The sequence below is a fragment of the Mesorhizobium sp. WSM4809 genome, assembly GCF_055811655.1.
In genome coordinates, this window is sequence record NZ_JBVVQW010000001.1 from 801,246 (window position 1) to 910,939 (window position 109,694).

The window sequence follows — 109,694 nt, forward strand, 5'->3', positions numbered from 1 at the left end:
ACGGTCTGTCGATCACCCACGTCAATCCGGTGGTGACGCCTTCGCCACCCCAGATTGTGCCCCGGTCAGTGCTTCGGGCCGAAGCCGGGGTAGGGCTTGAGGGGCACGATTGCGGCAATGTCCATCATGCCGGCCTTGACCAGCGGCAAGGTGGCGAGATGGCCGCGAACCTCTGCATCATCGGCGGCTTCGAGCATCATGCCGCTGCCCGGGATGTCGCCTCGGTTCCACACCTGGCGTACCGCGCCTTCGGCATAGAGCGTGCGCCGCTGTTCGGCTTCGCCGGGCAGAAGCGGAGCGAAATCGGCATCGGCAAATTTTTCGGTGTTGCGGGTGAGAAGGGCAAAGAACTGCATGGCGGTCTCCTGTGGTTGGATGGCCGAACTATCGCTCCCGCTGGTCGGACTGTCCAAGACTGGTTAGGCTAAAGTTGAGACCTGAGGGGACTGGAGCATGAAGAAAAATGTTCGATCTGCGTCAGCTCCGCTATTTCGTCACCGTCGCCGAAACCGGCAATGTCGGGCGCGCCGCCGAAATGCTGCATATTTCTCAGTCGCCACTCAGCCGGCAGATCATGCAGCTCGAGGAGCAGCTCGGCGTCGCTCTGTTCGAACGGGCAAAACAGCGGGTCCATCTCAACGCCGAGGGCCGGGCCTTCCTTACCGAGGCCCGCGCGCTGCTGTCCAATGCGCGCCGACTGGAAGAGTTCGGCCGCAACCTGGCCAGCGGCGCCGTCGGCCGGCTCGCCATCGGCTATGTCGAAGGGGCCGTTCATGCCGGACTTGTCGCCGGGATGCTGCGCCAGTTCCGTCGCGACCGGCCGGATTTCCACCTGCAGCTGAGAAGCCTGCGTTCTGCGGCGCAGTTGGAAGGGCTACGGCAGCGGTCGCTGGATCTGGGCTTTGTCTACTCGCCGCCAGCCGATGATGACCCAGATGTCGCCGCCATGGCGCTGCGGCATGAGCCGCTGGTGCTGGCGATCCCCGAAGATGATCCGCTTGTTCAAGTGCCAGAGGTTGGGCCGCATCACCTTGACGGTCGCACCTGGATCACCGTCGTGCGCCAGCCGGACGACACCAATCGCGGCCAGTTCCTTGCCGCCTGCGCCAAAGCCGGCTTTCTGCCCGACATCGCCTATGAAACGGCGGATCCGCTGACCTCGCTCGGCCTTGTCAGCGCCGGTCTTGGCCTGGCGACGGTGCAAGCCAGCCTGCGTGCCGCCGCGCCGCCGCGGATCGTGTTTCGCGACCTGCCGTGGTTCGACCGCACGGTTTCCATCCATCTCGCCTGGCGGCGTCATGACCGCCGCGCGGTGATTGCCGATTTGCGGCAGGCTGCGGAGGAAGAGGGCAGTAGGGCAGTAGGGCAGTAGGGCAGTAGGGCAGTAGGGCAGTAGGGCAGGACACTCCAGGCAATTCACATACTGCCTTACTGCCCTATTTCCTTACTCCCCTACATTTTGTCGATCACCGACTGCACGCCCTCGGTCGGAGCATCGACGGACGACCCTGCCACCATGATGGCGGCGACGATCGCTTCGGGGTCGTCGACGACCAGCGGCTTGACCCGCTGTGCGGTGTGGATGAAGCCTTCGGCGGCCATGTGATCGAGCAGCGCCAGCATCGGATCCCAAAATCCTTTGACATTGCCGAAGACGATCGGCTTGCGATGATGGCCAAGCTGTCCCCAGGTCATGATCTCGACGATCTCCTCGACCGTGCCGATCCCGCCCGGCAGTGCCACAAAGGCGTCGGATTTCTCGAACATCCTGTGCTTGCGCTCGTGCATGTTGTCGGTGATCAAGAGTTCATCGAGCCGGTCAAGCGCGGTTTCGCTCGCTTCCTTGTTGATCAAGAAGCGCGGAATGATGCCCGTTACCTTGCCGCCGGCCTTGAGCGCGCCTTCGGCGACAGCACCCATAATGCCCTTGGTGCCGCCGCCATAGACCAGCCGCAGTCCCGCTTTGGCAATCGAGCGTCCGAGCAGGTGTCCGGCCTTTATATAGGTTTCATCGCGGCCCGGAGACGAGCCGCAATAGACGCAGACGGATCGAATCGTGTTCATGCCGATGATTGGTGATTGGGTCTGAAAGCCGGGTCAAGCCCCAAGAGTTAACAAGTCCGGGCTTTTTCTTGTCGGTATTGGTAAAACAGGCTAGACCGGCGTTAGGTGGCTAAGGGGTAGGGAAGTATGGCGATTAATCCACTGAAGGCGTTCCTGTTCGCGGCGGGTGGGACCGTTGCGGCCGCGGGAACCGCCTATGTATCGGGCGCACTCGACCCGTATCTCAATCCCATGCCGCCGGCGCGAGTGGCGGCGCAGACGCCGCCCGCAGCGCCAAAATCGGCCGATCCCGGCACCGAAGCGCGGCTGCCCGCCGCGGAAGCCCCTGCGGCTCCCGCCGCGGTGCCCCAGGCAACGGCACCGGCCGCACCGGCCGCGGACGCGGCGGCGCCGGCTGCGGCCGGTCCGGTCGCACCGTCCTTCGATGTCGTGCGCGTCGAAAGCAATGGCTCGATTGTCGTCGCCGGCAATGCGGCGCCCAACGCCAAGGTCGAGATCCTCAACGGCTCGACGGTGCTTGGCTCGACGGTCGCTGGTCCCGATGGCGCCTTCGTTATCATTCTCGACGATCCGCTGAAGCCCGGTGATTATACGATCGCGCTGCGCGCGACCACGGGCGATGTCGTAACGCCCTCGGTGCAGACCGCCGTGGTTTCGGTTCCCAAGGATGCGGCCGGCCAGGTGCTGGCCATGGTCGAGGAGCCGGGCAAGCCGGCCGAATTGCTGACCGTTCCCGCGCCCGCGGCAAAGCCGGCTGCTCAGGCCACCGCGCCGGCTGCTCCCGCAGCCGAAGCGCCCGCAACTGCTCCGGCACCAGCCGCCCCAGCACCTGCCGTGGTGGAAGCAGCACCGGCTCCTGCGCCGGCGACGCCGCCCGTTGCAGGCGTGACCGAGCCCAAGATCGTCGTCGAGGCGGTCGAGATCGACGGCAGCAAGATCTTTGTCGCCGGTCTCGCCGATGCCGGCCGCAAGGTGCGCGCCTATGCCAACGACATCCTGCTCGGTGATGCGCAAACGTCGACGGATGGTCATTTCCTGGTCGAGGCGACGCGCGACATTCCGGTCGGCAGCTACACAATACGTGTCGACGGCCTCGATACCGACGGTGTGACAGTTGTGGCCCGCGCAGCCGTGCCGTTCGAGCGCGAGCCGGGCGAAGCGGTCGCCGCCGTGGCACCCTCGGCGCCGAAGCCCGTTCAGCCCAAGCCGGCCGCACCTGCCGCCGCCGAGGCGCCGGCCGCGGCCGAAACGGCCCCGGCCACGACGCCTGCTCCCGCCGCCGAGGCTCCGGCCGTTGTAGCGGAGGCGACGCCGCCGAGCGATGTGCCCGAGACCGTGGCGCCCAAGCTTGAACATGCCGACGGCGCCGTCATCATCCGCCGCAACGACACGCTGTGGCGGATCTCGCGGCGCGTCTATGGCCACGGCGTACGATTCTCGACCATATACCTCGCCAACCAGGACCAGATCAGCGATCCCGACCGCATCTGGCCGGGGCAGGTGTTCAAGGTCCCGGAAAAGTCGAAGGAAGGCGAAGCCGCCGACCTCAAGGCGATGGGCGAGCAGGCAACGACAGCGCCGGCCAAGACCAACTAGTCCAGGCCATCCAAAGGCCGACGTCAGCTAGTTCGTTGAGCCGCTCAGGTGCAGTTTGAATCCGATCATGTTCGGATCGCCCAGGTCGGGGCGTAGGTTCATGCTTGGAATCAAGTAGTCGCCGCCATTCTGCCGGCGATAGGGGATGGGTTGCGTGGTCGCGAGCGTCCTCATCCTCTCGCGCAGGCGCTCGGCTGTGGGTTCGAAGTCGGCTTCACCGAAGCGGTCGACGCTGTAGGCGACGAATGGCGGAAGGACGTCGTAGCCCGGGTAGTAGAGGATCCCGTGGTTGATCGGGAACAGCAGATCATCAATTGGTCCGTTGACGCCACGAGGGGCATAGTGCTCCTCCCAGCCGCCGGCGGTCACGACCAGCATTGCGCGCTTGCCTATCAAGGTTCCTTCGCCGTAGCGGTCGCCCCATCGTTTGTCGCTATGCTCACCCACACCGTAAGCGAAGCCGTAGGCGAAGACCCTGTCGACCCAGCCTTTGAGGATCGCCGGCATGGCAAACCACCAGAGCGGAAACTGGAGAATCAGGGTATCCGCCCATAGCAGCTTTGCGATCTCGGCCTTGACGTCCTCTGTCAGCGCCTCGGCCTCGAAAGACTTCTTTGATGCTGCGGCAGGCATCAGCCGCGCGTCCGGCGCCAAAACCGGAAAGTCGGCCCGATCAACCGCTGATTTCCAACCCTGGGCGTACAGGTCCGTCACCCGCACTTCGTGGCCTTGTGCCTCGAGTTCTCTGATGGCGACGTCGCGGAGCGCGCCGTTGAGCGAGCGCGATTCGGGATGTGCGAAGACAAGTAGGATTTTCATGCGGGGACTCCGAGGATTGAAAAACTGATCCCTTAGCTAGGCAATATCGGCGTAATCCGCTACGCGTTCATAATGCATAAGATTGTGCCGGATAATGGATAAATCGGATATCACCCTCGAACGTATGCGCACCTTCGTTCGCGTCGCGGAACGGGGCAATCTGTCGTTGGTTGCCGGTGAACTGGGTACCGGACAATCGACGGTCACGCGGCATCTGCAGGAACTCGAAGAGGCAGTCGGTGCGCCTTTGCTCAGCAGGACCACCCGGCGGGTCACGCTGACAGACGAGGGCAGCCGGTACTATGCCAACAGCGTCCAGATCCTGCGCCTTGTCGAGCAGGCCGGTGACGAAGCGCGGGGCGCACGTGGCGCGCCGGCCGGCACCGTTCGGATATCCTGTACTGCCGCTTTCGGGGTCTTGCACACCAGTCGGCTCATCTTCGATTTTCAGGACCGATATCCCGACATCGGCGTGGACCTCAGCCTCACCGATGAGCGTGTCGATCTCGTCAGGGAAGGTGTCGACATCGCGCTTCGGTTGGGGCCGCTCACCGACAGCTCATTGAGGTTGCGGGCCCTCGGCCTATCGCGGCGCCTGCTCGTGGCATCGCCGGATTATCTGGCGATGCGAGGGAGACCGGCTGTCCCGTCGGACCTATCTGGACATGAGGGCATCCGGATGTCGAACGTGGTGGGCAGTGAAACGCTTGCTTTGCAGAGCGCCGGAGGCGAGCGCCAAATGGTGCCTTTCGCGGGGCGACTGCGTGTCGACCATGGGCTTGCTGCGCGCGAGGCCTTGGTCGCGGGTCGAGGGATCGCACCGGCTCACCGATGGCTTGTCGACGATCTTTTGGCGGCGGGCCTGCTCGAGACGATACTGGATGATTATTCGCTGCCATCCGCCCCTTTGAACATGCTGATTGTGCCGGAGCGCGCGGGCGTTGCAAGGGTTCGCCTGTTGATCGACTTCCTGGCCGAACGGATAGCCGATATCCCGGGGGTCGAGAAGTCCAGTTCACAGCGTTAGCCGCTATCTGCTCTGCCCAGAAGAGTAGCTTGCGGCAGCGGCGACCATCGTTTATCGCCGATGGACGATGAGTGACAGCTCCTACGAAACCGATAGACTCCGCCCCACGTCGGAGGCCCCCGACAGTCGCACCGTAGCCGCTCGGCTGGCAGCGCTCTCGCACCCGGCGCGGATCGAAATCCTGAAGCACCTGTCGACCAGCAACTTCTGCTGCTGCCGCGAAGTCGTCGATCGTTTCGATCTGGCGCAATCCACCGTGTCACAACATTTGAAGATACTGGTCGATGCCGGGCTGGTCCGGTTCGAGCCTGATCGCCAGCGCTCGCGCTATGCGGTCGACCACGTCGCGCTCACCGAAATCTCGGCGTCGCTGGCCGCGCTCGTCAATTCCTGCTGCTCCGGCCGCTAGTCAAAAAGACATAAGAAGGCGCCAAAAATGGCCGAAAAAACCGTCTCCGACTCCTCGACCTTCAAGACGCTGCTCAATCTGTGGCCCTATATGTGGCCGGCGGACCGCGCCGATCTGAGAGCCCGGGTCACCTGGGCGACGCTGTTGCTCGTCGTCGCCAAGCTGACGCTGGTCGCCGGTCCTTATTTCTTCAAATGGGCAACGGACGCGCTGGCCGGCGACTCCAAATCGGTACCACCGCTGCCGACATTTCTGCTGGCGCCGGTCATGCTGGTCGTCGCCTACAATGTCGTGCGCCTGGTGCAGCTTGGCTTCAATCAATTGCGCGACGCGCTGTTTGCACGCGTCGGTCAATACGCGGTGCGCCAGCTCGCCTTCCGCACCTTCGTTCACATGCACCAATTATCGCTGCGCTTCCACTTGGAGCGTCGCACCGGCGGCCTGTCGCGCATCATCGAGCGCGGCACCAAGGGCATCGAGACGATCGTGCGCTTCATCATGCTCAACACGGCGCCGACCATCCTCGAATTCGCGCTGACCACGGGCATCTTCGCCTACACCTATGGCTGGAAATATGTGGTCGTCGTCGCGGTCACCGTCTGGGTCTATGTCTGGTTCACTGTGCGCGCCAGCGACTGGCGCATCTCGATCCGCCGCGACATGAACGACAGCGACACCGACGCCAACACCAAGGCGATCGACTCGCTGCTCAATTACGAGACGGTCAAATATTTCAACAACGAAGGCATGGAGGCCGAGCGCTTCGACCGCTCCATGGCACGTTATGAGGTCGCCGCGACGCGCATCTGGACCTCGCTCGGCTGGCTGAATTTCGGCCAGGGCATCATCTTCGGCCTCGGCACCGTCATCGTCATGTGTATGTCGGCGCTGGAAGTACAGGCCGGTACGCAAACGGTCGGTGACTTCGTCTTCATCAACGCCATGCTGATGCAGCTGTCGGTGCCGCTCAATTTCATCGGCTTCATCTACCGCGAAATCCGCCAGGGGCTGACCGACATCGAGCAGATGTTCGACCTTCTGGATGTGCCGCAGGAGATCGTCGACAAGCCGGATGCCAGGCCGCTCGCCGTGAGCGTCGGCAAGGTCGAGTTCCGCGACGTGCATTTTTCCTATGACCCGAACCGCAAGATCCTGAAGGGCATCAGCTTCGAGGTGCCGGCCGGCAAGACCGTCGCCATTGTCGGGCCTTCGGGTGCCGGCAAATCGACCATCTCGCGGCTTCTGTTCCGCTTTTACGACGTTCAGTCGGGCCAGGTGCTGATCGACGGCCAGGATATCAGGGACGTGACGCAGGAGAGCCTGCGTGGCGCGATCGGCATGGTGCCGCAGGACACCGTGCTGTTCAACGACACCATCGCCTACAACATCCGCTACGGCCGCATCGGAGCCAGCGAGGAGGATATGCAGAAAGCCGCTGAACTAGCCCAGATCGGTCCGTTCATCGAGCGATTGCCTGACGGCTACAAGTCGATGGTCGGCGAACGCGGGCTGAAGCTTTCGGGCGGCGAAAAGCAGCGCGTGGCGATCGCCCGCACCATCCTGAAGGCGCCGCCGATCCTGATGCTCGACGAAGCGACCTCGGCGCTCGACAGTCACACCGAGCAGGAGATCCAGACCGCGCTCGATCTGGTCAGCCGTGGCCGCACCACCATCGTCATCGCCCACCGCCTGTCGACGGTCATCACGGCCGATGAGATCATCGTGCTGCAGGACGGCCAGATCGCCGAGCGCGGCACCCATGCCGAGCTGATGCGCAAGCATGGCCTCTATGCCTCGATGTGGGACCGCCAGCGCGAGGCGACCGAGGCCGAGGAGCGCCTACGCATCGCCCGCGAGGGCGACGAGCTTGGCGTTGTCGTTCGCCGGCGCACGTCGGAGGTGAATTGAAGGTTCGGCGTGTGAGTTGATTTTTGCGCTTGACCTCAACTTAAGTTGAGATTGTAGGCCGTTCCTGGGGCCCAAAACACCAGGATCCAGGAACGGAGCAATCGAAATGAGCAAGACAAATCAGGACGTTGACGGCGGCAGCGTGTTCAGGGTGGACAAGTTCGTCGTGCCGGCCGCCGCCCGCGAGGAGATACTCGCCAAGGTCAGGACAACGCATGAATTGCTGCGCCTGCAACAGGGCTTCGTGCAGGATTTCCTGCTCGAGCAATTCTCGGGGCCGGGCGAATTCAACCTCGTCACCATCGTCGAATGGGAAAGCCAGGCGGCCGTCGACAATGTCGTGCCGATCGTCAAGGCAGCGCACGAGCGCATCGCTTTCAACCCGCAGGAGACGATCGCTCGGCTTGGGGTGCGGGCCGACATTGCCAACTATCAGCGGATTCCGGGGCTGTAGAAAAGCCGTTACGGCCAACCGATGCCAGGTGCCGGCGCTTCGATTTTGAGCACCTGGCCGGTACGGGCTTCAGAACGTCTTGGGATTTGGGATCATGGACGGGCAACCTTTTCCCGCGCCTTGAACCGTCGGTGTCCCGAATTCTGCCGACAACGACACTGACCGGGCAAGCGGATCGCGACCCCTGCCGGCGCACCCAATACGGCCTTCCCTATTGTTGCGTTGCGGCGAAGGGGGCTTTCGGCTATTGAGGCCGGACTTGGAACGGAGCCTGTTTTTAGCAGATGAGCCTTGTCGATACGGTCAAGAACGCATTCGTACCGATCCATCGCGAAGGCTATCCCTTCATCGCGGCCTTTGGCGCGGCGACGCTTTTCCTCGGCTATTTCTCCTCGATCCTGTTCTGGATCGGTCTGATCCTGACGGCCTGGTGCGTTTATTTCTTCCGCGATCCCGAGCGCGTCACGCCGGTCGATGACCGCCTGGTGGTCAGCCCCGCTGACGGCATCATCTCGGCGGTAGGACCCGCCGTGCCGCCGCGCGAACTCGGCCTCGGCAATGCAGAGATGACCCGGATCTCCGTGTTCATGAACGTCTTCTCCTGCCACGTGAACCGCGCCCCGGTGCGCGGCCGTATTGCGAAAATCGAGCACCGGCCGGGCAAATTCCTCAATGCCGAACTCGACAAGGCCAGCACCGAGAACGAGCGCAACGGCCTGGTCATCGAGAGCCCCAACGGCACGGTCGCGGCCGTCCAGATCGCCGGCCTGGTGGCGCGCCGCATCGTCTGCTGGGCCGAGGCCGGCGGCTCAATCGGCACTGGCGAGCGTTTTGGCCTGATCCGCTTCGGCTCGCGTGTCGATGTGTTCCTGCCCCTGACCGCCACGCCGCGCGTTGCCGTCGGCCAGACGGCGGTTGGCGGCGAAACCGTGCTGGCTGAATTCGGCGGTGTTGCCGGCACGCCTCTTGTTCGGGTTTCCTGACCGGTGGGCACGCAATACAAAAAGTTCGAGGCCCATGCCAGCGGCGGTCCGCGCATCCGCGAAATCCCGATGCGAATGGTGCTGCCCAATCTGGTCACCGTGCTCGCCATCTGCGCCGGCCTGTCCGGCATCCGCTTCGGCTTCGAAGGCCGCTTCGAGCCGGCGGTGGTGATGGTGCTGCTTGCCGCCTTCCTCGACGGCATCGACGGCCGCCTGGCGCGGATGTTGAAGGCGACCTCCAAATTCGGCGCTCAGATGGATTCGCTGGCCGACATCGTTAATTTCGGCGTTGCCCCGGCTCTGGTGCTCTATGCCTTCCTGCTCGACCGCGCCGGCTCGCCGGGCTGGATCGCGGCACTGCTGTTCGCCATCGCCTGCGGGTTGCGCCTCGCCCGTTTCAACGTGCTCGACGACGAGAAGGGCGATCGCCCCATATGGCAGTCCGAATATTTCGTCGGCGTGCCGGCGCCGGCGGGCGCCGTGCTGGTGATGCTGCCGCTCTATCTCTATTTCCTGCGCACAGGGCTGGAGCCCAGTCGCCCCGCCGCCTTCGTCGCCACCGGCTTCACCATCCTGGTCGCCTTCCTGCTGGTCAGCCGGCTGCCGGTCTATTCCGGCAAAAGCCTAAGGATCCCGGGCGACAGGGTGTTGCCGATCATCCTCGGTGTCGTACTCTACGTGCTCCTGCTGATGACCTATCCTTGGTACACGCTGACCGCCTCGGTCGCCGGCTACCTGATCTTCCTGCCATTCAGCGTGCGCGCCTATTCGAAGCGCGCCAAGCGCGAGGGCGAGAAAGTGCCGCCCTCCGATATAGGTTAGAAAATTCGCAGAAGTGCATGATCTGACTCAGGCCGCGACGCCGAGCCCCAGCCTGTCGATCGCCAATTTCCTCGTCGACACATAGTCGGTCTTGCCGGAACCCAGCACCGGGATTTCCTCCACCTTGACGATGTCGTTCGGCACCATCAGTTCGGCTGCGCCCGCCTGTTTGCCGAATTTGCGCAGCTCGTCGGGATTGGCATCGTCGGCGGTAGTGACCAGCACGATGCGCTCGCCGCGTCTCTTGTCCGGCACCGCCACAGCCGCGTGGCGCTCCTCCGGCCACAGCGACTGCACCAGCATCTCGACCGCCCCCAGCGACACCATCTCGCCGGCGATCTTGGCGAAGCGCTTGGCGCGGCCGCGAATGGTGATGAAGCCCTCGCGGTCGACGGCGACGATGTCGCCGGTATCGTGCCAGCCGGTCAGCGGCTGCAACTCACCTGGGCGGTCCGACGTCATGTAGCCCATCATCAGGTTCGGTCCGTCGAGCCACAATTGGCCGGCGTCGGAGATGCCCTCGACCGGCTCCAGCTTCATGCGCATGGCCGGCAGCAGCCGCCCGACCGTGCCGTCGCGGCCATGGATTGCCGTGTTGACGGCAACCACCGGTGCCGCCTCTGTCAGTCCGAACCCTTCGATGATCTCGGCCTGGAAGCGTTCGCGATAGACGCGGTGGGTTTCCGGCTTCACCGCCTCGGCGCCGGCGACGACGAAGCGAAGGCTGGAAAAATCGCCGTCCTTGGCGGTGCGCGCGTAGTTGGCGAGGAACGTGTCGGTGCCGAACATGATGGTCGGTTTCACCTTGCGCGCAACCTCGGGGATGATCTTGTAGTGCAGCGGCGAGGGGTAGAGGAACAGCTTTACCCCGGTGACCAGCGGCAGGATGGTGCCGCCCGTCAGGCCGAAGGAGTGGAACACCGGCAGCACGTTGAGCAGGATGTCGGCCGGCGAGATGGTGATCCGCGCCTCGGCCTGCATGGCGTTAGCGTACAGGTTCTTGTGCGACAGCACGACCGCCTTCGGCGTGCCTTCCGAGCCCGAGGTAAACAGAATCACGGCCGGCTTCGCCGCATCCTGCCGCTGCAGCGGCCAGCGCCACAGCAGAGCGGCGGCAAGCTTGTCCAGCGCGGTAACGCTCTCCCGCACATCCTCCAGCCACAGCAGCTTGGCGCCGCCTTTTTCGACCGCCGCGACGATATCGGCCAGATCGGCCTTCTCGACGAAGGCGCGGGAGGAAATCACGGTCCTTATCACCGCCGTGCGCACGGCCGCGGTGACGCTCGCCGGTCCGGCCGTATAGTTGATCATCGCCGCCACCCGGCCGGCCGACAGAAGGCCGGTGAGCGACAGCACGACGCCGTTGGCATTGGGCAGCATCACGCCGACCGCCTCGCCCGGAGCCGTCACCGCCTCAAAGCGCCTGCCCAGGACGCGGGCGCCGATGAACAGCTTGCGGTAGCTCAGCGCCCCGGAGATCACGTCGTCGATGATGGTATGCGAAGCGCCGACGCGGTCGGCGGCATCGCGCATGGCCAGGAACAGGCCACGATCGAGGTTGGTGCCGAAGAGCCGCGCCTCGGCGACACGGTCGAACAGCGCGTTGGTGTTCGAGGCGTGATCGGGGTTCCGCGCCACCAGTTCGGCGATGGTCATCGGCTCCAGCACGCTGATCGACAGCTGCGGAAACCAGTGTCGTGGCGCCTTGTCCGCGGGTGTCAGCGACACCGGCAGGCCGCGCGCGCCGCCGACGAAGATCGGCACGATCTTGGCATCGGCCTGCATGGCGATGCGGGTGACGGCACGAAACAACCGAAACGTCTTGACGTCAGGCTCGACCGCATCCGGCAGATAGACGGCGAGCCGGCCCTTGCCCCTCAGCACCCGCACCAGCCGGCGGCTGACGAAGAGATGTTCGGCGTTGAAAGCGATGGTACGGCCAAGCTCGCGCCAAGGTTCAAGCCACGGCGAGCGCGCCGAGGCCTCGTCGAGTATGTGCAGTGTGTCTTCCGGCAGCAGCGACAGCATCAGCGCCGGTTCGAAGCGCGATTGATGCGAGATGACGTAGATGACTGGAGTCTGCGCCTTGCGGGCGATCCTGATACGGCTGTCGGCGATCCGGTAGGCGAGCTTGAACGGCACATAGAGCAGCGCCTGGGTAAAGCGCAGGCCGAGGCGGAATTTTTCCACCACGCCGATCAGCAGCCAGGCCAGAACAAGACCCGCAAGCAGCGCCAGTGTCAGGACCATGCCGCGTCTCTCCCAACATTCTTAGCATCTCGGCTCTTTTGCGGCCGCTTCGGCCAGAACCTAGACGATGTGGGAGCAAGGTCAATGCGGAGCTTTTGCTTCCCTTGGTGCGGGAAGCTGCTTGTCATGCCGCCTGCAGCCGTCCACTGATGAAACGAAATTCCTGCGTCTTGCCGCCATAGCCGTAAGCGGCTGCCGGCACTTCATGTACGAAGGCGTAGCTCTCCTCGTGCACGCCGCCCAGCAGACGGCCGAAGGCCGCGAAGATCGCCTTCAGATAGGCCTCCAGCTCAAGCTTGGTGTTGGTGCCGTCGACCACCTTGATATCAAGCCAGAACGTGCTGGTGCCGTGCTCGGCCAGCGACTTGCCGCCGGCGAACCAGTGCTGCGGATCGACATAGGACACGGCAACTGCCGTGATCGTCGGGTCCTTGCGCAGCTGCGTCGCGGTGATTTCGGTGGCCTCCTTTGCGATGCTGGCTGAAAGAGCCGCGTCGGGCTTGCCGGTGACGCTGATGTTGATGATGGGCATTTTTCTTCTCCTTGGCTTGAGCGGCGTCCGATTGCCGTTGAAACAGCCATGCCACCAACTTTAGATCAAAAAAATCGAATTGTTTTTAATTGAAGATTCGATAACATAGAAGTATGGAAACGCTCGATCCCGATCTCCTCCGAACCTTCCTCGCTTTCGTCGACAGCGGCTCACTGGCCCAGGCGGCTGCAAGCATCGGCCGTTCGCCCTCGGCGGTGACCACCCAGATGCAGCGGCTGGAGGAAATCCTCGGCGAGCCGCTGCTGGCGCCGCAAGGGCGAGGGCGCGGCTTGACCCCTGCAGGCGAAGACCTCGTCGGCCATGCCAGGCGAATCCTTGCCACCCATCGCGAGGCCTGGCTGGCGCTCAAGGGGGCGCGCGCTGCCGGACGCGTCGCCATCGGCACGACACAGGATTTCGCCGACAGCGGCCTGCCGGACCTGCTGCGTGCCTTCGCCGGCAGCCATCCACGCGTCAGGATCGAATTGCGGGTCGGCCGCTCCGCCGAACTGGCGCAGGCGCTGCAGTCTGGCGGCCTCGATCTGGCGATCGTTATGCGCCAGGCAGCGGCGTTGGACGAGGTCGGCGTGCTGCGCGAGCCGATGATATGGCTGTGTTCGCAAAAAGGGCTGGCTTCGCGGCAGGAGGAATTGCCGCTGGCGCTGCTCGATCCGTATTGCGGTTTTCGCGAGGCAGCACTTGCCGCACTCGATGCTGCCGGCCGCCGCTACCGCATCGCTGCCGGCAGCGCCAGTCTGGCCGGCCTGCGCACGGCGGTGAACGCCGGTGTCGCGCTGACGCTGCGAACGGCTCGCTTTGCCCATTCCGGCATTGTCGAGGCGCCGCGCGAGCTTGGCCTGCCGCAGGTTCCAATGGCTGAGTTCGCCATCCGGTTGCGCGCTGGCTCCGATGGTCCGGCGGGCGATCTGGCGGCTCTGCTCGGCGGCAACCTTGCCTTGTCGGGCTGAATGCCCAAAGAAAAAGCCGACCTTACGGTCGGCTTGGAGTAGGACGGGCCGAGGGGTTTGGGGGGACTTGGGGATGGCCCGTCGCACCCATAATGCCTGACCCGGATGATGGTTCCGTGACTGTGTCACTTTTTTAAGAAATATTTGACGCCACGCGTTGCGGGCCGGCCATGCGTTGCGAGCGGGCCCTCAGCCAATCCCGCCCCGCATGGGCGAACACCGCGCACAACACGATGATGCCGCCGATCATGCTGGCGGCTGGTGCAATCTCGCCCAGGAACAGGAAGGCAAACAGGATCGCGAACGGCACTTCGGCCGAGCCGAGCAGCCCGGATTCGGCCGGCGGGATGAGCCGCGCGCCCTCCGTCCACAGGATCGAGGATAACGCAAAGGACGCGCCGAACGTGGCGAGCAGAACGGCATCCCTTGGCGAAACCGCCAGCGGATCGGTGACGAACCAGCCGAGCAGGAACAGCAGGAACGCCGAAACCGCGCCGGCCCACACCACCGGCGTGTCGCGGAACGCGCGCACCATGATCATGTAGAGGCCGCTGCCGATAGTCATCAGCAGTGCCAGTCCGTCGCCGAACAGATTGCCACTGCCGAAGCCGGACCAGACCATGATCGCCACGCCGCACAGCGACACGGCGGCGGCGACCATCGTCTGCAACCGGAAGGGTTCGCGCGTCAGAACCCAAGCCAGCAGCGCGGTGACGAAAGGTGCTGTGGCATAGATGACCGCGACATTGGCGACGAAGGTGAACTTGAACGCCGAGATGAAGGCGATGCTGGCCAGAGCTCCCTCTACCGCCAGCAGCCAGCCGCGCCAGCCAAGCCGCAGCGTTTCGCGGTTACCGGAACGGTGACGCCGCCACAGCACATAGAAGCTGATCAGGATGGCGCCGACAAAGCCGCGCCAGCAGATGATGGTCAACGGGTCGGCATGGATCGACTTTGTCAGAACACCGGTCAGGCCGAAAACGGCAGCTGAGGACGACACCAGGATGATGCCGAGTGTGCGCTCTGCGGCGGTGTCGGTGGCGGCTGCAATGTCAGTCATGCAACCAGCCTACGCCGCTTGGTCCTGACATCGTAGTGTCAGCAATGATGGTGATCCACATCATAGGCGTTTGCGAAAATGCTCGGTGCCGACGATCAACAGGCCGGCGGCGACGATCAGCGCAGCGCCCAGGAACACCTCGCGGCGCGGCACGTCGCCCCAGATCGCAAAGCCGAGTGCGAATGCCCACAACAGCGAGGTGTATTCCAGCGGCGCGATGACCGAAGCCGGTGTGCGCTTCATGCCTTCGAACAGAAGATATTGTGCCAGGCCGCCGAGTGCGCCGACGCTGGCAAGCAGCAGCAACTGGGTCCAATCGGGTGTCTGCCACCAGAGCAATGCCGGCACCGCCGAAAACAGCAGGAAATAGAAATTGTTGAGCAGGAGCTGGATCATCGAGCGCTCGGCAAGGGCGGTCTTGCGCAAGAGCACGATGGCGATGCCCCACAAGAAGGCCGCCGCCAGCACCAGCAGCACCGGCACGGACAGGCCCAGATGGGTCGGATCGCAAGCGACGAACACGCCGGCAAAGCCGATCAGCACCGCCAGCCAGCGCAGCATCGGCACCTTTTCGCCGAGCAGGAACACTGAAAGCACTGTGACGATGATCGGGGCCGCATAATAGACGGTGGTCAGCTCGGCGAGCTGCAGGCTGCGCGCGGCGTTGTAGTAACACAGCCACGCAGCAAGCGTGAAGGCACTGCGCACCAGCATCGGCCGCACGATCGGCGAGCGCATCGTGTCGGCAAACAACTGTCGTCCGCCGATCGCCGCGCACGCGCCCAGAATGGCAATGCTGCGGAAGAACATGATCTGCCAGACGCTCATGCCGACGACCAACAGCTTGATCGAGGCATCCTGTGTCGAAAACAGCAAATAGGCCGCACCGGTCAGCAGGATGCCTGCAAGCACCCGCTCGCGTGTTTCGAGAATGGCGATATCGGCCATAAGGCGCGTGGGACCAAATTTCCGGAGCGGCAGAATGCTGTGAGGAGCGACACGAGGAGCTGTGAATTCAGTTCCCTCGGCACCAAGCTATAAGGGCGAAAATCGCTGCGGCGCTACGCCAGCCCGGTGGTTATGTTGGGGCAGGGGGCCATGCCGAGCTGCACTGTCGCCAAGCCTACTGCGTCGCCTGGTAAAGCTCCGAAGCGGCTTCTTTCAGCGCGCGTCGGCCGTCGGGCCTGAAATACATCATGTGCCCGCCCTCGACGACATCGAGACGGATAGGCTTGGCATCGGCGAGCGATGGGATCTGGTTCACCAGGTAGCGCGAGGCGAGGTAAGGCGTGACCAGGTCGGTGTAGCCGTTGACGAGCACGACACCAAGCGAAGGGTTCAGTGAGCGTGCGCGCTGCAGATCGTCCATCACTCCGGCATAGCCTTGCCGCGAGGCGCTGGTCCCGTAATCCCATTTGTGGCTGATTTCGCCATTGAGCAGCCGATAGCTGACATCGGTGCGGAAATTCAATTCGTCACGGATGTAGCCGACGAAAGCCGACGTCAGCGCCGGCACGCTGCGGTCGAGCACCGGATCCGGGCCGGCGATGCGGGCGCTCTCAGGCGCGATATCGGCTGTGCCGATCGTGGCGTCATAGGGGCTGAGCACCTTGCCGCTGGCACGGGTGAACTCCCTTGCGAACAGGCCGGTGGGGATGCGAGCGGAGTTCCGTTGCACCAAATCGAGTGGCAGGCCGGTGATCTCAGCGACGCGCTGGCTCGCCAGCCGCCTGCCTTGCTCCAGTCCGCTGGTGATTGCCGTGAGGTAATCGCCCATCGCATAGTGTTCGACTTCGGCCAACTTCTCCCGCAATGCATCGCCGCTGACGCCTTCGGTGCGTAGCCGCACCGCCGCCAGGGAAGGCAGTTCGAGCGCCCAATGCAGCGGCTCGAATTCGTCGGGCTGCACCAGCGTGAACTCCAGCGCCGGCGAGATCAGCACGATGCCGCTCGGACTGATGCCGATATCTTCCTGCAATGTCCTGGCGAGCAGCGCCGCGCGGAACCCGCCATAGCTTTCGCCGGCGAGGAACAGCGGCGACCCGGTGCGGCCGTTCTGCGCGAGATAGAGCCGGATGAAGGCGCCAATCGAGCTGGCATCCTGGTTGACGCCCCAGAAATCGCGCGTGTCCTGCCCCGGTGCCTCGCGGCTGTAGCCGGTCCCCACCGGATCGACGAAGACGAGATCCGTCATGTCGAGCCAGCTGTCCGGATTGTCGATCAGTCTTTGCGGTGAGGGCAGGAGTTCGCCATCGGCTCCCGTCGCGATTATCCGTGGACCGAGTGCGCCGATATGCAGATAGGCGGACGCTGCTCCAGGGCCGCCATTGAACACGAAAGTGATCGGCCGCTGCGGGTCTTTGGCCACGCTCGCCGGCGGCTCCAGCGTGTAGGCGACATAGAAGATCTCCGCCGTGACGTCGCCGATGCCCGACAGCAGCGACAGGGTCGCTGCCTTTGCCTGGTAATCCAGCTTGCGCCCGGCCAGTGTGATCGAATGGTTGGTGGTCTGCGGCGGCGGCAGCAGGGACAGCACACCGCCCGCAGGTGCCGGCCGCTCCGCCGTTTCAGCCAGGACGGGCTGCGCCAGGACGGCGAGCATCGGCAGGATAAGACAGATCAGTTTCAGCTTGACCGGCATGATGGCTCCGCGACAACGACTCCCGCATAGGTATGGCCGAGAGGATCGAAGTCAAAGGAAATGGCTGTCTTGAACCTGCAACGGCTTGCGCTAATGTGAGCCGGAATGCAGTCGAACATCTCTCTCGATCGGTTTGGACACTGGAGCGGTGGTGTCGCCGCCGCGGCCATGGCTGCAACGCCCGAAGAATTGTCCGCTCGCTTCACAGCGGCGGCGAGCGGACTGCTTGGCTCCGACCGCGCCTATGTCGGCTTTTACCGTCGCGACATCACATCCCTGACCATCGACGATGCCGGCCCCGATCGCTGGAACCGCGACTACGATGCACGACTGTATCGCCAGGATCCCTTCTTCCAGAGGTTCGCCAGCACAAGACAGGATTTCCTGTTGCCGCTGTCGGCACTCCGCAATGGCGACTTCCAGCGTACCCCCTACTATCGCGAATTCTTCGGCCCTTCCGACAGTTTCGACGAGATCACCGGCGTGTTCAATCTCGACGGGCTGACCGCTGGCTATGTCACCTTCCTGCGGCGAAACGGGGCACCAGCCTTTGGCGATCAGGATCTGGAGATGGCTTGCGCGGCAAGCAGCGCGACAAGGCTCATTCTGCAAAGATTGCTTCATCTGTGCCGCTCCCGGGACAAGGGCGCCGCAATCGGTGACGGACGCTCGCGGCTGAGCAGGCGCGAGGCCGAGGTTGCGCGGCATCTGGTCGAGGGTGGCAACGCCAAGACGATTTCGCGAAGCCTCGCCGTCTCGCCCGGCACCGTCCGCAACCACATCAAGCAGATCTACCGCAAGCTCGGCGTGCACTCCCAGGTCGAGCTGCTGGCGGCCTTCCGCGAAGTCGCTTGAGCCTGACGGCTTCCGCCAGCTCTATTGCCCCGTCACGATGCGCGTCCACATGCGGTTTTGTGATCGCAGCAGCTTTGGGTCGTTGTTGTCGACCACGAACAGCTTGGCCTTCACGGCATCAGGCGGAAAGACGCCGGGATCGCTGGCTATCGCCTTGTCCATCAGCGGCAGGGATTCCGGTATCGCATTGGCATAGGAGACATAGCTGGAATTGGCCGCGGCGATATCGGGCCGCAGATTGAAGTTGATCCAGGCCTGGGCGTTGTCGGGATGCGGCGCATCTTTCGGCACCACCATCGTATCGAAGTTGATGAGCGTGCCTTCTCTGGGGATGGAATAGGCGATCTTCAGCTTCTTCACGGATTCCGCCGCACGGGTTCTTGCCTGAAGTATGTCGCCCGACCAGCCCAACACCACGCAGATGTCGCCGTTGGCGAGGTCGTTGATGTATTTCGACGAATGGAAATAGCGGATGTAGGGCCGCACCTTGCCCATCAGGTCCTCGACCTTGGCGAGGTCGTCGGGACTGGTCGATTTGGGGTCGATGTGAAGATAGTTCATCGCCATCGGGATGACTTCAGCCGGCGCATCGATCATGGCCACGCCGCAATCGGAGAGCTTCTTGACCACGTCCACGTCGAAGACCATGGCGAAGGAATCCGTCGGCGCGTCCGGCAGCCTCTGCTTCACCGCGGCGACGTTGTAGCCAATGCCGTCGGTGACAGCCATATAGGGCACGGCATGAAGGTTCTGCGGGTCGGCGCCTGCGATCAGCGCCAGGGCCTGCGGATCGATCTTCGAATGGTTGGCAAGCTTCGATTTGTCGAGTTCCAGGAACGCCCCCGCCTTCACCTGGTTCTTCAGGAACGGATAGGCTGAGGGGTAGACCACGTCATATCCCGAGCCGCCGGTGAGCAGCTTGGTTTCAAGTACTTCGTTGCCGTCATAGACATCGTAGCGAACCTTGATGCCCGTTTCCTTCTCGAATTTCTCGGCGGTGTCCGGCGCGATGTAGTCGGACCAGTTGTAGACGTTGACGATCTTTTCCTCGTCAGCCGAAGCCGCATTTGCGCAGACGCCGCAGGCAAGCAGGGTTGAGAAGATCAGAGCGCGCATAAATGTCCTCCGTTTTCGCTATCTGTTTTCGGCATGCGTCGTCCCTCAGCGTCGCTGCGGGGCATAGACCGGCAAGGTGATGCAGGCGACATTGCCGCCACCCAGCAGGATCTCGCGTGAGTTTTCGATGCCGACTATCTTGTGGTCGGGAAACAGCTCGGCCAGCGTCTGCTTGGCCTTCACATCGAGATCGCAGCCGAACTGCGGTACCACCACGACGCTGTTGCCCGGATAGTAGTTGATGTAGCTCGCCGCGATCCGGTTTCCGGCCGGTCGCGCCCAGGTCGAATCCAGCCGGTCCACGCTCTCGCTTTCTTCCGGCGTCATCTCGATCGGCAGGGGATGCGGCAGCCGGTGGATCTCCAGTGCGCGGCCACGCGCATCACGGGCCGAACGCAGCACCTCTTCGGCTTCTCGCACAATCTCGTATTGCGGGTCCTCCCGATTGTCGGTCCAGCTCAGCACGACCACGCCGGGACGCACGAAGCAGCAGATGTCATCGACATGGCCGTCGGTTTCGTCGAAGGCAAGGCCACGCGGCAGCCAGATGACGGTGTCGACGCCGAGATAGTCACCAAGCTGGCGTTCCACCTCGGCCTTGCCGAGATGAGCGTTGCGATTTCGGTTGAGCAGGCATTGCTCCGTCGTGATGAGGGTGCCCTGGCCGTCGCATTGCAACCCGCCGCCCTCGGCGATCAGCGGTGCGCGGTAGCGATCCATGTTCTCGATTTCGAGCACTTTTTGCGCTGCCAGATCATCGAGGTCCCATGGCGCGTAGAGGCCGCCGTCAAAACCGCCATAGGCGTTGAAGATCCAATCGACGCCACGCACGCCGCCTTGATCGTTGACGACGAAATTGGGACCGCTGTCGCGCAGCCAAGAATCGTTGGTGGACATCTCCACGACACGCACATGGCCGGGCAATCGCGCTCGGGCATTCTGCCACTGGCGAGCGGAGGCCGCCACCGTCACTGGCTCGCTTTGCGCGATCGCCGCGGCGACATCCACGAACAGCTTTTGCGCGGGCTTGGCGCCGAGGCGCCAGGTGTCCGGCCGCTCCGGCCAGATCAGCCAGCAGCCTGACTTTGGTTCGAATTCGCCGGGCGCGCGAAACCCATCCTGTTTCGGCCTTGTCGAGAGGGTACGGGGCATCTTGGGACCGCCGGGAAATGGAGTGATGACTTGCCCGGATCAGACGTTTTTGGGACCTTGTCCGTCAATGTCCCATTTGGGATATCGGTGTTGACCGCTGTCTCCTGTTGCGGAACGGCATTGCCTTGCCACGGTGATCGGCGCAAATCTCGACCGGACGGCGTATGCCGGTGACGCAAGCAGTCGACGAAAGGGGAAAAGCGGATGGATGCGACCGAACTGAAGGCCATGCAGGCGCCGCTGAAGCAGGCCTACCGTGACGATGCTTCGCAGGCTCTGATCACGCTTCGCGCCAAGGGCTCGATCGATGACCAGTCGGTTGCCTGCAAGGTGGAGACGGGCAGGGCGCTCGCCATCGCCGGCTTGCATCCGGCAACAGGCGGCTCAGGGCTTGAACTCTGCTCGGGCGACATGCTGCTGGAGGCGTTGGTCGCCTGCGCCGGGGTGACGCTCAAGGCGGTGGCGACGGCGCTCGAGTTCAAGCTCGGCGCCGCCACGGTGGAGGCCGAAGGCGATCTCGATTTTCGCGGCACGCTCGGTGTCGCCAAGGATGCACCGGTCGGCTTTCGCGCCATCCGGCTCAATTTCAACCTCGACACCGCTGAGCCGCAGGAGCGGGTAGACTCGCTGCTGAAGCTGACCGAGCGTTATTGCGTGGTGTTCCAGACCATCAGCCAGAAGCCGGAGCTGACGGTGAGCGCACGCCGCTGATGCTTACTGCGCCGACGGTTCTTCGGCGTCGCCCTCGTCAGTGAAGGGCGAGGCGCTCGGCACGCATTGCACCGACCAGCCGGCCGGTGTCGGCTGCTTCTGATATTCGGTGATGGCGGCGGTGCACTGTTCGCGTTTGTCGAAGGTGCTGGGCAGCACGACCATGCCGCCTTGCGGGCCGGCGATTACCAGATACCAGACCAACGCTGCTGCGGTCGTAGCCATGGGGATTTCCTTGTTCTGCCAGTTGGGCGCTGTTGTGGGAGTCGCTGTGACCCTACCAACTCCATGGAAATGACGAAAGCCTGACCGCCGCACAGCTTCCCGCCGTCACATCACAGCCGCGTGATGTGACGGGGGTTTCCAGCCCGATTTCGAAGCGCAATCGGCTCAGTTGGTGGCAAAACAATAGAACAAGCCATCGCCCCCGGTGCCCTTGAGCGCCTCCTGGCTGCAGCCGCCGCGCGAGGCGTGCGAGGAATTCCAGGATTTGGCCGCTGCCGAATCGTCGAGACCGGCGCGGTCATGATGGCCCATCATCGCGGCGCCTTCCGCCCCGCTCATCGTCCAGTTGCCGCAGGTCTGGTCGGCGATCTTGGTGCCGTCGGGCTTGGAGCCGGTCAGCACGTCGTGGCGGTTGGGCGTGTCGCCGCGGCCGTTGACCGCTTCGCCTTTCTCGTTGAGCGCTGTCTGTTTGGTGATGCCGTTGGCATCGCTGTGCAACGAGGCGACATCGTCGGCGATCTTGACGCCCTTGGCGTTCACCCACGGCCCCTTGCCGATGCGGTCACGGGCGTCGGTGTCGCTGGTCGACAGATAGGCGGCCCAACTTTTGCCGGTGACGCCGGCGGCTTCCGCCAACGACGCGCAATGCGCGTCGGCGCCCTTGAGGCCGCCGAGGTCGGCACCCTTGCCGGAACCGACACTGGTGACGAAGAAGCTCATCTTGGCATCTTGCGAGTAAGCGGCGCCCGCGGCTGCGATCAGGGTGGCGGCGGTGGCGAGAAGCAGTTTACGCATGTCGGTCCTCCGGTTGGTCTTCGACGGGTTACATCAGAAGAAACGTTGCCGGAGGCCTGTTTAATCCCTACGCATGTCGCCTAAAAGTATGCAGCGGTTCTTGGGAAACCGACATGCGGCAAAAAGGCTCTAGTTTTATTCCGGCTGGCGATAGGCGACGAACCGATTGTGCTTGGCTTGGAAGATCAATCCGGTCTCTTTCAGGTCCGGGCTGGCCAGCGGCACGATGCGTTTGGCGATCTCGGAGGGATGCGGCAACGTCTCGGGATCTTCGCCCGGCACTGCCTGGGCACGCATGGCGGTGCGGGTGGCGCCAGGGTCGGCGGCATTGACCCGGAGCGGCAGGCTCTGCGTCTCATGCGCCCAGGAGCGCATCATCGTCTCCACCGCGGCCTTGGAAGCCGCGTAGGGTGCCCAGAAGGCGCGCGCCGAGTGCGCTGCGTTGGAGGACAGGATGATCGCTCGTCCAGCATCGGAGAGCCGCAGCAGGGGGTCGACGGAGCGGATCAGCCGCCAGGTCGAGGTGACGTTGATGGTCATCACCTTCTCGAAGGTTTTTGCTTCGACATGACCGATCGGCGAGATGACGCCGAGCACGCCGGCATTGGCGACGAGAATGTCGAGCTTGCCCCAGCGTTCGTGGATGGCGCCGCCCAGGCGGTCGATACCGGCCATGTCGGCGAGGTCGAGCGGCACCAGTGTCGCCTGGCCGCCGGCCGCCTTGATCTGGTCGTCGAGCTCTTCCAGTCCTCCGACAGTGCGCGCCACCGCAATGACATGCGCGCCGGCGGCAGCCAATTCCTTGGCAATGAAATAGCCGATACCGCGCGAGGCGCCGGTGACGACCGCAACGCGGTCGGAAAGGTCGAGGGTCATGCGATGGATTCCGGGAATTTGACTAACGCTGATGGCGGTCCGGCCTACGTCCCGCTCGTCGCCAGCAGCGACAGCGTGCGCACATTGTCGTGGCCTTCGAAGTCGAGCAGGCGGGTTGGATACTGGCCGGTGAAGCAGGCATCGCAGAATTGCGGCTGGTCGTTATCGCGGCTGGCCTCGCCGACCGCGCGGTAGAGCCCGTCAATGGTGAGGAAGCCGAGCGAATCGACGCGAATGAACTCGGCCATCTCCTCGATCGACATGCGCGATGCCAGGAGCTTCGATTTCTCCGGCGTGTCGACACCGTAGAAACAGGAGGCGCGTGTCGGCGGTGAGGCGATGCGCATATGCACCTCCTTGGCGCCGGCGTCGCGCACCATCTGCACGATCTTCTGGCTGGTGGTGCCGCGCACGATGCTGTCGTCGACCAGCACCACGCGCTTGCCCTCGATCATGCGGCGGTTGGCATTGTGCTTCAGTTTGACGCCCATGTGGCGGATCGAATCGCCCGGCTGAATGAAGGTGCGGCCGACATAATGATTGCGGATGATGCCGAGTTCGAAGGGAATGCCTGCAGCCTGGCTGAAGCCGATCGCCGCCGGCGTGCCCGAATCCGGCACCGGCACGACGATGTCCGCCTCGACCGGGCTTTCAACCGCCAGCTCGGCGCCGATGCGCTTGCGCACCTCATAGACGTTACGGCCTTCCACCGAGGAATCCGGCCGCGCGAAATAGACATATTCGAAGATGCAGAAGCGGGTCTTCTGCGGCTCGAAGGGGAACAGGCTCTCGATGCCCTTGGAGGTGACGACGACCATCTCGCCGGGCTTCAGGTCGCGAACGAAACGCGCGCCGATGATGTCGAGCGCGCAGGTTTCGGAGGCCAGGATCCAGGCGCCGTCGAGATCGCCGAGCACCAGCGGCCGGATGCCGAGCGGATCGCGGCAACCGATCATCTTCTTGGCCGTCATCGCCACCAGCGAGAAAGCGCCCTCGACCTGCCGCACCGCATCGATGAAACGCGAGTTGAGGTCGCGCTCCTTGCTGGTGGCGACGAGGTGCAAAAGCGTCTCGGTATCGGAGGTGGAGGAGAAGATCGCGCCTTGCTTCTGCAGCGCGCGCTGCACGGTCATGGCGTTGGTCAGATTGCCGTTGTGGGCGACGGCGAAGCCGCCATCGGCCAATTCGGCGAAAAAGGGCTGGATGTTGCGCATGCCGGCGCCGCCAGTCGTGGCGTAGCGGGTATGGCCGATGGCGCGGTTGCCTTGCAGGCTGTCGATGACGCGCTGCTTGGTGAAGGTGTCGCCGATCAGGCCGACATGGCGTTCGACATGGAACTGGCTGCCGTCGTAAGAAACGATGCCTGCCGCTTCCTGGCCACGATGCTGCAGCGCATGCAGGCCCAGTGTGACGATGGCTGCCGCGTCCTGCCGGCCGAAAATGCCGAACACACCGCATTCGTCGTGGAAATGGTCGTCGGCCTCGGCGGAAAGCACGTCGTCTGCGTCTGCCATCTTAAGCTCCGCTAAAATCGCCATATAATGCGGGTTCGCGCCGAAAGCAACGCGGGCCGTGCGGTCGTTCACACCATCGTCAGATCCTGACGTCGTTTTCGGCGTCAGTTTGCCGGTGCCGCCGGTGCCGGAGCGTTGTTGGCCGGTGGTGTTGCGTCATTGTCGTCAGGCGCCGGCGTGTTGGCATCGTCGCCGCCTGCCGGAGCATCCGCCGCCGGTGCGTCCGGAGCAGCTGGTGTCTCGGCGGCCGGTTGATTCGGATTGAGTTTCTTGAGAATGGCGTTTTCCGGATCCTCGGGCAGCAGGCTTTCGAGCTTGGCGCCGATCTGCTCGAGCAGCGGTCGCGACTTGGCCTCCGTGACCCAGGTCGGTGCCTTGGCGCCAGCCAGCCAGTTGAAGAACAGCAGGGCGACGGCGACGACCAGGATGCCGCGCGCGGCGCCGTAGAGGAAACCCAGCGTACGGTCGAGCGCGCCGATCCGCGAATCGATGATCCAGTCGGCCAGCTTCATGGTGATGACCGAGACGACGATCAGCGCGATGATGAAGACGACGCCGGCGGCGGCGGCCATGGCGATCTTTTCATTCTCGATGTAGGGCGCGAGGTAAGGCACAACCGGCTTGTAGAAGAAGAACGCCGCCGCTGCCGCCGCTGCCCAGGAGACGACGGACAGGACTTCACGCGAAAAGCCGCGAACCATGGCGAGCATCGCCGAGACCAGAGTGAAGCCGACGAGAATTCCGTCAAGCAGCGTAATCGGCATGTCTTTCGCCCCACTCCATGAGCCGCATTATAGCGCGGAACATCGGGCTCTGGGTCCGATGCTCTAATCTTCTTCGTCCACGCGGCTTCGGCGTGAGCCGGCTATGCGTGCCACGAGGTCGGCAAGCTCGGTCGGCTGGAAAGAACCGGCCCCGATCCCCCCGGCCAGTTCCCCGCTGCCCGAGGGCAGAACCGCGCTTCCAAAACCCAGCTTTTCGGCTTCCTTGAGGCGCTGTTGCGCATGCGCAACCGGCCTCACGGCGCCCGAAAGGCTGATTTCGCCGAAATAGACGCAATCGGCGGGAAGGGCAAGACCGGTGAGCGAGGAAACCAGGGCGGCCGCCACTGCCAGATCGGCCGCGGGCTCCGAAATCCGGTAGCCTCCGGCGACATTGAGATAGACATCGTGGCTGCCGAATCGCACGCCGCAATGGGCTTCGAGAACCGCCAGGATCATCGACAGCCGGGCGCCGTCCCAGCCGACGACGGCGCGGCGCGGCGTGCCGAGCGAGGAGGGTGCGACCAGTGCCTGGATCTCGACCAGCACCGGCCTTGTCCCCTCCATGCCGGCGAAAACCGCGGCCCCGGGCGATTTTGCATGGCGCTCGCCAAGGAAAAGCTCGGACGGATTGGCAACCTCGCGCAGGCCCTTGTCCGACATTTCGAAGACGCCGATCTCGTCGGTCGGGCCAAAACGGTTCTTCACCGTGCGCAGGATGCGGTAATGGTGGCCGCCTTCGCCTTCGAAGTAGAGCACGGCGTCGACCATATGCTCGACGACACGCGGCCCGGCGATCTGGCCTTCCTTGGTGACATGGCCGACCAGCACGATCGCAGCACCCGTGGATTTCGCATAACGGATCATCGCCTGGGCGGCGGCGCGCACCTGTGTGACGGTGCCCGGTGCCGAATCGGCAAGGTCGGTCCACAGCGTCTGGATAGAATCCAGGATGACGAGATCAGGCCGCTTGCCGTCGGCGATCGTCGCCAGGATGTCCTCGACATTGGTCTCGGCGGCAAGTTCCACCGGAGAAGAGGCGACGCCAAGCCGCTGCGCCCGCAGCCTGATCTGCGCGACCGCCTCTTCGCCCGAGACATAGACGATGCGGTGGCCTTTTGATGCTAGCGCCGCGGCCGCCTGGGTGAGCAGCGTCGACTTGCCGATACCAGGATCGCCGCCGACCAGCAGCGCCGAGCCGCGCACGAAACCACCGCCGGTGGCGCGATCGAGTTCGCCGATGCCCGAAATGATGCGCGGCGCGTCCTCGATATCGCCGGACAGCGTGGTCAGCACCACCGCGCGGCCCTTGCGGGCATTGCGCGTGTTGGCTGGTCCTGAGCCGATGCCGCCGGACGTGCCTTCCTCGACCAGCGTGTTCCACTCGCCGCAGGCATCGCATTTGCCGGCCCAGCGCTGATGCACCGATCCGCAGCTCTGGCAGATGAATTGGACGCGCGACTTTGCCATCAGCGGGATGCTGCTTGAAAATGGTCTGGGCGAGGTTGGCTGGGGTAGGTCAAAAAGCTACTCGAACCTTTCCGGCAGATGATGCTCCTCGGCGAGGTCGGAGAAGCGGGTGAACTCGCCCTGGAAGGCAAGGCTGACGGTGCCGGTCGGTCCGTGGCGCTGCTTGGCGATGATCACTTCGGCCTTGCCCTGGACTTCGATCATCTTCGCCTCCCAGGCGAGATGCTCGGGCGTGCCTTTCTCCGGCTCCTTGTTCTTGATGTAGTATTCCTCGCGATACACGAACAGCACCACGTCGGCGTCCTGCTCGATCGAACCCGATTCGCGCAGATCGGACAGCTGGGGATGTTTGTCGTCGCGGCTTTCGACTTGGCGCGAGAGCTGCGAGAGGGCGATGATCGGCACGCCCAACTCCTTGCCGAGTGCCTTCAATCCGGTGGTGATCTCGGTGATTTCCTGGACGCGGTTCTGCGACGCCTTGGCGGACGAGCCCTGCATCAGCTGGATATAGTCTATGACCATCAGGTCAAGCCCGCGCTGACGCTTGAGGCGGCGGGCGCGCGCCGCAAGCTGGGCGATCGAGATACCGCCCGTCTGGTCGATATAGAGCGGCCGCTTGTGGTTCTCCTGCGTGTAGGCAACGAGCTTGCCGAAATCGGCCTCCGTCAGATCGCCGCGCCGGATTTTCGACGATGGGATCTCGGTCTGCTCGGAGATGATGCGGGTGGCCAGCTGCTCCGACGACATTTCGAGCGAGAAGAAACCGACGACGCCGCCATTGGCCGCTTTGACGGAGCCGTCGGCCTGCTGGGCAGGCTCATAGGCGGCGGCGATGTTGTAGGCGATGTTGGTGGCCAGCGACGTCTTGCCCATGCCTGGGCGGCCGGCGATGATGATCAAATCCGAAGGCTGCAGGCCACCCATGCGATGGTCGAGATCGCGCAGGCCGGTGGCAATGCCGGACAGGTGGCCATCGCGCATATAGGCCGCACTGGCCATGTCGACGGCGTTCTTCAACGCATCGGAAAAACTCTCGAAACCGCCATCATAGCGGCCGTTTTCGGCCAGCTCGAACAGCCGCCGCTCGGCATCCTCGATCTGTTCGCCGGGCGCCATATCGACCGGCGCGTCATAGGCGATGTTGACCATGTCCTCGCCGACGGTGATCAGAGCGCGGCGCGTCGCAAGGTCATAGATGGCGCGGCCATAATCGGTGGCGTTGACGACGGTCACGGCCTCCACCGCCAGCCGCACGACATATTGCGCCATCGTCATGTCGCCGACCTTCTCGTCGGCGGGCAGGAAGGTTTTCAGCGTGATCGGCGTCGCCACCTTGCCCATACGAATGAACTCGGACGCCACCTCGAAGATCTTGCGGTGCAGCGGCTCGTAGAAATGGCTGGCCTTGAGGAAGTCCGAGACGCGATAGAAGGCGTCGTTGTTGACGAGGATGGCGCCGAGCAGCGCTTGCTCGGCCTCGATGTTGTTGGGCGCTTCACGATAAAGCGGTGTTTCCGCCACGCCGAATTTTCGCGCTGCTTCTGCCATGATATCCCCGATTTCGATCCCGGCCTTTCGATATCAGAACGTGACAAGTCCATGCTGACTTATCTGCACCAGTGCCTGTCCAATCAGCTTTGATACCCGCGATTCACAGCCGAGTTTTTTCGGTGGAAAGAATCACAATTGACTCGAATCGAAAGAACGATTGTAGCGCATCTATAGGGAGAACAAAACGAGAAAACAAGCGCTGGGTTCCTGTGCCGCCACTCCGTTCAAAGCTGATCGAGTCGCCCCTCGATGAACCGGCGTTCCGCCGGTTGCCGGGTTAGTTCCAGCGCCCGCTGGTAGGAGGCCTTTGCCGCTTCGGTCAAGCCAAGCCTGCGCTGCATGTCTGCTCGCGCCGCGTGCGCCAGATGGTAGCCGTCCAGCCCGCCTTGTGCCATGACCGCCTCGATTGCCGCCAGTCCGGCCTGCGGGCCGTCGCGCATGCCTATGGCCGCGGCGCGGTTGAGTGTCACGACCGGTGAGGGGTCGACGCGGCCGAGCACATCGTAAAGCGCGACGATCTGTACCCAGTCGGTCTCCGCCGTGCCTGCCGCCTCGGCGTGGACGGAAGCAATGGCCGCCTGCAGGATATACGGTCCGATGCGGCGCGAGGCGATCGCCCGACCGATCAGGCCGTCGGCCTCGGCGATCAGCGAACGGTCCCACAGCGTGCGGTCCTGATCCTCCAGCAGGACAAGGTCGCCGCTGGCATTGACCCGCGTCGCGCGCCGCGCCTCGTGCAGCAGCATCAGGGCAAGCAGCCCTTGCGCCTCCGGCTGGTCGAGCAGTTCGACCATCAGCCGGCCGAGCCGGATCGCCTCGGCGCACAGATCGGCCCGCGTCAGGTTCGGCCCCTCGGTTGCCGCGTAACCCTCGTTGAAGATCAGGTAGATCACCTGCAGCGCACTCTCGAGACGCGCCGGCAGGTCGTCGCGGTCGGGCACCTCGTAAGGGATCGCCTCGTCCCGGATCTTCGCCTTGGCCCGCACGATGCGTTGCGCAATGGTCGGTGCAGGCGTCAGATAGGCGCGGGCGATCTCTTCTGTGGTCAAACCACCCACTTCGCGCAGGGTCAGGGCGATGCGTGCATCCGGCGCCAGCGCCGGATGGCAGCAGACGAAGATGAGCCGCAATTCATCGTCCTGGATGTCTTCCGGCATGGCCGGCTCCCGTGTCGGCTCGGCCAGCGCCGTGAGTTCGGGCAGAGCCCCGGCCAGCCGTGCTTCCCGGCGCCAGCGGTCGATGGTCCTGAAGCGGCCGGCCGAGACCAGCCAGGAATAGGGGTTGGCCGGCACACCCTGGCGCGGCCATTGCTCGGCGGCAGCAGTGAAGGCCTCATGCAAGGCCTCCTCCGCCGCGTCGAAACCGCCGAGCAGGCGGATCAAGGTCGCCAGCACGCGCCGCGCCTCGGTGCGGTAGGCCGCCTCCAGGGCATCGCGGGGGCTGGTGGTGCTCACAGGACCGGCGGCGGCTGGCTGAAGTCGACGACCGGGCGAACTTCGACAAAGCCGATCGTTGCCAGTGGATGGCCGCTCGCCACTCGCACCGCCTCGTTGAGATCGCGGGCCTCGATGACGATGATGCCGCCCAGGATCTCCTTGGTCTCCATGAACGGGCCGTCGACGGTCGACATCTTGCCGTCGCGGACCTGCACGGTCATTGCCTCCTCGGGCAGCACCAGGGCCTCGGCGGTTACGAAGTGGCCGCTGGCTTTGAGCACCTCGTCATATCCGGAGCACTCGGCCAGCACGGCATTGGCCTCCGGGCTGCCGCCAAACAATGTTTTGGGGTGGTAATAGATGAGACAGGCGTAACGCATGGTGGGTTTCCTTTTCCAGGATTGTCGAAAACTAGGGTTCTTGGGATCAGGCGTCGAGGATCGGCGCAAAGCCACCATGGACCCGCCGCTGGTTGTCGTAGGGCATGGTGTCGGCATACATGCGCGGATCGGCAATCACCTTTTTCCAGGCGCCGTCGCGCACCTGCTTCGACGGCCATTCGACCCAGGCATAGACGACGACCTCGTCGCCCGTCGCTTTCACGGCGCCACGGTAGTCGGTGACCTCGCCGTCGGGAACATCGTCGCCCCACGCTTCGACAACGCGGGTTGCGCCGTGTTCCTTGATCACCGCGGCCTGCTTCGTCGCTACGGCAAGGTAGGCCTGCTTGTTGGCGGCCGGCACCGGCACCAGCGAGCCATCGATATAGCCCGTCTTGCCGGTCGTGTTCAGGTCGATGAAGGGCGTGAAGCCACCGATGATCATGCGCTTGCCGTCAAAGGGCATGGAAGCGCCGATCTCCGCCATGCGCGGGTCGCTCATCATCGTCTGATAGGCCGCGTCCGCCGCCGCCTTGTCCGCGTATTCGTGCCATGAAAAGGTGATGACTTCATCCGGCTTTGCCTTCACGGCTCCCTTGAAGTCGGTGATCTTGCCGCCGGGCACGTCGTCGCCCCATCCTTCGACCATGCGGGTGGTGCCGAACTCCTTCAGCACCGATGCCACCTCGGCGACATGCCTGCGGTAAGCTTCCTTGTTGGCGGCGGGCACCGCGGCGACAAATCCTGCGATATAGCTCATTGCGTTTCTCCTATTGGCTGATGCCGTTTGACACTCTTGGCGTCTCGAAAGGTCCGAGAACGCCAATGGTCGAACGGCACGGCCTGGATTCGACATCGCTTCGAAATTTTTCTTCGAGGCGGTCGCAAACGCTGCTGCTGTCTATTCGGAAGCCAGCCTGTCGCCCCAGTCCAGCCGCCGGGCCAGCTTGAAGTCGGCGCCGTCGCGCTTGGTGAACAAGCGCTCGGCGGCGGTGCCGTCGTCCCGGCAAAGTTTGAGCAGAACCTTGCCGGAACCGGATTTCGGCGGCGCAACAACCCGCGCCTGGTGTGATGTGAGTCCGTCGCGAGAAGCCGCGACATAGATGAATTTCTCATCTTCCCACGGCACGTCGGCGTCCTTGGCCAGCCGGTGCAGGCGCGAGCGGGCGACGCGCCGGGAAAAGTGGCACCAATCGGGCGGGGCGAGCGGGCAGGGCGCCTGATGCGGGCAAGGCGCGAGCACATGCGCGCCCGCCTCGATCAACTGCCGGCGCACGGCAAGGATGCGCTGCCAGCCGGCGGGGGTGCCCGGCTCGACCACAAGCAGCGTGTCGGCGGTGAGTTGCCAGAGGCGGTCGATGAGCTTCGGCAGTGATGCGGGAGCGATTTCATCGAGCACATAGGCGCACGTGACCAGATCGGCCGGCTCGATGTCGGCAAGGTCGATGGTGGCATCACCGGCCAGCCATCTGGTCTGGGCGACAATTGTGTCGCCGGCAAGCGTCTCGCCGACTTTGCGCACTGCCGCACTGGCTTCGAACAACACTGCCTGTTCGAGATCGGGCCACAGGTCGGTCGTGGCCCAAAGCACCGTGCCAGGGCCGGCGCCGACATCGAGCAGGCTCCTGGGTTGAAAGCCGGGCTTTGCGTCGCTCAGCGCGTCGAGGCTGGCGCGGATCGCGGCATAGGTCGCCGGCAGCCGCGTCGCCAAATAGGCTTTCACGGCCAGATCCTCGGCCATGTGCAAACGGCCGTCGCGCAACTCGGCACGGTAACGGTCGGACAGCGTTTTTGCCGCTTGCTTGATTACCGCCAGCGGAACGTTTTCGAGCAGGCGCTCGACACCTTGGCGAAGGGAGGCCGGCAACTCCATCTCACGCGCCCCGCGGAACGAGAAGGATCACCGAAGCGCCGGCAATGCAGAGCGCGGCACCGGCAAGATCCCAGCGGTCGGGGCGAACGCCCTCCACCAGCCACAGCCAGCCAAGCGACGCCGCGATGTAGATGCCGCCATAGGCGGCGTAGGCGCGGCCGGCGGCTGACATGTCCACCAGCGCCAGCAGGAAGCCGAACAGGGCAAGCGAGGCGAGGCCGGGAAGAAGCCAAAGCGGCGACTTTTCGAGCCGCCACCAGGCCCAGAATGAAAAGCAGCCGGCGATCTCGGCCAGAGCGGCGGCGGCATAGAGGACGTAGGTCATGAAAAAGGTCCCGCGACGGTCACGGGACCTTTTTCAGTGCAGGCGCCGGCAATGGCAAGCGGCAATGCTATTCCTGGTCGGCAACCTTGCGGCGGCGAGCCGGCTTGGCGGCCGGGCTCTTTTTGACGGGAGCCGTTTCACGATGCCCCATGTCGCGCATCTCAAGCGCTTTTTCGCATTTGGCCATGTAGTCGCGTGTCATCGGCAGCGTGTCGTTCTTCTTGGCGATCTGGATCTGGAAGATCACCAGATCCTGCCAGCGGAAGGCAGCTTCCGAGGCCGCCAGGTAGAATTCCCACATGCGGCAGAAACGCTCGTCATAGATCGCCTTGGCCTTGTCGCGATTGGCTGCGAAGCGCTCGCCCCAGTGCTTCAGCGTATCGGCATAGTGGAGCCGCAGGATCTCGACGTCGGTGACGACCAGGCCCGACTTCTCGATCGCCGGCATGACTTCCGAGAGCGACGGGATGTAGCCGCCCGGGAAGATGTATTTGCGGATGAAGGCGCTGGTCGCCCACGGTACGCCGGAACGGCCGATCGTGTGCAACAGCATCACGCCATCGGGCTTGAGCAGCGTCGCGCTCTTGTCGAAGAACGTACGGTAGTGGTTGACGCCGACATGCTCGAACATACCGACCGAGACGATGCGGTCGAAACGCTCGTTGAGTTCGCGGTAGTCCTTCAGCTCGAAATGCACGCGGCTTTCCAGCCCTTGCGCGTGCGCCCGGTCGGTGGCTACGCCATGCTGCTCGGTCGACAGAGTCACGCCCTGCACGTCGACGTCGAACGCCTTGGCGAGGTAGAGGCCAAGCCCGCCCCAGCCGGAGCCGATGTCGAGCACCGTCTGGCCGGCCTTCAGCCGGAGCTTGGCGGCGATGTGGCGTTTCTTGGCGGCCTGCGCTTCGTCGAGCGTCATGTCCGGCTGCTCGAAATAGGCGCAGGAATATTGCATGTCCTCGTCGAGGAAGAGCCGGTAGAGGTCGCCCGACAAATCGTAGTGTCGCTGCACGTTGCGCCGCGAGCGCGAGGCGGTGTTGATCTGCTGCAGCCGGCGGAAGGCGTGGCGCAAGCCTTCGATTGCCTTCGACCAGGTGGCGTCGATGCCGCCGCTGCCCATGTTCTGGAAGGCGATGCGCATCACGCCCAGCACGCCGCCTTCGAGAATGTCGAGTTCGCCGTCCATGTAGGCTTCAGGCACCGCCAACATCGGATCGAAGGTGATGGCGCGCTCGGCATGCGCGGTCTTGATGTGCATGTGCACCGGTTCGCCGCTGCCGTCGCCGAAAACCACAGCCGAGCCCTTGGGACCGGTCACCTTGAGATTGCCGGTACGCACCAGGCGGTCGAGAACGCGCTTCAACATGATATTCATGACCAAATGTCCCCTCTCGGCCAGACAGGCTGCCTTGGCGCGTGACCGCGAAAATCAGTGTCGATTTCCCCGAAGATCTTGCGCCGAACCAAAGTTGCACAGCGTGCTTTGCGCGGCCAAAGGACGCGCGACGCCATAGTCTGCAACAATATATAGGGGTTCGAAAAGTTCCATTTGGCACAAAAATGCCCGGGCGAGAGGCCCGGGCATTGGTCCAGCATGGCTGAATGACGGCAAAGTGATCGAAGCACGCTTCAATCGAGATCGGAGCGCAGCTTCAACCTCTTTGCGATGTGTGATCAGGCGTTGTCTTCGTCGCCCTCGAACTCGGTGTTCGGATCGAAGAAGTTCTCCGGCCGGGCATTGTCGTTGATGTCGTCGCCATAGATGGCTTCGGCGGTGGTCAGTGTCTCGCCCTTGGCCTGGCGCTCGGCTTCGTCGGCCGTGCGGGCGATGTTGAGCGTGACGGTGACCTCGACTTCCGGATGCAGCGCGATCGCCACATTGGTGACACCGATGGTCTTGATCGGCTGGTTGAGCAGGATCTGGTTACGATTGATCGAGAAACCTTCCGCCGTCAGCAGATCGGCGATGTCGCGGGTCGAAACGGAACCGTAAAGCTGTCCGGTTTCGCCGGCGGAGCGAACGGCGATGAAGCTCTTGCCGTCGAGCTTTTCGGCGACCTGGGCCGCTTCCGATTTGCGCTCGAGGTTGCGGGCTTCGAGCTGGGCGCGCTGGCCTTCGAACTTCTTCTTGTTGGCTTCGTTGGCGCGCAGCGCCTTACCCTGCGGCAGCAGGAAGTTACGGGCGAAGCCGTCCTTGACCTTGACGGTATCGCCCATCTGGCCGAGGCGGGAAACGCGTTCGAGAAGAATGACGTCCATGGTTTTGTTCCTTCGGTTGGGCGCCAATCGATCGATGAGATCGACGCCGAATGTCTTGGGAACAGGTCAGGAAGCTTGAGCGCCTTTGGCGCTGGTGTCGCTGTCCTGCCTGTTGCGGCAGTTAGAGGTTTTGACCTCAACCCGGGATTTGATGTTCGGCCCTGCGGCGCCCGTCGCCGTGGGAGAAGAGCGGGCGGCGAACCGCCCGCATTTGAGATATTAGCGAACCACGTAGGGCAGCAGGCCGAGGAAGCGGGCGCGCTTGATCGCCTTGGCGAGTTCGCGCTGCTTCTTCTGGCTGACGGCGGTGATGCGCGACGGCACGATCTTGCCGCGCTCAGAAATGTAGCGCTGCAGCAGACGCACGTCCTTGTAGTCGATCTTGGGCGCGTTGGCGCCGGAGAACGGGCAGGTCTTGCGGCGGCGATGGAACGGGCGCCGGGTCGGGATCTGATTGATGTCGACCATTATTCTGCACCCCCTTCAAAGCCTTCGCGCGGACGGCGCGGACCACGATCGGCACCGGCGTCGCCGAACGAGCGCGGCGGACGATCGCCACGGTCGCCGCGATCACGATCGCCGAACGAACGCGGACCACGATCGCCACGGTCACGGTCGCCGAAGCCGCCGCGTTCCGAGCGCTCTTCGCGCTTCTGCATCATGGCCGACGGGCCTTCCTCATGCGCCTCGACCTTGATGGTCAGGAAACGCAGCACGTCCTCGGACAGGCCCATCTGGCGCTCCATCTCGTTGAGCGCGGCCGCCGGGCAATTCAGGTCCATCAGCGTGTAGTAAGCCTTCCGGTTCTTGTTGACCCGGTAGGTGAGGGACTTCAGTCCCCAGTTCTCGACCCGGCCGACGGACCCGCCATTAGCGGAGATGACACCCTTGTACTGTTCGACAAGCGCATCGACCTGCTGCTGCGAGAGGTCCTGCCGGGCAAGAAACACATGTTCGTAAAGAGCCATTATGTCCTATGCCTTTCTTCGTTTCTCTCCCGGTTCCCGGCGGCAAAAGCCTCTGCAACTTCTCTGACCCGCAAACCCTCGAAGGGGCAGGGGGAAGAAAGGAGCATGACGAGACGGTCGAGAGCGGAGACACGGGAGGCGGAAGCACTTCCGGCTTCACACGAAGGTTCTGAAAAACCTCCGGCCCTCCGTTCAGCCCCCAGCAAGGACCGGCAGATTGCGGGCGTCTATACAGCAATCCGGCCGCAAAGCAAGCGCAAGCGGCATTCCCGTGTGTCTTAGCCGATGATCGGGGAGCAGCAACGGTCGGAGTTGTGGTTTCCGGCAACCACGTCTTAACCACACCAGCAGGTTGTGTGGAGTTGAAGCCTGGCCATCAACGGTCGATTCATCATCGCCGTGGAAGACGCCCGGCATCAGCAAGATCGTGCTGTTGCTCACCGACGGCGAGAACGTCGTCTATGGCGCCAGCCAACAGCCGACGAAATCTGACTACACATCATATGGTTATCTGGCCGGCGGCCGTTTCGGATCGGATAACCAGACGACGGCGGCACGCAATGTCGACGGCTGGACCAAAAACGTCTGCACGCAATTGAAGAACGAGGGCGTGCAAATCTACACCATGGTGCTGCAATCCGACACCGCAGCCAACCGCGCGCTTTACAGCGCCTGCGCTTCTGATCCGAGCGGCTATTATGCAGTCAACGATCCGACCAAATTGCCGGACGTTTTCCAGCAGATCGCCAACAAGTTCTCGAAGCTGCAATTGACGAACTGAACGCGCGATCCGGGACGGACTGGCCGGCTCCTGAGGGATCGTTGGGCTCAACTCGTATGGGCGACAACCTTGTCCTTGTCGACCGTTTCGGGGAAGAAGTCGGGCGCCGCGTGGCGTTTGCCGAACATCATATCATACTGAAGCAGGCGGAAATCGCGGATCGCCGGATCGATCTCCTTCTGCCGCGCCCAATCGGGCGTGGCTTCGCCAGCCGGCGTCAGCAGAAGATTGCGGTCGACGACACGGTAGCGTTCGCTCATCTCGCCCAGGAAGCCGGTGTAGTATGGATGGCTGATCCCGGCCGTTTTCAGGATATGATAGGGCAGGAAGGCTGGGCTGACGGCACCCATCTGCTCAGCCGGCCCGGTGCGGTTCGACCAGATGACCAGCGGCGTCTCGTGATGCTCGAGAGCAGCCTCGGGCGACGCTTCCTTGCGCGGCGCGACATTGTCCTTGAGGAAGCCGGTTTCGACATAGACCGGCCCCAGCGGCGGCAGATGGTCGCCGAAGAAGGCGATTACGGTGGGGCGGGAGCGTTTCTTGGCCCATTCGACGAGGCGTTCGAGGCCGCGATCGGCATCGGCTGAGCCCTCGGCGTAGCTGAGTAGCGATTCGCGCGCCCACTGGCTGATCGGCGCCTGCACCCTATGCGTGGGATTGTAATAGCGGTTCGGCTCGTAGGGACCGTGGTTTTGCAGGCTGACCGCAAAGAAGAACACCGGCTCGTCGCTGGCGTCGGCCTCGCTGATGATCTCGTCGGTCATCGCCGCATCCGATGCCAGTGGCCCGCGCTTTTGCATTGGCGGCAGCGTCTCTTCCGACTTGAAATCGTTGAAGCCGAAATCGGCATAGACCGCGCCACGGTTCCAGAACCAGTTGGTGCCGGGATGGATGGCGCGCGCCCGGTAACCCTGGCTCTTCAGGAAGGTCGCGAGCGAAGGCGTCGGCGTGCGCACATATTGCTGATAGGGGATGCTGCCTGCCGGCAGGAACGCGTTGGAGAAGCCGGTCAGCGCCTCGAACTCGATATTGGCGGTCATGCCGCCGAACTCCGGCGAGAACATCGAGCCCGAGCGCAGCGCCCGCACATTGGGGATTGGATCTGGCGTGATGGTGACGCCAGGCAACTTGGTCGGATCCCAGAAGGATTCGCTCATGACGATGATGATGTCCGGCTTCTCGGCCGGCACCGAGGCGGTCACATCAGGCCTAGCTATCGCTGCGATCGCCTTGTCGGAATAGCCCGGCGGCGCCGAGACATGCGCCATCGGCACGTTGAGGGCAAAGGCCAGCGCAAAGCCGTTGGAGGCATAGTTTTCCTTCTGGTCCCACATGATCGGGATGATCTGCAGCCGATCCCTGGTCCAGGAGAAGGTAGCGTAGTCCATGATCGAAACGAAGAAGGCGAGTAGCGGCACTGCCAGCGTCAGCCGCGCAAGGCGCCCCTTGCGGCTGAGTGCGGGAACCTTGCGGCGCCATAGCCGCCAGCCGTAGACGAGCAGCGACAGGCCGGCGACGATGCCGACGACCATGGCAAGCGCGGTCATCGGCCGTTCGCGTACCAAAAGCGGCAGCAGCGCGAAGATCTGGCGGGCATAGAGGAAATCGGTCGGATAGAGCGGATCGCCGAGATAGTGCGACTTCTGGTGACCGACGAAAGCAAGCGACAAGGTCAGCGGCGCGACGATCATCAGGCTCTGGTGGCTGCGGCCGAGCACCGCATCGAAGCCGATCAGGAGCAGCGCAAACACGACGATGGTGGTCCAGCCCGGCTTGAACGGCTGCAGGAAGAAGGAGATGGTTCCGGCAAAGTCGCCGCGCACGATCAGTTCGATGGCAAACACCAGGATAGCGGCGATCGCCAGGCTGATCAGCCCATAGCGCACGACCGGCCATCTCCTGCCCGGCAGATAGCCGGTGGAGGGGTCGTCTTCCAGGAACTGTGGCGCGGCCTTGCCGGTGCGTTTGTAACTCTTTGCCACTTTAACTTCCCCACCCAGCGACAAGCACGTCACTCGATTGTCATGGAATTGTCACGCAAAGCTAGCGCCTGTAACGGAAATAAGAAGAGCCAGCAAACGAATCGTGAGCGGTTTTCATCAGGAGTGATCGCCAAAAACCCTTTCGCAACAGGCACTCGGCGGACGAGGCTGCCCTCGGGCAGGGTCGAACCGGGCTTGACTTGGCGCCCCGCCATGCGTCACAGGCAAGAAAAACCCGTCTTCAGGCAAGCAAAACCAGCCCTTGGGAGCCCTCGCATGGCCGTTGCATTCACCTTTCCCGGACAAGGCAGCCAGGCGGTCGGCATGGGCAAGGATCTCGCCGACGCCTTCCCCGAAGCGCGCAGGGTCTTCCAGGAAGTCGACGATGCGCTCGGCGAAAACCTGTCGAAGCTGATCTGGGAAGGGCCGGAAGAGACGTTGACGCTGACCGCCAACGCGCAGCCGGCGCTGATGGCGGTGTCGCTGGCCGCGATCCGGGCGCTGGAATCGCGCGGCTTCTCGCTGAAAGGCAAGATCGCCTATGTCGCCGGTCATTCGCTGGGCGAATATTCGGCGTTGGCCGCTGCCGGCTTCGTTTCGGTTGCCGATGCCGCCCGGTTGCTGCGCATACGCGGCAATGCCATGCAGGCGGCGGTGCCGGCCGGCGAGGGCGCCATGGCGGCGATCATCGGATTGGAACAGGTCGATGTCGAAGCCGCTTGCGCGGAAGCCGCCAAAGGCTCTGTCTGCCAGATCGCCAACGACAATGGCGGTGGCCAACTGGTCATCTCCGGCGCCAAGGCCGCGGTCGAACTGGCCGCGAAACTGTGCACCGAGAAAGGCGCCAAACGCGCGCTGATGCTGCAGGTGTCCGCGCCCTTCCATTCCGCGCTGATGGCGCCGGCCGCGAACGTCATGCGCGAAGCCCTGGCCGGCGTGGCAAAGAACGCGCCGGTGGTTCCCGTCCTCTCCAATGTCACGGTCAGCCCGACCAGCGATCCGGACGAGATCGCCCGCCGCCTGGTCGAACAGATAACCGGCCGCGTGCGTTGGCGCGAGACGGTGGAATGGTTCGGCGCAAACGGCGTCACCACACTTTACGAGATCGGCGCCGGCAAGGTGCTTTCAGGATTGGCGCGGCGCATCAACCGCGATGTCGCCACCGCGTCGGTCGGCACCTCGGCTGACGTCGAGGCGGCCATGGCGGCGCTTGCATAAAGCGTCATTTGATCCCATCCCTGTAAAGGGTGTTCTCTTCTCAATCAGGAGACAAAAATGTTCGAATTGACTGGCCGCAAGGCGCTCGTCACCGGCGCATCCGGGGGCATCGGCGAGGCTATCGCCAGGATGCTGCATGCGCAGGGCGCGATCGTCGGCCTGCATGGCACCCGCGTCGAGAAACTGGAAGCGCTGGCTAGCGAGCTTGGCGACCGGGTCAAGCTGTTCCCGGCCAATTTGTCCAACCGTGAGGAGGTCAAGGCGCTCGGCCAGAAAGCCGAAGCCGATCTCGAAGGCGTCGACATCCTGGTCAACAACGCCGGCATCACCAAGGACGGCCTGTTCGTGCGCATGTCGGATGCCGACTGGGACAGCGTGCTCGAGGTCAACCTGACCGCCGTGTTCAGGCTGACCCGCGAACTCACCCACCCGATGATGCGCCGCCGCCATGGCCGCATCATCAACATCACCTCGGTGGTCGGCGTCACCGGCAATCCCGGCCAGACCAATTACTGCGCCTCAAAGGCCGGCATGATCGGCTTTTCCAAATCGCTGGCACAGGAGATCGCCACCCGCAACATCACCGTCAACTGCGTCGCCCCGGGCTTCATCGAATCGGCGATGACCGACAAGCTCAACGACAAGCAGAAAGAGGCGATCATGGCGGCGATCCCGACGCGGCGCATGGGCACCAGCGTTGAAGTCGCGTCCGCCGTCGCTTATCTCGCCTCCAACGAAGCCGCCTACGTCACTGGCCAGACCATCCACGTAAATGGCGGCATGGCTATGATTTGACGAGGTTCGGCAGCAACGCCGGCGGGTTGTGAAAAGAGACCATTTCGGCTTGGACCTCAGCTATTTTTCGTGTAATGCGGCCCGCAACCCGGCGGTTCGGGCAAAAACCGGTCCGTAGTCGTTGCGTTTCCGGCAGGACCATCTTTCAGCTTGATTAGCGGCATTCTGCCCGCTAACGAAGACAGACAAACAAAAGACGAGGATGCCCAAATGAGTGACACCGCAGAGCGCGTCAAGAAGATCGTCATCGAGCACCTTGGCGTCGATGCCGACAAAGTGACGGAGCAGGCGAGCTTCATCGATGATCTGGGCGCCGACAGCCTCGACACGGTCGAACTCGTCATGGCGTTCGAAGAAGAATTCGGCGTCGAGATTCCCGACGATGCGGCTGAGACCATCCTGACCGTTGGCGATGCCGTGAAGTACATCGACAAGGCTTCGGCCTGACGCTTTCCGCAGTCATCACCGGGGAGGACCTGCGATGAGGCGTGTCGTCGTCACGGGCCTTGGGTTGCTGTCGCCGTTCGGCATGGGCTTCGAGCACAGCTGGAAGGAACTTCTGACCGGCCGCAGCGCTGCCAAGCGCATCACTGAGTTCGAGGTGGAGGATCTTGCCTGCAAGATCGCCCACGTCATTCCGCGTGGTGACGGCAGCAATGCCACCTTCAATCCCGAGGCCGTGCTCGAGCCCAAGGAACTGCGCAAGATCGGCGACTTCATCCTTTACGGGATTGCCGCCGCCGACGAGGCGCTGAAGGATTCCGGCTGGGAACCCAAGACGCATGAAGAGCGGTGTGCCACCGGCGTCCTGATCGGCTCCGGCATCGGCGGCATCGAGGGCATCGCCGAGAACGCGATGATCCTCAAGGAGCGCGGCCCGCGCCGCATCAGCCCTTTCTTCATCCCGGGCCAGATCATCAATCTCGTCTCCGGGCAGGTTTCGATCCGGCACGGACTGAAAGGCCCGAACCATGCCGTCGTCACGGCCTGTTCGACCGGCGCGCACGCCATTGGCGATGCTGCCCGGTTGATCATGTGGGGCGATGCCGACGTGATGGTCGCCGGTGGCGCCGAAGCGCCGGTGACGCGGCTGTCGATCGCCGGCTTTGCCGCATGCCGGGCACTGTCGACGGAACGCAATGATTCGCCGCAAACGGCGTCGCGACCCTATGATCGCGACCGCGACGGCTTCGTTATGGGCGAGGGCGCCGGCGTTGTCGTGCTCGAGGAGCTCGAACATGCCAGGGCGCGCGGCGCCAAGATCTATGCCGAGGTGACGGGTTACGGTCTCACCGGCGACGCGCATCACATCACCGCGCCCGCCGAGGATGGCGATGGCGCCTTCCGTTGCATGACGGCGGCACTGAACCGGGCCAAGTTGACGCCGGCCGATGTCGACTACATCAACGCGCACGGCACCTCGACCATGGCCGACACGATCGAGCTCGGCGCGGTCGAGCGGCTTGTCGGCAATGCCGCATCGAAGATTTCGATGTCGTCGACCAAGTCGTCGATCGGCCATCTGCTTGGGGCGGCGGGTGCCGCCGAAGCGATCTTCTCGATCCTTGCCATCAGGGACAATGTCGCGCCGCCGACCATCAACCTCGACAACCCGGAACGCGAAACCGCGATCGACCTGGTGCCGAACAAGCCGCGTGCCCGCCAGATCGACGTTGCGCTGTCCAATTCCTTCGGCTTTGGCGGGACCAACGCGTCGCTGGTCTTCCAGCGCTACAATGGCTGATCGTCCGGCTGCCGGGCGGCGCTTCGGCGTGCCGTCAATTTTGCCATATTCGCCCCTACTCTGCCGCTGGGGATTCGTTGGGCGATCAAACGGTAGGGCGAAATGAACACAAATCCGGCAGGCAACGGAGAATTCGGGCAACGGCCGCCGACATCCGGCCCGATCGTGCCGAAAACGGCCAGCGAAGCGTTGCGGCCGGAGGCTGGCACGCCGCCGCCGAAGCGCTCGCGGGCGTCACGCAGCCAGGTCGTCGTGTTCATGAACTTCGTCATCTCCTCGGTGATGCTGGTGGTTCTGGCGGCCGGCGTCGCGGTCTATTTCGGCAAGCAGGAATTCACCGAACCCGGACCTTCGGCCAATGGCGACACCTTCCTGGTCAAGCCGAGCACCGGCGTCCAGGATATCGCCGACCAGCTCGAACGCCGCGGGTTGATCAGCGACGCCCGGGTATTCCGCCTTGGCGTGCGGGCCTTCGGCAATGATTCCGCGCTGAAAGCCGGCGAGTACGAGATCAAGCCCAGGGCATCCATGCGCGATATCATGGAGCTTCTGAAGAGCGGCAAGTCGGTGATGTATTCGCTGACCATTCCTGAAGGACTGACGGTCGACCAGGCATTGCAGCGCATCGCCGAGGAGAATGCCTTGAGCGGCGACATGCCGGCAACCACGCCGCCGGAGGGCAGCCTCGCCACCGACACGCTGCGCTTCACGCGCGGAGCGACACGCCAGCAGATGGTCGACAAGCTGCTGGCGGATCAGAAGAAGCTGGTCGACGATGTCTGGCAGCGGCGCGCGCCTGACCTGCCGCTGGCCAACGTCGAGGAGTTCGTCACGCTGGCCTCGATCGTCGAGAAGGAGACGGGCAAGGGTGACGAGCGTTCGCGAGTTGCCGCCGTCTTCCTGAACCGGCTTGCCAAGGGCATGCGCCTGCAATCCGATCCGACCATCATCTACGGGCTGTTCGGCGGCAAGGGAAAGCCGGCGGATCGGCCGATCTACCAGTCGGACATCCAGAAACAGACGCCCTACAACACCTATGTGATCAATGGCTTGCCGCCGACGCCGATCGCCAATCCGGGTCGTGCAGCGCTGGAGGCGGTGGCCAATCCGTCGAAGACCGCCGACCTCTATTTCGTTGCCGACGGCACCGGCGGGCACGTCTTTGCCGCGACGCTGGACGAGCACAACGAGAACGTCGCCCGCTATCGCGCGTTGCTGAAGAAGCAGGCCGATGATGCCGCCAAAGCCGCCAAGACGACTGGCACCGGCGACAGCAATGCCGTCGAACCCGCTGGCAGTGGGCCGGCTGACGGTGCCGACGACAGCGGCGGTGACGCGGGCGCTGCCCAGTAAATGAAGAAAGGCGTTGCCCGGCAGGCAACGCCCTGACATTTGGAAGAGCGCCGCGCGTCCGGTTTCGACGCGCCTGCGGCGCAGTCTTTTTCAAGCCGCACTCGCTCTGTCCGGAAAGCCGGTTCAGGGCGATGTGCAAGGGACGTGTGGGCGATATGAATTTGCAGAGCATGACCGGTTTTGCACGTGCCGTCGCCGAGCACGAAGGCACCTCGATCGCCTGGGAGGTCAAGTCCGTAAACGGCAAGAGCGTCGAGGTACGGCTGCGGCTGCCGCAAGGCTTCGAGCGGTTGGAACCTGCTGTCCGGCAAATACTTCAGAAACGTTTTGCACGCGGCAATTTCCAGGCGACGCTGACCATCGGCCGTGCCGTTGGCGCGCAGGCGCAGCCGGTCGTCAACGAAGCCTTCCTGAAGGACCTTGCTGGGCTCGCCAAACGGCTGCAGGAGCAATTCGGCGTTGCTGCGGCGACGTCGGATGGATTGCTTTCGCTGCGCGGCGTGCTCGACATTCCTGAAACCGTCGAAACCGAGGAGGCGAGGGCCGCGCTCGATGCCGCGATCATGGCCGCGCTCGAAGTGGCCTTGAACGGGCTCGAACAGGCACGGCAGGGCGAAGGAGCCGCGCTGGCTTTGCTGTTGTCGGGTCATATCGACACGATCGAGGCGCTGACGCTGCGGGCAGAAGTGGATCCATCCCGCGAGACCGCGGTGATCCGCGAACGCATCGCCGAGCAGGTCAGGCTGCTGATGGACGCTTCCGCCAATCTGGATGCCACCCGACTGCATATGGAGGCGGCGTTCCTGGCCACCAAGGCCGATATTCGCGAAGAGATCGACCGGCTGAAAACGCATGTCGCATCCGGCCGGGCACTGCTGGTGGGCGGCGGCGCGGTCGGTCGCAAGCTCGATTTTCTGGCACAGGAATTTAACCGCGAATCGAATACGCTGTGTTCCAAATCGAATGCCGCAGCCATCACCGCGATCGGCCTGGACCTGAAGGCGGTGGTCGACCAGTTTCGTGAACAGATCCAGAATCTGGAGTAGCCGATGGTTGCCAAGGATTTGGGGTCCCGCATACGCCGCCGGGGCCTGATGCTCGTCCTGTCGTCGCCGTCCGGCGCCGGCAAGTCGACGATCGCGCGCAATCTTCTGGAAAGCGATTCCAGCCTCGAACTGTCGGTCTCGGTCACCACCAGGCCGCGCCGTGGAAGCGAGATCGAAGGCGTCCACTATCATTTTCGGACGATGCGCGAATTCGAGCGGCTTCGTGATTCCGACGCGCTGCTGGAGTGGGCCGAGGTGCATGGCAATTGCTATGCGACGCCGCGCGAACCGGCCGAACTGGCGCTGTCCGAGGGGCGCGACATGCTGTTCGACATCGACTGGCAAGGCGCCCAGCAGCTCAAGGAGAAGATGCGCGCCGACATTGTCTCGATCTTCATCCTGCCGCCATCGATGAAGGAGTTGAAGGCGCGGCTGAAACGTCGCGCTGAAGACCAGGAGGCGGTGATCGAGACGCGGCTGAAAAACGCCCGCAACGAGATCGAGCACTGGAAGGAATATGATTTCGTCATCGTCAATGATGACCTTGACCGCGCCTTCGCCGAAGTGCGCGGCATCGTCGTCGCCGAGCGGCTAAGACGCGACCGCCGGCCAGGCCTGTTCGATTTCGTCTCTGGACTGTTGGACGAGAAGACGGGCTGAGACCTCTTCCTTCGCCCCGTTCACGGGGAGAAGGTGGCCCGAAGGGCCGGATGAGGGGCGGTGCTGGCATTTCAAGGTTCGTGCTGCCCCCTCATCTGCCTGCCGGCATCTTCTCCCCGTAAACGGGGAGAAGAGAGCTACACGGCATTGGTCAGCCGCACGAATTCCTCGACGCTGAGCGTCTCGGCGCGGCGTGTAGGATCGATGCCGGCGCGTTCGAGCAGGGCCTCGCCGCCGAGGCTTTTCACGCTCTGCCGCAGCATCTTGCGACGTTGGCCGAAAGCGGCTTCTGTGACGCGGCCGAGTTTCTTCACCTCGGCGGGCAGGGGCGTCGGGCGCGGCACCAGATGCACCACCGAGGAGGTGACCTTTGGCGGCGGCGTGAATGCCTGTGGCGGTACGTCGAAGGCGATCCTCGCCTCCGTCCGCCAGCCGGCAAGAACCCCCAGCCGGCCATAGCTGTCGCTGCCGGCAGGCGCGACGATGCGCTCGGCCACCTCGCGCTGGAACATCAAAGTCATCGAGGTGTAGAAAGGCGGCCAGTCGCTGACCGCCAACCAGCGCACCAGCAGCTCCGTGCCGATATTGTAGGGCAGGTTGGCCACGATCTTGACCGGGCCGCCATTGCCGGCCGCTCGACTGGCAAGGCCTGTGAAATCCGTCTTCAGCGCATCGCCGGAAACAACCTCCAGCCGGCCGGGATAGTGGTCGGACACTTCGGCAAGAGCAGCCAGGCAACGTTCGTCACGCTCGATGGCGATGACGTGACGCGCGCCGTTGGAAAGCAGGGCGCGGGTCAGCCCGCCGGGACCGGGACCGACCTCGATCACGGTTGCATCGGACAAGTCGCCGGCGGTGCGCGCGATCTTGCCGGTGAGATTGAGGTCGAGCAGGAAATTCTGGCCGAGCGCCTTCTTTGCCTGCAGCCCATGACGCTCGATCACCTCGCGCAGCGGCGGCAGCCCGTCGATGCTCATGCCCGAGATCTCATACCGCAACCGCCTTCGTGTTCGTGTCGGCCAGCCGCCGGGCAAGCTTCAGCGCCGCTATCAGGCTGTCGGGCCGCGCCACACCCTTGCCGGCGATGTCGAAGGCCGTGCCGTGGTCGGGCGAGGTGCGGATGAAGGGCAGGCCGAGCGTGACATTGACCGCCTCGTCGAAAGCCAGCGCCTTGGCCGGGATCAGCGCCTGGTCGTGATACATGCAAAGGGCCGCGTCGTAGCCCGCCCGCGCCCGGACATGGAACAACGTGTCGGCCGGCAAAGGGCCGAAAGCGTCGATGCCATCGGCACGCAGGATGTCGACCGCCGGGCGCACGATCCGCTCGTCCTCGAGGCCCATGGCGCCGCCTTCGCCGGCATGCGGGTTGAGCCCGGCAATCGCCAGCCGTGGCTTGGCGATGCCGAAGCGGCCGGTAAGGTCGGCGGCGGTGATGAGCGCGGTGGCGACGATCAGCTCGGTGGTCAGTGCCTTCGGCACCTCGGCCAGCGCGATGTGGATGGTGACGGGAACGGTGCGCAGGTCGGGTCCTGCCAGCATCATTACCGGCATCGCCTCGACGCCGCTGTGCCGGGCCGCCAGATGCGCCAGATACTCGGTGTGGCCGGGGAAGCGAAAGCCGGCGTCGTAGAGCGGCTTCTTGGCGATGGGGCAGGTGACCACGGCCGAGGCTTCGCCGGCAAGGCAATCGGCGACGGCGCGGTCGATGGCCTCGATGGTGGCAGCCGCATTGGCCGGATCCGGCCGGCCGGGGCTGTCGATGCAGCGGGCAGTCAGTGGAACGATCGGCAAGGCGCGGGCAAAGACCTGCGCCGCTTGCGCTGATGTCGTTTCGACGACCGGCAGCGAAATGCCGAGCAGGCGCGCCCGGGAGGCGATCAGCGCCGGATCGGCGAGCAGGTAGAAGGGGGGCAGGGCGGCAGCTTCGCGCGCCATAAAGGCGGCGATGGCGATCTCCGGCCCAATGCCGGACGGATCGCCGGCGCTCAACGCGAGCGCAGTCACTGCGTTGCTCACGTCAGCGCTTGACGATGCGGGCTTTTGCCTTCAGCTCGTCGACATATTTCTTGCTGAGCGCGTCGGCATCCTTGTCGCCGCCGGAGCCTTCGGCCTGAAACGCCATCTGGGCGACCTTGTCGTCGGACACTTCGCGCGACGAGCAGATGCCGATGAATTCGACGCCGCGTTCGGTTTCGCGCGTGGCGGTGGCACCGCCGACTTTGGTCGCCTTGATCTGCTCGGCCCAGTCCGGCGGCAGCTGCGGCGCCAGCACCCGGCCCAGATCCCGAACGGTGACGTCGATCAGGCCCTTGGCGAATTCGCGCGTCGTGTTGCAGCCGTTGAAGCGGGTGCGCATGGCGTCGGCCTCGCGCTTGCGTTTGCCCAGCGTGGCGCTGCGTTCAGCCGCCGGAACCACGAAGATGACCTGCTGCAGCATGTATTCGGTGGCGCTCGGTTTGGCGCCGCCTTTTTCGAGCATCTTTCTCACGAGATCCTGCTCGCTGACGGCACCGGTGCCGTCGCCAGAACGGTAGCGCGCGCTCAAAGCCTGGTTCCAGGCCATCTGGGCGCGGATGAATTCCTTGAAGTGGCTCTTGGTGACGCCTGACTTCTCCATGACGCCGTCAAGCTGGCTGAGCTGCATCTTGTTGCTCGAGGCAAAGCGCTGATACGCCGCCTCGACTTGTGCGTCGCTGATGCGGATGCCAAGCCGCTTGGCCTCGGCCATACGCAGCGTCTGGTCGATCATTTCCTGGCCGGCATCGCCCTTCTTGCGCTGCAGCTTCAGGAAGGCGGCGCGATGGGCTATGTCGCCGGTGGTGACCGGAATGTTGTTGACGACGTATTTGATCTCGCTGGCGAAAGCCGGCGGCGTCATTGCAGTGATCGACACGGACGTCGCCGCCACGAGCAACGCGAAACCTGCTGAAAAGAGGTATTTCCTCATCGTTGGTATCCCAATTCTATCCCGGTCCCGCCCAATTTCATCTTTCCAGGTGCGCGAAATCCGTGCCAGCCCTATGCGGCGAAACGATGTCGCCGATTGTTACTGGATCGTGTCGATGGCACTGGTCGACGAGCCGAATTCGCCGAGGGTGCGGAACGACAGATTGAAGCCGATGGTCTGCGACACCTCCCTGGTGTTCAGATCGCGCGACTGCGAGTAGGTCATCAGATAAGTGAAGCAGGAATCGTTGTAGGCGAAGCCGACACCGTCCTTGACCAGCAGGCTTTGCTGCAGGTCGTAGGTTCCTGTGCCGAAAACGCGCCAGTTTTCGGCCAGATGCGTGGATGCACCAAGTGTGACTTCGTGGCGGTCGGTGGTGAAGCCGTACAGTGGCTGGGCCTGGATGAAGGCGTATTTGGCGCTCAGCGACACAGGCAGGCCGGAATAGGCGGCCTTCACCTCGGCGCGGCGAACCTCGAAGCTCTGTTCGTCGAAACGGCCGCTGACCGAGGCCGCGAAGCCGTTGGGGCTGTTGATGCCGAACAGGCCGACATAATCGGATTTGGCCGTGTCGAGGCCGGAGTTGGCGCCGACATTGACCAGATCCGGCGCGGCGAACGAGTTCTCGCCGCCGATCTGATAGGATTGGCCGAAAATGGCATTGGTGCCCCAGCCATTGTTGTACGAGCCGGAATAGCGGAAGCCGACATTGGCGCGCGAACCGCCTTCTACGCGGTCGTAACCGGAGAACTTGTCGCGTTCGAACAAGGTGGTCGCGTCGAAGACCATGCTTTGGGCGTCTTCATTGGGTACTGCGAGACCGCCGACATATTGCTCGTTCGGGCGCATGAAGACCTGCGCCATTGGCTCGATAACGTGGCTGGACCCGCTGGCCATGGAAAACAGCACCGGCCAACGCATCTCGAGGCCTGCGGTTGCCATGTAACGAGCAAATGACGAGCGCATATCGGCCTGCTCGCTCAAATTTGCTGCCATCTGGTTGACGGCGTTTAGCGAAGCCGACGACGCGTTGAGATAATCAACGTCGCCCTGCAGCGCGAGCAATGGTGTCAGCACCAGCCCGCCATCGGTGACGAAGCTCCGCTTCCACTCGGCCTCGGCGGTGAGACGGCCGGATTCGCCTTCGATACCAGGGACACGCTGTATGGGGGTGGAGAAAGTATCATCGAGCTCGTCGCGGCGGATGACACGCGCGTTGACATTGAGCGACAACTGGCCGCCGGCCACCGAGGCATCAGGAATATAGGCATAGTCGAGCGACGGAAGCACCCAAGGCTGTTGACCGCTTCGCGCAGAGGCGTTGTCGTCAGGCGTATCTTCCTGCACATCGAAATGCATGGCGCGCACGTCGAAATAGTTGCGGCCGTTGAGACCCGTCAAGTAGACCGACGACTGGTGGACGCTGCTATTGTACTTGTCGATGCCGTAGGTGTTCGAGAAGTTCTTGTCGGTCTGCAGCAGCACGTCCCAGCCGAAGTTCCAGCGTGAGTTGATGGCGAACTGCCCCTGGGTACCCATCATGCCGCGGAATTTGTTGGGATCGCCGGCGCTGCCCGAATTGACGTTGTGGCCAGAGCTGGATGGGAAGGCAGTGGTGTCGAGGAAGGCGTCGGGATTCTGCTGGTGTATCCCGGCGATCTTCAAGCTGTACTCGCCATTGTCGAAGCGCTGACGCCACTCGGCCTCACCGAGGAAGCCCTGCTTGGTATAGCCGGTACCGGTGACGGTCAGGTCGTAGGTCGGCGCCAATGCGAGATAATAGGGGACTTTCACGCCGACGCCGAGATCGCTCTTGTAGATGATGCTCGGGATCAGGAAGCCGCTCTTGCGCTTCACCGTCGGGTCGGCAATTTCGAATGCAGGCAGATAGGCAAGCGGAAAACCGAAGAACTCGAAATTCGCATTCTCGAAGCGAACCGTCTTCTTCTCGCCGTTCCAGATGATCTTCTTGGCCTTGACGCGCCAGGTCGGCGCTTTATCCGGCTTATCCTCGCACGGCTCGCAGGCGGTGTAGACGCCATTGTGGAAGGTGGTCAGCACGCCGCCCATGCGTTCTGCGCTTTCGGCGGCGAAATAGGCCTTGTCGATGGTTTCGACCCGCAACGCATTGACGAAGCCGTCGGCGAAGTCATCGGTGATGTCGATATGTTGCGAATTGATCTTGGTGCCGTCGCTGTTGATAACTTCGACGTTGCCGCTCGCGACCATCCGCTTGGTGTTGCGGTTGTATTCGACGCGCTGGGCGACAAGGCGATTGCCACCATAGTCGATCTGCACACCGCCGACGGCGGTCACGGTCTGGTTGTCGTTGTTGTAGACCAGCGTATCGGCCGCCAGCAGCATTTGCGAGCCGGCCGGAACCGATGTCGCCATGTCGCCGACGTCCTGCGCAAGCGCCGGTGCCGGAATGGCGTAGGCAAGCACGCACGCCAAGGCGGTCGCCGCATAGAGGCGCGCCAAACCGGCCTGCCTGTTGCTGGGCAAAAACGCCTCCCTCACTAGCCGTCTTCCTTGTATAGCAGGAAAGTCACCCCGAAGAACATAGCCACCATGACCGGTACCCAGGCGGCTACGACAGTCGGCACGAATCCCGCCACGCCGAATGCCTTCACCAGCACCGAAACGACATAAAGCAGAAAGCCAGCGATGATGCCACCCAGAATCATCGTCGCCGACTGTCCCATCCTAGCAAATCGCATTGAAACCGTTGCCGCGATCAGTGTCATGGCGACGAGAAGGAACGGCAACGCCACGAGCGAATCAAACTGCATGGCAAAAGCATTTGCCTTGAGGCCGAAAGAGCGGGCAACCTCGACCTTTCCGGGCAGGTCATAGAAGGGGATGGTTTCGGGGCGCGCCAGCCGCTCTTGCACGAATTCGGGCTTTAGATTGGTTGGTACGCGATCGGTTGCCGATGCCTGGATCGTGCCGTTCTGGAATGTCTTGACGTCCTGCAATTCCCAATAGCCGTCGCGCAGGAAGGCACGGGCGGCGTCCTTGCGCTCGACGATGTTGCCTTGCGGGTCGAGAATGAAAAATACGACATCGGCCATTTCCAGGCCCTGGTTCAGGATGGCCCGCGCACCGATGATGGTGTCGCCCGAACTGGTTTTCTGCCGGATCCAGGGCGCGGCATCGGCCGAGACCGTATTCGATTTGCCGGAACGCAGCTGGGTTTCGATCTGCTCGGACCAGGAGAATGCGTGCGCGGCGAGTGGATTGATGACGCCAACCGACAGGACGCCGAACAGCAAGGCTCCCATACAGCAGGGCAAGAGGAACTGCCAGGCGGAAACACCGGCGGAACGGGCGATGACCAGCTCGTAGCGCCGGTTCAGCGACACCAGCGTCGCCATCGCCGAGAAGAGACCGACGAACGGCACCGTCTGCAGCATGATCATCGGCATACGGAGGCCTGAAATGGCTACCGCCGTGCCGTAGGTGAAGCCGGGCAGGCCGGTGGTGCGGCCGGACAGCTCGGTGAAGTCGATCAGGAACACCAATGCCAGGAGGCCGATGAAGAACCAGATGGTGATCGTCACATAGCGGAAGAAGAAGTAGCGGCCCAGTGTCCAGCCCATCAGCCGACCCCTTGCCCTGATGCGCCGCGCCTGGACAAACGCAATTTGAAAGCATTCCAGCTGTCAGCGATGCGCGTGGCGAAGTTTGTCATCCAGTCCGCCCAGGTCACCGGCAGTTCCAGTGTTCGGTTGGAGACGATGAACCAGATCGCCACCGCGGAAGCCACGATCGGCACGCCATAGACCATATACGCATATTGCGGGATCTCATCCGCCTTGCTGGCGGCAAAAAAGCCCAGCCAACGCACGAACAGCGATATCGTGATCGCCGTGATCAGCGGATTGACGCGCGCCTCGCGGTGCGAGCGCGCATCCCCGGCGACCGCAAGCGCGATCAGCGCGAAAACCATGGAATAGGTCCATTCCGAGAACCGTTGGTTGACCTCGGCCCGGTATTCGTAGGGGTTCTGCTGATAGTACTTGTCGTTGGCGCCCGGGTTGAGCAGGTACTGCGTCGTCTGGTCCTTGGGCAGGAGCGTCACCGCCGAAGCCGCCGCCATGAAGGCCGACATGTCGAAGGCATAGGAGGTAAAGCGGATGACGGAGAGATCGCCGGTCAGCGTTTTGCGATGGATGACGCCGTCATTCATCATCAGCACCTTTTCACCGCCGCGTTCGACGATGCTGCCGGTCTTGGCGTAGTAGACGAGGTTGACGCCTTCTTCGCGCGAATCGGCGACGAAAATGCCACCCAGCCGGTTGTCGGGAAGGCGCTCACCGATCTGCAGGAACAGCCCGTCGTCAATCTTGCGGAAGGTGCCTTCCTGGATGATCAGCGACAACAGATCCGCGCGCGACGAGGCCACCAGTGCCCGGTTCTTCTGCCGTGCGTAAGGGTCGATGCCGTTGTCGACGGCAAAGGAAAAAACGGCGGCGGCGAGCGCCAGCAACATGATCGGCCGTACGATCGTCCAGCGCGAGGCCCCCGCGGCGTTGACGACGGCGAGTTCGGAATCCGAATTCATCACACTGAGTGTCTGTGCGACTGCCACCACCAGCGCAAAAGGCACCACGATCGGGATGATGGACGGAAGGATGAGGGCGGCGACTTCGAAGAAGGTCAACGCCGACTGGCCGCTGTCTGTCACCAGATCGATCTTTGCCAGCACCTGTGTCGTCCACACGATCGCCAGCGTCCACACAAGAGCGGCCATGAAGACCACGAAAGCGCGGCGCATGATGTAGCGTTCAACGACCTTCATGAAGGCTTTTCTCGATTTTTTCGAACGGCATCATGCCACCGAACAAGGTAGCTGTCCGGCAGCGCCTGCACAACTGGCTCCATCAGATGGTCGATCCGGGTTCTGTCCCACATTACGCCCCCCCGGCTGGGCGGAGTGTCGGCGGGAATGGATAAGAAAGGGCGAACATCGATGGTTAACAACAGGTTGCGGCAAAAAGCGGGGCCGTGCCGCGACGAATCGTCATCGATTCCATAGGTCATATGGGATGCCAATTCGGCAAAGTCTTGCCAAATGCCGGAAAACGACCAAATGTCGCGCATCGTTTCGAACCGCTTCCCCAAAAGTCGCGCATTCCCTGAAAGCAGGACATGATGAATCAAAGACCGTCGATCGCCTTCGCCAAATTTTCCGGGTCCCAGAGCGCGGTAAACAAGAAGGGCACTGTCTTCGTGTTCGCGGCGGATGAGGGCGGCCTGAGCGACGTCGCCAAGGCCGGCGATCCCGGCAAGACATTGGAGCGCGCCTTTCCCGTGGCTGAGTTCATGGGCAAGTTCGCCAGCACGGTGGAAGTTCTGGCGCCGCAGGGAGCGTCGCTCGACAGACTCGTGGCGATAGGCACCGGCAAGGTGTCGGGACTGGACGAATATGCGTGGCTGAAGCTTGGCGGCACCGTTGCCGCGTCGCTGCGCAAGGCGACCGAAGTGGCGGTGGTCCTCGATGTGGCCGGCGCCTCGCCGAGTGCGAAGGATGCGGCAAACCTTGCCGCGGGCATTCTCCTGCGCAGCTATTCCTTCGATAAGTACAAGACCAGGAAGGACAAGGACGACAGCAAGGCAGAGCCGAAGAAGCCGGTCAAGGTGACCATCCACACCGCCGATCCGGCCGCTGCGAAGAAGGCCTTCGCCGATGCCGAGGCGGTGATAGACGGCGTCCTGCTGGCGCGCGACCTCGTCAACGAACCGGCAAACGTGCTTGGGCCGGTCGAGTTCGCTGCCCGCGCCAAGGAACTCGAGGCGCTAGGCGTCAAGGTCGAGATATTGGCTGAGAAGGAAATGAAGAAGCTCGGCATGGGTTCGCTGCTCGGTGTCGCGCAAGGCTCGCCGCGCGGCGCCCGCATGGCGATCATGCAGTGGAACGGCGGCAAGCCGAAGGACAGCCCGATCGCCTTCGTCGGCAAGGGCGTCACTTTCGACACCGGCGGCAATTCCATAAAGCCGGCCTCGGGCATGGAGGATATGAAGGGCGACATGGGCGGTGCCGCCGCCGTCACCGGCCTGATGCATGCGCTGGCGGCCCGCAAGGCGAAAGCCAATGTCGTCGGTATCATCGGACTGGTCGAAAATGCCGTCGACGGTCATGCCCAGCGTCCCGGTGATATCGTCACTTCGATGTCGGGCCAGACCATCGAGGTGCTCAATACCGATGCCGAGGGCCGCCTCGTGCTGGCCGATGCGTTGTGGTACTGCAACGACCGCTTCCAGCCGAAATTCATGGTCAATCTGGCGACGCTGACCGGCGCCATCATGGTGGCGCTCGGCCAACATTATGCCGGCCTGTTTTCCAACAATGACGAGCTGGCCGAAAAGTTGTCGGCGGCGGGGCAGGCGACGCAGGAACGGCTGTGGCGCATGCCGCTCGGTGCCGAATACGACAAGCTCATCGATTCCAAGAACGCCGACATGAAGAACATCGGCGGCCGTTTTGGCGGCGCCACCATTGCGGCGCAGTTTCTGCAGCGCTTCGTCAAGGATACGCCATGGGCTCATCTCGACATTGCCGGCACGGCGATGGGGGCGCCGTCGAACGAGATCAACCAGTCCTGGGGTTCCGGTTTCGGCGTCAGGCTGCTCGACCGGCTGGTGCGCGATAATTATGAGCAGTGAACGGGTTCAATCACTATAGGCTGAAGCGATGGCCGACGTCCTGTTCTACCACCTGACCGAATCGACGCTGGAGGATGCGCTGCCAGGCCTCCTGGAGCGCAGCGTCGACCGTGGCTGGCGCGCCGTGGTGCAGACAGGCACCGAGGAACGCCGCGATGCGCTCGACCAGCATCTGTGGACCTTCCGCGACGATTCGTTCCTGGCGCACGCAACCGATCGTGAGGCTCATCCCGGTGAACAGCCGATTCTGTTGACCACCGGCGACGGCAATCCCAACGACGCCAAGATTAGGTTCCTGGTCGACGGTGCGGTGCCGCCTGACCTTGGTGGCTACGAGCGCGCGGTGTTCCTGTTCGATGGCCACGATGCCGCCCAGCTCGAGGCGGCGCGAGGGCACTGGAAGGTGATGAAGAGCGCTGGCCACGCCGTCACCTACTGGCAACAGACGCCAGATCGCCGCTGGGAGCGCAAGGCTTAAGGCAGGTCGCCTGAACGTTCAGGCGACATGCTTGACCAGTGGCGTGTCACGACAATATCTACTGCTTTGCCTCGATCCGGTTATCTACTGCTTTGCCTTGATCCGGTTCATTTTCGTTGTGACGTAGTCGCCGTATTTCAATTTCATTGACTCGTCCGACCGGTTTCGATGCGGGCTCTTGAAAACGTACCATTCGCCATCAGGCGATTTACGCTTGTAGATAACCTTGCCCACTTGGCGATGCTCGAAGCAGGTCATCGAGCCCTTCACACCCCAGGAGCCATGCCATTGCGCGCGGTAGCAGAGCTTGCCGCCGCCGGGAATGAACCACATGCCGTCGCCATAGCCCGACTTGCCCTTGTCGTGAGTCCAGGCATCGAACTGCCTCTGCTTGACGGCAAAGAACCCGGCGCCCTTCTTGCCCCACAGCCACGAATGGTTCTGATAAATCTGGTAGACGCCTTCGTCAGGAACGACCGTGGCTTTTTGCGCCTGCTCGGCGATCCTTGTCGCCGTCTTGGCCGTCGCAGGAACCTGAAAGGCAAGAACAAGAACGGAGCAGGCGAATGCCGCTCCGAGATAATTTCCCACTACCCGTTTCACGAAACTTCTCCACAGATTGATTTACGCCACGCCTCAACCCTCATCCCGAACCGCTGGTTCGAGATGGATCATCATCAAACAAGGAGATTGGAAATCGATCCCGATCGCGTCGGGATCGATCAGCACGATGCGTCTACGGCAGGACGTGCTGGGTCACCCTCCAGTCGGGCAGACCATAGCCACCCAGCCACGGCCACACTTCCTTCTGGTTGAAGTAGACGACCGAAGTCAGCGCCGGGAACTCCGCGTAGGATTTGCGGGAATCTTCCTGCCATTTCGAGACATAGTCCTGCTGTCCGACATAGCCGAGTTCCGCAACGACGATCGGCTTGTTGAACACTGCAACGCGGTCATAGCCGGGCTTCAGCAGCTCAGCGAAGGTACGGTCATGACCGGCCTCGTCATTGTCCTTTTTCTGCAGACCGAACACCGACAGGCCGATGACGTCGACATAGTCGTCGCCGGGGTAGTATTTTTCCAGACCCTCTTCGCCCTTGGGCGACCACATATACTTGGCGGCGGGGGCAGCCTTGCGGCAGATATCGACCTCGCGCTTGTAAGCGGAGATCCAGTCCTTGGGAGCCCAGTTGGCCCAGGTGAAGCGGCCGTTCTTGTCTTCCATTTCCTGAGCCCAGCGAATGGTCACCGGGCTCTTCATCTGTCCCACCAGGCCGCAGATTGCCTGCATGTTGGCGTCATATTTGCCGCTCAAAATGCCGTCGCGCAATTCGGGCGGGGTGATGCGCCAGTCCTTCGACCAGGTCCACGGCTCAACCGTAATCAGCAGCGAACGTCCGCGTTGCAGCGCATAGGCGTCGGCAAGCGGCAGCGTCGACAGGTCGACGTCTTCCCAAGGCAGGAACAGCTCTTCGATGCTGGCACTCTTGTCGGCGCTGAAGTCGCCGTAGGGATCATAGGATCCGAACGCCGAGGCGGCGCTGCTCGTTTGGACGGGGTCCGTCGCGGCTACCGAGCCAGCGCCTCCTGCCGTGGGGAACGCGGCGCTTCCGCCCAATGCCAGCGCGATTGCGAGTGCTTTTACTGTGGAGTGTTTCATGTCGATCTCCCATGGCCCCAACCTCTTTCGGAAGTTAAGGCTTGCCCGTGCGCATCGATGCCTGATCGACACGACTACCCAAAAACCGATCGGCTCTATTTGGCAGAATCTGCGGGATTTCGGAGCGACCCCATTGGCGGATGTGCGAACCTGGCACAGAGCCACCCAAAATTACCTCTCAAGCCCCTATACAGGGGGCGTTCGAGAGAAAGTTCGCCGCGATACTCACAAATTCGCGTCAAAATCCCGATATATCATCCCTGGCTAATTTAAGAGCCGGTCAGGGCCAAGAGTCAAGCACAATTAACGGTTGCTTAACCTTGACGACGGCAACATGGTTAACGGCTTTGGCCGGATCCCCTCCGACTGCCTCGACCCGTCGGTGAATTTCCAGCACCGAAGAGTTTACCGGCTCGCCGCCAGACTGACTGCTCGGTAGCGGCTATTCCTCCCCCGATACGCGTTAGGTTAACCAAATCTCAATAATCATGTTCAACAAACAATTAATTTAGTTGACGCTAAGAAAGCATTAGCTAATTCTAATCCTGGGATTTTGGGAGCTTCCAGCCACCTTGTCGGCGGAAGCCCAAAGTGGCGGGCGAGTAAGTGTATGAGTGCTTCCGTGCATGATGGCGTCGTCGGCCATAAGAGCAGACGGGCGCATCGATCTGAGGCGGCTCTGGCAGTCACTGCGCAGAAGGGACCCTTTCTGGTGCCCGTGCTGTCGGCCATTCAGCAATGGATCCTGAGACTGGCGCTGGCTTTCTGGTTCTGCACACTCGGGTTTTTCTGGATCTGGTGGCTGAAGCCGGAGCATGTCGAACATCTCGGGCCATACACGTTCGCAACACTCATCCTGGTATGGCTCACGCTCATGCCGTTGTACTTTCTCTTGAACGTGCATGCGTCGAAAAAACCGTCCAAGCTTCACACGATCCCGAAGCGTTCGCGGGTCGCGATGGTGGTCACCAAGGCCCCCTCCGAACCGTTTGCCGTCGTTGCGCGCACGCTCGAAGCGATGCTGGCACAGGATTACCCGCACGATACCTGGCTGGCCGACGAGGATCCCTCCGAAGAGACAGTTCGCTGGTGCGACGCTCACGGCGTGATGATTTCGACGCGGCGCGGCAGGCAAGACTATCACCGCACGACATGGCCACGCCGGACGCGCTGCAAGGAAGGCAATTTGGCGTTCTTCTACGACCACTATGGCTACGAGCGTTACGATTTCGTCGCCCAGATGGATGCGGACCATGTACCGACGCCAACCTATCTGAGGGAGATCCTGTTTCCCTTCGCCGATCCCTCGGTTGGCTATGTCTCGGCGCCGAGCATCTGCGACAACAACGCCGCCGAGAGTTGGGCGGCGCGCGGCAGGCTGTTTCCGGAAGGGATGTTTCACGGACCGCTGCAGTCCGGCCATACGGGCGGTGGAGCTCCGCTCTGCATCGGCTCGCATTATGCCGTGCGGACCAAGGCGCTGAAGCAGGCGGGCGGTCTCGGTCCTGAACTGGCGGAAGATCACTCCACCTCCATGTTGATCAACGCGGCCGGATGGCACGGCGTGCATGCGCTCGACGCCATCGCCCATGGCGATGGCCCGCAGACCTTCGCCGACCTCATCACCCAGGAATTCCAGTGGTCGCGCAGTCTGATGACGATCCTGCTCGAATATTCGCCGAGCTATCTCCCAAAGCTGTCGCCGCGGCTGAGATTCCAATTCCTCTTTTGCCAGCTCTGGTATCCGCTGTTCGCCGTCTTTGCGTTGCTGATGTACGTCATGCCGGTCTATGCGCTGTCTACCGGGCGCAACTTCGCCAATGTCATGTATCTCGACTTTTTGTTCTACTATCTGCCGAACGCGGTCGCGCTGGTTGGCCTGGTGATGCTGCTGAAGGCGTTCGGCCTCTCGCGCCCGATGACGGCCAAGACGATCAGCTGGGAAGGCACGCTGTTCCTCTTCTTCGCGCGTTGGCCTTGGGTGCTGGCCGGCACGCTGTCGTCGATCCGCGACTATCTGACCAAATCATTCGTCGATTTCCGCGTCACGCCCAAGGGCAGCGGCCCCAAGCACCTTCTGCCGGCTCGCGCCCTCACTCCCTATGTGGCGCTGGCCATCGGCGCGGCACTGCCTGTCCTGCTCGTTGAGCACCCCTTCGATGCCACCGGCTTCTACTGGTTCGCCGCCTTCAACGCCTTCCTCTACGGGCTGCTGGTTGTTGTGATTGTCGTAAGGCACGTCATCGAAAACAGGATTCCGTTGCGCGCCAATGCGGCGAAAGTCGCCTTTCAGGGGTCGCTTGCCGTGCTGGCGCTGATCGTGCCCGCCGCGGGCTTCTACGATCGCGGCATGGAAGGCGTCTACGGACTGCAGCAGGGCGCCGGTGGCCTGCGCATCGTGCGCATCGCCTATGTGGTTTCCGGCGCCGGCCAGGGCAACATCGGTGGCCGCAATTTCTACTTCGATCCAGGTTGGGAAACGCGGCGCTGAATGCTGGAGGCGTCCGCGTAGCGGGCCGGCACTCTGGACGGCTGCAGGCGCGAGCCCAAAAGATCAAACTTTAATTATATCCGATCGATTGCCGAAAGGCCGCGTTCATCGTGTCGTTTGCATGATCTTTAATAAGTTTCCCCTAATATACAATCCATGATGTGAGTGGCGATAGGCTGCTCGCGTGGCGCGGAAGCCAATAAAGCAAATAGATCTCCGCGCTGCAACGAATTATATTCGTGGTAGGGGACAATGATGAACAAAGTTAGGGAAAGAAGGGCAAGGATCGGCGCGAAATATGCTTGTGCATTTGCCGCCGTTGCATTGATCTCGATACTCTCAGGTTGCCAGAGCAAGGACGCGACCAAGACCAGCTCGATCGGCACAAAGTCCGTGGTGCATACGCTCGGCAAGAAGGTGCACGACGTCAAGAAGAAGCGGCTGCATCTGTTCAACCGCAAGCCGCTCACACAGACGACCATGGTGACGCGTACGAGGGAGGAGGCCTACGCGGCCTTCGTGCGGCCGCAGCGTGTCGGCAGGCCGGCGCCGGTGAAGGTCTCCTATCGTCTGGGCAATGGCGGCCCGTTCCTGGGCCGTTCGCCTTGGATTTGTGGCCCGAGCGGTTTCGGCCAGCGCGCCAGCTGCCGTTCGCGCTACTAGACCATCAGACCTAAAAGTGGCGGCGCGATTTGAATGAAGGATCCGCCGCTCTTGTCTTCGCCAGGGGGCGCGAGTCGAGGGCGAGAGGTTGGCGCAGACGTTGCGCCTTGCCTCTTGCCCTCAGGCCGCCATTCCTGGGATCAATGAACCCTGCCAGTCCGCCGTCGGCCTGAAACCAAAATCCCTCCCAGCAAGCTATCGATGAAGCCACTGCCCCGGTCAACGCTGGGGACGGAGAGCCTCGATGGCGTCCCGATCATGATGGCCGGCTCGGGCGGAGCCAGCCGTCATTGTCACTGGGCGCCGGCTGCGGCCGCGCGACATAGGCCGATGCTCCATTCGCTTCGTGATAGACCCGTGCCAGCATTTCAGCCAGCACGCCCGACGTCACCATCTGCACCCCGGCGATGAGCAGGAAGAAGCCGGTGAACAGCATCGGTCGCGTTCCAATGTCTTCGGCAAAAAGCAGCTTCAGGCAAAGCAGGTAGGCAAGGATCAGCGAACCCAGCGCGCCAAGCACGATGCCGATGCCGCCGAAGAAGTGCCCAGGCCGTGTGCGATAGCGCATGAAGAAGTACATGAACACCAGATCGAGCACGACCCTGAAGGTGCGCGAAATGCCATACTTGGATTGGCCATGGATGCGGGCGTGATGCGTCACCACTTCCTGCGCGATGCGTCTGGGGGTCGTCACCGTGGCCAGCCATGCAGGGATGAAGCGGTGCATCTCGCCATAGAGCTTGACGCTGCGGATGACGTTGCCGCGATAGACCTTGAGGCTGCAGCCATAGTCCTTAAGGCGCACCCCGGTGACGCGCGCGATCAGGGCGTTGGCGATGCGCGAGGGCAGCCTGCGCATGAAAAACCCTTCCTGGCGATCCTTGCGCCAGCCCACCACCAGGTCGAGATCCTCGCTCAACAGGCGGTAGACCATACGCGGAATGTCGTAGGGATCATTTTGCAGGTCGCCGTCGATCGTGGCGATGACGTCGCCGCGCGCTGCGTCGATACCGGCCTGCATCGCGGCGGTTTGCTTGTAGTTGCGCACCAGCTCGACCGCATGCACATGCGGGCCGTAATGCGCCGCCAGGCGCCTGATCTCGCTCACCGTCGCGTCGGTGCTGCCGTCATCGACCAGCACGACCTCCCACGGCTGGCCGTAGCGTTCCATCGCCTGGTGAATCCGCACCAGGAGCGGTTCGACGTTTTCGGCCTCGTTGTACATGGGCACGACGATGGACAGTGTATGGTCCGGCATCACCGCGCCGTCAGGCAGTCCCGAAGCAGGGATGGGCAATACGCTCATAGGGATGGCTTCCTTGCAGGGCCGACGGCCGGGTTCCCCGGCAGCGTCGATTTCGAGGGAAACAGCCAGGCGATCGCACCCGTGGCGATTGCCGAGCAGAAGATGAACAGATGCAATGCCAGCGCTGCCTGAAGGCCGCTCTTCATGGCAATGCCGGAGGTGAGCAGCGCCGCCGCTGCACCCGCTTCGTAGGTGCCGAAGCCGGCGACGCCTTGCACCGGTAGTATGGCGGCGCCTTCCGCCCCGACGACGCCTGGAAAGGCGGTCGAAAAGGATGTCCCGAGTAGCATTGCCAGCAACCATCCCTGTACGGTGAGCTTCAGCGACCAATTGGCGATCGTCCACCACCAGCCATAGCGCGATCGGCCGGTCGCCTCGGTGAAGACATCGCGCAGCCTGCCGAGTTTCGCCACGATCTTGCCGCGGCCTGCCCAGTCATGCGGCGCACGCGCCCAGCGCGGCAGACACCAGGCGGCAGCGATTACCGCGGCCACGCCCGCGATTCTTATCGCCGGATGCAGGCCCGGCCACACAGCCAGGGCCAGCACGCCGACGACGAAGGCGTCCTGCAGCCTGAACCACAGCAGCGAGGCGCTGGCACGCATGATCGGTATGCCGAAGACCTGGCGCAGGAGCAGGGGAAATGCCGTCTCGCCGCCGCGGAAGGGCACGACGTTGATCATCGCATTGTGGATCAGAATGACGCGCAGGCAGGCGCCGAAACGGCCATGCACCTCCTCGCGGAACTCGTCGCAGACGCGCAGCGCGCGCAGCACGTAGGTGACGAACAGCGCAAGCGCCACGGCCGCGAAAGCGCCGGGCGTGATGCTCGCGAAAGCATCGCCCACCATCTTCCAGCGCGAGTCGCTGGCGACCCACGCTAGTAGGGCCAGGGTCACGATTATTGAGATTGCTCTTTTCAACCAATTCTCCGCCGGTTTCCACCGCCGAGTTCAAATGGCAGCACCGCGTGGCGCCCGAGTATCCCTACCGCCATCCGGGATCGGTTCGCCTGGCCCACCGGCTTGCCGAGTTTCGGCAGGAGAACGCGGCCGCCGAACCGTCGGGACAATATCCTGTCCAAGGCCCACAGCCCCAGACTGTCGCGGTTCTATGGACGGCTGATCCTATAGACCAGCAAATCGTCCGAATCCACAAGCTTGGTTGCGGTCTTGTCGAGATAGTCGATGACCCCGTCATGATGCTCGAGGAACAGCCGGTCCTGCTTGTCGGCGGCGTTCTTGGCCGTGCCGAACAGGTCCGCGCCTTGCGCGCGCAATTCCTCGAGCTGCGCGATCGCGGTGGCATCGTCCGCTACGAATTTCGACCATTCGACATCGCCGCCGCCAGGCGGGAACACCCAGCCACGCGCTCTGCTGTAGTAGACGGCGACGGGATCGCCGACCTCGGGCGCAATGGCGACGACGAGGTCGCCCGGCTGCGCTAACCGCGCCAGTTCGTCGCCAAGCAGCTTGCCATTCATGGCGATCGGCGTCTTCATTGTCCTGACAAGGGGAAAAGTCGACCAGACCAGCGTGACGGCCGCGATGCAGATCGCGCGCAGCACGACCGCCGGGGACAGAACGGGTCCCGATGCAAGCGTTGCCAGGAGAAACGCGCCGCGGCCGCAGAACATCGCGAATGGCACATGGAAGATGTGGTAGTTCCAGGGATTGCTGGTGATCTCGCGCGCTGCCGCCAGATAGACGACCATGGCCGCAGCCAGCCAAACATAAGGGATGGCCGAAAGAGTGGGTTGCTTGGGGTCTTCGACGGGTCTGGGCGGCAGCCAGAAACCGATCGCGATCAGCACCATGAACGGATAGCCATAGAACCACCAGACCGAGGTGTTCCATACGGATTTGAAGTAGAAGCTGTTCCTGAAGAATGTCCAGAAACCGGAATCCCAGATATAGCCGCTGCCCGCGACATGAAACGGCGGATAGCTGCGGCCGAGATAAATGGCCCAGCTGAAATAGGCGCCGATGATGGCCAAGCTCAAAAGCCCCAACAGGAAGACCTTGGCCGCCTGCTTTCGCTTCTTCTCAAGAACCCAGGAAACCATGAGGTAGAAGATGACGGCGCCGGCGGCGAGGCCCGGCGGCTTTGCCAGCACGCCGAGCGAGAAGCTCGCCGTGGCAAGCGGCAGGAGCCAGCCGCTGCCTCCGGCCCAGTATTTCGCGAACAGCCAGACGCCGAGCGTCACCAGGGCCAGCATCGCGGGATCGGGAAGAAACGAGCTGTCGATCATGATCGCCGCCGGCATCAGCGCGTAGGCAAGTGCCGCGGCGTGAGCGTGGGTCTCGTCCCAGCATATGGCCGTTAGCCTGTGCAGCGAAAACACCGTCACAAGACCGAAGAAGGCCGCTACCATGCGGCCGAACCAGTCGTGCCAGCCGAAGAGTTGATAGAGCAGGGCGGTCAGATAGCTGACGATCTGGAACTCGCGGCCCTGATAACTTGGCCCGGGCCCGGTCCAGCTGACCTCCGGAAAGAAGATGTTCCAGCTGCGCTGCTGGAAATTGTCGGCCATCATTGCCGTGCTTACCTCGCGCCAGCTGAAGGCATCGACGAGTGGCAAGGTGATGTTGTGGAACCTGAACACGACCGCAATGAACAGGATGCCCAGCAATATCGCCATGTTGGGGCTCAGGGTGCTGCGAGCAGCCATCTCCCGGTCGCTTGACTGCAGGTATTGCTGACCTTCGGCCTGATTCAACTCCGGGTCGTCCGTCATTTGAAACCGCGTCCTCCCTGACGTCTACGGATGTTGCTTTTGAGCGCGATTGTCGGAGGTAGAGGAATATACGACGCAATTCTTAATTTTGACGATTGCGGCTGCGTGTGTCTCGAATAGTTGTTGTTAATCCGCTTGGCGAAGGTTGACATCACCGTTCTCGCGACTGTTAACTAGTTTCCTAGGCTGTCAGAGCGCTGATAGTGCTACCTTGGGCCAAACAGGCATGCGCACGCCAATTGTACCGACAGCTCTGACCAGATTGCCGCCGCTTTGCGTCGACCGTCGGCAACACAGACCCCGTCGGTTCGCAAGTTGCACGCAGCTTATGTTTCTCCTGGCCCTCTGCGGCCAGACGGCGCTTTCGGGAACAGCGCATGCGGCTGCCGCCAAAGACAGCGGACCTGCGCAAGCGGTTGTCGCCACCGTTCCGACTGCCTACGAGATGTCGCTTCTTTACGCCGATCGCACATGGGTGTGGAAAGACGGAGCAGCCTATTTCGCACAGGGCAATCGACGCCTTGAGGCCTGGACGTCCGGGCCGGACACGGCATCTTTTGCGGCGGGCAGATGGCTGGTCACCAGCAACGGTAAGATGTGCATGGAACTCGCCTGGCGGTCGAAGGGCTACACCGGCAAGCAAAAACGCACCTGCTACAGCCACCGGATTCAGGGCGGGAACATCGAGAAACGCGAGGATCCGGATGGGGAATGGTACAGTTTCAAGCGATCTCCCGAGGATACTTCCGACGAATACCGGAAATTCGAAGTGGGCAACCCGAAGGGCGCGCAGTTCGAAGAGACCCGCAAGCTGGTCGATTCCAAAAATTAGGTACGCAGCCGACCCATCCTGACGAGTTGAACAAAATCATTCAATCCCGCTTTCGAGAGCGGACTGCAATTGCAAGGCACCTGTCAGGGATCTGGCGAATCGCTTATGGTAGGACATCAAGCAGTTCGGCTGGCCCCGTCGGCGCGCCGGTCGCTGGTTGATGGCATCCAACTTTATCTGACAGAACGACGAGACGATGGGCCCTACCATACGGTTTTGATGAAATTTAATAATTAGTGATGTCTAATATTGACGTGTGATGTGCGAGTGGTCACTCATGCGGCGTGAGAGCGGCGAAGCATAGTATGTCGCGATGCGCCCTTGGCTTATACTTGATAGCAAGGGACACATGATGAAAAAATCAGCGATGGGTGCAGTCAACCCAAGCAAAAATATCGTATCTATTAGAAATATCGTGGCTATCGTTGCGGCCGCGGCGGTGATCTCTGTGGTTGCAGGCTGTCAGAGTATGGATGCGAACGAAACCAATTCGGTCCTCGTCAAGCCTGTGGTCCACGCCATCCGCAGCCAGCCCGCGGTCCAGCCCGTGCAGGCCGGATTTCTCGTGCGCTCGCTCCGGGCCGACCTTCCGATCCAGATGACAAGCACAACAGGAACTGAAAGTGGCTACGCCTTTGCACCACCGCAACGGATCAGAGCCAGCACGCCGGCGCCGGTGAAAATCTCGTTCAATCCTGGCGATGGCGGCACGTTCTCCGGCGGCTCGCCTTATATCTGCAGCCCTAGCGGGTTTGGCCAGCGCGCGAGCTGTCGCCCCCGCTATCTCTGACCCGTCGAGCGGCGACCGACGTTGCCGCCCTGGCTGGCGGCAGTTTCATTGGCCTGGTCTTCAGTCCGAAAAAAGGAGCGGCTGTCCTGACAATCGTATCGACGTCTGAAAGTTCCGGCACAAAGCCAAGCTGTTCGCGTGCGGCTCCCGGATCGGCGTAGAGCTCCGCCGGATCTCCGGGGCGCCGGCTTCTGAACACTGCCGGGACCGGTCTTGACGTCATTCGGCCGACCGCCTTGACGATTTCCTTGATGGAGACGCCCCGCCCCGTGCCGAGATTGACCGCCAGGCTTTGCCCGCCACCCTCGAGATGCATGAGCGCTTTCAGGTGGGCGCGGGCCAGATCGGTGACGTGGATATAATCCCTTACACAAGTGCCGTCCGATGTGTCGTAGTCGGTGCCGAAAACCTCGATCGCGTCGATGATGCCCGATGCGGCCATGAGCACTCTGGGAACCAGGTGGGTTTCCGGCGAATGCCACTCACCAAGCTCGCCGTCGGGATCGGCGCCACAAGCGTTGAAGTAGCGCAGGATAGCAAATTTCATTCCATACGCGGATGCATAGTCGCCGATGATCTGTTCGCCCATCAGCTTGGAGCGCCCGTAAGGGCTGATCGGATTTTGCGAGGAGGTCTCGCGAACGGGTAACGCTTCCGGCACGCCGTACGTCGCACAGCTGCTGGAGAAGATGATGTTTTCGACCGAACAAGCGCGTGCGGCATCGAGCACCGCGATGGTGCCTGTCACATTGGTTGAATAATATTCGGCCGGCTCGCGAACGGACTCTCCGACATAGGCCAGCGCCGCAAAATGGATCACAGCCGTCGGCCGGTGCGTTTCCATCGCCCGCTTCAATGCATCCCGATCCCGGATATCGCCGACGACGAGCGGACCCCAGCCGACGGACCTCTCGTTGCCGCGGCTCAGATTGTCGAAAACCACCGGCATGTAGCCGGCGGAGGCCAACTGCTTGCAGGTGTGGCTGCCGATGAAGCCGGCTCCACCCGTCACCAGGACTGCCGGCCGGCTCATGAGGCGGCAGCTCCTCTGGCAATGCGGTTTCCGTAGAGCAGGGTGTCAAAATACTCGACGGTGCGCGCGAGCCCCTGGCTCAAGCTGATTTTCGGCTCCCAGCCGAGATTGGCCTTGGCAAAAGAGATGTCCGGCTTGCGCTGCCTGGGATCGTCGACCGGCAACGGCCGATGCACGATCTTCGATCGGGCGTTGGTGTAATCGACGACCAGCGTTGCCAGTTCCATGATGGTGAATTCAGCAGGGTTGCCGAGATTGACCGGGTGGGCGGGCGCGCTCGGCGCGTTCATCAGCCGGACAAACCCCTCGATCAGGTCGTCGGCATAGCAGAAGGAGCGCGTCTGCTGGCCGCTGCCATAGACGGTCAGGTCCTCGCCGCGCAGCGCCTGGACGATGAAGTTCGAAACCACGCGCCCATCGTCGGGCTGCATGCGGCGCCCGTAGGTGTTGAAAATGCGGGCGACACGGATATCGAGGCCATAGGTTCTCGAATAATCGAAGAACAGGGTTTCGGCCGAGCGCTTGCCTTCATCGTAGCAGGAACGCGGTCCGTGCGTGTTGACGTTGCCGAAGTAGCTCTCGGGCTGTGGATGCACGAAGGGATCGCCATAGACTTCGGACGTAGAGGCCTGGAATATCTTGGCCTTGTTCTGTCGCGCGAGTTCCAGAAGGTTCAGCGATCCAAGCACGCTTGTCTTGAAGGTGTGGATCGGGTCTGCCTGGTAGTGCGGCGGAGAGGCGGGGCAGGCGAGATTGTAGATCTCGTCGCACTGAAGATCCGAAGGCAGTGCATCGACGATGTCATGCTCGATGCAGGTGAAGCTCGGATTACGCAGAAGGGTATTGAGATTGTATCTTTTGCCGGTGTGGAAATTGTCCAGCGCGACAACGTCGTATCCGTCCCGCAAAAGACGTTCGCACAGATGCGATCCTAAAAAACCCGCTCCTCCGGCGACAAGGGCGCGTCGTCGGCTTTGGTTGGCGCCCCTTTGGCTGCCGGATTCCAGTTTCAGAACCTTGACAAGCTTACCCATGCTTTCCTCGCACGCACCGCACACGCTACCGCCGGGGCCGGGACAAAGCATCGCCCGGCCACGTTCCTTCAGAACGTGGCAAACCTCCGCGTCTGCGGAATCGCCATCACTGATGTGCGTTAATTGTTCTTTGGCTTTCGCGAAGCTGGTACGACTACACGACCTCCGTGCTGCCGCTCAGCATTCTCTGCGCCCCGAAAACGCGGTCACCCGCTCGGTGTCACCATCGCCGATTGCTCGCCCAAATTGCACATCCCAACATATCGAAAATATACCTGTGGAAATTATAGTCAACTAAATTAGTGATTTCTTAACCAAGTGCGCTCGCGAATGGTTAACGTGAGGGGGCGAGCGTCTCTCGGGCTGAAACACGGCGCATGCGGAAAATCCTCTTTACTAATCAGCATATTGGCTCGATCGACGACAATGTATGACCGGACGCGGAAGCTGTCCCTTGAGGTAGAATCGAAACTTGACAGCAAGGACGACCGAGAATGAGCCGACAGCGATGTCAGCGCAGCGCGCGAAATACTCGGCTTAATTTTTGAGCGCATAGGTAGAACCTTGAATTGTTGCGCGGCCAGGCCGCCAATCTGGTTGCGCTCGCGCCCGCACGGCCCACCTCCAGGTGGCTGCCCGCAACTGGCCATCGCCTTTTGGCCGTCGGGGCGCTATTGGCAAGGTCACGATACGCCATGGTGATCTGAATGCGCTTTCTGTTTGTCCTGATCCTGCTCGTCGGCGCCGGCATCGGTGTCGTCTATCCCTGGGCGATGAGCAACTTCTCCGGCCATGAGATCGGCACCTGGCGGGTCTATGAGCAGGGCCGCTTCAAGCCGCTGACGGTGCCGCTCTCCGGCCGCGACGCGCCGGTGCGGGTGCTGGTCGACCTGACCGCAAGAGCAGAGCGCATCGTTTCGCAGCAGCGCACCGTCCTGACGCTGACCGCTGCAAGCAATGGCCGCACGGTGCTCGCCTCGACGCTGCAGTTCAACCATTCCGACAATCCTCGCCAGGCTAGCCCGCAACTGACCGACAAGATCTTTCGCGACGAGGCCGGCGTGATCGCGACCGTCAGCCCTGGCCCTTATATCTTCACCGTTGGACCGGGTGATGCCGACGACATACCAATGCGGGCGGTCGATCTCATCCTGCGCTCCGGCGCCGGCGAGATCGACAGCCGTGCACGGCCGGTCGGCTTCGCGCTGATGGCGATCGGCCTGATCGGATTCTTGCTGACTTTGCGCACTCGTGGCGGCCGGCCGGAAAATCCGAACTCGCAGCCGCCACCGCCGCGTTGGGGCAGGGGCTGATGCATGTCGCCCAAAAGTGTGCAGCGGTTTTGGGACAACGACATGCATAACGGCACAAAACCATGAACTACCGCCACGCCTATCATGCCGGGAATTTCGCTGACGTCGTCAAGCATGTCGTGCTGACGCGCTTGCTCGAGTATCTGAAGCAGAAGGATAAGGCGTTTCGGGTCGTCGACACCCATGCCGGCATCGGCCGCTACGACCTGTCGTCCGCCGAGGCGCAGAAGACGGGTGAGTGGCAAGGCGGCATCGGCAGGCTGATCGATGCCCCGTTCGCCGCTCCGGTGGCGGCGCTGCTCGCGCCTTATCTGGAGACTATACGGTCGCTCAACCCCGAGGGTGGCATCCAGAAGTACCCGGGCTCGCCGTTGATTGCGCGCCATCTCATGCGCAAGCAGGACAGGCTGACGGCGATCGAGCTGCACCCCAAGGATGCCGCGAGGCTGAGGACGTTCTTTGCCGGCGATTTCCAGGCCCGGATCATCGAGCTCGATGGCTGGCTGGCGCTCGGCGCGCATCTGCCGCCGAAGGAAAAGCGCGGCCTTGTCCTCATCGATCCGCCATTCGAGGAAGCGGGTGAGTTCGAACGCCTCGTCGACGGGCTGATAAGGGCGCACAAGCGGTGGCCCGGCGGCATCTACGCGCTCTGGTATCCGATCAAGGACCGCAAGGCGATCATCGCCTTCCGCAAGGCGCTGAAGCAATCCGGCATTCCGAAGCTGCTCGATATCGAGTTCGAGATCAGGCCGGCCTCTTCGGAACCCAGCCTCGACGGCAGCGGTCTGCTGGTGGTCAACCCGCCGTTCACGCTGGAGGGCGAGCTGCGGACGCTGCTGCCGGCCCTGCACAGGCTGCTTGCGGTGGGGCGGCCGGCGCACTGGTCGCTGGAATGGCTGGCCGGCGAGCAGGCTTGAGGCGGGCTCATCGACGACCCAGTGACCGTACTCCTTAGGGTCTGGATATGAACGTGCCAGAGCCATTCCGGTGCGTGCAAATTCGGCTTTGGTCAAAAAGCGGTTTCAAACTGGGAAACCATTGTCAACGCAACCGCTTGACCGCCGCCAAGCGAATCCGCACAGTGCGCGCAATCGACCTTGAGAGGCTGCCATGACTCGCTTCGCCAAATCCGCCCTTGCCGCCCTGATTTCGCTCTGCACCCCGCTTGCCGCGCCTCTCGGTATCACCCAGACCGTGCAGGCCGCCGATCTTACGGTCTATTCCGATGAAGACAGCGGGGTCTGCGGTCAGCCCTGGGTACTGAACAAGATCACCAGCCGCTTTTCCTATCAGGTGCATCACGTGCCGCATCTGCCTGACGTGCAGATCACCGATTTCCGGCGCATCCACCAGCATCGCTATCTGGCGGCCAACGATACCTGGCCGATCGGTCGCCGTTATTGCGGCGCCACCGTCAGCCTGTCCGACGGCCGCGATCGCACCATCTGGTACCTGATCGAGGAAGGCCAGGGCTTTGCCTCGATCGGCGACAATGTCGAATTCTGCGTCTCGGGCTTCGACCGCTGGATGGTCTACAACGGCCGCTGCCGCATTCTGCGCTAGACCCCGTTTCCCCTTCCAATCTCTTTCGCGCCTGTGGCCTGATCGGCCGCAGGCGTTTTTTCGTGCCGTTGACAGCAGGTTCGATCCGTCGCATACAGGCGAGACAGACCTGTCTCACTACTAGGTAATCTCCATGACGCCATCGTCCGCTTCCGGCAAGCGCCAACACGTCGTTGACACGGCCTACGTGCTGTTCAAGCGCGCCGGCTTCCATGCCACCGGTATCGACCGGATCATCGCCGAAGCCGATGTGGCCAAGATGACGATGTATCGCCACTTTCCCAGCAAGGACGAACTGATCGTCGAGGTGCTCGACTATCGCGCTATGCGTTTCGACCGCCAACTCGACCGGCTCGCCCAGGGGGACGTTCCGCCGGAGCAGAAAATCGGAAAAATCTTCGACTGGCATGCACGCTGGTTCCGCAGCCCGGATTTCCATGGCTGTCTGTTCGCACATGCGCTGGCCGAGTTCGGCGATCCCGGGCACCCGATTTTCGAGGCCGTTGTCAGGCAGAAGAACGGCCTCAAGCGGCGCATGCAGTCTATCCTCGAAGAGATGATGCCGCACGGCCGCGCCGAGAGCGTGGCGGCGACGCTGCTTATGCTGATCGAAGGTGCGACCTTGCTGGCGCAGATGGGGCAGGCAGAAGCCGCCATTCGCGACTCCCGCAAGGCGGCCATGGGCATCGTCGCCGCCTCGCGCCGGCCGCAATGAGCCCGCTGGTCATCGGGCTCGCATTGTTTGCGGCGATCCTGCACGCAAGCTGGAACGCGTTCCTGCGCACGGGGGCCGACAGGTTGTGGACCGTCACCGTCATGAGCTTTTCAAGCACGGCGCTCGCCATCCCCTTCGCCTTCTTCCACGACCTTCCGGCCGCGCCGGCCTGGTCCTATATCGTGCTCTCGGCCTGCCTGCAGGTTGGCTACACCTTGTTTCTCGTGGCCGCCTACAGATATGGCGAACTGGGGCGGGTCTATCCGATCGTTCGCGGCAGCGTGCCGCTGCTTGTCACGCTCGGCGGGTTCTTCCTGGCCAACCAGCAGCTCACTCTGCCGCAGACCGTCGGCGTCGCGCTGGTCGCTGGCGGCATCATGGGCCTTTCACTCGGACGGGGCAGGGCCGCCACGACATCGATATTCTATGCATTGGCAACGGGAGCGATCATCGCCGCCTATGCGACGGTCGATGCGCTCGGCGTTCGCGCGGCGGGAAATGCCGGCGCTTACACCGCATGGGTCCTGCTGATCTACGGCGCGTTGCTGCCGGCGGCCTTCGTCGCCTGCCGTGGCCGGCTCATTGTCGACCTGCGCGCGCCTGAAACCTGGAAGGCGCTGGGCGGAGGCCTGTTTGCACTTCTGGCCTACGGTGTCGTGGTCGCGGCCTTCGCGCTCGGACCAGCAGGTCCGATCACCGCGATCCGCGAAACCAGCGTCGTCTTCGCGGCCTTCATCGGACGCCTGTTCCTCGGCGAGATGCTGACGCCACGGCGGGTCGGCGCCTGCGCTATCGTCGCGCTCGGCGCCATCTGCCTCGGCTATCAGCCGTGACGGAAATGCGGATCGCGAAGATTCTGGACGGCAGCCCGTCTCAGGACGGCGAGGGCTGCTGACGATTTTTGCCACCGGCATCGCGCTCAATCTTGGCAATCCGAAAATGCCGTTGTTCTACGTCGCGCTGTTGCCTGGCGGCGTCGGCGCATCGCTCAATGCTGCTTATCTTGGTGTGCTGATGATGGTGATCCTGGCCGTTGAAGCGGTGGTGATCGGCGTTCATGTCATCCTCGCCGGCCGCGCCCGCAACCTGTTGCGCACGCCAGGGATCGTACGCCGGGTGACCGCGCGGCGGGCGGTGTGATGATCGGCGCCGGCGTTGCCGTTGTTGCCGCGCGCTGAGCTGATTGCCCAGTCGCCACGCTATTTCCTGCGCGGCATCGCCTGATCGATGATCTTGCGCAGGAATGCGGCGTGGCCGCGGAACGCGCGCCGTCCACTCGTGGTCGCCTTGACGCGCGTCTGCGGCCGGCGGCCGACGAACAGCTTTTCGATGTCGACATAACCGGCCCTGGCCAGCGTATCGAGATGCGCGCCGAGATTGCCGTCGGTGACGTCCACGATGGCCTTCAGCCCGGTGAAGTCCAGCGTTTGGCGCCTTTCCAGCATGTTCAGCGCGGCCATGATCCTGAGCCGAGTGCTCTGGTGGATGATTTCGTCGGCACTCATCGATTGGCTCCGGTGCAGCCAAGCCGGAGGCCACCGACAACCATGCCGCCGCCGTGGCGGACCGTCTTGGCAATCTCGAACGGCGACAGCGCCATTTGCCCCTGTGCGATGGACATCGAAGTACTCCGGCATGCCGTGCAGAATACTCTGGCATATAGAGTAGTCTGTCAATTCACGAGCAATCGGGTCTGCGATCGCGCTTGACAAGGTGGTGCATTGGCCGGCTGCCGCATTGCAGTATAGATCGTCCGCCTGCATGAGATGATCGCACCGCTGAGGCTGTGGTCATGATATTGGCGAACGAAGATCGACACGCAAAGCTGTTCGCTGATCTTCGGAGCTTCACGAGAAGAGCGCTCCCGCGGAGTGTGGAGAATGTCGGCGACACATTCTAGCCGATGGTCGAAGATCAGCAGTGAATTTCTGCGACGATCAGCACGATCATGTGCCGATCGTAACCGAAAGTTAAGTTGCGAAAATCAGTCTATTGCTTCGCTGGCTAGCAAGCCGCGAGTCAGATATGCATGAGCGCGCCGGGTCATTACGGCCGTCGGCACAACGGAAGGGGCATCGCATGGCTAAGCAGTCATCCAAAGCGCCGGCGTCGAAGGCACCGGCAAAGAAAGCACCCGCAAAAGCAGCGACGGCGAAGGTCGCAGCTGCAGTGAAGAAAGCAGCACCCGCTGCCAAGCCGAAGGCCGCGGCGGCCAAGGCAAAAGCAGCACCGGCCAAGAAGCCGGCAGCGAAAGCTGCTGCGAAACCGGCAGTGAAGAAAGCAGCACCCGCCAAGGCCGCGGCAAAGCCGGCGGCGAAGGCGGCACCAGCCAAGAAGCCTGCAGCGAAGGCTGCGGCGAAACCCGCAGCGAAGAAGGCAGCACCTGCAAAAAAACCGGCTGCCAAGGCTGCACCTGCCAAGGCTGCACCGGCCAAGAAGCCGGCTGCGAAGGCTGCTCCGGCAAAGAAGGCTGCGGCAGCGAAATCTTCAGCGCCGGTGAAGAAAGCGGCACCTGCGGCCAAGCCGAAGGCAGCACCCGCCAAGGCCGGCAAGAAGTAGTCGCGTCTTCCCTCGCCGGGGGCGGTGCCGAAACAGTCAAGGGCGGGTGCCTGACAGGCGCCCCGTTCGTTGTTTGGCAGTCGGAAGGCGAGAACAGAGGCGGACGGAGGATATCTTTTCGCAGCTCCCAGGACTTCGCCATAGGGCGGAGTCCGGTGGGGCTTTTTGTGCCATTCATTCGCTTGATGAAATATCGGCGCGAGGCCCTTCGGTCTTGGCTGTCGGCTGAGTGATCCCTGCGATTCTGGCAACTCGGCGACTATGTGATCAAGCACCGTCTTCATGGAGCGCTCGCCAAACGGCCCCGGCCGATGAGTCCGCTCGCTGGCGGCCGGGTTTTCCGCTTCTGGCCATTGCTCGATCGCGCTTGATCGGTCAACACTGCCGGCCTGCAAAACAGGAAACCGATCATGCCCAGACTGCTCTATGCGTCCTCCTCTCCCTACAGTTCCAAAGTGCGCATGGCAGCCGCCTATGCCGGCATCGACATCGAAACGGTGGCGGTCAAAACCGACGACAAACCGGCCGAACTGATCGGCGCCAACCCGCTCGGCAAGATCCCGGTTCTGGTGCTCGACGACGGCCGCTCCATCCACGACAGTCGCGCCATCACCCAGCATCTCAACCGTTTGTCGAAGAGCGCGCTTTTTCCACGCAATCCCGACAAGCGGCTCGAGGCTGAAGTGCTGGAGGCGTTGGCCGACGGCATTTGCGACTGCGCGCTGTCGATGGTCTATGAACGGCGCACGCGGCCCGAGGAGATGGTCTATCAGCCTTGGCTCGATCGCCAGTGGGCGAAGATCACGGCGGCACTCGACCTGCTGAATGCCAACCCGCCGAAGCTGCCGAAGAAGATCACCGCCGGCCAGATGGCGCTGCGCGCCTGCCTTGGCTATCTCTCGCTGCGTTTTGCCGGAAAATGGGAGAAGGGTCGCGCCCGGCTGACGCGATGGGCGGCACGCTTCGACGAGAAGTTTCCAGAACTGAAGCCGTGCATTCCTGGTTGATAGCCGATTGCCCGGAATTGATTTCCCGGGTTATCGATTCGATCACCGGGAAAATTACCCAGACACAAAAAAAGCCGGGCGCGAGGCCCGGCTTTTTCGTGTCGTGGCTTGAACGACTTAGAACTTCATACCGACGCCGAAGGTGACGCGGTTGTCGGTGGCCTTGACCTTGCCGATGCCGTCGAAGCTCTTGCTGCCGAAGTCGGTGTAACGATACTCGACGCGGCCGAAGACATTGTCGGTCAGCTTGATGTCGGTGCCAACACCGGCGGTCCAGCCGAGCATCGTTGCGCGATCGCTGGCCCCAAGGACGGTGTCTTCCACCTTCAGGCTTCTGCCGGCGAGACCGCCGGTGCCATAGAGCAGGATTTCTGGGCTGACCGCGTAGCCGAGACGGGCACGCAGCGAACCTTCAAAGCCGGCCTTGGAGTCGATGCCGTTGTCGTCGCCCTTGACGCCGTTGTAGCCGAGTTCGGCTTCAGCGCCGTAGACGAAGTTCTCCTGCTGCCACTGGTAGCCGCCGAAGACACTGCCGACGAAACCCTTGGTATCGGTTTCAACGTCGAAATCCTTTTCTTTGGTCCGGCCGCTGAAGCCATAGCCGACGTTGAGACCGGCGTAGGGGCCGGCCCAGGAAGCGACCGGAAGTTCAGCGATCGGCGCAGGTGCCGGCGGCTCTTCCGAAACCACGTCAGCAGCATAGGCAGTTCCGCTGAGGGCGAAGAGCCCAAGCGCAACGGCCAGCGGCCGTGCGAATTTGAGATTGGCTTGCATTGTTCTTTACTCCTTAAGCCACAGGACACAGGCTTTTTTCTCACGATCGCCATCTACCCGTCCGGGGGGTGAAACGGATCTGGCGTTCGTCGGTTCCAAATGTCGTGTCAAAATGCGGCTGAAGCGAACCTGAACTTGGGTCATTCCCCGGCACGAATGAGGCAGAACCTTGACGTTGCATCTTCGCAACAGCGAAATGGCAGGAACCATCCCATGCTGCGCTGCACACCGCTTGGTGCAAGGACTCCAGCACCCTATATTGCGGTCGTGCGCGCCCGAGTCCAGGGTGGGCCGGGATGTCCAAACGGCCGTTTCGCCACAATGCTGCCCAAGGTGCGAACACCATTTAACGCATGCCGGGCCATATTTCGCCGGCACCGCTTTTTCGGGCCGAAATTGAGGATTGACACCATATGAGCAAAGCCACTGTCACGGCGCTGGTGACGGGCGGGGCCAGGCGGATCGGCAGGGCGATCGTCGAGGATCTCGCCGCGCACGGTTTTGCCGTCGCCATCCATTGCAACCGCTCGCGCATCGAGGCCGATGCGTTGGCTGCCAAAATCATCGCCGGAGGTGGCCGCGCCGCCGTGGTCGCCGCCGACCTGACCGATATGGACGCCGTCGACGATCTCGTCGGCCAGGCGCAAGCAGCGCTCGGACCGATCCCGCTGCTGGTCAACAATGCGTCGCTGTTCGAGGACGATTCGGTTCGGGATTTCGACTGGCGGGCCTGGGACCGGCACTTTGCCGTCCATGTGAAAGCGCCCGCGCTGCTGGCGCAGAATTTCGCCCGGGCGTTGCCGGCAGGGCAGGAGGGCCTGATCGTCAACATGATCGACCAGCGCGTCTGGCGTCCGACGCCGCGCTACTTCTCCTATGCGCTGTCCAAGTCGACGCTGTGGACGGCCACCCAGATGATGGCGCAAGCGCTCGGCCCCAGCATCCGCGTCAATGCCATCGGCCCGGGGCCGACACTGAAGAACGCGCGTCAGGACGACAGCGATTTTGCCGCACAGGTGGATGGCTTGGTCCTCAAGCGCGGCCCGGAATTGCCGGAATTCGGCGCCACAATCCGCTATCTCTGGGAAGCGCGCTCGGTCACCGGCCAGATGATCGCGCTTGATGGCGGCCAGCATCTTGCATGGCAGACGCCCGATGTGACAGGCATGACGGAATGAGTCCTGTAGACCACAAAAGCACGCCGCGCGGCGGCGCCGACGATCTGCCCCCCGATATCGACCTCGAGGACGAGGCGGTCGAGAAGATCGTTGAAACCGTCGGTCCCGATGTCGCCTTCACCGCCATCGACTGGACACCGCATGCCGGCGACGCGGAAGGCATGATCGGCGCCGAGGTGATCCAGACGCTGGTCAAGCGGCTTCCCAACGCGCCCGGCGTCTACCGCATGATGAACGCTGCCGGCGATGTGCTCTATGTCGGCAAGGCGCGCAGCCTGAAGAAGCGCGTCACCAACTACGCGCAAGGCCGTTTCCACACCACCCGCATCGGCCGCATGGTGCGCGAAACGTCGACGATGGAGTTCGTCGTCACCCGCACCGAGATCGAAGCGCTGCTGCTCGAAGCCAACCTTATCAAGCGCTTGCGGCCGCGATTCAACGTCCTGATGCGCGACGACAAGTCGTTTCCCTACATTCTCTTGACCGGCGACCATGTCTCGCCGGGCATCTACAAGCATCGCGGCGCGCGGTCGCGCAAAGGCGATTATTTCGGCCCGTTTGCCTCGGCCGGTGCCGTTGGCCGTACCATCAACTCCCTGCAGCGCGCCTTCCTGCTCAGGAGTTGCACCAACTCGTTCTACGAGAACCGCACGCGGCCATGCCTGCTTTATCAGATCAAGCGCTGCGCTGGTCCCTGCACCGGCGAGGTCTCGCATCAGGACTATGCCGAACTGGTCGGCGAGGCGAAGGACTTCTTGTCCGGCCGCAGCCAGAAGGTGAAGACGGAAATCTCGGCCGCCATGCAGCAGGCGTCGGAAGCTCTCGATTTCGAGCGCGCCGCGATCTATCGCGACCGGTTGGCGGCCCTGTCGCATGTGCAGAGCCATCAGGGCATCAATCCGGCGACCGTCGACGAAGCCGATGTCTTCGCCATCCATCAGGAAGGCGGCCAGGTCTGCATCCAGGTGTTCTTCTTCCGCACCGGCCAGAACTGGGGCAACCGCGCCTATTTCCCCAAGGCCGATCCGGCGTTGGAAGCAGCCGAGGTGTTGGGTTCGTTCCTGGCGCAGTTCTATGACGACAAGCCGACGCCGCGGAACATTCTTCTGTCGCATGGCGTCGAGGATCAGGAACTGCTGGCCGAGGCGCTCTCCACCCGAGCTGGCCGCAAGGTCGCGATCTCCGTGCCGCAGCGCGGCGAGAAGAAGGACCTGACCGACAACGCTTTGCAGAATGCCCGCGAAGCGCTCGGACGCCGGCTGGCTGAAACCTCCACCCAGGGACGCCTGCTTGCGGGTTTCGCCGAGACATTCGGCCTGGCCAAGCCGCCGGTGCGCATCGAGGTTTACGACAACTCACACATCATGGGCACCAACGCGGTCGGCGCCATGGTCGTCGCCGGACCGGAAGGGTTCGTGAAGAACCAGTACCGGAAATTCAACATCCGCTCGACCGAGATCACACCTGGCGACGATTTCGGCATGATGCGCGAGGTGATGGAGCGACGTTTTTCGCGGCTGCTGAAGGAGCATGGCGATGTCCCGGCTGGGGATGCGGCTGATGGTTCGGCGGACGATATGGAGGACGATATCTCCGGCAGCTTCCCGGCCTGGCCCGATGTCATCCTGATCGACGGTGGCCAGGGCCAGATGACCGCGGTGCGCAAGATCCTCGCCGATCTCGGCATCGAGGACCGGGTGGTGGCCATCGGTATCGCCAAGGGCCAGGACCGCGACGCCGGCCGTGAGCGTTTCTTCGTCAAAGGCAGGGACTCGTTTTCGCTGCCGGTTCGCGATCCCGTGCTCTATTTCGTCCAGCGCCTGCGCGACGAGGTCCACCGTTTCGCCATCGGTTCGCATCGGGCGCGCCGCAAGAAGGAGATGGTCAAGAGCCCGCTCGACGAGATCAGCGGCATCGGTCCCGGCCGCAAGCGGGCATTGCTGCTGGCATTCGGCACCGCCAAGGCGGTCAGCCGCGCGGCCATCGAGGATCTGCGGAAAGTCGACGGAATTTCCGAACAGGTGGCGAAACTGGTCTACAATCATTTCCACGAGAGTTGAAAAATCCGGCACTTTCATCTGGCCTGTCGAATCTGGCCTGTTGACCCCCTACATTCGCATCTGATTTGAGTAGGCAGGCAGAAAGAGTTTCCCAGACATGGCCAAGCGCGCGTTCAACCTGCCCAATATGCTCACCTACGCCCGCATCGTCGCGGTGCCGCTGGTGGTGCTGTGCTTTTTTCTCGAAGGACATCTGAAGTCGAGCGACTTTGCCCGCTGGTCGGCGCTGATCATCTTCCTGCTCGCCTCGATCACCGATTATCTGGACGGCTATCTGGCACGCGCCTGGCAGCAGACCTCCAACATCGGCAAGATGCTCGACCCGATCGCCGACAAGCTGCTGGTCGCCACATGCCTGCTGCTGCTGGCCGCCGATACCGATCGCCATGCGGGTATTGCCGGCTGGTCGTTGTGGGCGGCGATCATCATCCTGTGCCGTGAAATCCTGGTTTCGGGCCTGCGCGAGTATCTGGCGGCGCTGAAAGTCTCGGTGCCGGTGACGCAGTTGGCAAAATGGAAAACCGCGATCCAGATGGTCGCCATAGCGTTCCTCTTGGCCGGACCGGCCGGCGACAAGATCTTTCCGCTGACCACGCAGACCGGGCTGGTTCTGCTGTGGATCGCGGCGTTGGTCACGCTCTACACCGGCTACGATTATTTCCGCGCCGGCCTCAAGCACATCATGGACGAGTGAGATGACGACACGGCTCATCTATTTTGCCTGGGTGCGCGAACGCATCGGCATGGCTGAGGAGGATGTCGACCTGCCTGCGGGCATCGAGACGGTGACCGATCTCCTGCGCTGGCTGAAATCGCGCGGCGATGGCTACGAGCACGCTCTGCAATATCCCGACGTGATCCGCGTCGCCATCAACCAGGAACATGTCGAGCACCGCGAGAAGATCGCGGGCGCCCGCGAAATCGCGCTGTTCCCGCCGATGACCGGGGGCTGACATGAGCGGCGCGGTCTTGCCTGTCGTGCGCATTCAGCGCCAGGATTTTGACGTCGCCGCCGAGATCGCCAGACTGACGCAAGGCCGCGCCGATATCGGCGCCGTGGTGACCTTCTCCGGCCTTTGCCGCGACGAGCAGGGCGCGCTCTCAGCGCTCGAGCTCGAACACTACCCCGGCATGGCCGAAGCGGAAATCGCCCGCATCGCTGTTGAAGCGGTCGAGCGTTGGCCATTGCAGGGGCTCACCGCCATCCACCGCCACGGGAAGATCGCGCCCGGCGAGAACATCGTGCTGGTGGTGGCAGCCTCGGCGCATCGCCATGCGGCGTTCGAGGCGGCGAATTTTCTGATGGACTATCTCAAATCGCGCGCGCCTTTCTGGAAGAAGGAGCATCGGGCTGACGGCTCGGAGGGTGGCTGGGTCGAGGCCAAGGAAGCCGATGCAAACGCCGCGCAACGCTGGTATCAGTCCGAATAAGATCCGCCGCAGCCATGCATTGACCGCAATCCTTTGGCCAATTGGCGGGATTGGTCAGCCTCGGCATTGGCAGCCCGGGGCATTGGCAGCCCGGGGTGAGGGAGATGGTCATGCTGGACAGGATCGCGGAGTTCTTGATCTTCGGTTTCGTGCCTCTGGTCGTCGGCATATTGGCCGTTCCGGAGCAGTCTGTTGCCACCGAAAGGGCCGTGAGAGGCGAGGTGATCTATCGCGAGCGCATTGCCTTGCCGCCCAGTGCCGTGCTCTCCGTCCAGCTGGCGGACGTGTCGCTGGCCGACGCGCCGGCCACCATCATCGGTGAGCAGCAAGTAAAGCCGGCAGGCCAGGTGCCGATCAGCTTCGAGATCAAATTCGACCCTTCGGTCATCCGGTCGCAGATGACTTACGCGTTGCAAGCCCGCATCACCGTCGACGACAAGCTGCTGTTCATCTCCGATATGCGCCATCAGGTCGATCCGTTGGCCGACGTGCCGCAGACCATCATGCTGAAGATGGTCACCCCGAGTGCCGAGCCGACGGCTTCCGTCTTCGACCAGCCCTGGCTGGTCGACTATATCGACGGCATCGGCGCTATTGCTGCCCCGCAAGCGACGTTCAGGGTCAGCGGGGCCGGCAAGGCGGGCGGCAGCGGCCCCTGCAACACCTACTTCGCCACCGCCAAACTCGATGGGCAAACGATCGCGATCAGGGACATCGGCTCGACCTACAAGGCCTGTGCGCCCGAGGTGATGGCCGAGGAAAAGGCGCTGTTCGATGCGCTGGCCAAGGCGGCGTCATACCGTGTCGATGCCGGCAAGCTCATCATATCAGACAAGGATGGCCGCGAGATCCTGCGCTTCAGCGCCGCTAGCTGACCCCCAACGAAAAAGGCCGGCGAAACGCCGGCCTTTTCACGTAATCCAAGGTCTGGACTATCGGCTCAGCCGACGATCTCGGTGTCCGAGAACCAGTACTTGATCTCTTCTGCCGCGGTCTCCGGCGCGTCGGAGCCGTGCACCGAGTTTTCGCCGATCGACAGCGCGTGAACCTTGCGGATGGTGCCTTCGGCGGCGTTGGCCGGGTTGGTGGCGCCCATCACTTCGCGGTTCCTGGCAATGGCGTTCTCGCCTTCCAGCACCTGGACGACGGTCGGTGCCGACGACATGAATTCAACCAGTTCGCCGAAGAAGGGGCGGTCCTTGTGGACGGCATAGAAGCCTTCCGCTTCGCGGCGGCTCATCCAGACCCGGCGCGAGGCGATGACGCGCAGGCCTGCCTCTTCCAGCATCCTGGTGATGGCACCAGTGAGATTGCGCCGGGTTGCGTCCGGCTTGATCATGGAAAATGTGCGTTCGAGCGCCATGGGTCGTCCTTGTCTGAGAATGGAATTGAGAGTGGCGGGCTCTATACAAGCCGCCCGGCCCATTGCCAAGGGGTGAGGCCAAAGGGGTGAGGCCAAAGGGGTGAGGGATGGTCCGCGAAGCGGACGGAAAGCCAATTGCTTGGCTCCGAGCGACGAACGGTGAAAGCCCGGTCCGCCTTCGGGCGGATTGAAAGGTCCAGTGGACCTTTCAAAGGGTTTGAACGCCCGAAGGGCAGGGAGCGATAGCGAAGGGCAGGCCGCTGCGCTTTTCTGTGCTCCCGAAGCCGAGATCAGACGGCTACACAGCAACGCGTTGCTTGCTATACTCGCGTGTCGGCGCCGCGCTGAGGTCGGGCCGTATGGAGACACCATGACCATGACAGACGATCGTCAGGAACGCATTCGCAACCGTGCGCACCAGCTCTGGCTGCAAGAGGGCCAGCCGGCTGGACATCATGAGCGCCATTGGCATCAGGCGGCCGCCGATGTCGACCAGGAGGACGCCGCGGGCAAGTCGGCGGCCAAAAAGCCAACCAGGAAGGCAACTGGCGCCGCCAAGGCAAAGGCCGCCCCCAAGGAGGCAAAGGCTGCCACGAAGGCCGGCAAGCCAAAGAAGGCGGCGGCCAAGTAAGCTTTACGGCGTCAAGCCGCGGCGGCGATCTTTCGTCCCAGCCCGCCATGCAGGTCGAGGCAGCGGGCGAACCACTGCGCCACCACGTCGCCGTCGTCGAGCAGTTGGTAGGGCGAGGCTATGCGCGCCCATTGCAGGGCGCCGAAGACGATATAGTCGCTGAACAGCGGCGCCGCGCCGCCGATGAATGGCTGATAGGAGAGCATCGAGCGCAATGGCTCCAGCGAGGCTCTGAAATTGCCGAGCCCAGCTTCCCTGGCGGCCTTCACCTCCTCCAGCCGCTTGCCAAGACGCTGCTCCCGGCTCTGGCGGAAATAGACGGCGTTTTCCGCGTCCTGCATGGCATGGAGGTCCATGATCGCCGCGGTGGTCACGTAGGGATGAATGGTCACTTGCGACCAGCGTTCGACGAAGCGCGCCATCGCCTTGCCGCCTTCACCGCCAAACAGCGTCGGCCGGTCCGGATAGGCCTCATCGAGATAGAGCGCGATGGCGAAGGAATCCGCGACGACCGTCTCGCCGTCCCGGATCACCGGAACGGTTTTCGAAACGCCGCCCTCGACAGCGGGCACCTCGAGAAAGCGCGTCGGTACGGTCGATATGTCGAGCCCCTTGTGGGCAAGCGCCATCACCACCTTCCAGCAATGCGGGCTGAACGGACGTGTGGTGTCGCGTCCGACGAGATCATAGAGCAGAATGGTCATTGGCGGCGGCGTTCCTGCGGGTTAGGTAGGCCCCGCATCGACGTGAGCCGAGGGAAGCCATGAGACAGCATTTCATGATGTTTGCGGCCTATAATCAATGGGCCAACGGTCGCATCTATGATGCCGCCGCCGAACTCGATGACGAGGAATTCAACCGCGATGTCGGCGCCTTCTTCGGCTCGATGATGGGCACGCTCAACCACCTTTTGACGGCCGACCGGATCTGGATGAAGCGCTTCACCGGCGAGGGCGACGCGCCGACGACACTGGATGCCATCCTGCATTGGGGGTTGACCGGCCTGCGGGCGGCGCGTGAAGCCGAGGACAGGAGGATCATCGATTGGGTCGGCGGCCTCAATGACAAGGCGTTGACGGGCCGCTTCACCTACATGACCGTTTCGGACATGCGCACCGTCTCGCAAAGGCTGGCGCCGGCGCTGGATCATGTCTTCAACCACCAGACCCACCATCGCGGCCAGGCGCATACGATCCTGACCATCCTGGGACGGCCAAGCCTGGGGTTGGACCTGATGCTTTTTCAGCGGACCGAGGAGGGCAGAGCTTTCGCCTGATTCGGTGCCGTCCGAAGGTCGAAGAGCTTGCGCCTACTATCGCTGCATTTTGTGCTGCAGCATTGTCTTTGCATCTGAAATTAGCCGGCACACCGGATACTTGCCCGAGATTCAGGCGGCCGTCGAAGCCTCGCCCCTGATTTCGCTGTCCAGTTGGCACTGCGTCAGAGCCGCTTCCGCCATCACCCACTGCTTGAACAACTGGACCTTGCGTGCGGCAAGGCCTCTCAGCGGGGAAACAAAATACCAACCAGCCGTGTTCGGGTGGTGGACGGCGAAGGGAGCCACCAGCCTTTCGGCGCGGATGTCGCTGGCCATATAGGCACGGTTGGCCACCGCAAAGCCCATCCCGGAATTGGCTGCCTCGTAGGACATCATGCACGAGTCGAAATAGATGCTCTTGGTCTCGCTGAGCACGAAGCTGGCGCCGGCGAAACCAAGCCAGGATTGCCAATTTTGGGTGCAGGTGTCGGAATGCAGCAGGGTGAAGTGCTTGAGGTCGTCCGGTGTCACCTTCGACAGCCGCTTATCGCCGAGAACTTCGTGGAACAGCTTGCGGCTGCACACCGGTGTCAGGTCTTCGCGAAACAGCAGATCGGATTGCAGCCCGTGAAAGTGACCGTCGCCATAACGGATTTCGAGATCGAATTCCGAGGCCGTGAACTCATGCGTCGCGTAGGAGGTCGAGACCCGCATTACGATATCGGGATATTGCTGCTGGAACAGCGGCAGGCGCGGAAACAGCCAGCGTGCCGCAAAGGTCGGCAGCACCGATATTTTTAGCACATGCTCCTGCGATTGCCCGGTCGCTTCCATGCTGGCGGCGACGATTCGCTCCAGCGCCTCGCGAACGCGCGAGACATAGGTCTCGCCCTCCGGCGTCAACGACACCGCATTGCCGCCGCGCTGGAAAATCTTGAAACGAAGCTGATCCTCAAGGCTTTTCACGCGCTGGCTGACCGCTGAAGCGGTAATAAACTGTTCTTCGCCGGCACGCGTGAAATTACCGTGCCTCGCAGCACTCTCCACGATTTTAAGCGAATTGAGGTTGACCTGACTGAGCAGACGCACGGTTTCGACCTTAAGCTTGGCTTACACTAGCACCAGCATTCCTAATTTTACAGGGGTGGGTGAATTAATCGACTGTTTACCAAGTGTTGCCCCCATCCTGGAGAAGTACAATGAACGCCCATACCATTCCCGAACTGCGTTATGCGATGAGCCGCGAAGCCATTATCGGCCATGAAACCGCCTGGAAAGTGTCGAGTTTCGGTGTCGCGCAATATTTGCACGGCTATGACCCGGCACTGCTTGCAGCTATCGAGGAGGCTGCCCTGAAGCTCAAGGCCAGCCATGCCGTGCACAAGCACCTCGATCTGACCTTCATCACCGGGGCCGACCGTTTCATCCCCCAGATCAAGGAATTGCTGCATGACAAGCTGCGCCTGGAGCGGCTGTCCGACATGATGGGCACCAAGCTGGAGCCCTATCCGCTATCGATCGTCGGCTCGACGGTCACCTTCATGAATCCAAAGGACGGCGCCGTGGAGTGGCATTGCGATGGCGTTCCGGTCACAGAGCTCATTCCGCTGTCGATCAGCAATCCGCTGGTCGGCGGCCACCTCGAAATCTACTGCGACGACTCCGAAACCGGCCGCGCCATTCTCGAAGCCGGCCGCGAAATCCCGCGCAACAGTGTCATGCGCATCGATCACAAGATGAACTACGCGACGCTCGGCCAATTCCTGGGCGTCCTGCATCGCACCGCTCCGATCCGGTTCGGCGAGCGCGTCACGCTGGTGCTCAACCAGCGCTCGGTGGCCAAGCCCTATGTCGACGATAACAGAATGTTCTATCTCGCCGCCGACAACGACCACGACCGTGAGTGGGTCAGCGAACTGGCCGAAGATGTCTGGACCAATCAGCTGCCGGCCTATCGTCGGTTCGAGGCGGAGCATCCCGTGCCCACCGCCGTCGAGGCACCGGTTCCGGGCGGCGCCAGGGAATCATGGTAATGAACCATGACCCCGATAAGTCGGAACCGGTTTTCGGACAGGATCATGGTCGAACAGCAACATAGAGTCCCATGCCGATTGTTTCGGCAGGGATCCGGCTCGATATCCGCGTTGGTCTTCGCTGCCGGTGCGGTGGCGTTGTGGTCCACCAATGCCCTGGTCGGCAAATCCCTGCTGGCCAGCCACCCGGTGTCGCAGGTCCAGTTCCTGCAATTTGCAGGCGCAGCACTCGTCTTCGCCGCTATCAGATTGATGAGCCGCGAAAGAGTAGTACCGGTCACCGCCGGGGCGGCGCTCATCTCTCTCGCGGTCGGCTTCATCGGCCTGGTCGGCACCATGGTGCTGCAATACATCGCCTTCGCTTCGATGCCGGTGATCGAGGCCAATCTGGTGGCCTACACCTGGCCGTTGATGGTCGCGGCGGCAGTCATTGCCTTGGAAAATCCGCGGCGTCCGGCACTGTTGGGTCTCGCCGCGGTGGTGGGCTTCATCGGCGTTGCACTGGTGATTTCGGGAGGGCGCAACCAATCCTGGTTCGAAGGCGATCTGGTCGGCTATCTCGCCGCATTCGGGTCCGCGCTATGCATGGCCTTCTATTCGATCATGGTGGGACGGGTGGCCACTCCAGCGGATCGCCTGTTGCTGCCATCGTCTTTGATTGGCGTCGCTTTGATGTTTCTGTGGTGCGCTCGCGACGGTTTCACCTGGCCCGTCGGCGGGGATCTGGCCCTCGGCCTTTATCTCGGCGCCGGTCCGATGGGCCTGGGCTACTATTTCTGGTCGCGCGCCTTGAAGCTTGAAGGCAGCGGCAGGGTCGCGGTGGTCGCCTATCTCACGCCGATCGCCTCGACCCTGCTTTTGACCTTATCCGGCGAACGGCTGACGGTGACGGCCATTGTCGGAGCCATCCTCGTCATCGGCAGTTGTGTCGCGGTCGGTGTGGAACGTTCGGAGGTCGAAAACCATGTTTGACGAGAATGAGCGTCTGGCCATTCAGGAAGCGCATTGGCTGATCGACGAATTCGGCGCCGAGGCACCGCTCTACGCCGCGATGAGGGCCGAAAAGGCCATAGAACAAAAGGATTTCGCGCGTTGCGCCCGCTGGAAGCGTATTCTGGAGATATTGGACGAAAGTCCTGCCGCTAAGTCTGCTGGTTCCAAGTATTAGATTTTCTAATTTGCACGGCGTCGATTTCGCATGAATGCTATTTTTGCCGATTCTTCATTCTTTTATGAGACTTGGCGGTCCGTTGGGGGACGCGGTTAAAGAGATACATCGACACAAGTCTTCGCTGGGGTGGAGGATTTTGTCGCAAATAAGGTGAAAGAATTGTCAAATATCGATGATAAGACCGTTATCGAGCTGACGGCCGATATTGTCTCGGCCTATGTAGGCAACAATCCGCTTCCTGCTGCCGGCCTGCCTGAGTTGATTGCCAGCGTCAGTGCTTCGGTTCGCAAGCTCGCTGGTGCAGTTGTCGCGGAAACTCCAAACCTGGTTCCGGCAGTCAATCCGAAGAAGTCGGTGTTTCCCGACTACATCATTTGCCTTGAGGACGGAAAGAAGTTCAAGTCGCTCAAGCGGCATCTGCGGACCGACTACGGCCTGAGCCCGGACGATTATCGGGCCAAATGGGGCTTGCCGCCGGACTATCCGATGGTTGCGCCAAACTACTCGGCGACGCGATCGGCGCTGGCAAAGTCGACGGGACTTGGCCGCAAGCCGGCAGCAGCGCCGGCCGCTGTCGCCAAGGCAACGAAGCGCAAGGCGACTGCCTGAGAGCAGGCAAGCCACTGTTCGGCTGCTTTGACGACGCCCTCGCTGGCGTCGTTTCGAGGCCTTGTGCGGCCAACTGGCCGGCAAGGCCTTGCGAAGCGTTGATGTCCGGTGCAAAAGCGCGGCCATGCTGATCATCAACGACCTATCGCTCCGCATGGCCGGACGCCTGCTTCTCGACCATGCCTCGCTGACCTTGCCGGCCGGCACCAAGGCCGGCCTTGTCGGCCGCAACGGTACCGGCAAGACGACGCTGTTCAAGGCCATCACCGGCGATTTCCCGTCCGAGACAGGCTCGATCAGCCTGCCGAAGAGCACCCGCATCGGCCAGGTGGCGCAGGAAGCGCCGGGCACCGAGGATGCGCTGATCGAGATCGTGCTCAAGGCCGATCTCGAACGCACGGCGCTGCTCGAAGAAGAAAAGACGGCGACCGATCCGCACCGCATCGCCGACATCCATATGCGGCTGGCCGATATCGACGCGCACTCAGCCGAATCCCGCGCCGCCACCATTCTCGCAGGCCTGGGCTTCGACGACGCTGCGCAACGGCGTCCGGCCTCGTCCTTCTCCGGCGGTTGGCGCATGCGCGTGGCGCTTGCTGCGGTGCTGTTTGCCGAGCCGGACCTGCTGCTGCTCGACGAGCCGACCAACTATCTCGATCTCGAAGGCACGCTGTGGCTGGAAAACTACGTGTCGAAATATCCGCACACCGTGCTTTTGATCTCGCACGACCGCGACCTGCTCAACCGCGCCGTCAATTCGATCGTCCACCTCGACCAGAAGAAGCTGACCTTCTGGCGCGGCGGCTACGACCAGTTCGAACGTCAATATACAGAGCAGAAGGAATTGCAGGAGAAGGGCCGGGTCAAGCAGGAGGCCGCGCGCAAGCACATGGAATCCTTCGTCGAGCGGTTCCGCGCCAAGGCCTCCAAGGCGAGACAGGCACAGTCGCGCATCAAGGCACTGGAAAAGATGAAGCCGATCGCGGCCCTCGTGAACGATTCGGTGTGGCCGTTCTCCTTCCCCGAGCCGGTGAAGACGGTGGCCTCGCCGATCGTGGCGCTGAACAACGTCAATGTCGGCTACACCGAGGGTCAGCCGATCCTCAAGAAGATGACGCTGCGCATCGACGCCGACGACCGCATCGCGCTGCTCGGCGCCAACGGCAACGGCAAGTCGACCTTCGCCAAATTGCTGTCCGGCCGGCTCAAGCAGGAGAGTGGCACCATGACGGTGGCGCCCGGGTTGAAGGTGGCGATCTTCGCCCAGCACCAGCTCGACGACCTCCGGCCGGACGAAAACGCCTACGAGCATGTCCGCCGGCTGATGCCGGAGGCCCCGGAATCGAAGGTGCGCGGCCGCGTCGCCCAGTTCGGCCTCACGACCGAGAAGATGAACACCGCCGCCAAGGATCTGTCGGGCGGCGAGAAGGCGCGGCTGCTGATGGGGCTGTCGGCCTTCGAGGGCCCAAACCTGTTCATCCTCGACGAACCGACAAACCATCTCGACATCGATAGCCGCGAATCGCTGATCCATGCCCTGAACGAATTTCCCGGCGCCGTGATCCTGATCTCGCATGATCGCCATCTGCTGGAGGCAACCGCCGACCGCCTGTGGCTGGTCAAGGACGGCGCGGTCAACCCCTATGACGGCGATCTCGAGGACTACAAGACGCTGGTCACCGGCGTCTCCGGCGACCGCCGCGGCAAGCGCGAGGCCGACAAGGCATCAAAAGCCGACCGCCGCCGCGATGCGGCGGCTCGCCGCGCTGCCTTCGAGCCGCTGGCCAAGGAGATCCGCGCCACCGAAGCGCTGATGGACCGCATTCGCAAGCGCATCGACGGCATTGAGGACGAACTGTCCAATCCGGCGGTCTACGAGAAGGATCCCTCGACGGCGACACGGCTGGCGAAGGAGCGCTCGCAACTGGCCCAGACGCTGGCCGGCCACGAGGAAAAGTGGCTGACCATGTCGGCAGAGTATGAGGAAGGCACGGCGGAGTGATTACCCTCCCCCTTGTGGGGAGGGTCGATCCGCGAAGCGGAGCGGGGTGGGGGTCTGCGCCACACCCCACCCCGGCGTTACACGCCGACCCTCCCCATCAAGGTGAGGGTAAGATCTGGCCCTACACGCCGCGTCCGGAACCGGTTAACCTCGCCCCATGAACCAACACGCCAAGCTTCGCATCGGCCATTCGGCCTGTCCGCATGATTGCCCCTCGACCTGCGCGCTCGAGGTCGAGTTGCTTGACGGCAACCGCATCGGCCGCGTCCATGGCGCCAAGTCCAACAGCTACACGGCCGGTGTCGTCTGCGCCAAGGTTGCCCGCTATGCCGACCGCGTCCATCATCCCGACCGTTTGCTGAAGCCGCTGATCCGCGCCGGTTCCAAGGGCGACGGCGCCTGGAAAGAAGCAAGCTGGGAGGCGGCGCTCGACCTCGTCGCCGAAAAATTCATTGCGGCCGAGGAGAAATACGGCTCGGAGACGGTCTGGCCCTATTATTATGCCGGCACGATGGGGCTGGTGCAGCGCGACGGCATCGACCGGCTGCGCCACGCCAAGAAATACTCCGGCTTTTTCGGTTCGATCTGCACCAATCTCGCCTGGACCGGCTGGATGATGGGCGCCGGCGCCTTGCGCGGGCCGGACCCGCGCGAGATGGCGAAATCCGATTGCGTGGTGATCTGGGGCACCAATGCTGTGGTGACGCAGGTCAACGTCATGACGCACGCCATCAAGGCGCGCAAGGAGCGCGGCGCGAAGATCGTCGTCATCGACGTCTATGAGAATGCGACGATGAAGCAGGCCGATCTCGGCCTGGTGCTGAAGCCGGGCACCGATGGCGCGCTGGCCTGCGCGGTCATGCATGTGCTGTTCAGGGAAGGCATGGCCGACCGCGCCTATCTCGAAAAGTACACGGACGACCCGAAAGGGCTGGAAGCGCATCTCGAGACGCGCACGCCGGACTGGGCGGCCGGGATCACCGGCTTGACGGTCGCCGAGACCGAGGCCTTCGCCCGCCTCGTCGGCACGACTAAAAAGACCTATTTCCGCCTCGGCTACGGCTTCGCGCGCCAGCGCAATGGCGCCGTCAACATGCATGCAGCGTCCTGCATCGCGGCTGTCACCGGCAGCTGGCAATATGAGGGCGGCGGCGCCTTCCATTCCAACTCCGGCATCTTCAAGCTCAACCAGGAAGTTCTGGAAGGCACCAGGATGCGCGATCCCTCGATCCGCCATCTCGACCATTCGCGCATCGGCCCGGTGCTGACCGGAGCCAGCGACGCGCTTTATGGCGGCCCGCCGGTGACGGCGATGCTGATCCAGAACACCAACCCGGTAAATGTCGCGCCGGAACAGCGGCTGGTGAAACAGGGTTTTATGCGCGACGACCTGTTCTCTTGCGTGCATGAGCAGTTCATGACCGACACGGCCAAGCTTGCCGATGTCGTGCTGCCGGCGACGATGTTCCTCGAGCACGACGACGTCTACAAGGGCGGCGGCAATCAGCACATCACGCTCGGCCCCAAGCTGATCGAGCCGCCGGAAGGACCGCGCACCAACCATTTCGTCATCGAGGAATTGGCAAAACGCCTTGGCGTCGCCGATCGTCCGGGCTTCGGCCTCACCGAGCAGCAGCATATCGACATCATCCTGGGCAAGCGCGGGCTGGGCAGCTTCGACAGCTTGAAGGAAGACAAGTGGATCGACCTGCAGCCGGATTTCGAGGCAGCACACTTCATCAATGGATTTGGCCACGCGGATGGAAAATTCCGCTTCCGCGCCGACTGGACCGGGCAGGCGGCGCCCAACCGGCCGCCGAAAAGCATGGGCCTGTTCGGCCCGGTGGCGCTTCTGCCGGAATTTCCCGACCATGTCGACTTGATCGAGGTCGCCGACGAAGCGCATCCGTTCCGCCTGACCACGTCGCCGGCGCGCAATTTCCTCAACTCGACCTTTTCGGAAACGCCGGTGTCGAAGGCCAGGGAAGGCCGCCCGGAACTCCTGCTGCACCCCGATGATGCCGCAGCACTTGGTCTGGCCGACGGCGACCGTGTCGAGGTCGGCAACACGCGCGGCGAAGTCGTGCTGCATGCGAAACTGTTTGACGGTATCAAGCGCGGCGTGGTGATCGCCGAAGGCATCTGGCCAAACAGCGCCCATGAGCGCGGCGAAGGCATCAACGTGCTGACCGGCGCCGACGCGCCGGCACCCTATGGGGGGGCTGCCTTCCACGACAACAAGGTCTGGCTGCGCGCGGCAGGCTGAGGTCGGCGAGAACTCCGCTCGTCTCGCGCCAGATCAGACCGTGCAGGATTTTTCGGCCGCCTGACGCTAGCCGGGCAATGGCACCGTCAACCCGACCTTGACCCGGTCCATCGCAACAAAAGTTCGGAACTTGCGGACATTGTTGCTGTCGAAGAACAGTTTTCGCGTCAGCGCCTCATAGGCGGCCATGTCGGCCACGGTGATGACCAGGATGAAATCGGCCTCGCCGGTGACATAGTAGCATTGCTGAACCTCGGGGGTTGCCGAGAATTGCCGCTTGGCCGCGTCGATCAGTTCGGCACGTTCGCTCTCGAGTTCCACCTCGACGAAGATGGTGATCGGCTGGCCGACCGCTGCCGGCTCGACGACCGCGACATTGCCGGCGATGACGCCGGTCTGCTCCATGCGCTTGATGCGGCGCTGCACCGCCGGTGCCGACAGGTTCACCGCCTCGCCGATCAGCCGCTGCGGCGTCGTGTTGTCGCGCTGCAGGATAGCAAGGATGGCGAGATCGAAACTGTCGAGAATGGGTGCGATACAGGCAATGGAGAGGTCCTCGGCGAAACAAACTTGCATTTGGGAGGCCATATTACAGCGCCCTTTGCACCGGTCCTGCAATATATTCTCGCCGAACGCCAAGGAGGCCCGCCAGTGTTCCTGCTCAACCGCAATAGTCTGCATCGCCTGCCACTCGATCCGGCCGATGCCGAAATCCTCGGCGTGGCCGGCGCTGACACGGTCGAGCGTTTTCTTTGCCGTCGCGACAATCACCTGAAAACGCCGCTGCATGCGCTTCCGGCGTTTGCCAGCGAACTCGGAATTAGCGCTATCCATATCAAGGATGAAGGCTTTCGCCTCGGCCTCGGCAGCTTCAAGGCTCTGGGCGGCGCTTATGCCGTCTTCCGCCTGGTGCTGGAGGAGGCAGGCAACCGGCTTGGCCGGCCCGTCGATGTTGCCGATCTCGATCGGCCCGACGTGTGTGCCGTCGCCGCGGCGATGACATTTGCCTGTGCGACCGACGGCAATCATGGCCGCTCCGTTGCGCAAGGCGCGCAACTCGTCGGCGCGCGGGCGGCGATCTTCGTCCACGCCGGCGTCAGCGAGGAGCGCATAGCGGCGATCGCCCGCTATGGTGCCGAGATGATCCGCGTCGACGGCAACTATGATGATTCGGTCAGGCAGGCCGCCCAGGTTTCGGCCGAGAAGGGCTGGACCGTCGTGTCCGACACCTCATGGTCGGGCTATGAACGGATTCCTGGCCTGGTCATGCAGGGCTATACGGCGATCGTGCGCGAAGCGCTGCGTCAGCTCCCTCGGACACCAACCCACGTCTTTGTGCAGGCTGGTGTCGGTGGCATTGCCGCCGCGCTGGCCGGTCATCTCGCCATCGTGCTCGGTGACGCCAGGCCGACCTTCATCGTGGTCGAGCCGGCGCGTGCAGCCTGTGTTTTTGCAGCCGCCCAGGCCGGGCACCCGGTCAAGGTCGCGCATGGCCGGCCGACGGTGATGGCCATGCTTGAATGCTACGAGGCCTCCCCGGTAGCCTGGCGGGTGCTGGCGCGCGCCGCCGATGCCTTCATGACGGTGGATGAGACCGACGCCATCACGGTGATGCGGCGGTTGGCCCGGCCGGCCGGCGGGGATCCGGTGATCGTCGCCGGCGAAAGCGGCGGTGTTGGTCTTGCCGGGCTGATCCGGGCGATGGCTGACAACCCGACCGAGCTTGGACTGGACGGCAAATCGCGGGTGCTGGTGATCAACACCGAAGGTGCCACCGACCCGCATCGCTATGCCGAGCTGGTCGGCATGAGCCCGGCCGATGTGCTGGAAGGCAAGATGAAAGCCGAGGCAACGGCATGATCGCCATCGATGCACAGCGCCTGCTTGGCCGTATCCGCGAACTCGGTGCCGTCGGTCGCGACGGCGAGGACAGGCTGATCCGGCTGGCCGCCTCAGACACCGACAGGCAGGGCCGCGATCTCTTCGTCGGCTGGCTGCGGCAGGCCGGGCTCGATGTCGCCATCGACCGGGTCGGCAACATATTCGGCATCTGGCAAAGCCCGGACAACAGGGAGCAGGCGCCGCTGCTCATCGGCTCGCATATCGACACCGTCATAGATGCCGGCATCTATGACGGCTGCTACGGGGTGCTTGCCGGGCTGGAAGTGATCGAGACGCTCAAGGCGACAGGCTTTTCGCCGTCGCGCCCGATCGTGGTCGCCGCTTTCACCAATGAGGAGGGCGTACGCTACACGCCCGACATGATGGGCTCGCTGGTCCACGCCGGCGGCATCGATGCCGAAACGGTGCTGGCGGCCGTCGGCACGGACGGCAGCGTGCTGGGGCAGGAACTCGCCCGCATCGGCTATGCCGGCGACCGGGAGCCCGGCTTCCTCAAGCCGCACGCCTATCTCGAACTGCACATCGAACAGGGGCCGGTGCTGGAACGCGAAGGTTTGCCGATCGGCGCGGTGGAGAATCTGCAGGGCATCTCCTGGCAGCGCATCACCATAGACGGCGTCGCCAATCATGCCGGCACCACGCCGATGTTGATGCGCAACGATGCCGGCCACGCCGCCGCCCGGACCATCACCTTCCTGCTCGACCGGGCCAAAGTCTCGAACGCGCCGACCGTCGCCACCGTCGGCACGATCCGCTTCGAGCCGAATGCCATCAACGTCATTCCCTCGCGCGCCGTCTTCACCATCGATCTGCGCGATCCCGACGAACAGCGCCTGCAGGCGGAGGAGGCGGCGCTTGCCGCCTATCTCGAGCAGCTTGCCACCGATGAGAACGTGACGATCTCGGTCGAGCAACTGGCTCGCTTCGAGCCGGTGATCTTCGACCTTCGCATCGTCGAACGAATCGAGGCGGCCGCGAAACGCCGTGGCCTTGGCGTCAGGCGCATGACGTCCGGCGCCGGCCACGATGCACAGATGCTGGCGCGCATCGCACCGGCGGCCATGATCTTCGTGCCGAGCGCCGGCGGCATCAGTCACAGTCCGCGCGAACACACCGATGATGCCGAGCTTGTTGCCGGGGCCAACATCCTGCTTGATGTGGCCGCGCAACTGGCAAACTAGGTCAGAAGGGGCGGAAAATGTCTGAACTCGATCGCGATGCGCTGAAGCAGGAAATGATTTTCTGGCGGCGCGATCTGCACGCGCATCCCGAGTTCGGTTTCGAGGAGAAGCGTACCGCAGCCTTCGTCGCCGCTAAATTGCGTGAGTTCGGCCTCGATGATGTCACCGAAGGCGTCGGCGGCACCGGCGTCGTCGGCACGCTGACGCGCGGCAGCGGCAACCGGGCGATTGCGCTCAGGGCCGACATGGATGCACTGCGCATATCAGAGCAATCGGACGCATCCTACCGATCCGGCAATCCTGGCATCATGCATGCCTGCGGCCATGACGGCCACACCACCATGCTGCTCGGCGCGGCAAAGCTGCTGGCAGGTGAGGGCGGTTTCGACGGCACCGTGCGCTTCGTCTTCCAGCCGGCCGAGGAATGGGGCAGGGGGGCACTCGCCATGCTCGACGATGGGCTGATGCAGCGCTTTCCCTTCGATGAGATTTTTGGCCTGCACAACATGCCCGGCCTGCCGATCGGTCATTTCGAGACCCGTGCCGGCCCTATCATGTCGGCCGAGGATATCTTCGAGATCGTGCTTAAAGGGCTCGGCGGCCATGCCGCGCGGCCGCATGCGGGCAACGAGACGCTGGTCGCCGCCTGCGCACTGGTCACCAATCTGCAGACCATCGTCTCGCGCCGGCTGAGCCCGGCCGACATATCGGTGGTTTCGGTGACCGAGCTGATCACCGACGGCACCCGCAACGCTCTGCCCGGCCTTGCCCGCATCCTCGGCGATGCGCGCAGCTTCCGCCCCGAGGTCAGCGCCGAGATCGAGCGGCAGATGCGCATCATTGCGCAGGGCACCGCTGCCGCCTACAATGTCGCGGCCGAGGTCAATTACAGCAGGGAGTTCGTGCCGCTGCGCAACGATGCCGAGCTGGTCGATGCCGCATTTGCCGCCGCAAGGCACGTCTTCGAACCCGGCAACATCGCCGTCGCCCGCGAGCCGATGACCGCCTCCGAGGATTTCGCCCGCTTCCTCGACCATGTGCCGGGCTGCTTCGTCTTCCTCGGCAATGGCGAGGGCTCGGCGCCGCTGCACAATTCCAGCTACGACTTCAACGATGACGGGCTGTTGTTCGGCACTAATTTCCATGTCGCGCTGGTCAGGCAACGATTGGGCGGCGAGGCGGGAAGATGAAGGAGATTGCCGGGATGCTGGCCGGGACAAGCTGACGGACCGGCGACCGATAGGGCAGTGCGCCTCGGTACGCTTTTAACAAAGATAATCCCCCGATGACGCAGGGGAAAGACTCAGCTAGCCTTACCTGTGCGGCGGACCTAATTATCCGCTTGGCCGGCGCTTCACTCCTCCCAAGCGGCGCCGGCCTTCTTCTCCAAAGGTCCGTCCGGGACGCCACAGCGGGTTGCGGCAGCACGCGAACCTCGCAAAGGCCAAGTTCCGCCTCCGGTTGCCTCGAGAATGCATCGGGGAGCGCTGGCGAAACCGCCCTCCATCTTCGACTGCGCGCGTGGACGATTGGCAAGGGAACCAAAGGCGGTTTCCCCGGTTGGTTCTGCTCCAAAGGAGTGTTGCACTATGTTCCGTCTGCTCGTCGCCGGCGCCTTCGCCTATGTCACTTATCGTATCGCCAGGAAGATGGTCGAAAACGTGCCCGATACGGTCGACCCGCTGCTGTTGCCGCCGTCGAAGCATGATCGCGAGACCTTGCGGCGGCAGTCGGCCGACATGGGTGTCGATCCGCAACGCTAAAGACACGGACGACGCGCTTCGGCCTGTCTAGCACGATGCCAGCCCCGCATCGACATTGCGAACAAAGCAGAAACGATGCTTGATGGGCGATGAACCTCACCACTGCTGATTCGACCTTTCGGGACCCGACCGTCCAGCCTGCCTATCTCGCCCGGCTGAACGATGCCCAGCGCCAGGCAGTCGAGCACGGCGACGGCCAGATAGCCGGTCCGCTGCTGGTCATTGCCGGCGCGGGTTCGGGCAAGACCAACACGCTGGCTCACCGCGTCGCCCATCTGGTCGTCAAGGGGGCCGACCCGCGCCGCATCCTGCTGATGACGTTCTCGCGCCGCGCCGCGTCCGAAATGGCCAGGCGCGTCGAGCGTATCGCCGGCGAAGTGCTCGGCCGCGATGCAGCTGTCATCACCGATGCGCTGACCTGGGCGGGAACCTTTCACGGCATCGGCGCGCGGCTGCTTCGCGACTATGCGCTGGAGATCGGCCTCGACCCTGCCTTCACCATCCATGATCGCGAGGACTCCGCCGACCTGATGAATCTGGTCCGCCACGAACTCGGCTTCTCGAAGACGGAAGCGCGTTTCCCCACCAAGGGAACCTGCCTTGCCATCTATTCGCGCGCCGTCAACGCACAGGCGCCGCTCAACGAGGTGTTGGGTTCCGCCTTTCCCTGGTGCGCCGGCTGGGCGGACCAGCTGAAACAATTGTTCGCCGGTTATGTCGAGGCCAAGCAGGCGCAAAACGTGCTCGATTACGACGATCTGCTGCTCTACTGGGCGCAGATGGCGGCGGAGCCCGAGATAGCAGCGCATCTGGGCGGGCGTTTCGACCATGTGCTGGTCGACGAATACCAGGACACAAATCGCCTGCAGGCTTCGATCCTCATGGCACTGAAACCCGACGGCGCCGGGCTGACGGTGGTGGGCGACGATGCGCAGTCGATCTATTCGTTCCGCGCCGCCGAGGTGCGCAACATCCTCGACTTCCCCAACCAGTTCGCGCAAGCCGCCGACGTCGTGATGCTGGAGCGCAATTACCGCTCGACCGAAACCATCCTGGCGGCCGCCAATGCGGTGATCGGCGAAGCCTCGGAACGCTTCACCAAGAACCTGTGGTCGGAGCGCAAGTCCACCGACAGGCCAAAACTGGTGACCGTGCGCGACGAGGTCGAGCAGGCCAATTTCGTCTGCGACACCATCCTGGCCGAGCGCGAGGCCGGCACGGCACTGAAATCGCAGGCGGTGCTGTTTCGCGCCTCGCACCACAGCGGCCCGCTGGAGATCGAGCTGACGCGACGCAACATTCCCTTCGTCAAGTTCGGCGGGCTGAAATTCCTCGATGCCGCCCATGTCAAGGACGTGCTGGCGGTGCTACGCTTTGCCGAAAACCCGCGCGACCGGGTCGCCGGCTTCCGCGTGCTACAGCTGATGCCGGGCATCGGCCCTTCGGCTGCCGCGCAGATCGTCGAGACCATGATGACGGCGCTGGACGAGGCCATGGGGCTGGCCGGCTGGCGTCCGCCGCAACGCGCCGCGGATGACTGGCCGGGCTTCGTCTCGCTCTATTCCGGCCTGCGCGCCGGCGCCAAATGGCCTGCTGATCTCGAACAGATCAGGCTGTGGTATGAGCCGCATCTGGAGCGCATCCACGAGGATGCGACGACGCGGCGCGCCGATCTCTTGCAACTTGAACAGATCGGTTCGGGCTATGCTTCGCGCGAACGCTTCCTGACAGAACTGACGCTCGATCCGCCCGACGCCACCAGCGACCAGGCGGGGCCGCCGCATCGCGATGAGGACTATCTGATCCTGTCGACCATCCATTCGGCCAAGGGCCAGGAATGGAAGAACGTCTTCGTGCTCAACACGGTCGACGGCTGTATCCCGGCCGATCTCGGCGTCGGCACCAAGGAAGACATCGAGGAGGAGCGCCGGCTGCTTTACGTGGCGATGACGCGGGCCAAGGACAATCTCAACCTGGTCATGCCGCAACGCTTCTTTCCGCACGGCCAGGCGGCGCGCGGCGACCGCCATCTCTATGCCTCGCGCACCCGCTTCATCCCGGCTTCGATCCTGGCTGCGTTCCAGCAGGTGTCCTGGCCGAGCGCACAGGCGGCACAGGGCAGGGCGGCTCGGCCGGAGGTGCGCGTCGACATCGGCGCGCGCATGCGCGGCATGTGGAAATAGCTGCGGGATAGCGCCCCATGTTGAAACCACCGGTCAGGGTCGCCATAGCGGGTGCGCTGGGCCGCATGGGCCGCGAGATGGCGTCCGCCGTGCACGGCGACGCGCGGCTGGCGCTCGCCGCCCGCTTCCACCGGCCGGGCAGTATCGGCGAAGGGCTGGTGAGCCGCGACGAGGCGCTTGCCATGGCCGACCTGGTCATCGACTTCACCACGCCGGCTGCCTCGGCTGATCTGGCCAGCATTTGCGCCGAGCGCGGCGGGCCGGCCCTGGTCATCGGCTCAACGGGCTTCGATGCTGATGAATTGGCTGTTATCGCCGACGCCGCGAAAACAATTGCCATCGTGCGCTCCGGCAGCTTTTCGCTCGGGCTCAACATGCTGGTCGGGCTGGTCGAGCAGGCGGCGCGGGCACTCGATCCCGATGACTGGGACGTGGAGATTGTCGAGGCACACCATCGCCACAAGGTCGATGCGCCATCGGGGACGGCGTTGATGCTGGGGCATGCCGTAGCCGGCGGACGCGGCATCGACCTGGACACGGTCGCAAGGCTTGCACGCGACGGCGTCATCGGCGCGCGGCCGACCGGCGAGATTGGCTTTGCGGTGCTGCGTGGCGGCAGCATCATCGGCGAACACAGCGTCAGCTTCTGCGCCGAGGGCGAGACCTTGACCTTGTCGCATGCAGCCGGCGACCGCGTCATGTTCGCACGCGGCGCCATCGCCGCCGCGCTCTGGCTCGAGGGACGCCCGCCAGGCGAATATGACATGCGCGACGTGCTGGGCATGACCGGCCTATAGCGGCCGGTTTGTCGTCCCGGTTGGACGTACGCACCCATATCTCGTCCACCTCCGCACCGAAAAAAGAACGCTGGAGGGGTCAGGTCTCTTAAAACCGAACCGTTCGGTTCGATTTCTGTTGACGGACTGTATGGCAGATGGTGAACGCTGGCCTGGTTGTCGGCCTCGGATAGTGGGAGAAGAATCCCACTAAAGATTTGATTTCGAACAATAAAATTATGACCGCCGAGGCCCTGTGCCAAATTTCAAGGCCCAGATTCGAGCCGCAAAGGAACATCTTCGTGATTGGAATCCGCGGCAGGGCAAACCCATCTCGGGGTGGTCCGAGCGACGCGAAATTCCTCCCAAGGGCACGCCACCAGACGGACAGAACAAAGAAATACTGGAGTAATAAAATGACCAAGATCGCTCTCACCGCCGCCGCTATCCTCGTTGCCACGGGCACCGCTTTTGCCGGCAGCGACAACTATGGCTCGGCCAACGCCAATCAGCCTGCCGTCACTGTCGACCATTCGGTCACCGCTTCGACCTCGAAGTCGACACAGACCGTCCAGGCCCCAGCGTCGCAGGGCGCTGACCGCAATCTCTTCGGCCGCTAATCGCGACTGCCGATATCAACCCAATCTTGAATTCAGGAGTAAATAAAATGACCAAGATCGCTCTTACCGCCGCCGCCATCCTCGTCGCCACGGGCACCGCTTTTGCCGGCAGCGACAACTATGGCTCTTACAATGCCAACCAGCCGGTTGCGAACCAGTCCGTGTCCAACATCGACACCACGCACACCGGCTCGATCCCGAAGTCCGTAAAGACGCAGGGTGATGCCAATGCCAAGGTGCCGGCTCAGTCGGGCCAGGGCATCTGGGGTCGTTAATTTTCTGAAGTCTGCGACCACAAAGAGCGGTGGGCTTTGCCCGCCGCTCTTGTTTTTTATGGAACCAGCAACAATCGGGGCATCGTTTGAGCAGCCGATTTTGCGCAGTCGGCATGAACCGTTGGTTCGAAGTCTGCCGGGTGGCAGCTTGCCCGACGCGCCTGAATTCTAGCCCAAATCCTTCGGGTGCACACAATGCGTCAGCGGGGCGCTCGACAGGCCGGACCAGTCACCTTCGAAAGCGAAGCGGGCAAGGGCTGCCGTCGGGAATTTTTCCTCAAGTCTCGCGAGTGCCTTGGCCTCCGACCCCGGCCCGGCAAGCTGTCTGGCCAACTGTTCCAGGCCCGGATTGTGGCCAATTACCAGCAAGCTGCCGCTTGAAGCGTCGGTCTGACCAATCTGGCTCAGAATATCCGCCGCTGAAGCATCGTAAAGCGCCTTGGCGAATGCGATCCGGGGCTGGACGGGCAACTCCGCCGCTGCCAGCCGCCAGGTCTCACGGGTGCGCAGCGCCGCCGACACCAGCGCCAGGTCCGGCAGCCAGCCACGCGCCGCAAGCTCGCGCCCGATCGAGCGCGCCGCCTTCACTCCGCGTTCGGCCAAAGGCCGGTCGAAATCATCAAGGCCAGGGTCGTCCCAGCTGGATTTGGCGTGACGAAGTAGGAGAAGCTGTTTCATCGTCACGCTCTCGCCTCACGGCGTGATGCGCGCCAGATGCTCGAGGTCGGTTTCCTCGCCCAGCGGGTCGGGGGCCATCACCACCGAAGTGCCGTTGTCGGCATCGTCGGCAAAGTGGGCAAGCACGGTGCGGCCGGCCTCCATGCGCGCCTTGCCTTCGGCAACCAGTCCCAATGCCAGCGGATAGAGCCGGTGCTCGGCCTTCAGCACGCGGGCTGCCAATGTATCGGCGGTGTCGCCGACCATCACCGGCACGGCCGCCTGTGCAATGATCGGACCGTCGTCCATCTCGGAGGTGACGAAGTGCACGGTGCAGCCATGGATGCGGATGCCGGCGGTCAGTGCGCGCACATGGGTGTCGAGCCCCTTGAACGCCGGCAGCAGGGCAGGGTGGATGTTGATCATGCGGCCCTGCCATCTCTGGACGAAGCCGGGGGTGAGGATGCGCATATAGCCGGCCAGCGCCACGATCTCGGCGTTGAAGGCCGCGAGCGCCGCGTCGATGGCGGCGTCATGAGCCTGCTTGCTGCCATGGTCGGCACGCGAGACGACCTGCGTGGCGATGCCGCGCGCCTTGGCGATACCGAGGCCGGCGGCGTCGGCCTTGTCGGAAATGACACCGACGATCTCGGCCGGGAACGCCGGGTCGCTGGCCGCGGCAATCAGCGCGGTCATGTTGGAGCCGCGCCCCGAGACCAGGACGACGGTGCGTTTCCTCTGCGCGTTCATAGGCCGATCGAGCCCCGATAGATGACGCCGGCGTCGCGGCGCGGCACGATGCGGCCGATCGGCGTCACCGTTTCGCCGGCCTCCTGCAGCACGGCGGCGACCTGTGCTGCCTGGCCGGACGCGACCGCCAAGATCATGCCGATGCCGCAATTGAAGGTGCGCATCATCTCTTCCGGCGCCACGCCGCCGGTCTTGGCCAGCCACGAAAACACCGCAGGAACGTCGATCGCCTCGAGATCGAGTTCGGCCGAAAAATCCTTGGGCAGCACGCGCGGGATATTTTCCGGGAAGCCGCCGCCGGTGATGTGGGCGAGCGCCTTGATACCATGCGTGTTGCGGATCGCCTTGAGAATCGACTTCACGTAGATGCGGGTCGGCTCGAGCAGCGCCTCGGCCAGAGTGGCCTCGTCGTTGAACGGTGCCGGATCGCTCCACGACAGACCGCTGACGGCGACGATACGGCGCACCAGCGAATATCCGTTCGAGTGCAAGCCAGAGGAAGCCAGGCCCAGCAGCACGTCGCCTTCGACAATATCGTCGGTGGGCAGCAATTGGCCGCGCTCGGCGGCGCCCACCGCAAAGCCGGCGAGGTCGTAATCATTGCCGTGATACATGCCGGGCATCTCGGCCGTCTCGCCGCCGATCAGCGCGCAGCCGGCCTGGCGGCAGCCCTCGGCAATGCCGCCGACGATCGCGGCTCCCTGGTCGGGATCGAGCTTGCCGGTGGCGAAATAGTCGAGGAAGAACAGCGGTTCGGCACCTTGCACGACGATGTCGTTGACGCACATGGCGACGAGGTCGATGCCAATCGTGTCGTGCTTGCCGGCATCGATGGCGATCTTGAGCTTGGTGCCGACGCCGTCATTGGCCGCCACCAGCACCGGGTCGGTAAAGCCGGCGGCCTTGAGGTCGAACAGGCCGCCGAAACCGCCGATCTCGCCGTCGGCGCCCGGCCGGCGCGTCGCGCGCACCAGCGGCTTGATCTTCTCGACCATGAGATTGCCCGCGTCGATATCGACACCGGCCTCGGCATAGGTGAGCCCGTTCTTGCGCTTGTTCACGTCGCGCTTGCTCATTTCTGGTGCCCGTTCAACAATTTTCCTTGTCGCGGGCTCTTCGCATGAACGGTTTCTGTCCGCAAGGATAACGGCCATTTCGGCCCATAAAACCGTGGACAGGGCGCGCATATAGGCGCTCGTGATTGGCGAAAGCCAAGCTGAAAGCCGCTCTCCTGTGCGGGAGATCGGCAGCTTCTCTCTTGTTGCCACCCGCTATCTTCATCATCTATCTCCGACCAAGAGGAGGTGCCAAGCATTTGACCATCCCCAACCTGATCACCATCCTGCGCCTTATCCTGGTGCCGGCGGTGGTGCTGGCGATGCTGCAGGCGCGCTGGGACTGGGCTTTTGCCGGGTTCCTCGTCGCCGGCATTTCCGACGGCGTTGACGGGTTCATCGCCCGCCGTTTCAACCAGCAGTCCACGCTCGGCGCGTATCTCGACCCGGTGGCCGACAAGCTGCTGCTGGTTTCGGTGTTCGTGGTCATGAGCTTCATCGGGCAATTGCCGCTGTGGCTTGTCGTCATCATGGTGTCGCGCGACGCGTTGATCGTCTGCGCGGTGGTGTTGTCCGCCGTCATGACCCATCCGGTCGAGATGAAACCGTTGTTCGTGTCGAAGGCCAACACCGCGATCCAGATCGTGCTGGCCGCGCTTGTGCTGGGAGAACTTGCCCTTGCCGTTCACCTCGACCCGCTGAGGTCAGCCCTCATATTGCTGTCCGGGGTCTTGACCGTGGCTTCGGCCGCAGCCTATCTCGTCACTTGGCTGAGGCACATGAGCGGCTATGGCGAAGGCTCCACTCCGGACATCTGAGACAGAAGCGGCAGCGATCGAGGCCGCGGCCGCCGACATCGCCGCGTCCGCGACCTTCCGCCGGCAGATCTTCTTCTGGCTGGCCGGTGCCGCGCTGCTGGCGCTTTTCCTCTATGTTTTCAGCGCCATCCTGCTGCCCTTCGTCGCCGGCATGGTGCTGGCCTATTTCCTCGATCCCGTTGCCGACCGGCTGCAGCGGCTCGGCCTGTCCCGTTTCATGGCGACGGTGGTCATCCTCATCACCTTCCTCATCGTGCTGGTGCTGGCCTTCGTCATCCTCATTCCGGTTCTGGCCACGCAGATGGCCGATTTCGCCGGCAAATTGCCGGAATATCTGACCCGGCTGCAAAGCCTGATCACCTCGTTCGATCCGAAATGGCTGGAACAGAAGTTCGGCGTCAACGCCAACAGCTTGCGCGACGGGCTGAATTCGCTGCTGACCTCGGGCTTCGGCCTGGTCACCACCGTCTTCACCTCGCTGTGGAGCTCCGGCATGGCGCTGGTCTCGGTGGTCAGCCTGTTCGTGGTGACGCCGGTGGTCGCCTTCTACATGCTGCTCGACTGGGACCGCATGGTGGCGGTCATCGACGGTTGGGTGCCGCGCGACAACGTCCAGACCGTGCGCGCCATCGCACGTGACATCAACACCGCAACAGCCGGCTTCGTGCGCGGCCAGGGCACGCTGTGCCTGGTGCTGGGCGCCATGTATGCCACCGGGCTGACGCTGACCGGACTGAATTTCGGCATCCTCATCGGCCTGTTCGCCGGGCTGATTTCCTTCATCCCCTATGTCGGCTCGCTGACCGGGCTGGTGCTGGCCATCGGCGTCGCCTTCGTCCAGTTCTGGCCGGACTGGACGATGATCGTCGCGATCGCGGTCGTGTTCTTCATCGGCCAGTTCATCGAGGGCAACATCCTGCAGCCGCGGCTGGTCGGCAAGAGCGTCGGCCTGCACCCGGTATGGCTGATGTTTTCGCTTTTTGCCTTCGGTGCGCTGTTCGGCTTCGTCGGCTTGTTGATCGCGGTGCCGGCTTCGGCTGCCGTCGCCGTGCTGGTGCGGTTCGCCATTGCCCGCTATCTCGAATCGCCGCTCTACAAGGGCCGCGGCGCGGCACCTGTGCCGCAGCTCCCGGCCGATCGCGGCGGCGGCCACCGCACGCAACCGCGTCGCTGAAGTGACTGCCCAGCCAACCGACCCGCCACGCCAGTTGCCGCTCGACCTCGGCCATGGCACCGGCTATTCGCGCGACGAACTCGTCGTCTCCGGCACCAACAACCAGGCGGTGGCGCTGGTCGACCGCTGGCCGGACTGGCCATCGCCGGTGGTGGTGCTGGCCGGTCCCGCGGGTTCGGGCAAGACGCATCTGGCCTCGATCTGGCGCGCCCGTGCCAATGCGGTGGCGGTCGACGCCAGGCGCATCGGCGACAGCATTGCCAATCTCGGCGCGCGGCCGGCACTGATCGACGATGTCGATACCGGCGCGGTCGATGAACAGGGCCTGTTCCATCTGATCAATACGGTGCGTGGTGCGGGGTCGACGCTGCTCCTGACGGCGCGCCGCTTCCCGTCCGCCTGGCGCGTCACGCTGCCTGATCTCGCCTCACGGCTGAAAGCGGCGGCGACAGTGGAAATTCATGAGCCCGACGATCTCCTGCTCGCCGGGGTCATCACGAAACTCTTCGCCGACCGTCAGATCGAGGTCGAACCGCATGTCGTGCAGTATCTGGTCCGCCGCATCGAGCGCTCGCTAGCGACAGCGATGCGCGTGGTGGAGCGGCTCGACCGGACCGCGCTCGAACGCAAGACGCCGATCACCAGGGCGCTGGCAGCCGAAACCGTCAACGCCATGGATGAAGGGCAGGGCGAATTCGAGATTTAGCTGAGAGGTCAGTCTCAGAGCCACATTACGGCGAAATGACGGACCGCGAGGTAGACGGCAGAGTGAGCGGCGATATAGCCGGCGGCGACCAGCACAAACATTCCGATACTGATACGCCAGGAGCGGGAGACGACGGCGCCTGGGGCCTGCCTCGCCTGTCTGCGGCTTTCACGGTTGTTCCACATCGCCAGCGCGGCGCAGGCAATTGCCCACGTCACCATGAACGGAACGGTGATGCCGGCATAGGCAAAGTAGGCCGGTCCGAAAAGCGACACCCAGGCATCCATTCCAAGCATCTGAACCCCCTGTTGCCGAACCGGCCACGGATACACGACCGGAGCCGGAGCAAGTGACCATATGGCTGCGCCGGGCATTGGGCTATGAGGGGATGGTCGGAGTGGAGAGATTCGAACTCCCGACCCTCTGGTCCCAAACCAGATGCGCTACCAGGCTGCGCTACACTCCGAACGGTCTGTTGCCTATTCATTTCGGTGGTGCATGGCAAGTGCAAAAACCTGCGAGAGCAAAAACCTTGCCGCCGTGCGCATTGCGCAGTAATGACGGGCGAAGGGTGGCGATGCTGCCTTGCACAAGAACGAGGTGGCCATGTCCGCGCGCATTTTCAGCCCAGCCAAAACCGCGATGCAGTCCGGCAAGGCCAAGACCGGCCACTGGGTGCTGGAATTCGATCCCGAGACGCGCAAGAAGATCGACCCGCTGATGGGCTATACGACGTCGGCAGACATGAGAAGCCAGATCAGGCTTAGCTTCGACACGCGGGAAGAGGCGGTAGCCTACGCCGAAAAGCAAGGGCTCGCTTTCCGCGTCGAAGAGCCGAAAGAGACCAAGCGCCGCCAGATTTCCTATGCGGAGAATTTCCGCTATGACCGCAGGACGCCCTGGACGCATTGAACGGCGGTCAGTGCCAAAAATATCCAGCCGGCCCAAAGGCCGGCCAGCGGTCCCGTAGCTCAGCTGGATAGAGCACCGGCCTTCTAAGCCGATGGTCACAGGTTCGAATCCTGTCGGGATCGCCAGTATCTCCTTGTTTTTGCTGCTATAGTTCATACAACCGACTGCCAGCGGCAAAGGCACCATCCATCGTGTCAGCACGGTGTCAGCAGAAAATTTGAAACCCGCTGCCGAGAGGTAGCGGGCGTCCAGCTAGAACGGATTGGGTGCCAGTGGTAAAGTCGCGGCATCGTGGGGAGGACACGTCAATGCGCGGGGAGGAGCGACGGCAACTTGTTCGGGATTTTCTGGCTAGGCATAAGCTCGGGGCTATCAGCACCGTGCATCCGGACGGGTCTCCAGAGGCAGCCGTCATACAGGTGACGTTGGGCGACGACCTCAACATCGTGTTCGACAGCTTTCCCGGCAGTCGGAAGCTGGAAAATATTAAACGAGACAGTCGGATCGCCATGGTGATCGGCTGGGACGAAAACGTGACGGTTCAAATTGAAGGCCTGGCCCGACCTGCCAAGGCTAACGAATTGCAGCGATTGAGAGATGCTCACGTTGCCAACTGTCCGCTTGAAGCGGAGTTTCTAAAGCAAGGGGCACAACTCTTTACGATTTCGCCCCAATGGATTCGCTATTCCGATTTCAGAGGCGAGCCGATAGTTTTTGAGCTGTCCGGCGACTCGCTTGCGAAATAGGAGGGAGCCCGCCACCTCTCGGCAGCGGGCCGTCGGGATCGCCAAAGCCTTTCGGGTCCGTTCCGGACACATAGGTTACGGTTATACCGGAGACATGGGCTTTCAGAGAGCGGGATCGGGCCTCGTGCGCTCAAACCGCCGCCGCCAGAAGCAGCGTTACCCCCAGGACCGTCGACGCATAGATCGTCGCTAGAAGCACGATGGGCCGAGGATACTCGGCGGGTGTCGCGAGGCCGGCAAAGTCGGGATTTCGGGTTTCGGTGCCGGGCCACGGGACGTCGTCGTCGGCCGCGGCGTTGTCATTGCAAGCGCGCACAGGAAGACGCCGGGCTATATCGGCGACGATCAGAGGATCGTCCGCCACCAATTTCGACCAGTCCGAAACAATGCCGATTTCACGTTTGAACATCGCTCGCCTCCCGTTTGCGCTCTAACAGCGATATCTAAATTATGTTCCACCGATAGTTTGACGAGGCGGACCGCTCTTGGTCACTGCGGCCTTCTGATTGATGAAAACCACGCCCGCTGCCTCCAACCCTTGCCGGATGGCAGCCAGCTTGGCCGAACTCGGAATCCTTCGTCCGCTCTCGAAACTGCCAATCGTTCCTTCGCTGAGGCCGCACTTCGCGGCGAGCCGCACCTGCGACCATTTCAGCATCGCTCGTGCGGCTCTGCACTGCTGGGATGTAAGGGGCTGGATCCCTGAAACGGTGGAGCTTCGCTTGTTCACATCCTCAGATCCCTTCGCTTCGGCGGGACGTGGCTTTGCACCAGGCGCACCTTGTCCATATCCACCGTGACCATTGTCCCGAGCGATACCGTGACCTTGTCGCCGTCGATCCGCGTAACGCCGCCCGATAATTCCATCTGCTGGCCCTTGGTCAGCCTGGTCGCCGGATCAATGACCGAATGCGGAAAATTGTAACCGGGGATCGACACGCTGACGCGGTCTTCCGTGACGCGCTTCAGCACCGTCGCCATGACCGCCACTTCGTCGCCGACCTTTATTGCCATGCCACTGATTCTGGGGCGTCATCTGCCGGCGTCAAGGATTAGCTAGGGCTGATATAGCAAAATCGCGGAACCAGCTTTCTCCATGCAGGGTCGCCCCGACAGCGGCAAATACCGCAAGCCGTCCAACCCTGTTCGGTGATGAGGCGTTGGCGTGGCTCGGGCAGCCGCCCCGCGCCAGCGTATTATTTCGTGACTCCGCCTTTTCGGAACCTTCCTGCGCACGGCGCGTTCGGCCCGCTGTATTCGAGGACCCTCATATAAAAGTGGACAGGCGGGAGGCAAACAAGGGTGGGGAGGAGTGTTGCCATGTCGAAGCGAGAAATAGGCATATCTTCGGCTCTGGATCGGCGTATCGCCGATCTCAAGGCCAAGATGCAGGACGCCCGGATCACGGAATACGAAATGAAGACCTTTCAAAAAGTGGCTTCAGCCATGGGAGGCGACGGAGGCTCCCTGCGCCTCGATGCCGACGACCTGATCGCGGCATCCTTTGTCGTCGATGCGCTGAGTGAGCCAACGCTCAATTGACGACGGGCGGTTTGGTTCGCGCGCCGTTTTGCCCTTGCCCGGCCGGCAATTGGCCCACGCCTTCAAGCTCTGAAACAGGATGGCTGCTTCCAGCGGCCGTCTTGTGGCACGTTTGCGCAAGCCTCTGTCGCAAGTCATCGACAGGGCCGCGGGTTGGTTCCGCCGCCTGATATCGAATTGGAGGGAAAGTCTTATCAATTTGTTGGGGTTGGTGCGTCATAGTAGCGACGGCTAACGGAGTTGAACGGGATGAAGCTCGATCTGTCGCCGACGAGCTGGGGCAGGGTGATCGCTGTCACGGTAGTCGGTACTGCATTCTTCATTGCCGTGGCGTTCTTCGTCGATTCCTTCAATTTCCCCTATCTTTCGCCCGAGGCCGTGTGGCGGGCGAAGATGACCGACTTGTTGCTGCCCCTGGTGCTGGGCGGCTCGTTTCTGTTTTTCCTGATGTGGAAGATTCGCCAGCTGGCCATCGCGCAGCGCGATCTCAGCGTCATCGCCGCGACAGATAGCCTGACGGCGGTGCTGAACCGTGGCGCCTTCTCTATGCTGGTCGAAGCCTATCTCGAGCAGACCCGAAAGCAGGAGCAGACCCGTTCGGGGGCGCTGCTGATCATCGACGCCGACCATTTCAAGTCGATCAATGACCGCCTGGGTCACGATTGCGGCGACCAGGCGCTCAAAC

116 protein-coding genes, 2 tRNA genes and 1 pseudogene (1 of these 119 only partly in view) are annotated in these 109,694 nt (G+C 62.8%); 62 read left to right on the forward strand and 57 right to left on the reverse strand.

The window, feature by feature from the left end; all coding sequences use genetic code 11:
• Positions 1–65: 65 nt before the first annotated feature.
• Positions 66–356 carry a muconolactone Delta-isomerase family protein gene (locus tag AC0L24_RS03590; RefSeq protein ID WP_127271666.1) on the reverse strand — a complete coding sequence of 97 codons (291 nt, stop codon included), beginning with the start codon at positions 354–356 and terminating at the stop codon, positions 66–68.
• 107 nt (positions 357–463) lie between these two features.
• Here AC0L24_RS03590 and AC0L24_RS03595 point away from each other — a divergent pair, with 107 nt between their 5' ends.
• Positions 464–1,372: a LysR substrate-binding domain-containing protein gene (locus AC0L24_RS03595; RefSeq protein WP_473563423.1), complete on the forward strand. Its 909-nt coding sequence runs from the start codon at positions 464–466 to the stop codon at positions 1,370–1,372.
• An 80-nt stretch (positions 1,373–1,452) separates the two neighbouring features.
• Here the strand turns inward: AC0L24_RS03595 and AC0L24_RS03600 are convergent, their stop codons facing one another.
• Entirely contained in the window at positions 1,453–2,064 is a 612-nt protein-coding gene (locus AC0L24_RS03600) for an LOG family protein (RefSeq protein WP_127380766.1), read from the reverse strand.
• A 126-nt stretch (positions 2,065–2,190) separates the two neighbouring features.
• Here AC0L24_RS03600 and AC0L24_RS03605 point away from each other — a divergent pair, with 126 nt between their 5' ends.
• Positions 2,191–3,660, forward strand: coding sequence for a LysM peptidoglycan-binding domain-containing protein (locus AC0L24_RS03605; protein WP_127810873.1), 1,470 nt, complete (start codon positions 2,191–2,193; stop codon positions 3,658–3,660).
• A gap of 27 nt (positions 3,661–3,687) precedes the next feature.
• Here AC0L24_RS03605 and AC0L24_RS03610 read toward each other — a convergent pair whose 3' ends face one another.
• Positions 3,688–4,479 carry an NAD(P)H-dependent oxidoreductase gene (locus tag AC0L24_RS03610; protein ID WP_127810872.1) on the reverse strand — a complete coding sequence of 264 codons (792 nt, stop codon included), beginning with the start codon at positions 4,477–4,479 and terminating at the stop codon, positions 3,688–3,690.
• A gap of 94 nt (positions 4,480–4,573) precedes the next feature.
• Between AC0L24_RS03610 and AC0L24_RS03615 the strand changes: the two genes are divergently transcribed.
• The 6 genes from AC0L24_RS03615 to AC0L24_RS03640 all read left to right on the forward strand — a co-directional run bounded on the left by AC0L24_RS03615 (position 4,574) and on the right by AC0L24_RS03640 (position 10,082).
• On the forward strand, positions 4,574–5,506 hold the full coding sequence (locus tag AC0L24_RS03615; protein ID WP_127810871.1) for a LysR family transcriptional regulator: 933 nt from the start codon (positions 4,574–4,576) through the stop codon (positions 5,504–5,506).
• A gap of 67 nt (positions 5,507–5,573) precedes the next feature.
• Complete coding sequence (locus tag AC0L24_RS03620; protein WP_127810870.1) at positions 5,574–5,915, forward strand: ArsR/SmtB family transcription factor; 342 nt, start codon at positions 5,574–5,576, stop codon at positions 5,913–5,915.
• 27 nt (positions 5,916–5,942) lie between these two features.
• Positions 5,943–7,823: an ABCB family ABC transporter ATP-binding protein/permease gene (locus tag AC0L24_RS03625; RefSeq protein WP_127810869.1), complete on the forward strand. Its 1,881-nt coding sequence runs from the start codon at positions 5,943–5,945 to the stop codon at positions 7,821–7,823.
• Between the two features lie 106 nt (positions 7,824–7,929).
• Positions 7,930–8,277: an antibiotic biosynthesis monooxygenase family protein gene (locus AC0L24_RS03630; RefSeq protein ID WP_127810868.1), complete on the forward strand. Its 348-nt coding sequence runs from the start codon at positions 7,930–7,932 to the stop codon at positions 8,275–8,277.
• A gap of 284 nt (positions 8,278–8,561) precedes the next feature.
• The gene (locus AC0L24_RS03635; protein WP_127268237.1) at positions 8,562–9,260 is read left to right on the forward strand and encodes a phosphatidylserine decarboxylase; all 699 of its coding nucleotides are present in this window, start codon (positions 8,562–8,564) and stop codon (positions 9,258–9,260) included.
• A gap of 3 nt (positions 9,261–9,263) precedes the next feature.
• Entirely contained in the window at positions 9,264–10,082 is an 819-nt protein-coding gene (locus tag AC0L24_RS03640; RefSeq protein ID WP_127268236.1) for a CDP-alcohol phosphatidyltransferase family protein, read from the forward strand.
• 27 nt (positions 10,083–10,109) lie between these two features.
• On the opposite strand, the gene AC0L24_RS03645 is transcribed toward AC0L24_RS03640, so the two are convergent.
• Positions 10,110–12,332, reverse strand: coding sequence for an AMP-binding protein (locus AC0L24_RS03645; protein WP_473563424.1), 2,223 nt, complete (start codon positions 12,330–12,332; stop codon positions 10,110–10,112).
• A 124-nt stretch (positions 12,333–12,456) separates the two neighbouring features.
• The gene (locus AC0L24_RS03650; protein WP_127398975.1) at positions 12,457–12,864 is read right to left on the reverse strand and encodes a tautomerase family protein; all 408 of its coding nucleotides are present in this window, start codon (positions 12,862–12,864) and stop codon (positions 12,457–12,459) included.
• A 113-nt stretch (positions 12,865–12,977) separates the two neighbouring features.
• Between AC0L24_RS03650 and AC0L24_RS03655 the strand changes: the two genes are divergently transcribed.
• Positions 12,978–13,832, forward strand: coding sequence for a LysR substrate-binding domain-containing protein (locus AC0L24_RS03655; protein WP_127810866.1), 855 nt, complete (start codon positions 12,978–12,980; stop codon positions 13,830–13,832).
• Positions 13,833–13,965: 133 nt separating this feature from the next.
• Here the strand turns inward: AC0L24_RS03655 and AC0L24_RS03660 are convergent, their stop codons facing one another.
• The 3 genes from AC0L24_RS03660 to AC0L24_RS03670 form a co-directional block, all read right to left on the reverse strand.
• Positions 13,966–14,892: a DMT family transporter gene (locus AC0L24_RS03660; protein WP_127810865.1), complete on the reverse strand. Its 927-nt coding sequence runs from the start codon at positions 14,890–14,892 to the stop codon at positions 13,966–13,968.
• Positions 14,893–14,952: 60 nt separating this feature from the next.
• Entirely contained in the window at positions 14,953–15,840 is an 888-nt protein-coding gene (locus tag AC0L24_RS03665; protein ID WP_127399117.1) for a DMT family transporter, read from the reverse strand.
• 175 nt (positions 15,841–16,015) lie between these two features.
• Positions 16,016–17,533: a S10 family peptidase gene (locus AC0L24_RS03670; RefSeq protein WP_473563426.1), complete on the reverse strand. Its 1,518-nt coding sequence runs from the start codon at positions 17,531–17,533 to the stop codon at positions 16,016–16,018.
• A 105-nt stretch (positions 17,534–17,638) separates the two neighbouring features.
• Here AC0L24_RS03670 and AC0L24_RS03675 point away from each other — a divergent pair, with 105 nt between their 5' ends.
• Positions 17,639–18,388: a helix-turn-helix transcriptional regulator gene (locus tag AC0L24_RS03675; RefSeq protein ID WP_127810863.1), complete on the forward strand. Its 750-nt coding sequence runs from the start codon at positions 17,639–17,641 to the stop codon at positions 18,386–18,388.
• Positions 18,389–18,409: 21 nt separating this feature from the next.
• Here the strand turns inward: AC0L24_RS03675 and AC0L24_RS03680 are convergent, their stop codons facing one another.
• Positions 18,410–19,504 carry a polyamine ABC transporter substrate-binding protein gene (locus AC0L24_RS03680; RefSeq protein ID WP_473563428.1) on the reverse strand — a complete coding sequence of 365 codons (1,095 nt, stop codon included), beginning with the start codon at positions 19,502–19,504 and terminating at the stop codon, positions 18,410–18,412.
• Between the two features lie 45 nt (positions 19,505–19,549).
• Positions 19,550–20,656, reverse strand: a complete 1,107-nt coding sequence (gene aguA, locus AC0L24_RS03685) for an agmatine deiminase (RefSeq protein ID WP_127810862.1) — start codon at positions 20,654–20,656, stop codon at positions 19,550–19,552.
• 204 nt (positions 20,657–20,860) lie between these two features.
• Here aguA and AC0L24_RS03690 point away from each other — a divergent pair, with 204 nt between their 5' ends.
• Positions 20,861–21,367, forward strand: coding sequence for an OsmC family protein (locus AC0L24_RS03690; RefSeq protein ID WP_127269953.1), 507 nt, complete (start codon positions 20,861–20,863; stop codon positions 21,365–21,367).
• Between the two features lie 3 nt (positions 21,368–21,370).
• Here the strand turns inward: AC0L24_RS03690 and AC0L24_RS03695 are convergent, their stop codons facing one another.
• The 16 genes from AC0L24_RS03695 to rpsF all read right to left on the reverse strand — a co-directional run bounded on the left by AC0L24_RS03695 (position 21,371) and on the right by rpsF (position 35,797).
• Positions 21,371–21,592: a hypothetical protein gene (locus AC0L24_RS03695; RefSeq protein ID WP_013532531.1), complete on the reverse strand. Its 222-nt coding sequence runs from the start codon at positions 21,590–21,592 to the stop codon at positions 21,371–21,373.
• A gap of 165 nt (positions 21,593–21,757) precedes the next feature.
• The gene (locus tag AC0L24_RS03700; RefSeq protein ID WP_127267854.1) at positions 21,758–22,387 is read right to left on the reverse strand and encodes a hypothetical protein; all 630 of its coding nucleotides are present in this window, start codon (positions 22,385–22,387) and stop codon (positions 21,758–21,760) included.
• A 135-nt stretch (positions 22,388–22,522) separates the two neighbouring features.
• A complete protein-coding gene (locus AC0L24_RS03705) occupies positions 22,523–23,263 on the reverse strand; it encodes an SDR family NAD(P)-dependent oxidoreductase (RefSeq protein ID WP_127397307.1) in 741 nt (246 codons plus the stop codon).
• 44 nt (positions 23,264–23,307) lie between these two features.
• Complete coding sequence (gene purF / locus AC0L24_RS03710; RefSeq protein WP_013532528.1) at positions 23,308–24,777, reverse strand: amidophosphoribosyltransferase; 1,470 nt, start codon at positions 24,775–24,777, stop codon at positions 23,308–23,310.
• 104 nt (positions 24,778–24,881) lie between these two features.
• A complete protein-coding gene (locus AC0L24_RS03715; RefSeq protein ID WP_127397308.1) occupies positions 24,882–25,541 on the reverse strand; it encodes a CvpA family protein in 660 nt (219 codons plus the stop codon).
• Positions 25,542–25,604: 63 nt separating this feature from the next.
• A complete protein-coding gene (radA, locus tag AC0L24_RS03720; protein ID WP_013532526.1) occupies positions 25,605–27,008 on the reverse strand; it encodes a DNA repair protein RadA in 1,404 nt (467 codons plus the stop codon).
• Positions 27,009–27,065: 57 nt separating this feature from the next.
• Positions 27,066–28,556, reverse strand: a complete 1,491-nt coding sequence (locus AC0L24_RS03725; protein ID WP_127267851.1) for a replicative DNA helicase — start codon at positions 28,554–28,556, stop codon at positions 27,066–27,068.
• Between the two features lie 227 nt (positions 28,557–28,783).
• Complete coding sequence (locus AC0L24_RS03730) at positions 28,784–30,013, reverse strand: RNA polymerase sigma factor (protein WP_473563429.1); 1,230 nt, start codon at positions 30,011–30,013, stop codon at positions 28,784–28,786.
• Positions 30,010–30,375 (reverse strand): YciI family protein, encoded by a 366-nt coding sequence (locus AC0L24_RS03735; protein ID WP_027037981.1) that lies wholly within the window; start codon positions 30,373–30,375, stop codon positions 30,010–30,012. The genes AC0L24_RS03730 and AC0L24_RS03735 overlap by 4 nt, the downstream gene beginning before the upstream one ends.
• Before the next feature lie 46 nt (positions 30,376–30,421).
• Entirely contained in the window at positions 30,422–31,135 is a 714-nt protein-coding gene (locus tag AC0L24_RS03740; RefSeq protein ID WP_127397726.1) for a DUF1428 domain-containing protein, read from the reverse strand.
• A 141-nt stretch (positions 31,136–31,276) separates the two neighbouring features.
• Positions 31,277–32,248 carry a small ribosomal subunit Rsm22 family protein gene (locus AC0L24_RS03745; protein WP_473563430.1) on the reverse strand — a complete coding sequence of 324 codons (972 nt, stop codon included), beginning with the start codon at positions 32,246–32,248 and terminating at the stop codon, positions 31,277–31,279.
• Between the two features lies 1 nt (position 32,249).
• Positions 32,250–32,573, reverse strand: a complete 324-nt coding sequence (locus tag AC0L24_RS03750) for a YnfA family protein (protein ID WP_127272490.1) — start codon at positions 32,571–32,573, stop codon at positions 32,250–32,252.
• Positions 32,574–32,640: 67 nt separating this feature from the next.
• Positions 32,641–33,945: a class I SAM-dependent methyltransferase gene (locus AC0L24_RS03755; RefSeq protein WP_473563431.1), complete on the reverse strand. Its 1,305-nt coding sequence runs from the start codon at positions 33,943–33,945 to the stop codon at positions 32,641–32,643.
• 299 nt (positions 33,946–34,244) lie between these two features.
• A complete protein-coding gene (gene rplI, locus AC0L24_RS03760; RefSeq protein WP_013532521.1) occupies positions 34,245–34,829 on the reverse strand; it encodes a 50S ribosomal protein L9 in 585 nt (194 codons plus the stop codon).
• Positions 34,830–35,048: 219 nt separating this feature from the next.
• Complete coding sequence (gene rpsR / locus AC0L24_RS03765; protein WP_006203718.1) at positions 35,049–35,297, reverse strand: 30S ribosomal protein S18; 249 nt, start codon at positions 35,295–35,297, stop codon at positions 35,049–35,051.
• Positions 35,297–35,797 (reverse strand): 30S ribosomal protein S6, encoded by a 501-nt coding sequence (gene rpsF, locus AC0L24_RS03770; RefSeq protein WP_013532520.1) that lies wholly within the window; start codon positions 35,795–35,797, stop codon positions 35,297–35,299. The genes rpsR and rpsF overlap by 1 nt, the downstream gene beginning before the upstream one ends.
• Before the next feature lie 427 nt (positions 35,798–36,224).
• Between rpsF and AC0L24_RS03775 the strand changes: the two genes are divergently transcribed.
• Positions 36,225–36,578, forward strand: coding sequence for a hypothetical protein (locus AC0L24_RS03775; RefSeq protein WP_245481752.1), 354 nt, complete (start codon positions 36,225–36,227; stop codon positions 36,576–36,578).
• A 47-nt stretch (positions 36,579–36,625) separates the two neighbouring features.
• Here the strand turns inward: AC0L24_RS03775 and AC0L24_RS03780 are convergent, their stop codons facing one another.
• Positions 36,626–38,584, reverse strand: coding sequence for an LTA synthase family protein (locus AC0L24_RS03780; RefSeq protein ID WP_127396012.1), 1,959 nt, complete (start codon positions 38,582–38,584; stop codon positions 36,626–36,628).
• A gap of 252 nt (positions 38,585–38,836) precedes the next feature.
• Here AC0L24_RS03780 and fabD point away from each other — a divergent pair, with 252 nt between their 5' ends.
• From fabD to fabF, 4 genes are all read left to right on the forward strand, one after another.
• The gene (gene fabD / locus AC0L24_RS03785; protein WP_127810852.1) at positions 38,837–39,778 is read left to right on the forward strand and encodes an ACP S-malonyltransferase; all 942 of its coding nucleotides are present in this window, start codon (positions 38,837–38,839) and stop codon (positions 39,776–39,778) included.
• 57 nt (positions 39,779–39,835) lie between these two features.
• Complete coding sequence (fabG, locus tag AC0L24_RS03790) at positions 39,836–40,573, forward strand: 3-oxoacyl-[acyl-carrier-protein] reductase (protein WP_127810851.1); 738 nt, start codon at positions 39,836–39,838, stop codon at positions 40,571–40,573.
• A 210-nt stretch (positions 40,574–40,783) separates the two neighbouring features.
• The gene (locus AC0L24_RS03795) at positions 40,784–41,020 is read left to right on the forward strand and encodes an acyl carrier protein (RefSeq protein ID WP_006203723.1); all 237 of its coding nucleotides are present in this window, start codon (positions 40,784–40,786) and stop codon (positions 41,018–41,020) included.
• A 34-nt stretch (positions 41,021–41,054) separates the two neighbouring features.
• A complete protein-coding gene (gene fabF, locus AC0L24_RS03800) occupies positions 41,055–42,317 on the forward strand; it encodes a beta-ketoacyl-ACP synthase II (RefSeq protein ID WP_127273339.1) in 1,263 nt (420 codons plus the stop codon).
• Here fabF and AC0L24_RS03805 read toward each other — a convergent pair.
• A complete protein-coding gene (locus AC0L24_RS03805; RefSeq protein ID WP_164762122.1) occupies positions 42,305–42,577 on the reverse strand; it encodes a hypothetical protein in 273 nt (90 codons plus the stop codon). The two genes, fabF and AC0L24_RS03805, sit on opposite strands and share 13 nt — an antisense overlap.
• On the opposite strand from AC0L24_RS03805, the gene mltG reads away from it, so the two are divergent.
• From mltG to gmk, 3 genes are all read left to right on the forward strand, one after another.
• Positions 42,576–43,670 carry an endolytic transglycosylase MltG gene (gene mltG / locus AC0L24_RS03810; RefSeq protein WP_245481751.1) on the forward strand — a complete coding sequence of 365 codons (1,095 nt, stop codon included), beginning with the start codon at positions 42,576–42,578 and terminating at the stop codon, positions 43,668–43,670. The genes AC0L24_RS03805 and mltG overlap by 2 nt on opposite strands.
• Before the next feature lie 155 nt (positions 43,671–43,825).
• Positions 43,826–44,716: a YicC/YloC family endoribonuclease gene (locus tag AC0L24_RS03815; RefSeq protein WP_013532513.1), complete on the forward strand. Its 891-nt coding sequence runs from the start codon at positions 43,826–43,828 to the stop codon at positions 44,714–44,716.
• Between the two features lie 3 nt (positions 44,717–44,719).
• Positions 44,720–45,376: a guanylate kinase gene (gene gmk / locus AC0L24_RS03820; RefSeq protein WP_013532512.1), complete on the forward strand. Its 657-nt coding sequence runs from the start codon at positions 44,720–44,722 to the stop codon at positions 45,374–45,376.
• Between the two features lie 137 nt (positions 45,377–45,513).
• On the opposite strand, the gene rsmA is transcribed toward gmk, so the two are convergent.
• The 7 genes from rsmA to AC0L24_RS03855 all read right to left on the reverse strand — a co-directional run bounded on the left by rsmA (position 45,514) and on the right by AC0L24_RS03855 (position 53,429).
• Complete coding sequence (gene rsmA / locus AC0L24_RS03825) at positions 45,514–46,353, reverse strand: 16S rRNA (adenine(1518)-N(6)/adenine(1519)-N(6))-dimethyltransferase RsmA (RefSeq protein ID WP_127398481.1); 840 nt, start codon at positions 46,351–46,353, stop codon at positions 45,514–45,516.
• Positions 46,354–46,363: 10 nt separating this feature from the next.
• Positions 46,364–47,392 carry a 4-hydroxythreonine-4-phosphate dehydrogenase PdxA gene (pdxA, locus tag AC0L24_RS03830; protein ID WP_127398483.1) on the reverse strand — a complete coding sequence of 343 codons (1,029 nt, stop codon included), beginning with the start codon at positions 47,390–47,392 and terminating at the stop codon, positions 46,364–46,366.
• 1 nt (position 47,393) lies between these two features.
• On the reverse strand, positions 47,394–48,323 hold the full coding sequence (locus AC0L24_RS03835; protein WP_127268604.1) for a peptidylprolyl isomerase: 930 nt from the start codon (positions 48,321–48,323) through the stop codon (positions 47,394–47,396).
• 99 nt (positions 48,324–48,422) lie between these two features.
• Positions 48,423–50,843, reverse strand: a complete 2,421-nt coding sequence (locus tag AC0L24_RS03840; RefSeq protein WP_164873870.1) for an LPS-assembly protein LptD — start codon at positions 50,841–50,843, stop codon at positions 48,423–48,425.
• Positions 50,843–51,928 carry an LPS export ABC transporter permease LptG gene (lptG, locus tag AC0L24_RS03845; RefSeq protein WP_174800365.1) on the reverse strand — a complete coding sequence of 362 codons (1,086 nt, stop codon included), beginning with the start codon at positions 51,926–51,928 and terminating at the stop codon, positions 50,843–50,845. Before lptG ends, AC0L24_RS03840 begins: the two co-directional genes overlap by 1 nt.
• A complete protein-coding gene (gene lptF, locus AC0L24_RS03850) occupies positions 51,925–53,127 on the reverse strand; it encodes an LPS export ABC transporter permease LptF (RefSeq protein WP_127396660.1) in 1,203 nt (400 codons plus the stop codon). Before lptF ends, lptG begins: the two co-directional genes overlap by 4 nt.
• Positions 53,124–53,429 carry a hypothetical protein gene (locus AC0L24_RS03855; protein ID WP_473563432.1) on the reverse strand — a complete coding sequence of 102 codons (306 nt, stop codon included), beginning with the start codon at positions 53,427–53,429 and terminating at the stop codon, positions 53,124–53,126. Before AC0L24_RS03855 ends, lptF begins: the two co-directional genes overlap by 4 nt.
• Before the next feature lie 51 nt (positions 53,430–53,480).
• Here AC0L24_RS03855 and AC0L24_RS03860 point away from each other — a divergent pair, with 51 nt between their 5' ends.
• Both AC0L24_RS03860 and AC0L24_RS03865 read left to right on the forward strand, forming a co-directional pair.
• Positions 53,481–54,992, forward strand: coding sequence for a leucyl aminopeptidase (locus AC0L24_RS03860; protein WP_127380810.1), 1,512 nt, complete (start codon positions 53,481–53,483; stop codon positions 54,990–54,992).
• 28 nt (positions 54,993–55,020) lie between these two features.
• Positions 55,021–55,470: a DNA polymerase III subunit chi gene (locus tag AC0L24_RS03865; RefSeq protein WP_023813773.1), complete on the forward strand. Its 450-nt coding sequence runs from the start codon at positions 55,021–55,023 to the stop codon at positions 55,468–55,470.
• An 84-nt stretch (positions 55,471–55,554) separates the two neighbouring features.
• On the opposite strand, the gene AC0L24_RS03870 is transcribed toward AC0L24_RS03865, so the two are convergent.
• Entirely contained in the window at positions 55,555–56,073 is a 519-nt protein-coding gene (locus AC0L24_RS03870; RefSeq protein WP_127319803.1) for a DUF995 domain-containing protein, read from the reverse strand.
• Between the two features lie 133 nt (positions 56,074–56,206).
• A complete protein-coding gene (locus tag AC0L24_RS03875; protein ID WP_127810849.1) occupies positions 56,207–57,130 on the reverse strand; it encodes a glycoside hydrolase family 26 protein in 924 nt (307 codons plus the stop codon).
• A gap of 610 nt (positions 57,131–57,740) precedes the next feature.
• On the opposite strand from AC0L24_RS03875, the gene AC0L24_RS03880 reads away from it, so the two are divergent.
• Together AC0L24_RS03880 and AC0L24_RS03885 are read left to right on the forward strand one after the other, a co-directional pair.
• Complete coding sequence (locus AC0L24_RS03880) at positions 57,741–59,621, forward strand: glycosyltransferase family 2 protein (protein WP_127810848.1); 1,881 nt, start codon at positions 57,741–57,743, stop codon at positions 59,619–59,621.
• Between the two features lie 255 nt (positions 59,622–59,876).
• A complete protein-coding gene (locus AC0L24_RS03885; RefSeq protein ID WP_127399002.1) occupies positions 59,877–60,284 on the forward strand; it encodes a hypothetical protein in 408 nt (135 codons plus the stop codon).
• A 256-nt stretch (positions 60,285–60,540) separates the two neighbouring features.
• On the opposite strand, the gene AC0L24_RS03890 is transcribed toward AC0L24_RS03885, so the two are convergent.
• The 3 genes from AC0L24_RS03890 to AC0L24_RS03900 all read right to left on the reverse strand — a co-directional run bounded on the left by AC0L24_RS03890 (position 60,541) and on the right by AC0L24_RS03900 (position 64,327).
• The gene (locus AC0L24_RS03890; protein WP_245481908.1) at positions 60,541–61,542 is read right to left on the reverse strand and encodes a glycosyltransferase family 2 protein; all 1,002 of its coding nucleotides are present in this window, start codon (positions 61,540–61,542) and stop codon (positions 60,541–60,543) included.
• A gap of 44 nt (positions 61,543–61,586) precedes the next feature.
• Positions 61,587–62,513, reverse strand: a complete 927-nt coding sequence (locus AC0L24_RS03895; protein WP_127810846.1) for a lysylphosphatidylglycerol synthase domain-containing protein — start codon at positions 62,511–62,513, stop codon at positions 61,587–61,589.
• 188 nt (positions 62,514–62,701) lie between these two features.
• Positions 62,702–64,327 carry an ArnT family glycosyltransferase gene (locus tag AC0L24_RS03900; RefSeq protein WP_127810845.1) on the reverse strand — a complete coding sequence of 542 codons (1,626 nt, stop codon included), beginning with the start codon at positions 64,325–64,327 and terminating at the stop codon, positions 62,702–62,704.
• Between the two features lie 328 nt (positions 64,328–64,655).
• On the opposite strand from AC0L24_RS03900, the gene AC0L24_RS03905 reads away from it, so the two are divergent.
• Both AC0L24_RS03905 and AC0L24_RS03910 read left to right on the forward strand, forming a co-directional pair.
• Positions 64,656–65,159, forward strand: a complete 504-nt coding sequence (locus AC0L24_RS03905) for a DUF995 domain-containing protein (protein ID WP_127397615.1) — start codon at positions 64,656–64,658, stop codon at positions 65,157–65,159.
• A gap of 349 nt (positions 65,160–65,508) precedes the next feature.
• Positions 65,509–65,949 (forward strand): hypothetical protein, encoded by a 441-nt coding sequence (locus tag AC0L24_RS03910; RefSeq protein WP_348629725.1) that lies wholly within the window; start codon positions 65,509–65,511, stop codon positions 65,947–65,949.
• On the opposite strand, the gene galE is transcribed toward AC0L24_RS03910, so the two are convergent.
• Entirely contained in the window at positions 65,903–66,982 is a 1,080-nt protein-coding gene (gene galE, locus AC0L24_RS03915; RefSeq protein ID WP_127397616.1) for a UDP-glucose 4-epimerase GalE, read from the reverse strand. The two genes, AC0L24_RS03910 and galE, sit on opposite strands and share 47 nt — an antisense overlap.
• Complete coding sequence (locus AC0L24_RS03920; RefSeq protein WP_128288452.1) at positions 66,979–68,016, reverse strand: UDP-glucuronic acid decarboxylase family protein; 1,038 nt, start codon at positions 68,014–68,016, stop codon at positions 66,979–66,981. The genes galE and AC0L24_RS03920 overlap by 4 nt, the downstream gene beginning before the upstream one ends.
• A gap of 707 nt (positions 68,017–68,723) precedes the next feature.
• Between AC0L24_RS03920 and AC0L24_RS03925 the strand changes: the two genes are divergently transcribed.
• The 6 genes and pseudogenes from AC0L24_RS03925 to AC0L24_RS03950 form a co-directional block, all read left to right on the forward strand.
• Positions 68,724–69,329: a hypothetical protein gene (locus AC0L24_RS03925; protein WP_127268682.1), complete on the forward strand. Its 606-nt coding sequence runs from the start codon at positions 68,724–68,726 to the stop codon at positions 69,327–69,329.
• Between the two features lie 62 nt (positions 69,330–69,391).
• Positions 69,392–70,246, forward strand: coding sequence for a 23S rRNA (adenine(2030)-N(6))-methyltransferase RlmJ (locus AC0L24_RS03930; protein WP_127397707.1), 855 nt, complete (start codon positions 69,392–69,394; stop codon positions 70,244–70,246).
• Positions 70,247–70,439: 193 nt separating this feature from the next.
• On the forward strand, positions 70,440–70,892 hold the full coding sequence (locus tag AC0L24_RS03935) for a hypothetical protein (RefSeq protein WP_023813788.1): 453 nt from the start codon (positions 70,440–70,442) through the stop codon (positions 70,890–70,892).
• A gap of 133 nt (positions 70,893–71,025) precedes the next feature.
• Positions 71,026–71,607: a TetR/AcrR family transcriptional regulator gene (locus AC0L24_RS03940; RefSeq protein WP_127810842.1), complete on the forward strand. Its 582-nt coding sequence runs from the start codon at positions 71,026–71,028 to the stop codon at positions 71,605–71,607.
• A complete protein-coding gene (locus AC0L24_RS03945) occupies positions 71,604–72,440 on the forward strand; it encodes a DMT family transporter (protein ID WP_127810841.1) in 837 nt (278 codons plus the stop codon). The genes AC0L24_RS03940 and AC0L24_RS03945 overlap by 4 nt, the downstream gene beginning before the upstream one ends.
• A 31-nt stretch (positions 72,441–72,471) precedes the next feature.
• Positions 72,472–72,785 (forward strand): annotated as a pseudogene (locus tag AC0L24_RS03950) (LysE family translocator); the annotation flags it as partial.
• A 21-nt stretch (positions 72,786–72,806) separates the two neighbouring features.
• Here AC0L24_RS03950 and AC0L24_RS03955 read toward each other — a convergent pair.
• Positions 72,807–73,112 (reverse strand): transcriptional regulator, encoded by a 306-nt coding sequence (locus tag AC0L24_RS03955; RefSeq protein WP_127268687.1) that lies wholly within the window; start codon positions 73,110–73,112, stop codon positions 72,807–72,809.
• A 465-nt stretch (positions 73,113–73,577) separates the two neighbouring features.
• Complete coding sequence (locus AC0L24_RS03960) at positions 73,578–74,450, reverse strand: hypothetical protein (protein ID WP_210214651.1); 873 nt, start codon at positions 74,448–74,450, stop codon at positions 73,578–73,580.
• 126 nt (positions 74,451–74,576) lie between these two features.
• On the opposite strand from AC0L24_RS03960, the gene AC0L24_RS03965 reads away from it, so the two are divergent.
• Positions 74,577–75,173: a glutathione S-transferase family protein gene (locus AC0L24_RS03965; protein WP_127319025.1), complete on the forward strand. Its 597-nt coding sequence runs from the start codon at positions 74,577–74,579 to the stop codon at positions 75,171–75,173.
• Between the two features lie 117 nt (positions 75,174–75,290).
• Here the strand turns inward: AC0L24_RS03965 and AC0L24_RS03970 are convergent, their stop codons facing one another.
• Positions 75,291–75,947 (reverse strand): outer membrane protein, encoded by a 657-nt coding sequence (locus AC0L24_RS03970; protein WP_023812630.1) that lies wholly within the window; start codon positions 75,945–75,947, stop codon positions 75,291–75,293.
• 413 nt (positions 75,948–76,360) lie between these two features.
• On the opposite strand from AC0L24_RS03970, the gene AC0L24_RS03975 reads away from it, so the two are divergent.
• The 6 genes from AC0L24_RS03975 (at position 76,361) to AC0L24_RS04000 (ending at position 81,491) form a co-directional block, all read left to right on the forward strand.
• On the forward strand, positions 76,361–77,125 hold the full coding sequence (locus tag AC0L24_RS03975; RefSeq protein ID WP_127319023.1) for an SDR family oxidoreductase: 765 nt from the start codon (positions 76,361–76,363) through the stop codon (positions 77,123–77,125).
• The gene (gene uvrC / locus AC0L24_RS03980; RefSeq protein WP_127810839.1) at positions 77,122–79,185 is read left to right on the forward strand and encodes an excinuclease ABC subunit UvrC; all 2,064 of its coding nucleotides are present in this window, start codon (positions 77,122–77,124) and stop codon (positions 79,183–79,185) included. The genes AC0L24_RS03975 and uvrC overlap by 4 nt, the downstream gene beginning before the upstream one ends.
• 97 nt (positions 79,186–79,282) lie before the next feature.
• Complete coding sequence (gene pgsA / locus AC0L24_RS03985; protein ID WP_023673449.1) at positions 79,283–79,879, forward strand: CDP-diacylglycerol--glycerol-3-phosphate 3-phosphatidyltransferase; 597 nt, start codon at positions 79,283–79,285, stop codon at positions 79,877–79,879.
• Position 79,880: 1 nt separating this feature from the next.
• Entirely contained in the window at positions 79,881–80,138 is a 258-nt protein-coding gene (moaD, locus tag AC0L24_RS03990) for a molybdopterin converting factor subunit 1 (RefSeq protein ID WP_127267618.1), read from the forward strand.
• A gap of 1 nt (position 80,139) precedes the next feature.
• Positions 80,140–80,616, forward strand: coding sequence for a molybdenum cofactor biosynthesis protein MoaE (locus tag AC0L24_RS03995; RefSeq protein WP_127267617.1), 477 nt, complete (start codon positions 80,140–80,142; stop codon positions 80,614–80,616).
• Positions 80,617–80,726: 110 nt separating this feature from the next.
• Entirely contained in the window at positions 80,727–81,491 is a 765-nt protein-coding gene (locus AC0L24_RS04000; protein ID WP_127397431.1) for a YbaY family lipoprotein, read from the forward strand.
• Positions 81,492–81,556: 65 nt separating this feature from the next.
• On the opposite strand, the gene ndk is transcribed toward AC0L24_RS04000, so the two are convergent.
• Positions 81,557–81,979 (reverse strand): nucleoside-diphosphate kinase, encoded by a 423-nt coding sequence (ndk, locus tag AC0L24_RS04005; protein WP_013532476.1) that lies wholly within the window; start codon positions 81,977–81,979, stop codon positions 81,557–81,559.
• Between the two features lie 370 nt (positions 81,980–82,349).
• Here ndk and AC0L24_RS04010 point away from each other — a divergent pair, with 370 nt between their 5' ends.
• Positions 82,350–82,610, forward strand: coding sequence for a DUF2934 domain-containing protein (locus AC0L24_RS04010; RefSeq protein ID WP_127331827.1), 261 nt, complete (start codon positions 82,350–82,352; stop codon positions 82,608–82,610).
• A gap of 11 nt (positions 82,611–82,621) precedes the next feature.
• Here the strand turns inward: AC0L24_RS04010 and AC0L24_RS04015 are convergent, their stop codons facing one another.
• A complete protein-coding gene (locus AC0L24_RS04015) occupies positions 82,622–83,314 on the reverse strand; it encodes a glutathione S-transferase family protein (RefSeq protein WP_127397433.1) in 693 nt (230 codons plus the stop codon).
• A gap of 59 nt (positions 83,315–83,373) precedes the next feature.
• Between AC0L24_RS04015 and AC0L24_RS04020 the strand changes: the two genes are divergently transcribed.
• Positions 83,374–83,886, forward strand: a complete 513-nt coding sequence (locus tag AC0L24_RS04020) for a DinB family protein (RefSeq protein WP_127810836.1) — start codon at positions 83,374–83,376, stop codon at positions 83,884–83,886.
• Positions 83,887–83,997: 111 nt separating this feature from the next.
• Here AC0L24_RS04020 and AC0L24_RS04025 read toward each other — a convergent pair whose 3' ends face one another.
• Positions 83,998–84,957: a LysR substrate-binding domain-containing protein gene (locus AC0L24_RS04025; protein ID WP_027037936.1), complete on the reverse strand. Its 960-nt coding sequence runs from the start codon at positions 84,955–84,957 to the stop codon at positions 83,998–84,000.
• A 110-nt stretch (positions 84,958–85,067) separates the two neighbouring features.
• Between AC0L24_RS04025 and AC0L24_RS04030 the strand changes: the two genes are divergently transcribed.
• From AC0L24_RS04030 to AC0L24_RS04055, 6 genes are all read left to right on the forward strand, one after another.
• On the forward strand, positions 85,068–85,901 hold the full coding sequence (locus AC0L24_RS04030) for a hypothetical protein (RefSeq protein WP_164873868.1): 834 nt from the start codon (positions 85,068–85,070) through the stop codon (positions 85,899–85,901).
• A gap of 45 nt (positions 85,902–85,946) precedes the next feature.
• Positions 85,947–86,873: a DMT family transporter gene (locus tag AC0L24_RS04035; RefSeq protein WP_127810835.1), complete on the forward strand. Its 927-nt coding sequence runs from the start codon at positions 85,947–85,949 to the stop codon at positions 86,871–86,873.
• Positions 86,866–87,069 carry a hypothetical protein gene (locus AC0L24_RS04040; protein WP_024504288.1) on the forward strand — a complete coding sequence of 68 codons (204 nt, stop codon included), beginning with the start codon at positions 86,866–86,868 and terminating at the stop codon, positions 87,067–87,069. Before AC0L24_RS04035 ends, AC0L24_RS04040 begins: the two co-directional genes overlap by 8 nt.
• Before the next feature lie 162 nt (positions 87,070–87,231).
• Positions 87,232–87,681 (forward strand): Ros/MucR family transcriptional regulator, encoded by a 450-nt coding sequence (locus AC0L24_RS04045; RefSeq protein WP_127268153.1) that lies wholly within the window; start codon positions 87,232–87,234, stop codon positions 87,679–87,681.
• A 124-nt stretch (positions 87,682–87,805) separates the two neighbouring features.
• Positions 87,806–89,683 (forward strand): ABC-F family ATP-binding cassette domain-containing protein, encoded by a 1,878-nt coding sequence (locus AC0L24_RS04050; RefSeq protein ID WP_473563433.1) that lies wholly within the window; start codon positions 87,806–87,808, stop codon positions 89,681–89,683.
• 157 nt (positions 89,684–89,840) lie between these two features.
• Complete coding sequence (locus AC0L24_RS04055; protein WP_128288952.1) at positions 89,841–91,949, forward strand: molybdopterin-containing oxidoreductase family protein; 2,109 nt, start codon at positions 89,841–89,843, stop codon at positions 91,947–91,949.
• Positions 91,950–92,015: 66 nt separating this feature from the next.
• On the opposite strand, the gene AC0L24_RS04060 is transcribed toward AC0L24_RS04055, so the two are convergent.
• The gene (locus AC0L24_RS04060; RefSeq protein ID WP_473563434.1) at positions 92,016–92,525 is read right to left on the reverse strand and encodes an Lrp/AsnC family transcriptional regulator; all 510 of its coding nucleotides are present in this window, start codon (positions 92,523–92,525) and stop codon (positions 92,016–92,018) included.
• Positions 92,526–92,600: 75 nt separating this feature from the next.
• Between AC0L24_RS04060 and AC0L24_RS04065 the strand changes: the two genes are divergently transcribed.
• From AC0L24_RS04065 to AC0L24_RS04100, 8 genes are all read left to right on the forward strand, one after another.
• A complete protein-coding gene (locus AC0L24_RS04065) occupies positions 92,601–93,809 on the forward strand; it encodes a diaminopropionate ammonia-lyase (RefSeq protein ID WP_473563435.1) in 1,209 nt (402 codons plus the stop codon).
• The gene (locus tag AC0L24_RS04070; protein ID WP_473563436.1) at positions 93,806–95,032 is read left to right on the forward strand and encodes an allantoate amidohydrolase; all 1,227 of its coding nucleotides are present in this window, start codon (positions 93,806–93,808) and stop codon (positions 95,030–95,032) included. The genes AC0L24_RS04065 and AC0L24_RS04070 overlap by 4 nt, the downstream gene beginning before the upstream one ends.
• 17 nt (positions 95,033–95,049) lie before the next feature.
• Positions 95,050–96,222 (forward strand): M20 aminoacylase family protein, encoded by a 1,173-nt coding sequence (locus tag AC0L24_RS04075; protein WP_473563437.1) that lies wholly within the window; start codon positions 95,050–95,052, stop codon positions 96,220–96,222.
• A 399-nt stretch (positions 96,223–96,621) separates the two neighbouring features.
• A complete protein-coding gene (locus AC0L24_RS04080) occupies positions 96,622–96,795 on the forward strand; it encodes a hypothetical protein (RefSeq protein WP_081738796.1) in 174 nt (57 codons plus the stop codon).
• Between the two features lie 89 nt (positions 96,796–96,884).
• Positions 96,885–98,978 carry an ATP-dependent helicase gene (locus AC0L24_RS04085; protein WP_292139891.1) on the forward strand — a complete coding sequence of 698 codons (2,094 nt, stop codon included), beginning with the start codon at positions 96,885–96,887 and terminating at the stop codon, positions 98,976–98,978.
• Between the two features lie 17 nt (positions 98,979–98,995).
• A complete protein-coding gene (gene dapB / locus AC0L24_RS04090; RefSeq protein WP_292139892.1) occupies positions 98,996–99,775 on the forward strand; it encodes a 4-hydroxy-tetrahydrodipicolinate reductase in 780 nt (259 codons plus the stop codon).
• A gap of 395 nt (positions 99,776–100,170) precedes the next feature.
• Entirely contained in the window at positions 100,171–100,374 is a 204-nt protein-coding gene (locus AC0L24_RS04095; RefSeq protein WP_256745615.1) for a DUF680 domain-containing protein, read from the forward strand.
• A gap of 47 nt (positions 100,375–100,421) precedes the next feature.
• Positions 100,422–100,649, forward strand: a complete 228-nt coding sequence (locus tag AC0L24_RS04100) for a DUF680 domain-containing protein (protein WP_127270735.1) — start codon at positions 100,422–100,424, stop codon at positions 100,647–100,649.
• 168 nt (positions 100,650–100,817) lie between these two features.
• Here the strand turns inward: AC0L24_RS04100 and AC0L24_RS04105 are convergent, their stop codons facing one another.
• Genes AC0L24_RS04105 through purM form a run of 3 tightly spaced genes read right to left on the reverse strand, consistent with a single transcriptional unit; the run spans position 100,818 to position 103,132 of the window.
• Entirely contained in the window at positions 100,818–101,327 is a 510-nt protein-coding gene (locus tag AC0L24_RS04105; RefSeq protein ID WP_128288948.1) for a SixA phosphatase family protein, read from the reverse strand.
• A gap of 15 nt (positions 101,328–101,342) precedes the next feature.
• Positions 101,343–102,056, reverse strand: a complete 714-nt coding sequence (purN, locus tag AC0L24_RS04110; RefSeq protein ID WP_473563439.1) for a phosphoribosylglycinamide formyltransferase — start codon at positions 102,054–102,056, stop codon at positions 101,343–101,345.
• A complete protein-coding gene (gene purM, locus AC0L24_RS04115) occupies positions 102,053–103,132 on the reverse strand; it encodes a phosphoribosylformylglycinamidine cyclo-ligase (protein ID WP_027037916.1) in 1,080 nt (359 codons plus the stop codon). The genes purN and purM overlap by 4 nt, the downstream gene beginning before the upstream one ends.
• 239 nt (positions 103,133–103,371) lie before the next feature.
• Between purM and AC0L24_RS04120 the strand changes: the two genes are divergently transcribed.
• From AC0L24_RS04120 to hdaA, 3 genes are read left to right on the forward strand one after another with little or no spacing between them, the layout of a single operon-like run.
• The gene (locus AC0L24_RS04120) at positions 103,372–103,929 is read left to right on the forward strand and encodes a CDP-alcohol phosphatidyltransferase family protein (RefSeq protein WP_127398435.1); all 558 of its coding nucleotides are present in this window, start codon (positions 103,372–103,374) and stop codon (positions 103,927–103,929) included.
• Positions 103,901–105,103 carry an AI-2E family transporter gene (locus AC0L24_RS04125; RefSeq protein WP_473563440.1) on the forward strand — a complete coding sequence of 401 codons (1,203 nt, stop codon included), beginning with the start codon at positions 103,901–103,903 and terminating at the stop codon, positions 105,101–105,103. The genes AC0L24_RS04120 and AC0L24_RS04125 overlap by 29 nt, the downstream gene beginning before the upstream one ends.
• Position 105,104: 1 nt before the next feature.
• Positions 105,105–105,809, forward strand: a complete 705-nt coding sequence (hdaA, locus tag AC0L24_RS04130) for a DnaA regulatory inactivator HdaA (protein ID WP_127810827.1) — start codon at positions 105,105–105,107, stop codon at positions 105,807–105,809.
• Between the two features lie 14 nt (positions 105,810–105,823).
• On the opposite strand, the gene AC0L24_RS04135 is transcribed toward hdaA, so the two are convergent.
• Together AC0L24_RS04135 and AC0L24_RS04140 are read right to left on the reverse strand one after the other, a co-directional pair.
• Positions 105,824–106,105, reverse strand: coding sequence for a hypothetical protein (locus AC0L24_RS04135; protein WP_127810826.1), 282 nt, complete (start codon positions 106,103–106,105; stop codon positions 105,824–105,826).
• Positions 106,106–106,198: 93 nt separating this feature from the next.
• A tRNA-Pro gene (locus tag AC0L24_RS04140) sits at positions 106,199–106,275 on the reverse strand.
• 140 nt (positions 106,276–106,415) lie between these two features.
• Between AC0L24_RS04140 and AC0L24_RS04145 the strand changes: the two genes are divergently transcribed.
• From AC0L24_RS04145 to AC0L24_RS04155, 3 genes are all read left to right on the forward strand, one after another.
• Entirely contained in the window at positions 106,416–106,721 is a 306-nt protein-coding gene (locus AC0L24_RS04145; protein WP_023812590.1) for an ETC complex I subunit, read from the forward strand.
• A 48-nt stretch (positions 106,722–106,769) separates the two neighbouring features.
• Positions 106,770–106,846: transfer RNA gene (locus AC0L24_RS04150), tRNA-Arg, on the forward strand.
• A gap of 183 nt (positions 106,847–107,029) precedes the next feature.
• Positions 107,030–107,467, forward strand: a complete 438-nt coding sequence (locus AC0L24_RS04155; RefSeq protein ID WP_127810825.1) for a pyridoxamine 5'-phosphate oxidase family protein — start codon at positions 107,030–107,032, stop codon at positions 107,465–107,467.
• A 130-nt stretch (positions 107,468–107,597) separates the two neighbouring features.
• Here AC0L24_RS04155 and AC0L24_RS04160 read toward each other — a convergent pair whose 3' ends face one another.
• The 3 genes from AC0L24_RS04160 to AC0L24_RS04170 are packed head-to-tail and all read right to left on the reverse strand — an operon-like array spanning position 107,598 to position 108,481.
• Positions 107,598–107,876, reverse strand: a complete 279-nt coding sequence (locus AC0L24_RS04160) for a hypothetical protein (protein ID WP_127810824.1) — start codon at positions 107,874–107,876, stop codon at positions 107,598–107,600.
• 39 nt (positions 107,877–107,915) lie between these two features.
• Entirely contained in the window at positions 107,916–108,197 is a 282-nt protein-coding gene (locus tag AC0L24_RS04165) for a helix-turn-helix domain-containing protein (RefSeq protein ID WP_127810823.1), read from the reverse strand.
• The gene (locus AC0L24_RS04170) at positions 108,194–108,481 is read right to left on the reverse strand and encodes a hypothetical protein (protein ID WP_164895683.1); all 288 of its coding nucleotides are present in this window, start codon (positions 108,479–108,481) and stop codon (positions 108,194–108,196) included. The genes AC0L24_RS04165 and AC0L24_RS04170 overlap by 4 nt, the downstream gene beginning before the upstream one ends.
• 306 nt (positions 108,482–108,787) lie before the next feature.
• Between AC0L24_RS04170 and AC0L24_RS04175 the strand changes: the two genes are divergently transcribed.
• Both AC0L24_RS04175 and AC0L24_RS04180 read left to right on the forward strand, forming a co-directional pair.
• Positions 108,788–109,009 carry a hypothetical protein gene (locus tag AC0L24_RS04175; RefSeq protein ID WP_127319259.1) on the forward strand — a complete coding sequence of 74 codons (222 nt, stop codon included), beginning with the start codon at positions 108,788–108,790 and terminating at the stop codon, positions 109,007–109,009.
• Between the two features lie 249 nt (positions 109,010–109,258).
• On the forward strand, positions 109,259–109,694 hold the 5' portion of the coding sequence (locus AC0L24_RS04180; RefSeq protein WP_127381232.1) for a GGDEF domain-containing protein. Its footprint extends 353 nt past the window's final position; 436 of the gene's 789 nt are visible here — the first part of the coding sequence; the start codon lies at positions 109,259–109,261; the stop codon falls past the right edge of the window.

What these genes read in the sequence shown, in the direction of transcription:
- AC0L24_RS03590 (WP_127271666.1), bottom strand. Translation starts at nt 356, where the DNA reads ATGCAGTTCTTTGCCCTTCTCACCCGCAACACCGAAAAATTTGCCGAT.
- AC0L24_RS03595 (WP_473563423.1), top strand. Translation starts at nt 464, where the DNA reads ATGTTCGATCTGCGTCAGCTCCGCTATTTCGTCACCGTCGCCGAAACC.
- AC0L24_RS03600 (WP_127380766.1), bottom strand. Translation starts at nt 2,064, where the DNA reads ATGAACACGATTCGATCCGTCTGCGTCTATTGCGGCTCGTCTCCGGGC.
- AC0L24_RS03605 (WP_127810873.1), top strand. Translation starts at nt 2,191, where the DNA reads ATGGCGATTAATCCACTGAAGGCGTTCCTGTTCGCGGCGGGTGGGACC.
- AC0L24_RS03610 (WP_127810872.1), bottom strand. Translation starts at nt 4,479, where the DNA reads ATGAAAATCCTACTTGTCTTCGCACATCCCGAATCGCGCTCGCTCAAC.
- AC0L24_RS03615 (WP_127810871.1), top strand. Translation starts at nt 4,574, where the DNA reads ATGGATAAATCGGATATCACCCTCGAACGTATGCGCACCTTCGTTCGC.
- AC0L24_RS03620 (WP_127810870.1), top strand. Translation starts at nt 5,574, where the DNA reads ATGAGTGACAGCTCCTACGAAACCGATAGACTCCGCCCCACGTCGGAG.
- AC0L24_RS03625 (WP_127810869.1), top strand. Translation starts at nt 5,943, where the DNA reads ATGGCCGAAAAAACCGTCTCCGACTCCTCGACCTTCAAGACGCTGCTC.
- AC0L24_RS03630 (WP_127810868.1), top strand. Translation starts at nt 7,930, where the DNA reads ATGAGCAAGACAAATCAGGACGTTGACGGCGGCAGCGTGTTCAGGGTG.
- AC0L24_RS03635 (WP_127268237.1), top strand. Translation starts at nt 8,562, where the DNA reads ATGAGCCTTGTCGATACGGTCAAGAACGCATTCGTACCGATCCATCGC.
- AC0L24_RS03645 (WP_473563424.1), bottom strand. Translation starts at nt 12,332, where the DNA reads ATGGTCCTGACACTGGCGCTGCTTGCGGGTCTTGTTCTGGCCTGGCTG.
- AC0L24_RS03650 (WP_127398975.1), bottom strand. Translation starts at nt 12,864, where the DNA reads ATGCCCATCATCAACATCAGCGTCACCGGCAAGCCCGACGCGGCTCTT.
- AC0L24_RS03655 (WP_127810866.1), top strand. Translation starts at nt 12,978, where the DNA reads ATGGAAACGCTCGATCCCGATCTCCTCCGAACCTTCCTCGCTTTCGTC.
- AC0L24_RS03660 (WP_127810865.1), bottom strand. Translation starts at nt 14,892, where the DNA reads ATGACTGACATTGCAGCCGCCACCGACACCGCCGCAGAGCGCACACTC.
- AC0L24_RS03665 (WP_127399117.1), bottom strand. Translation starts at nt 15,840, where the DNA reads ATGGCCGATATCGCCATTCTCGAAACACGCGAGCGGGTGCTTGCAGGC.
- AC0L24_RS03670 (WP_473563426.1), bottom strand. Translation starts at nt 17,533, where the DNA reads ATGCCGGTCAAGCTGAAACTGATCTGTCTTATCCTGCCGATGCTCGCC.
- AC0L24_RS03675 (WP_127810863.1), top strand. Translation starts at nt 17,639, where the DNA reads ATGCAGTCGAACATCTCTCTCGATCGGTTTGGACACTGGAGCGGTGGT.
- AC0L24_RS03680 (WP_473563428.1), bottom strand. Translation starts at nt 19,504, where the DNA reads ATGCGCGCTCTGATCTTCTCAACCCTGCTTGCCTGCGGCGTCTGCGCA.
- aguA (WP_127810862.1), bottom strand. Translation starts at nt 20,656, where the DNA reads ATGCCCCGTACCCTCTCGACAAGGCCGAAACAGGATGGGTTTCGCGCG.
- AC0L24_RS03690 (WP_127269953.1), top strand. Translation starts at nt 20,861, where the DNA reads ATGGATGCGACCGAACTGAAGGCCATGCAGGCGCCGCTGAAGCAGGCC.
- AC0L24_RS03695 (WP_013532531.1), bottom strand. Translation starts at nt 21,592, where the DNA reads ATGGCTACGACCGCAGCAGCGTTGGTCTGGTATCTGGTAATCGCCGGC.
- AC0L24_RS03700 (WP_127267854.1), bottom strand. Translation starts at nt 22,387, where the DNA reads ATGCGTAAACTGCTTCTCGCCACCGCCGCCACCCTGATCGCAGCCGCG.
- AC0L24_RS03705 (WP_127397307.1), bottom strand. Translation starts at nt 23,263, where the DNA reads ATGACCCTCGACCTTTCCGACCGCGTTGCGGTCGTCACCGGCGCCTCG.
- purF (WP_013532528.1), bottom strand. Translation starts at nt 24,777, where the DNA reads ATGGCAGACGCAGACGACGTGCTTTCCGCCGAGGCCGACGACCATTTC.
- AC0L24_RS03715 (WP_127397308.1), bottom strand. Translation starts at nt 25,541, where the DNA reads ATGCCGATTACGCTGCTTGACGGAATTCTCGTCGGCTTCACTCTGGTC.
- radA (WP_013532526.1), bottom strand. Translation starts at nt 27,008, where the DNA reads ATGGCAAAGTCGCGCGTCCAATTCATCTGCCAGAGCTGCGGATCGGTG.
- AC0L24_RS03725 (WP_127267851.1), bottom strand. Translation starts at nt 28,556, where the DNA reads ATGGCAGAAGCAGCGCGAAAATTCGGCGTGGCGGAAACACCGCTTTAT.
- AC0L24_RS03735 (WP_027037981.1), bottom strand. Translation starts at nt 30,375, where the DNA reads ATGCGTTACGCCTGTCTCATCTATTACCACCCCAAAACATTGTTTGGC.
- AC0L24_RS03740 (WP_127397726.1), bottom strand. Translation starts at nt 31,135, where the DNA reads ATGAGCTATATCGCAGGATTTGTCGCCGCGGTGCCCGCCGCCAACAAG.
- AC0L24_RS03745 (WP_473563430.1), bottom strand. Translation starts at nt 32,248, where the DNA reads ATGGAGTTGCCGGCCTCCCTTCGCCAAGGTGTCGAGCGCCTGCTCGAA.
- AC0L24_RS03750 (WP_127272490.1), bottom strand. Translation starts at nt 32,573, where the DNA reads ATGACCTACGTCCTCTATGCCGCCGCCGCTCTGGCCGAGATCGCCGGC.
- AC0L24_RS03755 (WP_473563431.1), bottom strand. Translation starts at nt 33,945, where the DNA reads ATGAATATCATGTTGAAGCGCGTTCTCGACCGCCTGGTGCGTACCGGC.
- rplI (WP_013532521.1), bottom strand. Translation starts at nt 34,829, where the DNA reads ATGGACGTCATTCTTCTCGAACGCGTTTCCCGCCTCGGCCAGATGGGC.
- rpsR (WP_006203718.1), bottom strand. Translation starts at nt 35,297, where the DNA reads ATGGTCGACATCAATCAGATCCCGACCCGGCGCCCGTTCCATCGCCGC.
- rpsF (WP_013532520.1), bottom strand. Translation starts at nt 35,797, where the DNA reads ATGGCTCTTTACGAACATGTGTTTCTTGCCCGGCAGGACCTCTCGCAG.
- fabD (WP_127810852.1), top strand. Translation starts at nt 38,837, where the DNA reads ATGGCCGTTGCATTCACCTTTCCCGGACAAGGCAGCCAGGCGGTCGGC.
- fabG (WP_127810851.1), top strand. Translation starts at nt 39,836, where the DNA reads ATGTTCGAATTGACTGGCCGCAAGGCGCTCGTCACCGGCGCATCCGGG.
- AC0L24_RS03795 (WP_006203723.1), top strand. Translation starts at nt 40,784, where the DNA reads ATGAGTGACACCGCAGAGCGCGTCAAGAAGATCGTCATCGAGCACCTT.
- fabF (WP_127273339.1), top strand. Translation starts at nt 41,055, where the DNA reads ATGAGGCGTGTCGTCGTCACGGGCCTTGGGTTGCTGTCGCCGTTCGGC.
- mltG (WP_245481751.1), top strand. Translation starts at nt 42,576, where the DNA reads ATGAACTTCGTCATCTCCTCGGTGATGCTGGTGGTTCTGGCGGCCGGC.
- AC0L24_RS03805 (WP_164762122.1), bottom strand. Translation starts at nt 42,577, where the DNA reads ATGAACACGACGACCTGGCTGCGTGACGCCCGCGAGCGCTTCGGCGGC.
- AC0L24_RS03815 (WP_013532513.1), top strand. Translation starts at nt 43,826, where the DNA reads ATGAATTTGCAGAGCATGACCGGTTTTGCACGTGCCGTCGCCGAGCAC.
- gmk (WP_013532512.1), top strand. Translation starts at nt 44,720, where the DNA reads ATGGTTGCCAAGGATTTGGGGTCCCGCATACGCCGCCGGGGCCTGATG.
- rsmA (WP_127398481.1), bottom strand. Translation starts at nt 46,353, where the DNA reads ATGAGCATCGACGGGCTGCCGCCGCTGCGCGAGGTGATCGAGCGTCAT.
- AC0L24_RS03835 (WP_127268604.1), bottom strand. Translation starts at nt 48,323, where the DNA reads ATGAGGAAATACCTCTTTTCAGCAGGTTTCGCGTTGCTCGTGGCGGCG.
- lptF (WP_127396660.1), bottom strand. Translation starts at nt 53,127, where the DNA reads ATGAAGGTCGTTGAACGCTACATCATGCGCCGCGCTTTCGTGGTCTTC.
- AC0L24_RS03855 (WP_473563432.1), bottom strand. Translation starts at nt 53,429, where the DNA reads ATGCGCGACATTTGGTCGTTTTCCGGCATTTGGCAAGACTTTGCCGAA.
- AC0L24_RS03860 (WP_127380810.1), top strand. Translation starts at nt 53,481, where the DNA reads ATGAATCAAAGACCGTCGATCGCCTTCGCCAAATTTTCCGGGTCCCAG.
- AC0L24_RS03865 (WP_023813773.1), top strand. Translation starts at nt 55,021, where the DNA reads ATGGCCGACGTCCTGTTCTACCACCTGACCGAATCGACGCTGGAGGAT.
- AC0L24_RS03875 (WP_127810849.1), bottom strand. Translation starts at nt 57,130, where the DNA reads ATGAAACACTCCACAGTAAAAGCACTCGCAATCGCGCTGGCATTGGGC.
- AC0L24_RS03880 (WP_127810848.1), top strand. Translation starts at nt 57,741, where the DNA reads ATGAGTGCTTCCGTGCATGATGGCGTCGTCGGCCATAAGAGCAGACGG.
- AC0L24_RS03885 (WP_127399002.1), top strand. Translation starts at nt 59,877, where the DNA reads ATGAACAAAGTTAGGGAAAGAAGGGCAAGGATCGGCGCGAAATATGCT.
- AC0L24_RS03890 (WP_245481908.1), bottom strand. Translation starts at nt 61,542, where the DNA reads ATGCCGGACCATACACTGTCCATCGTCGTGCCCATGTACAACGAGGCC.
- AC0L24_RS03900 (WP_127810845.1), bottom strand. Translation starts at nt 64,327, where the DNA reads ATGACGGACGACCCGGAGTTGAATCAGGCCGAAGGTCAGCAATACCTG.
- AC0L24_RS03905 (WP_127397615.1), top strand. Translation starts at nt 64,656, where the DNA reads ATGTTTCTCCTGGCCCTCTGCGGCCAGACGGCGCTTTCGGGAACAGCG.
- AC0L24_RS03910 (WP_348629725.1), top strand. Translation starts at nt 65,509, where the DNA reads ATGATGAAAAAATCAGCGATGGGTGCAGTCAACCCAAGCAAAAATATC.
- galE (WP_127397616.1), bottom strand. Translation starts at nt 66,982, where the DNA reads ATGAGCCGGCCGGCAGTCCTGGTGACGGGTGGAGCCGGCTTCATCGGC.
- AC0L24_RS03920 (WP_128288452.1), bottom strand. Translation starts at nt 68,016, where the DNA reads ATGGGTAAGCTTGTCAAGGTTCTGAAACTGGAATCCGGCAGCCAAAGG.
- AC0L24_RS03925 (WP_127268682.1), top strand. Translation starts at nt 68,724, where the DNA reads ATGCGCTTTCTGTTTGTCCTGATCCTGCTCGTCGGCGCCGGCATCGGT.
- AC0L24_RS03930 (WP_127397707.1), top strand. Translation starts at nt 69,392, where the DNA reads ATGAACTACCGCCACGCCTATCATGCCGGGAATTTCGCTGACGTCGTC.
- AC0L24_RS03935 (WP_023813788.1), top strand. Translation starts at nt 70,440, where the DNA reads ATGACTCGCTTCGCCAAATCCGCCCTTGCCGCCCTGATTTCGCTCTGC.
- AC0L24_RS03940 (WP_127810842.1), top strand. Translation starts at nt 71,026, where the DNA reads ATGACGCCATCGTCCGCTTCCGGCAAGCGCCAACACGTCGTTGACACG.
- AC0L24_RS03945 (WP_127810841.1), top strand. Translation starts at nt 71,604, where the DNA reads ATGAGCCCGCTGGTCATCGGGCTCGCATTGTTTGCGGCGATCCTGCAC.
- AC0L24_RS03955 (WP_127268687.1), bottom strand. Translation starts at nt 73,112, where the DNA reads ATGAGTGCCGACGAAATCATCCACCAGAGCACTCGGCTCAGGATCATG.
- AC0L24_RS03960 (WP_210214651.1), bottom strand. Translation starts at nt 74,450, where the DNA reads ATGAAGACGGTGCTTGATCACATAGTCGCCGAGTTGCCAGAATCGCAG.
- AC0L24_RS03965 (WP_127319025.1), top strand. Translation starts at nt 74,577, where the DNA reads ATGCCCAGACTGCTCTATGCGTCCTCCTCTCCCTACAGTTCCAAAGTG.
- AC0L24_RS03970 (WP_023812630.1), bottom strand. Translation starts at nt 75,947, where the DNA reads ATGCAAGCCAATCTCAAATTCGCACGGCCGCTGGCCGTTGCGCTTGGG.
- AC0L24_RS03975 (WP_127319023.1), top strand. Translation starts at nt 76,361, where the DNA reads ATGAGCAAAGCCACTGTCACGGCGCTGGTGACGGGCGGGGCCAGGCGG.
- uvrC (WP_127810839.1), top strand. Translation starts at nt 77,122, where the DNA reads ATGAGTCCTGTAGACCACAAAAGCACGCCGCGCGGCGGCGCCGACGAT.
- pgsA (WP_023673449.1), top strand. Translation starts at nt 79,283, where the DNA reads ATGGCCAAGCGCGCGTTCAACCTGCCCAATATGCTCACCTACGCCCGC.
- moaD (WP_127267618.1), top strand. Translation starts at nt 79,881, where the DNA reads ATGACGACACGGCTCATCTATTTTGCCTGGGTGCGCGAACGCATCGGC.
- AC0L24_RS03995 (WP_127267617.1), top strand. Translation starts at nt 80,140, where the DNA reads ATGAGCGGCGCGGTCTTGCCTGTCGTGCGCATTCAGCGCCAGGATTTT.
- AC0L24_RS04000 (WP_127397431.1), top strand. Translation starts at nt 80,727, where the DNA reads ATGCTGGACAGGATCGCGGAGTTCTTGATCTTCGGTTTCGTGCCTCTG.
- ndk (WP_013532476.1), bottom strand. Translation starts at nt 81,979, where the DNA reads ATGGCGCTCGAACGCACATTTTCCATGATCAAGCCGGACGCAACCCGG.
- AC0L24_RS04010 (WP_127331827.1), top strand. Translation starts at nt 82,350, where the DNA reads ATGACCATGACAGACGATCGTCAGGAACGCATTCGCAACCGTGCGCAC.
- AC0L24_RS04015 (WP_127397433.1), bottom strand. Translation starts at nt 83,314, where the DNA reads ATGACCATTCTGCTCTATGATCTCGTCGGACGCGACACCACACGTCCG.
- AC0L24_RS04020 (WP_127810836.1), top strand. Translation starts at nt 83,374, where the DNA reads ATGAGACAGCATTTCATGATGTTTGCGGCCTATAATCAATGGGCCAAC.
- AC0L24_RS04030 (WP_164873868.1), top strand. Translation starts at nt 85,068, where the DNA reads ATGAACGCCCATACCATTCCCGAACTGCGTTATGCGATGAGCCGCGAA.
- AC0L24_RS04035 (WP_127810835.1), top strand. Translation starts at nt 85,947, where the DNA reads ATGGTCGAACAGCAACATAGAGTCCCATGCCGATTGTTTCGGCAGGGA.
- AC0L24_RS04040 (WP_024504288.1), top strand. Translation starts at nt 86,866, where the DNA reads ATGTTTGACGAGAATGAGCGTCTGGCCATTCAGGAAGCGCATTGGCTG.
- AC0L24_RS04050 (WP_473563433.1), top strand. Translation starts at nt 87,806, where the DNA reads ATGCTGATCATCAACGACCTATCGCTCCGCATGGCCGGACGCCTGCTT.
- AC0L24_RS04055 (WP_128288952.1), top strand. Translation starts at nt 89,841, where the DNA reads ATGAACCAACACGCCAAGCTTCGCATCGGCCATTCGGCCTGTCCGCAT.
- AC0L24_RS04060 (WP_473563434.1), bottom strand. Translation starts at nt 92,525, where the DNA reads ATGCAAGTTTGTTTCGCCGAGGACCTCTCCATTGCCTGTATCGCACCC.
- AC0L24_RS04070 (WP_473563436.1), top strand. Translation starts at nt 93,806, where the DNA reads ATGATCGCCATCGATGCACAGCGCCTGCTTGGCCGTATCCGCGAACTC.
- AC0L24_RS04075 (WP_473563437.1), top strand. Translation starts at nt 95,050, where the DNA reads ATGTCTGAACTCGATCGCGATGCGCTGAAGCAGGAAATGATTTTCTGG.
- AC0L24_RS04080 (WP_081738796.1), top strand. Translation starts at nt 96,622, where the DNA reads ATGTTCCGTCTGCTCGTCGCCGGCGCCTTCGCCTATGTCACTTATCGT.
- AC0L24_RS04085 (WP_292139891.1), top strand. Translation starts at nt 96,885, where the DNA reads ATGAACCTCACCACTGCTGATTCGACCTTTCGGGACCCGACCGTCCAG.
- dapB (WP_292139892.1), top strand. Translation starts at nt 98,996, where the DNA reads ATGTTGAAACCACCGGTCAGGGTCGCCATAGCGGGTGCGCTGGGCCGC.
- AC0L24_RS04095 (WP_256745615.1), top strand. Translation starts at nt 100,171, where the DNA reads ATGACCAAGATCGCTCTCACCGCCGCCGCTATCCTCGTTGCCACGGGC.
- AC0L24_RS04100 (WP_127270735.1), top strand. Translation starts at nt 100,422, where the DNA reads ATGACCAAGATCGCTCTTACCGCCGCCGCCATCCTCGTCGCCACGGGC.
- AC0L24_RS04105 (WP_128288948.1), bottom strand. Translation starts at nt 101,327, where the DNA reads ATGAAACAGCTTCTCCTACTTCGTCACGCCAAATCCAGCTGGGACGAC.
- purN (WP_473563439.1), bottom strand. Translation starts at nt 102,056, where the DNA reads ATGAACGCGCAGAGGAAACGCACCGTCGTCCTGGTCTCGGGGCGCGGC.
- purM (WP_027037916.1), bottom strand. Translation starts at nt 103,132, where the DNA reads ATGAGCAAGCGCGACGTGAACAAGCGCAAGAACGGGCTCACCTATGCC.
- AC0L24_RS04125 (WP_473563440.1), top strand. Translation starts at nt 103,901, where the DNA reads ATGGCGAAGGCTCCACTCCGGACATCTGAGACAGAAGCGGCAGCGATC.
- AC0L24_RS04135 (WP_127810826.1), bottom strand. Translation starts at nt 106,105, where the DNA reads ATGCTTGGAATGGATGCCTGGGTGTCGCTTTTCGGACCGGCCTACTTT.
- AC0L24_RS04145 (WP_023812590.1), top strand. Translation starts at nt 106,416, where the DNA reads ATGTCCGCGCGCATTTTCAGCCCAGCCAAAACCGCGATGCAGTCCGGC.
- AC0L24_RS04155 (WP_127810825.1), top strand. Translation starts at nt 107,030, where the DNA reads ATGCGCGGGGAGGAGCGACGGCAACTTGTTCGGGATTTTCTGGCTAGG.
- AC0L24_RS04160 (WP_127810824.1), bottom strand. Translation starts at nt 107,876, where the DNA reads ATGTTCAAACGTGAAATCGGCATTGTTTCGGACTGGTCGAAATTGGTG.
- AC0L24_RS04170 (WP_164895683.1), bottom strand. Translation starts at nt 108,481, where the DNA reads ATGGCAATAAAGGTCGGCGACGAAGTGGCGGTCATGGCGACGGTGCTG.
- AC0L24_RS04175 (WP_127319259.1), top strand. Translation starts at nt 108,788, where the DNA reads ATGTCGAAGCGAGAAATAGGCATATCTTCGGCTCTGGATCGGCGTATC.